At 67.6% G+C, this 111,734-nt stretch carries 105 protein-coding genes, 1 tRNA gene and 1 pseudogene (2 of these 107 running past the window's edge); 54 read left to right on the top strand and 53 right to left on the bottom strand.

All coding sequences use genetic code 11. The features are described 5' to 3' along the window. The 3 genes from rpsI to gfa form a co-directional block, all read left to right on the top strand. Nucleotides 1-361, top strand: partial view of a 30S ribosomal protein S9 gene (gene rpsI, locus QO015_RS02675; RefSeq protein WP_266281638.1) — the 3' portion only. 110 nt of this gene lie to the left of the window's left edge; 361 of the gene's 471 nt are visible here — the last part of the coding sequence; its start codon lies off the left edge, out of view; it ends in the stop codon at nucleotides 359-361. Nucleotides 362-501: 140 nt separating this feature from the next. After that, a complete protein-coding gene (gene argC, locus QO015_RS02670) occupies nucleotides 502-1,485 on the top strand; it encodes an N-acetyl-gamma-glutamyl-phosphate reductase (RefSeq protein WP_266281639.1) in 984 nt (327 codons plus the stop codon). A 109-nt stretch (nucleotides 1,486-1,594) separates the two neighbouring features. After that, entirely contained in the window at nucleotides 1,595-2,170 is a 576-nt protein-coding gene (gfa, locus tag QO015_RS02665) for an S-(hydroxymethyl)glutathione synthase (protein WP_266281640.1), read from the top strand. A gap of 3 nt (nucleotides 2,171-2,173) precedes the next feature. Here the strand turns inward: gfa and QO015_RS02660 are convergent, their stop codons facing one another. Further along, nucleotides 2,174-3,196, bottom strand: a complete 1,023-nt coding sequence (locus QO015_RS02660) for a GlxA family transcriptional regulator (RefSeq protein ID WP_266281642.1) — start codon at nucleotides 3,194-3,196, stop codon at nucleotides 2,174-2,176. Between the two features lie 118 nt (nucleotides 3,197-3,314). On the opposite strand from QO015_RS02660, the gene QO015_RS02655 reads away from it, so the two are divergent. Further along, on the top strand, nucleotides 3,315-4,151 hold the full coding sequence (locus tag QO015_RS02655; protein ID WP_266281643.1) for an alpha/beta fold hydrolase: 837 nt from the start codon (nucleotides 3,315-3,317) through the stop codon (nucleotides 4,149-4,151). A 62-nt stretch (nucleotides 4,152-4,213) separates the two neighbouring features. Here QO015_RS02655 and QO015_RS02650 read toward each other — a convergent pair whose 3' ends face one another. Then, the gene (locus QO015_RS02650; RefSeq protein WP_266282501.1) at nucleotides 4,214-5,989 is read right to left on the bottom strand and encodes a PHA/PHB synthase family protein; all 1,776 of its coding nucleotides are present in this window, start codon (nucleotides 5,987-5,989) and stop codon (nucleotides 4,214-4,216) included. A gap of 216 nt (nucleotides 5,990-6,205) precedes the next feature. Between QO015_RS02650 and QO015_RS02645 the strand changes: the two genes are divergently transcribed. The 5 genes from QO015_RS02645 (at nucleotide 6,206) to recJ (ending at nucleotide 12,112) form a co-directional block, all read left to right on the top strand. Further along, nucleotides 6,206-6,595, top strand: a complete 390-nt coding sequence (locus QO015_RS02645) for a hypothetical protein (protein WP_266281644.1) — start codon at nucleotides 6,206-6,208, stop codon at nucleotides 6,593-6,595. Nucleotides 6,596-6,701: 106 nt separating this feature from the next. After that, nucleotides 6,702-7,922 (top strand): LL-diaminopimelate aminotransferase, encoded by a 1,221-nt coding sequence (locus QO015_RS02640; RefSeq protein WP_266281645.1) that lies wholly within the window; start codon nucleotides 6,702-6,704, stop codon nucleotides 7,920-7,922. A gap of 23 nt (nucleotides 7,923-7,945) precedes the next feature. Next, nucleotides 7,946-9,274 (top strand): homoserine dehydrogenase, encoded by a 1,329-nt coding sequence (locus tag QO015_RS02635; protein WP_266281647.1) that lies wholly within the window; start codon nucleotides 7,946-7,948, stop codon nucleotides 9,272-9,274. A gap of 18 nt (nucleotides 9,275-9,292) precedes the next feature. Further along, nucleotides 9,293-10,285, top strand: coding sequence for a class II fructose-bisphosphatase (glpX, locus tag QO015_RS02630; protein ID WP_266281649.1), 993 nt, complete (start codon nucleotides 9,293-9,295; stop codon nucleotides 10,283-10,285). A gap of 12 nt (nucleotides 10,286-10,297) precedes the next feature. Next, nucleotides 10,298-12,112, top strand: a complete 1,815-nt coding sequence (gene recJ / locus QO015_RS02625) for a single-stranded-DNA-specific exonuclease RecJ (RefSeq protein ID WP_266281651.1) — start codon at nucleotides 10,298-10,300, stop codon at nucleotides 12,110-12,112. Here the strand turns inward: recJ and QO015_RS02620 are convergent. Continuing rightward, nucleotides 12,072-12,989 (bottom strand): DMT family transporter, encoded by a 918-nt coding sequence (locus tag QO015_RS02620; RefSeq protein ID WP_266281653.1) that lies wholly within the window; start codon nucleotides 12,987-12,989, stop codon nucleotides 12,072-12,074. The genes recJ and QO015_RS02620 overlap by 41 nt on opposite strands. 188 nt (nucleotides 12,990-13,177) lie before the next feature. On the opposite strand from QO015_RS02620, the gene QO015_RS02615 reads away from it, so the two are divergent. The 4 genes from QO015_RS02615 to QO015_RS02600 all read left to right on the top strand — a co-directional run bounded on the left by QO015_RS02615 (nucleotide 13,178) and on the right by QO015_RS02600 (nucleotide 17,556). After that, a complete protein-coding gene (locus QO015_RS02615) occupies nucleotides 13,178-14,728 on the top strand; it encodes an acetolactate synthase large subunit (RefSeq protein ID WP_266281655.1) in 1,551 nt (516 codons plus the stop codon). Continuing rightward, nucleotides 14,725-15,474, top strand: a complete 750-nt coding sequence (locus tag QO015_RS02610; protein ID WP_266281657.1) for an HAD family hydrolase — start codon at nucleotides 14,725-14,727, stop codon at nucleotides 15,472-15,474. The genes QO015_RS02615 and QO015_RS02610 overlap by 4 nt, the downstream gene beginning before the upstream one ends. A 10-nt stretch (nucleotides 15,475-15,484) precedes the next feature. Then, nucleotides 15,485-16,939 (top strand): NAD-dependent succinate-semialdehyde dehydrogenase, encoded by a 1,455-nt coding sequence (locus QO015_RS02605; RefSeq protein WP_266281658.1) that lies wholly within the window; start codon nucleotides 15,485-15,487, stop codon nucleotides 16,937-16,939. 71 nt (nucleotides 16,940-17,010) lie between these two features. Beyond that, entirely contained in the window at nucleotides 17,011-17,556 is a 546-nt protein-coding gene (locus tag QO015_RS02600; RefSeq protein ID WP_266281659.1) for a putative glycolipid-binding domain-containing protein, read from the top strand. Here QO015_RS02600 and QO015_RS02595 read toward each other — a convergent pair. From QO015_RS02595 to QO015_RS02585, 3 genes are all read right to left on the bottom strand, one after another. Beyond that, nucleotides 17,553-17,969, bottom strand: a complete 417-nt coding sequence (locus tag QO015_RS02595) for a VOC family protein (RefSeq protein WP_266281660.1) — start codon at nucleotides 17,967-17,969, stop codon at nucleotides 17,553-17,555. The two genes, QO015_RS02600 and QO015_RS02595, sit on opposite strands and share 4 nt — an antisense overlap. Before the next feature lie 115 nt (nucleotides 17,970-18,084). Further along, nucleotides 18,085-18,720 carry a DsbA family oxidoreductase gene (locus tag QO015_RS02590; RefSeq protein ID WP_266281662.1) on the bottom strand — a complete coding sequence of 212 codons (636 nt, stop codon included), beginning with the start codon at nucleotides 18,718-18,720 and terminating at the stop codon, nucleotides 18,085-18,087. A 255-nt stretch (nucleotides 18,721-18,975) separates the two neighbouring features. Beyond that, nucleotides 18,976-19,698, bottom strand: a complete 723-nt coding sequence (locus QO015_RS02585; protein ID WP_266281663.1) for a response regulator — start codon at nucleotides 19,696-19,698, stop codon at nucleotides 18,976-18,978. A 149-nt stretch (nucleotides 19,699-19,847) separates the two neighbouring features. Here QO015_RS02585 and QO015_RS02580 point away from each other — a divergent pair, with 149 nt between their 5' ends. The 3 genes from QO015_RS02580 to QO015_RS02570 all read left to right on the top strand — a co-directional run bounded on the left by QO015_RS02580 (nucleotide 19,848) and on the right by QO015_RS02570 (nucleotide 23,441). Further along, entirely contained in the window at nucleotides 19,848-20,600 is a 753-nt protein-coding gene (locus QO015_RS02580; protein ID WP_266281664.1) for a Crp/Fnr family transcriptional regulator, read from the top strand. Between the two features lie 23 nt (nucleotides 20,601-20,623). Next, on the top strand, nucleotides 20,624-22,537 hold the full coding sequence (locus tag QO015_RS02575) for a hybrid sensor histidine kinase/response regulator (RefSeq protein WP_266281665.1): 1,914 nt from the start codon (nucleotides 20,624-20,626) through the stop codon (nucleotides 22,535-22,537). 181 nt (nucleotides 22,538-22,718) lie between these two features. Further along, complete coding sequence (locus tag QO015_RS02570) at nucleotides 22,719-23,441, top strand: CBS domain-containing protein (protein ID WP_266281666.1); 723 nt, start codon at nucleotides 22,719-22,721, stop codon at nucleotides 23,439-23,441. Between the two features lies 1 nt (nucleotide 23,442). Here the strand turns inward: QO015_RS02570 and QO015_RS02565 are convergent, their stop codons facing one another. Further along, nucleotides 23,443-24,231 carry a Crp/Fnr family transcriptional regulator gene (locus QO015_RS02565; RefSeq protein WP_266281667.1) on the bottom strand — a complete coding sequence of 263 codons (789 nt, stop codon included), beginning with the start codon at nucleotides 24,229-24,231 and terminating at the stop codon, nucleotides 23,443-23,445. A gap of 145 nt (nucleotides 24,232-24,376) precedes the next feature. On the opposite strand from QO015_RS02565, the gene QO015_RS02560 reads away from it, so the two are divergent. Then, nucleotides 24,377-25,759 carry a sensor histidine kinase gene (locus tag QO015_RS02560; RefSeq protein WP_266281668.1) on the top strand — a complete coding sequence of 461 codons (1,383 nt, stop codon included), beginning with the start codon at nucleotides 24,377-24,379 and terminating at the stop codon, nucleotides 25,757-25,759. Nucleotides 25,760-25,767: 8 nt separating this feature from the next. On the opposite strand, the gene QO015_RS02555 is transcribed toward QO015_RS02560, so the two are convergent. The 5 genes from QO015_RS02555 to ytfQ form a co-directional block, all read right to left on the bottom strand. After that, the gene (locus QO015_RS02555) at nucleotides 25,768-26,523 is read right to left on the bottom strand and encodes a FadR/GntR family transcriptional regulator (RefSeq protein ID WP_266281669.1); all 756 of its coding nucleotides are present in this window, start codon (nucleotides 26,521-26,523) and stop codon (nucleotides 25,768-25,770) included. 123 nt (nucleotides 26,524-26,646) lie between these two features. Then, on the bottom strand, nucleotides 26,647-27,624 hold the full coding sequence (gene yjfF / locus QO015_RS02550) for a galactofuranose ABC transporter, permease protein YjfF (protein WP_266281670.1): 978 nt from the start codon (nucleotides 27,622-27,624) through the stop codon (nucleotides 26,647-26,649). Further along, nucleotides 27,621-28,622, bottom strand: a complete 1,002-nt coding sequence (locus QO015_RS02545; RefSeq protein ID WP_266281671.1) for an ABC transporter permease — start codon at nucleotides 28,620-28,622, stop codon at nucleotides 27,621-27,623. Before QO015_RS02545 ends, yjfF begins: the two co-directional genes overlap by 4 nt. Then, a complete protein-coding gene (locus QO015_RS02540; RefSeq protein WP_266282503.1) occupies nucleotides 28,619-30,133 on the bottom strand; it encodes a sugar ABC transporter ATP-binding protein in 1,515 nt (504 codons plus the stop codon). The genes QO015_RS02545 and QO015_RS02540 overlap by 4 nt, the downstream gene beginning before the upstream one ends. A 139-nt stretch (nucleotides 30,134-30,272) precedes the next feature. After that, nucleotides 30,273-31,238, bottom strand: coding sequence for a galactofuranose ABC transporter, galactofuranose-binding protein YtfQ (gene ytfQ / locus QO015_RS02535; protein ID WP_307288356.1), 966 nt, complete (start codon nucleotides 31,236-31,238; stop codon nucleotides 30,273-30,275). A gap of 276 nt (nucleotides 31,239-31,514) precedes the next feature. Here ytfQ and QO015_RS02530 point away from each other — a divergent pair, with 276 nt between their 5' ends. Genes QO015_RS02530 through QO015_RS02520 form a run of 3 tightly spaced genes read left to right on the top strand, consistent with a single transcriptional unit; the run spans nucleotide 31,515 to nucleotide 35,445 of the window. Continuing rightward, nucleotides 31,515-32,339 (top strand): Tll0287-like domain-containing protein, encoded by an 825-nt coding sequence (locus QO015_RS02530; protein ID WP_266282506.1) that lies wholly within the window; start codon nucleotides 31,515-31,517, stop codon nucleotides 32,337-32,339. Between the two features lie 8 nt (nucleotides 32,340-32,347). Next, nucleotides 32,348-35,074, top strand: coding sequence for a hybrid sensor histidine kinase/response regulator (locus QO015_RS02525; protein WP_266281673.1), 2,727 nt, complete (start codon nucleotides 32,348-32,350; stop codon nucleotides 35,072-35,074). Beyond that, a complete protein-coding gene (locus QO015_RS02520) occupies nucleotides 35,074-35,445 on the top strand; it encodes a response regulator (protein ID WP_266281674.1) in 372 nt (123 codons plus the stop codon). Before QO015_RS02525 ends, QO015_RS02520 begins: the two co-directional genes overlap by 1 nt. A 12-nt stretch (nucleotides 35,446-35,457) precedes the next feature. Here QO015_RS02520 and QO015_RS02515 read toward each other — a convergent pair whose 3' ends face one another. The 5 genes from QO015_RS02515 to QO015_RS02495 form a co-directional block, all read right to left on the bottom strand. Further along, nucleotides 35,458-36,144, bottom strand: coding sequence for an ABC transporter permease (locus tag QO015_RS02515; RefSeq protein WP_266281675.1), 687 nt, complete (start codon nucleotides 36,142-36,144; stop codon nucleotides 35,458-35,460). Then, complete coding sequence (locus QO015_RS02510) at nucleotides 36,141-36,854, bottom strand: ABC transporter permease (RefSeq protein ID WP_266281676.1); 714 nt, start codon at nucleotides 36,852-36,854, stop codon at nucleotides 36,141-36,143. The genes QO015_RS02515 and QO015_RS02510 overlap by 4 nt, the downstream gene beginning before the upstream one ends. A gap of 79 nt (nucleotides 36,855-36,933) precedes the next feature. Further along, nucleotides 36,934-37,698, bottom strand: coding sequence for an ABC transporter substrate-binding protein (locus tag QO015_RS02505; protein WP_266281678.1), 765 nt, complete (start codon nucleotides 37,696-37,698; stop codon nucleotides 36,934-36,936). Between the two features lie 137 nt (nucleotides 37,699-37,835). Beyond that, the gene (gene mobA / locus QO015_RS02500) at nucleotides 37,836-38,459 is read right to left on the bottom strand and encodes a molybdenum cofactor guanylyltransferase MobA (RefSeq protein ID WP_266281680.1); all 624 of its coding nucleotides are present in this window, start codon (nucleotides 38,457-38,459) and stop codon (nucleotides 37,836-37,838) included. Continuing rightward, nucleotides 38,456-39,679: a benzoate/H(+) symporter BenE family transporter gene (locus QO015_RS02495; protein ID WP_266281682.1), complete on the bottom strand. Its 1,224-nt coding sequence runs from the start codon at nucleotides 39,677-39,679 to the stop codon at nucleotides 38,456-38,458. Before QO015_RS02495 ends, mobA begins: the two co-directional genes overlap by 4 nt. A 129-nt stretch (nucleotides 39,680-39,808) precedes the next feature. Here QO015_RS02495 and QO015_RS02490 point away from each other — a divergent pair, with 129 nt between their 5' ends. Together QO015_RS02490 and QO015_RS02485 are read left to right on the top strand one after the other, a co-directional pair. Beyond that, a complete protein-coding gene (locus QO015_RS02490) occupies nucleotides 39,809-40,480 on the top strand; it encodes a GntR family transcriptional regulator (RefSeq protein ID WP_266281684.1) in 672 nt (223 codons plus the stop codon). Between the two features lie 118 nt (nucleotides 40,481-40,598). After that, nucleotides 40,599-40,859, top strand: a complete 261-nt coding sequence (locus tag QO015_RS02485; protein ID WP_266281686.1) for a hypothetical protein — start codon at nucleotides 40,599-40,601, stop codon at nucleotides 40,857-40,859. 71 nt (nucleotides 40,860-40,930) lie between these two features. On the opposite strand, the gene QO015_RS02480 is transcribed toward QO015_RS02485, so the two are convergent. The 3 genes from QO015_RS02480 to QO015_RS02470 all read right to left on the bottom strand — a co-directional run bounded on the left by QO015_RS02480 (nucleotide 40,931) and on the right by QO015_RS02470 (nucleotide 45,065). After that, nucleotides 40,931-42,757 (bottom strand): ABC transporter ATP-binding protein, encoded by a 1,827-nt coding sequence (locus QO015_RS02480; RefSeq protein ID WP_266281687.1) that lies wholly within the window; start codon nucleotides 42,755-42,757, stop codon nucleotides 40,931-40,933. Between the two features lie 403 nt (nucleotides 42,758-43,160). Then, on the bottom strand, nucleotides 43,161-44,228 hold the full coding sequence (locus tag QO015_RS02475; RefSeq protein WP_266281688.1) for a Gfo/Idh/MocA family protein: 1,068 nt from the start codon (nucleotides 44,226-44,228) through the stop codon (nucleotides 43,161-43,163). Nucleotides 44,229-44,276: 48 nt separating this feature from the next. Continuing rightward, the gene (locus tag QO015_RS02470; protein ID WP_266281689.1) at nucleotides 44,277-45,065 is read right to left on the bottom strand and encodes a ThuA domain-containing protein; all 789 of its coding nucleotides are present in this window, start codon (nucleotides 45,063-45,065) and stop codon (nucleotides 44,277-44,279) included. Nucleotides 45,066-45,356: 291 nt separating this feature from the next. On the opposite strand from QO015_RS02470, the gene QO015_RS02465 reads away from it, so the two are divergent. Beyond that, a tRNA-Val gene (locus QO015_RS02465) sits at nucleotides 45,357-45,431 on the top strand. A gap of 42 nt (nucleotides 45,432-45,473) precedes the next feature. On the opposite strand, the gene mazG is transcribed toward QO015_RS02465, so the two are convergent. Further along, nucleotides 45,474-46,304: a nucleoside triphosphate pyrophosphohydrolase gene (gene mazG / locus QO015_RS02460; RefSeq protein ID WP_266281690.1), complete on the bottom strand. Its 831-nt coding sequence runs from the start codon at nucleotides 46,302-46,304 to the stop codon at nucleotides 45,474-45,476. A gap of 170 nt (nucleotides 46,305-46,474) precedes the next feature. Here mazG and QO015_RS02455 point away from each other — a divergent pair. The 4 genes and pseudogenes from QO015_RS02455 to QO015_RS02440 form a co-directional block, all read left to right on the top strand. Then, nucleotides 46,475-47,932, top strand: a pseudogene (locus tag QO015_RS02455) (basic amino acid/polyamine antiporter); the annotation flags it as partial. Between the two features lie 23 nt (nucleotides 47,933-47,955). Then, nucleotides 47,956-49,200 carry an arginine deiminase gene (arcA, locus tag QO015_RS02450; protein WP_266281692.1) on the top strand — a complete coding sequence of 415 codons (1,245 nt, stop codon included), beginning with the start codon at nucleotides 47,956-47,958 and terminating at the stop codon, nucleotides 49,198-49,200. Nucleotides 49,201-49,255: 55 nt separating this feature from the next. Beyond that, nucleotides 49,256-50,698, top strand: a complete 1,443-nt coding sequence (locus QO015_RS02445; protein WP_266281693.1) for a Na+/H+ antiporter NhaC family protein — start codon at nucleotides 49,256-49,258, stop codon at nucleotides 50,696-50,698. Between the two features lie 251 nt (nucleotides 50,699-50,949). After that, nucleotides 50,950-52,473 (top strand): alpha/beta hydrolase, encoded by a 1,524-nt coding sequence (locus QO015_RS02440; protein ID WP_307288336.1) that lies wholly within the window; start codon nucleotides 50,950-50,952, stop codon nucleotides 52,471-52,473. A 13-nt stretch (nucleotides 52,474-52,486) separates the two neighbouring features. On the opposite strand, the gene QO015_RS02435 is transcribed toward QO015_RS02440, so the two are convergent. The 14 genes from QO015_RS02435 to QO015_RS02370 all read right to left on the bottom strand — a co-directional run bounded on the left by QO015_RS02435 (nucleotide 52,487) and on the right by QO015_RS02370 (nucleotide 62,186). Continuing rightward, entirely contained in the window at nucleotides 52,487-53,716 is a 1,230-nt protein-coding gene (locus QO015_RS02435) for an OmpA family protein (RefSeq protein ID WP_266281694.1), read from the bottom strand. Between the two features lie 153 nt (nucleotides 53,717-53,869). Beyond that, nucleotides 53,870-54,415 (bottom strand): MOSC domain-containing protein, encoded by a 546-nt coding sequence (locus tag QO015_RS02430; RefSeq protein ID WP_266281695.1) that lies wholly within the window; start codon nucleotides 54,413-54,415, stop codon nucleotides 53,870-53,872. Continuing rightward, nucleotides 54,412-55,257 carry a 3-mercaptopyruvate sulfurtransferase gene (gene sseA / locus QO015_RS02425; RefSeq protein ID WP_266281696.1) on the bottom strand — a complete coding sequence of 282 codons (846 nt, stop codon included), beginning with the start codon at nucleotides 55,255-55,257 and terminating at the stop codon, nucleotides 54,412-54,414. Before sseA ends, QO015_RS02430 begins: the two co-directional genes overlap by 4 nt. A gap of 32 nt (nucleotides 55,258-55,289) precedes the next feature. Then, nucleotides 55,290-56,006, bottom strand: coding sequence for an alanyl-tRNA editing protein (locus QO015_RS02420; protein WP_266281697.1), 717 nt, complete (start codon nucleotides 56,004-56,006; stop codon nucleotides 55,290-55,292). Between the two features lie 9 nt (nucleotides 56,007-56,015). Further along, complete coding sequence (locus tag QO015_RS02415) at nucleotides 56,016-57,059, bottom strand: cysteine synthase A (protein ID WP_266281698.1); 1,044 nt, start codon at nucleotides 57,057-57,059, stop codon at nucleotides 56,016-56,018. 143 nt (nucleotides 57,060-57,202) lie between these two features. Then, nucleotides 57,203-58,654: a cryptochrome/photolyase family protein gene (locus QO015_RS02410; protein ID WP_266281699.1), complete on the bottom strand. Its 1,452-nt coding sequence runs from the start codon at nucleotides 58,652-58,654 to the stop codon at nucleotides 57,203-57,205. A gap of 72 nt (nucleotides 58,655-58,726) precedes the next feature. Next, the gene (locus QO015_RS02405) at nucleotides 58,727-59,761 is read right to left on the bottom strand and encodes an acyltransferase family protein (RefSeq protein WP_370877385.1); all 1,035 of its coding nucleotides are present in this window, start codon (nucleotides 59,759-59,761) and stop codon (nucleotides 58,727-58,729) included. A 157-nt stretch (nucleotides 59,762-59,918) separates the two neighbouring features. After that, on the bottom strand, nucleotides 59,919-60,107 hold the full coding sequence (locus tag QO015_RS02400; RefSeq protein WP_307288330.1) for a hypothetical protein: 189 nt from the start codon (nucleotides 60,105-60,107) through the stop codon (nucleotides 59,919-59,921). A gap of 21 nt (nucleotides 60,108-60,128) precedes the next feature. Further along, on the bottom strand, nucleotides 60,129-60,296 hold the full coding sequence (locus tag QO015_RS02395; protein ID WP_266281701.1) for a hypothetical protein: 168 nt from the start codon (nucleotides 60,294-60,296) through the stop codon (nucleotides 60,129-60,131). Between the two features lie 152 nt (nucleotides 60,297-60,448). Continuing rightward, on the bottom strand, nucleotides 60,449-60,616 hold the full coding sequence (locus QO015_RS02390) for a hypothetical protein (protein WP_266281702.1): 168 nt from the start codon (nucleotides 60,614-60,616) through the stop codon (nucleotides 60,449-60,451). A gap of 23 nt (nucleotides 60,617-60,639) precedes the next feature. Then, entirely contained in the window at nucleotides 60,640-60,984 is a 345-nt protein-coding gene (locus QO015_RS02385; RefSeq protein ID WP_266281703.1) for a hypothetical protein, read from the bottom strand. 43 nt (nucleotides 60,985-61,027) lie between these two features. Then, on the bottom strand, nucleotides 61,028-61,198 hold the full coding sequence (locus QO015_RS02380; RefSeq protein WP_266281704.1) for a hypothetical protein: 171 nt from the start codon (nucleotides 61,196-61,198) through the stop codon (nucleotides 61,028-61,030). A 36-nt stretch (nucleotides 61,199-61,234) separates the two neighbouring features. Then, on the bottom strand, nucleotides 61,235-61,486 hold the full coding sequence (locus QO015_RS02375) for a hypothetical protein (protein ID WP_266281705.1): 252 nt from the start codon (nucleotides 61,484-61,486) through the stop codon (nucleotides 61,235-61,237). 58 nt (nucleotides 61,487-61,544) lie between these two features. Beyond that, on the bottom strand, nucleotides 61,545-62,186 hold the full coding sequence (locus QO015_RS02370) for a helix-turn-helix domain-containing protein (RefSeq protein ID WP_266281706.1): 642 nt from the start codon (nucleotides 62,184-62,186) through the stop codon (nucleotides 61,545-61,547). Nucleotides 62,187-62,594: 408 nt separating this feature from the next. Between QO015_RS02370 and QO015_RS02365 the strand changes: the two genes are divergently transcribed. The 16 genes from QO015_RS02365 (at nucleotide 62,595) to QO015_RS02290 (ending at nucleotide 83,532) form a co-directional block, all read left to right on the top strand. Further along, nucleotides 62,595-64,196 carry an ABC transporter substrate-binding protein gene (locus tag QO015_RS02365; protein ID WP_266281707.1) on the top strand — a complete coding sequence of 534 codons (1,602 nt, stop codon included), beginning with the start codon at nucleotides 62,595-62,597 and terminating at the stop codon, nucleotides 64,194-64,196. A 158-nt stretch (nucleotides 64,197-64,354) separates the two neighbouring features. Next, nucleotides 64,355-65,377, top strand: a complete 1,023-nt coding sequence (locus tag QO015_RS02360) for an ABC transporter permease (protein WP_266281708.1) — start codon at nucleotides 64,355-64,357, stop codon at nucleotides 65,375-65,377. Nucleotides 65,378-65,380: 3 nt separating this feature from the next. Continuing rightward, a complete protein-coding gene (locus QO015_RS02355; protein ID WP_266281709.1) occupies nucleotides 65,381-66,253 on the top strand; it encodes an ABC transporter permease in 873 nt (290 codons plus the stop codon). Nucleotides 66,254-66,255: 2 nt separating this feature from the next. Next, the gene (locus QO015_RS02350; protein ID WP_266281710.1) at nucleotides 66,256-67,158 is read left to right on the top strand and encodes an ABC transporter ATP-binding protein; all 903 of its coding nucleotides are present in this window, start codon (nucleotides 66,256-66,258) and stop codon (nucleotides 67,156-67,158) included. Further along, nucleotides 67,155-67,973 (top strand): ABC transporter ATP-binding protein, encoded by an 819-nt coding sequence (locus QO015_RS02345; protein ID WP_266281711.1) that lies wholly within the window; start codon nucleotides 67,155-67,157, stop codon nucleotides 67,971-67,973. Before QO015_RS02350 ends, QO015_RS02345 begins: the two co-directional genes overlap by 4 nt. Next, nucleotides 67,970-69,025 carry an Ldh family oxidoreductase gene (locus tag QO015_RS02340; RefSeq protein ID WP_266281713.1) on the top strand — a complete coding sequence of 352 codons (1,056 nt, stop codon included), beginning with the start codon at nucleotides 67,970-67,972 and terminating at the stop codon, nucleotides 69,023-69,025. The genes QO015_RS02345 and QO015_RS02340 overlap by 4 nt, the downstream gene beginning before the upstream one ends. Before the next feature lie 17 nt (nucleotides 69,026-69,042). Continuing rightward, nucleotides 69,043-71,070 carry a hydantoinase/oxoprolinase family protein gene (locus QO015_RS02335; RefSeq protein WP_266281715.1) on the top strand — a complete coding sequence of 676 codons (2,028 nt, stop codon included), beginning with the start codon at nucleotides 69,043-69,045 and terminating at the stop codon, nucleotides 71,068-71,070. After that, nucleotides 71,070-72,797 (top strand): hydantoinase B/oxoprolinase family protein, encoded by a 1,728-nt coding sequence (locus QO015_RS02330; protein ID WP_266281716.1) that lies wholly within the window; start codon nucleotides 71,070-71,072, stop codon nucleotides 72,795-72,797. Before QO015_RS02335 ends, QO015_RS02330 begins: the two co-directional genes overlap by 1 nt. A gap of 63 nt (nucleotides 72,798-72,860) precedes the next feature. Beyond that, nucleotides 72,861-74,165 carry an ArgE/DapE family deacylase gene (locus tag QO015_RS02325; protein ID WP_266281718.1) on the top strand — a complete coding sequence of 435 codons (1,305 nt, stop codon included), beginning with the start codon at nucleotides 72,861-72,863 and terminating at the stop codon, nucleotides 74,163-74,165. A gap of 136 nt (nucleotides 74,166-74,301) precedes the next feature. After that, nucleotides 74,302-74,826, top strand: a complete 525-nt coding sequence (locus QO015_RS02320; RefSeq protein WP_266281719.1) for a GAF domain-containing protein — start codon at nucleotides 74,302-74,304, stop codon at nucleotides 74,824-74,826. A gap of 22 nt (nucleotides 74,827-74,848) precedes the next feature. After that, nucleotides 74,849-76,918, top strand: a complete 2,070-nt coding sequence (locus QO015_RS02315) for a hydantoinase/oxoprolinase family protein (RefSeq protein WP_266281720.1) — start codon at nucleotides 74,849-74,851, stop codon at nucleotides 76,916-76,918. Between the two features lie 3 nt (nucleotides 76,919-76,921). Further along, nucleotides 76,922-78,592, top strand: coding sequence for a hydantoinase B/oxoprolinase family protein (locus QO015_RS02310; protein WP_266281721.1), 1,671 nt, complete (start codon nucleotides 76,922-76,924; stop codon nucleotides 78,590-78,592). Further along, nucleotides 78,589-79,821, top strand: coding sequence for a metal-dependent hydrolase family protein (locus QO015_RS02305; protein ID WP_266281722.1), 1,233 nt, complete (start codon nucleotides 78,589-78,591; stop codon nucleotides 79,819-79,821). Before QO015_RS02310 ends, QO015_RS02305 begins: the two co-directional genes overlap by 4 nt. A 67-nt stretch (nucleotides 79,822-79,888) precedes the next feature. Next, a complete protein-coding gene (locus QO015_RS02300; RefSeq protein WP_266281723.1) occupies nucleotides 79,889-80,878 on the top strand; it encodes a sugar ABC transporter substrate-binding protein in 990 nt (329 codons plus the stop codon). Nucleotides 80,879-81,043: 165 nt separating this feature from the next. Then, nucleotides 81,044-82,552 carry a sugar ABC transporter ATP-binding protein gene (locus tag QO015_RS02295; RefSeq protein ID WP_266281724.1) on the top strand — a complete coding sequence of 503 codons (1,509 nt, stop codon included), beginning with the start codon at nucleotides 81,044-81,046 and terminating at the stop codon, nucleotides 82,550-82,552. Beyond that, nucleotides 82,552-83,532 carry an ABC transporter permease gene (locus tag QO015_RS02290; protein WP_266281725.1) on the top strand — a complete coding sequence of 327 codons (981 nt, stop codon included), beginning with the start codon at nucleotides 82,552-82,554 and terminating at the stop codon, nucleotides 83,530-83,532. Before QO015_RS02295 ends, QO015_RS02290 begins: the two co-directional genes overlap by 1 nt. A 28-nt stretch (nucleotides 83,533-83,560) precedes the next feature. On the opposite strand, the gene QO015_RS02285 is transcribed toward QO015_RS02290, so the two are convergent. After that, entirely contained in the window at nucleotides 83,561-83,872 is a 312-nt protein-coding gene (locus QO015_RS02285) for an ArsR/SmtB family transcription factor (protein ID WP_266281726.1), read from the bottom strand. An 82-nt stretch (nucleotides 83,873-83,954) separates the two neighbouring features. Between QO015_RS02285 and QO015_RS02280 the strand changes: the two genes are divergently transcribed. The 4 genes from QO015_RS02280 to QO015_RS02265 all read left to right on the top strand — a co-directional run bounded on the left by QO015_RS02280 (nucleotide 83,955) and on the right by QO015_RS02265 (nucleotide 88,929). Further along, nucleotides 83,955-84,158, top strand: coding sequence for a YgaP family membrane protein (locus QO015_RS02280; RefSeq protein ID WP_266281727.1), 204 nt, complete (start codon nucleotides 83,955-83,957; stop codon nucleotides 84,156-84,158). 15 nt (nucleotides 84,159-84,173) lie between these two features. Then, entirely contained in the window at nucleotides 84,174-85,187 is a 1,014-nt protein-coding gene (locus tag QO015_RS02275) for an efflux RND transporter periplasmic adaptor subunit (protein ID WP_266281728.1), read from the top strand. Next, entirely contained in the window at nucleotides 85,184-88,393 is a 3,210-nt protein-coding gene (locus QO015_RS02270; RefSeq protein ID WP_266281729.1) for an efflux RND transporter permease subunit, read from the top strand. Before QO015_RS02275 ends, QO015_RS02270 begins: the two co-directional genes overlap by 4 nt. Nucleotides 88,394-88,461: 68 nt before the next feature. After that, complete coding sequence (locus QO015_RS02265) at nucleotides 88,462-88,929, top strand: NUDIX hydrolase (RefSeq protein ID WP_266281731.1); 468 nt, start codon at nucleotides 88,462-88,464, stop codon at nucleotides 88,927-88,929. Between the two features lie 4 nt (nucleotides 88,930-88,933). On the opposite strand, the gene QO015_RS02260 is transcribed toward QO015_RS02265, so the two are convergent. From QO015_RS02260 to QO015_RS02250, 3 genes are all read right to left on the bottom strand, one after another. Then, nucleotides 88,934-89,917: a zinc-dependent alcohol dehydrogenase family protein gene (locus tag QO015_RS02260; protein ID WP_266282511.1), complete on the bottom strand. Its 984-nt coding sequence runs from the start codon at nucleotides 89,915-89,917 to the stop codon at nucleotides 88,934-88,936. 31 nt (nucleotides 89,918-89,948) lie between these two features. Continuing rightward, nucleotides 89,949-90,398 carry a host attachment protein gene (locus tag QO015_RS02255; RefSeq protein WP_266281733.1) on the bottom strand — a complete coding sequence of 150 codons (450 nt, stop codon included), beginning with the start codon at nucleotides 90,396-90,398 and terminating at the stop codon, nucleotides 89,949-89,951. 109 nt (nucleotides 90,399-90,507) lie between these two features. Further along, complete coding sequence (locus QO015_RS02250; protein WP_266282512.1) at nucleotides 90,508-90,879, bottom strand: gamma-butyrobetaine hydroxylase family protein; 372 nt, start codon at nucleotides 90,877-90,879, stop codon at nucleotides 90,508-90,510. Between the two features lie 108 nt (nucleotides 90,880-90,987). On the opposite strand from QO015_RS02250, the gene moaA reads away from it, so the two are divergent. The 3 genes from moaA to QO015_RS02235 all read left to right on the top strand — a co-directional run bounded on the left by moaA (nucleotide 90,988) and on the right by QO015_RS02235 (nucleotide 93,616). Next, the gene (gene moaA / locus QO015_RS02245) at nucleotides 90,988-92,043 is read left to right on the top strand and encodes a GTP 3',8-cyclase MoaA (RefSeq protein ID WP_370877384.1); all 1,056 of its coding nucleotides are present in this window, start codon (nucleotides 90,988-90,990) and stop codon (nucleotides 92,041-92,043) included. A gap of 19 nt (nucleotides 92,044-92,062) precedes the next feature. Then, nucleotides 92,063-92,575 (top strand): cupin, encoded by a 513-nt coding sequence (locus QO015_RS02240; protein WP_266281735.1) that lies wholly within the window; start codon nucleotides 92,063-92,065, stop codon nucleotides 92,573-92,575. Nucleotides 92,576-92,728: 153 nt separating this feature from the next. Beyond that, nucleotides 92,729-93,616 (top strand): DMT family transporter, encoded by an 888-nt coding sequence (locus tag QO015_RS02235; RefSeq protein ID WP_266281737.1) that lies wholly within the window; start codon nucleotides 92,729-92,731, stop codon nucleotides 93,614-93,616. A gap of 48 nt (nucleotides 93,617-93,664) precedes the next feature. Here the strand turns inward: QO015_RS02235 and gltA are convergent, their stop codons facing one another. Beyond that, entirely contained in the window at nucleotides 93,665-94,960 is a 1,296-nt protein-coding gene (gene gltA / locus QO015_RS02230) for a citrate synthase (protein WP_266281738.1), read from the bottom strand. 259 nt (nucleotides 94,961-95,219) lie between these two features. Then, the gene (gltX, locus tag QO015_RS02225; protein WP_266281740.1) at nucleotides 95,220-96,638 is read right to left on the bottom strand and encodes a glutamate--tRNA ligase; all 1,419 of its coding nucleotides are present in this window, start codon (nucleotides 96,636-96,638) and stop codon (nucleotides 95,220-95,222) included. A 149-nt stretch (nucleotides 96,639-96,787) separates the two neighbouring features. On the opposite strand from gltX, the gene QO015_RS02220 reads away from it, so the two are divergent. Further along, nucleotides 96,788-99,193 (top strand): ComEC/Rec2 family competence protein, encoded by a 2,406-nt coding sequence (locus QO015_RS02220; protein ID WP_266281741.1) that lies wholly within the window; start codon nucleotides 96,788-96,790, stop codon nucleotides 99,191-99,193. Nucleotides 99,194-99,196: 3 nt separating this feature from the next. On the opposite strand, the gene QO015_RS02215 is transcribed toward QO015_RS02220, so the two are convergent. Further along, nucleotides 99,197-100,735, bottom strand: coding sequence for a sensor histidine kinase (locus tag QO015_RS02215; protein ID WP_266281743.1), 1,539 nt, complete (start codon nucleotides 100,733-100,735; stop codon nucleotides 99,197-99,199). A gap of 109 nt (nucleotides 100,736-100,844) precedes the next feature. Here QO015_RS02215 and QO015_RS02210 point away from each other — a divergent pair, with 109 nt between their 5' ends. From QO015_RS02210 to QO015_RS02200, 3 genes are all read left to right on the top strand, one after another. Beyond that, a complete protein-coding gene (locus QO015_RS02210) occupies nucleotides 100,845-101,525 on the top strand; it encodes a uracil-DNA glycosylase family protein (RefSeq protein ID WP_266281744.1) in 681 nt (226 codons plus the stop codon). A gap of 84 nt (nucleotides 101,526-101,609) precedes the next feature. Next, on the top strand, nucleotides 101,610-102,095 hold the full coding sequence (locus QO015_RS02205; protein ID WP_456152156.1) for an Lrp/AsnC family transcriptional regulator: 486 nt from the start codon (nucleotides 101,610-101,612) through the stop codon (nucleotides 102,093-102,095). A gap of 67 nt (nucleotides 102,096-102,162) precedes the next feature. Beyond that, nucleotides 102,163-102,630: a group III truncated hemoglobin gene (locus QO015_RS02200; protein WP_266281747.1), complete on the top strand. Its 468-nt coding sequence runs from the start codon at nucleotides 102,163-102,165 to the stop codon at nucleotides 102,628-102,630. On the opposite strand, the gene QO015_RS02195 is transcribed toward QO015_RS02200, so the two are convergent. The 11 genes from QO015_RS02195 to QO015_RS02145 form a co-directional block, all read right to left on the bottom strand. Next, the gene (locus QO015_RS02195) at nucleotides 102,622-103,797 is read right to left on the bottom strand and encodes a PP2C family protein-serine/threonine phosphatase (RefSeq protein ID WP_266281749.1); all 1,176 of its coding nucleotides are present in this window, start codon (nucleotides 103,795-103,797) and stop codon (nucleotides 102,622-102,624) included. The genes QO015_RS02200 and QO015_RS02195 overlap by 9 nt on opposite strands. Beyond that, nucleotides 103,794-104,228: an ATP-binding protein gene (locus tag QO015_RS02190; RefSeq protein WP_266281750.1), complete on the bottom strand. Its 435-nt coding sequence runs from the start codon at nucleotides 104,226-104,228 to the stop codon at nucleotides 103,794-103,796. Before QO015_RS02190 ends, QO015_RS02195 begins: the two co-directional genes overlap by 4 nt. Before the next feature lie 17 nt (nucleotides 104,229-104,245). Further along, a complete protein-coding gene (locus QO015_RS02185) occupies nucleotides 104,246-104,575 on the bottom strand; it encodes an STAS domain-containing protein (RefSeq protein ID WP_266281751.1) in 330 nt (109 codons plus the stop codon). 20 nt (nucleotides 104,576-104,595) lie between these two features. After that, nucleotides 104,596-104,781, bottom strand: coding sequence for a hypothetical protein (locus QO015_RS02180; RefSeq protein ID WP_266281752.1), 186 nt, complete (start codon nucleotides 104,779-104,781; stop codon nucleotides 104,596-104,598). A gap of 67 nt (nucleotides 104,782-104,848) precedes the next feature. Further along, a complete protein-coding gene (locus QO015_RS02175; RefSeq protein WP_266281753.1) occupies nucleotides 104,849-105,697 on the bottom strand; it encodes a carbohydrate ABC transporter permease in 849 nt (282 codons plus the stop codon). Continuing rightward, the gene (locus tag QO015_RS02170; protein WP_266281754.1) at nucleotides 105,694-106,563 is read right to left on the bottom strand and encodes a carbohydrate ABC transporter permease; all 870 of its coding nucleotides are present in this window, start codon (nucleotides 106,561-106,563) and stop codon (nucleotides 105,694-105,696) included. The genes QO015_RS02175 and QO015_RS02170 overlap by 4 nt, the downstream gene beginning before the upstream one ends. Before the next feature lie 118 nt (nucleotides 106,564-106,681). Further along, nucleotides 106,682-108,001, bottom strand: coding sequence for an ABC transporter substrate-binding protein (locus QO015_RS02165; RefSeq protein WP_266281756.1), 1,320 nt, complete (start codon nucleotides 107,999-108,001; stop codon nucleotides 106,682-106,684). A 17-nt stretch (nucleotides 108,002-108,018) separates the two neighbouring features. Further along, nucleotides 108,019-109,557, bottom strand: a complete 1,539-nt coding sequence (locus tag QO015_RS02160) for a putative N-acetylmannosamine-6-phosphate 2-epimerase (RefSeq protein ID WP_266281757.1) — start codon at nucleotides 109,555-109,557, stop codon at nucleotides 108,019-108,021. Nucleotides 109,558-109,669: 112 nt separating this feature from the next. Beyond that, nucleotides 109,670-110,485, bottom strand: coding sequence for a GntR family transcriptional regulator (locus QO015_RS02155; RefSeq protein WP_266281759.1), 816 nt, complete (start codon nucleotides 110,483-110,485; stop codon nucleotides 109,670-109,672). 72 nt (nucleotides 110,486-110,557) lie between these two features. Continuing rightward, nucleotides 110,558-111,391 (bottom strand): amidohydrolase family protein, encoded by an 834-nt coding sequence (locus tag QO015_RS02150; RefSeq protein ID WP_266281761.1) that lies wholly within the window; start codon nucleotides 111,389-111,391, stop codon nucleotides 110,558-110,560. 37 nt (nucleotides 111,392-111,428) lie between these two features. Further along, nucleotides 111,429-111,734: the 3' end of an aldo/keto reductase gene (locus QO015_RS02145; protein WP_266281763.1), read on the bottom strand. Its footprint extends 732 nt past the window's final position; the window shows 306 of its 1,038 coding nt (coding positions 733-1,038); the start codon falls outside the window, past its right edge; the stop codon is at nucleotides 111,429-111,431.

The following is a 111,734-nucleotide window of genomic DNA, read 5'->3' as shown; positions in this document are numbered from 1 at the left end:
GCGCAAGAACGCGATCGCCCGCGTCTGGATCCGTCCCGGCACCGGCAAGATCACCGTCAACGGCAAGGACTTCTCGGCCTACTTCGCCCGTCCGGTGCTGCAGATGCTCGTGCGTCAGGCGATCGGCGTCGCCAATCGCAACGGCCAGTATGACGTCGACGCCAAGGTTGCCGGTGGCGGCCTCTCGGGCCAGGCCGGCGCGCTGCGCCATGGCCTCTCCAAGGCGCTGACCTATTACGAGCCGGAACTGCGCGGCGTCCTCAAGAAGGGCGGCTTCCTGACCCGCGACAGCCGCGTCGTCGAGCGCAAGAAGTACGGCCGCGCCAAGGCCCGCCGCAGCTTCCAGTTCTCGAAGCGCTAAGCCGCGTCGTTCATTCAACGCGAAAGGGCGCTTCGGGCAACCGGGCGCCCTTTTTCTATGGCCCTGTCACATCCACCTGATAGGCCGGCTCCGCCCCGCCGCATCGGCGCGGGAAGGCTGGTGTCTGCGAGGAAGCGAACATGTCTGCCAAGGTTTTCATCGATGGCGAGGCCGGGACGACGGGGCTGCAGATCCGCCAGCGCCTCGAGGGCCGGCCGGATATCGCGCTTCTCTCGATCGATCCCGAGCATCGCAAGGACAGGACCGCGCGGGCGGAGATCATGAATCTCGCCGATGCCGTCATCCTCTGCCTGCCGGACGATGCCGCGCGTGAGGCGGTGACGCTCGTCACCAATCCCGCGACCCGCATTATCGACGCCTCCACCGCGCATCGCGTGTTCCCCGGCTGGGCCTATGGCTTCGCCGAGCTCGACGCGGGGCAGCGCGCGAAGATCGCCGGCGCGACCCGCATTGCCAATCCCGGCTGCTACGCGACTGGCGCCATTGCGCTCATCCGCCCGCTCGTCGACGCCGGACTGCTTCCCGCCGACTGGCCGCTCTTCGTGAACGGCATCTCCGGCTATTCCGGCGGCGGCAAGGGGCTGATCGCCGAGTTCGAGCAGCAGACGCCGCCGCCCGGATCGCATGACGCGTTCCGCCCCTATGGGCTGACGCTCGCTCACAAGCATCTGCCAGAGATCGTCCGCTATGGCGCGATCGCGGAAGCACCGATCTTCACGCCCTCGGTCGGCCGCTTCGCGCAGGGCATGATCATCGAGCTGCCGCTGCATCTGGCGCGCCTTCCGGCCAAGCCGAAGGCCGAGGATCTCACCGCCGCCTATGAGAAGCACTATGCCGGCGAGCGCTTCATCGAGGTGCTCGGCGTCGAGGATGCGGCTGCCGTGCAGAAGGCGCGCGCGGGCGCGGCCGGTTTCCATGCGCTGATCGATCCCGAGAACCTCAACGACACCAACCGCCTGAGGATCATGGTGTTCGGCAACGAGGCGAACGGGCAGGGGCTCGCCCTAGCGCTGCTCGACAATCTCGGCAAGGGCGCGTCCGGCGCGGCGGTGCAGAACCTCAACCTCTCGCTCGGGCTCGAGGAAGCTTCGGGTCTCGAATAGCGCCGCATCACGCTTCCGCGATCCCGTTCCCAAGTTGCGGGAACGGGATTAGCGTTCCTGTCGGCGGCCCCGGAAGAGGGTCGCGACAAGAATGCCGAGGGAGCAGGAAATGCCAGACAAGGTTCGCCTTCATCCGGCGATCGACGATGGCGTCGTCGCCGGTTCGGAGAGTTTCTCGGGCGGCACGCTCACGTGCCTGTGCACCGACCGCCCGGTCAAGGTGCGCATCGACGGACAGGTCGCCCACAACCACGCCTGCGGCTGCACGAAGTGCTGGAAGCCGGCCGGCGCGATCTTCTCCATCGTCGCCGTCGCGCCGACGGCCAATGTCCATGTCACCGAGAACGGCGACAAGCTCGCGGTCGTCGATCCGTCGGCCCTCATCCAGCGCCATGCCTGCAAGGCCTGCGGCGCCCACATGCATGGGCCGGTCGAGCGCGATCACGCCTTCAAGGGGCTCACTTTCGTCCATACGGAGCTGTCGAAGGACAAGGGCTGGCAGGCGCCGCAATTCGCCGCCTTCGTCTCGTCGGTCATCGAGAGCGGCGTGCCGCCACGCGAGATGGATGGCATACGCGGCCGCATCCGTGAGGTCGGGCTCGAGCCCTATGACTGCCTGTCGCCGGCGCTGATGGACGTGCTCGCCACCTTCGCGGCGCGCAAGGCCGGCATGCTCCGGGAATAGCGCTCAAGGAGTAGCACCGCCGGCCGGTCCCGCGGCCTCTCGCTGCATCAGGCCGAAGCGGCGCCGGTAATCGGCCGGCGCCAGGCCGGTGATGCGCTGGAAGATGCGGCGGAAGGCCGAGGGATCGCCATAGCCGACGTCCCAGGCGACCTGCTCGACGGGCTTGCGCGTCAGCTCCAGCGCCTCGCGCGCCCGTTCGATGCGGATCTGCTGCGCATATTCGGTGGCCTTCATGCCGGTCGCCTTCTGAAAGCGTCGCTGGAAGGTGCGCTCGCCGAGGCCGGCGATCTCGGCGAGCTCGGGGATGGCATGATCCCTGGCGCCATTGCCGTGCATCCAGAGCTGGGCCTTCAGGATCGCCGCGTCGCCATGGTCTCGCCGGTCGACGAAGCCGCCATAGGGCTGCTGCATGCGGCCCGGCGGATCGATGAGCAGGAACCGCGCTGTATCGAGCATGATGGTGGGGCCGAGATGGCGCGCCACCAGCGTCAGTCCGAGATCGGTCCAGGCGAGGATGCCGCCGGCGGTGACGATGTCGCCGTCGTCGATGACCATGCGGCTCGAATCGACACGGATCGAGGGATAGCGCCGCGCCAGCTCGGCCGCGAAGGCCCAGTGCGTCGTCGCCGGCCGCCCGTCGAGGAGTCCGGTTTCGGCGACGAGAAAGGCGCCGGCGCAGACCGAGACCAGCGTCGTGCCCGCCGCGTGGCGGCTGGCCAGCCAGTCGGTCAGGTTGCCCATCGGCTGCATGCGCGAGGGCACGATGAGGCTCGGCGGCGTGATGAGATAGGTGAGCCGGTGCGGCTGGCCGGGGTGGCTGTCATAGCTGCACACGACCTCGCCGCCATCGGCGGAAAGCTGCCAGTGGCTGACGCGGATGGCGTGCGCCTTGCCGCCTTCTGCGCGCGACGCGCTCATCTCGCCCGCGATGCGAAAGACGTCCGTCAGCCCGTAGACCGCCGAGAGCTGACAGTCCGGGAAGATCACGAGGCCCACTTCGGCGCAAAGATCGGCGGCCGTGGTCATGCTGTCACTTTTGCCTCGCATATTGTCGGATGCGCCACGCGGCAGAGCGCATGGCTGGCCGTAGAACCGGATCACTGGTGATGGCAACCCCGCCGTCCCGCAGCGAAGGAACGAGATCATGGCTTATGTCACGACCAAGGACGGCGTCGAGATCTTCTACAAGGACTGGGGTCCGAAGGAAGCGCAGCCGATCGTCTTCCACCATGGCTGGCCGCTGTCCAGCGACGATTGGGATGCGCAGCTGCTGTTCTTCCTCGCCAAGGGTTACCGGGTCGTCGCCCATGACCGCCGCGGCCATGGCCGGTCGGCGCAGGTCTCCGAAGGTCACGACATGGATCACTACGCGGCGGACGCCAGCGCCGTCGCCGAGCATCTCGACCTCCGCAACGCCGTTCACATCGGCCATTCGACCGGCGGCGGCGAAGTCGCCCGCTATGTCGCGAAGTTCGGCGAGCCGCAGGGCCGCGTCGCCAAGGCGATTCTCGTCAGCGCCGTTCCCCCGATCATGGTGAAGACGGCCTCGAACCCCGGCGGCCTCCCGATCGAGGTGTTCGACGGCTTCCGCTCGGCGCTCGCCGCCAATCGCGCCGAGTTCTTCCGCGCCGTCGCCGAGGGCCCGTTCTACGGTTTCAACCGTCCTGGCGCGAAGGTCTCCGAGCCGGTGATCGCCAATTGGTGGCGCCAGGGCATGACCGGCAGCGCCAAGGCCCACTATGACGGCGTCAAGGCCTTCTCGGAAACCGATCAGACCGAGGACCTCAAGGCCATCTCCGTGCCGACGCTGGTGCTGCATGGCGAGGACGACCAGGTCGTGCCGATCGACGACTCCTCGCGTCTGGCGGTAAAGCTCCTGAAGAACGGCCAGCTCAAGACCTATCCGGGCTTCTCGCACGGCATGCTGACCGTCAACGCCGACGTGCTCAACGCCGATCTGCTGGCCTTCGTCCAGGCCTGACCGGACCGGCCCGGCCGTACGAAATGCCGTCATGCCCGGGTTGGTCCCGGGCATGGCGCCACCTACTCCGACATCACCTTCACATAGCTTCCCGGCGCGTCCTCGATCGGCTTGACGCGCCGCCCGCCGGGAATGCGTGCCTTGACGCGCGTATCGTCGAGGCTCTCGACCCAGGCCTGCCAGTGCGGCCACCAGGAGCCCGGATGCTCCTCGGCATGCATGAGCCATTCGTCGAAGCCGTCGCCGACCGGCGCCGGCCCCGTCCAGTACTGGTACTTCTTGCGAACCGGCGGATTAACGACGCCCGCGATGTGGCCCGAGCCGGACAGGACGAAGGTCACCGGCCCCCCGAAGAACGACGAGCCGTAGAAGACGGAGCGCGGCGGGGCGATATGGTCCTCGCGGGTCGCGAGGTTGAAGATCGGGATCTTCACGTCGCGCAGCGACAGCTTCGTCTCGCCGACCTCAAGCTCGCCCTTGGCCAGCTTGTTGTCGAGATAGCAATTCCTCAAATAAAACGAGTGGTTGGCCGCCGGCATTCGCGTGGCGTCCCAGTTCCAGAAGAGGAGGTCGAACGGGATCGGCTCGCGGCCGCGGAAGTAGTTGTTGACCACATAGGACCAGATGAGTTCGTTCGAGCGCAGCATGTTGAAGGAAGACGCCATGTTCTTCCCTTCGAGATAGCCGCGGACGCTCATTTTCTTCTCGAGCGACTCGATCTGCTCCTCGTCGATGAACACCTTGAGATCGCCGGCGAAGGTGAAGTCCACCTGAGTCGCGAACAGCGTCGCCGCGGCGATCCGCGTGTCGCCCGTCGCCGCCATATAGGCGAGCGTGAAGGAGAGCAGCGTGCCGCCGACGCAGTAGCCGATGGCGTTCACCTCATTCTCGCGCGTGATCTTCTGGATCACGTCGAGCGATTCGAGGATGCCCTCGCGCATGTAGTGCTCGAAACTCTTCCCCGCCTGCCGCTCGTCGGGATTGACCCAGGAGACGACGAAGACGGTGTGGCCCTGCTCGACCGCCCATTTGATGAAGGATTTCTCGGGCGTGAGGTCGAGAATGTAGAACTTGTTGATCCAGGGCGGAACGATCAGCAGCGGCCGCTTCAGCACCTCGGCGGTCGCCGGCTTGTACTGGATGAGCTGGCAGACATCGTTCTGGTGCACGACCTTGCCCGGAGTCAGTGCGAGATTGCCGCCGATCGTGAAGCTCTTGGTGTCGACCTGGCGGATCTTGAGTTCGCCCTCGCCGGCGGCGATGTCGTCGGCCAGCATGTTGGCGCCGCGAACGAGATTCTCCGCGCTCGAATCGAGCGTGTCGCGCAGGATCTCGGGATTGGTGAAGAGGAAATTCGATGGCGAGATCGCGTTGGCGACCTGGCGCACATAGAATCGCGCCTTGAGGCGGGTGTGCTGGTCGAGATCGGTCGCGTCGCGGGCGAGTTCGTCAGCCCATTGCGCGGTCACGAGATAGAACTGCTTGATGAAGTCGAAATAGGCGTTTTCCGACCATTGCGGGTCCTGAAAGCGCTTGTCGCGCGGGTCCGGCTTCGCGATGGGCGGCATCTCGGCGCCGGCCATGCGGGCGAGCATCGTGTTCCAGAGCGCGAAATAGCGGCCGAACAGGCGGGTCTGAGCCGTGAAGCTGCGCGACGGGTCCGAGGTCCAGTATTCGACGACCTTCGACAGCGTCTTCACGATCTCGCTGATCTCGTCGACGAGATCCCCCGAGACCGAGCCGTTCTCGCGCGGTTTCAGATAGTTGGCGGCGGCGCGGGAGAGGGCTTCGACGATCAGCGCGATGTTGCGCGCCAGCCTTTCCGGGTCCTTGACCATGAGGCTGATCGGCGAGCCCGCCGCGGATTTCGCTTCGCCCGAACCGTTCTTGTCCCCGGCCATGCTCTCTCCGTCGATGCCATTTGCCCGTCGGCGCTGCAAACGCGACGCGGCGAGTGTAATAGTTCCGCACGACGAGGCATATCCGGGTCGCGTTTAAGAGAGCGCTTACCCTCCAGGCAGAGAATGATGATGACGGCGATGGCGGATGGCGGAATGCGGCGGCGGGTTTTCTCTCTCGGGCTCGCGCTGGCGCTGGCGCTGGCCGCAGCGTTGGCCGGGTGCAACACGGTCAAGAAGACATTCGATTTCAGCCCCGATCCGGAGCTGCAGAAGGACGGGACCTATCCCAACATCAATGTCGGCGGCGTTCCCCAGCCCGGCAAGCCGCTGACGCCGGACGAGCAGCAGAAGGCGATGGCTGCGATCAAGGCAAAGGCTGCCGTCGCGAGCCCGCAGACCGGAGCCGACGCCAAGCAGCAGGGCGCCGTATCGGCCGCCGAACTGGATCAGATCGCCCGCACCCATGGCGAACTGACCCTCGAGGAGATCAGGAATGGATGCGGCACCGACAAGGTCGTCGATGCCACGAAATGCCCGCAATGAAAGCGCTCACCTCCGGCTGCGGTTCTCTGTTATGAACCGCGCCGCGCCGGAGGCGGCGCGCATCGAGACTTGAAGAACAACATCCACCCGAAATGGATTCGGAGCCATGAGCGAGTTCCACAGCGTGCGGCGTCTGCCGCAATACGTCTTCGAGCAGGTCAACCGGCTGAAGGCGAGCGCGCGGGCAGCAGGCGCCGACATCATCGATCTCGGCATGGGCAACCCGGACCTGCCGACGCCGCCCCACATCGTGCAGAAGCTCGCCGAGACCGCGGCGCGCCCCGATGTGCACGGCTACTCCGCGTCGCGCGGCATCAACGGACTGCGCAAGGCACAGGCCGCCTATTACGAGCGCCGCTTCGGCGTGAAGCTCGATCCGGCGACCCAGATCGTCGCGACGATCGGCTCGAAGGAAGGCTTCGCCAACATGGCGCAGGCCATCACCGCGCCGGGCGACGTGGTGCTCTGCCCCAATCCCTCTTACCCGATCCACGCCTTCGGCTTCCTGATGGCGGGCGGCGTCATCCGCTCGGTGCCGTCCGAGCCCGGGCCGGAGTTCTTCCACGCGATGGAGCGGGCGGTGATCCATTCGATCCCGAAGCCGATCGCGGTGGTGCTCTGCTACCCGTCCAATCCGACGGCGCACGTCGCCGACCTCGACTTCTACCGCGACGTCGTTGCCTTCGCGCGCAAGCACGACCTGTTCGTGCTCTCCGACCTCGCCTATGCCGAGATCTATTTCGACGATTATCCGCCGCCCTCGATCCTGCAGGTGCCGGGCGCGATGGATGTTGCGGTCGAGTTCACGTCGATGTCGAAGACCTACTCCATGGCCGGCTGGCGCATGGGCTTCGCGGTGGGCAACGAGCGGCTGATCGCGGCGCTCGCCCGCGTGAAGTCCTATCTCGATTACGGCGCCTATACCCCGATCCAGGTCGCGGCGACGGCGGCGCTGAACGGTCCGCAGGACTGCATCGCCGACATGCGCCGCACCTACAAGAACCGCCGCGACGCGCTGGTCGAGAGCTTCGGCCGCGCCGGTTGGGACATTCCGGCTCCGCGCGCCTCGATGTTCGCCTGGGTGCCGATTCCCGAGCAGTTCCGCTCGCTCGGCAGCCTCGAATTCTCGAAGCTCCTGATCGAGAAGGCCGATGTCGCGGTCGCGCCCGGCGTCGGCTTCGGCGAGCATGGCGACGAGTATGTCCGCATTGCTCTCGTCGAGAACGAGCAGCGCATCCGCCAGGCCGCGCGGAACATCCGCCGCTTCCTTGAATCGGCAGACAAAACGTTGCACAACGTCGTCCCGATCAGCAGCGCCCGGCGTTAAGCCGGGCCCCTCTGGGGCGATGGATGAATCATTCGGTTTTGAGGCTGGGCGTCGCGGGCCTGGGCACAGTTGGCGCGTCCCTGATTCGCCTCGTTGCCCGGCACGGGCGCGATATCGGCGTGCGCAGCGGCCGGATGATCGCCGTCACCGCGGTCGCCGCGCGTGACCGCAGCCGCGATCGCGGCGTCGACGTCTCCGATTGCGCCTGGTTCGACGATCCCGTCGCGCTGGCGCGCTCGCCCGAGATCGACGTCTTCGTCGAGCTGATGGGCGGCGCCGAGGGCGCGGCCCGCGAGGCGGTCGAGGCCGCGCTGGCCGCCGGCAAGCATGTGGTGACCGCCAACAAGGCGCTGCTCGCAAGGCACGGCGCAGCGCTCGCCGCACTGGCCGAGGCGCAGGGCGTCTCGCTGAATTTCGAGGCGGCGGCGGCGGGCGGCATCCCGATCATCAAGACGCTGCGCGAGTCGCTCGCCGGCAACCGGGTCGCCCGCGTCTACGGAATCCTCAACGGCACCTGCAACTACATCCTGACGCGGATGGAGCGTGAGGGCCTCTCCTTCGAGACCTGCCTCGCGGAGGCGCAGCGGCTCGGCTATGCCGAGGCCGATCCGACCTTCGACATCGACGGCTTCGACACCGCGCACAAGCTGTCGCTGCTCGCCGCCATCGCCTTCGGCAACCGCATCGACGCCGACGCGGTCTATGTCGAGGGTATCCGCTCGATCACCACGGCCGATATCGAGGCCGCGGACGAGCTCGGCTACCGCATCAAGCTCCTCGGCGTCGCGAGCCGGACCGATACCGGGTTCGAGCAGCGCGTCCATCCGACCATGGTCCCGAAGTCCTCGCCGATCGCGCGGGTCGACGGGGTGACCAATGCCGTCGCCGTCGAGGCCGATTTCGTCGGCCGCCTGGTTCTCTCCGGACCTGGTGCCGGCGGCGATGCGACGGCGTCGGCCGTGATGAGCGACATCGCCGACATCGCGCGCGGCGACATCGTCGGCACCTTCGGCCGGCCCGCTTCGGCGCTCGAGCCCTATCGCCAGGCGGCGATGCGGGCGCATGAGGGCGGCTACTATATCCGCCTCTCCGTCTATGACCGTCCCGGCGCCTTCGCCTCGATCGCGCAGCGCATGGCCGAGAACGGCATCTCGCTCGAGTCGATCGTTCAGCGCCGCCGCGCGCCGCGGGCCGATGCGCCCGAGCATCCGACGCCCATGGCGCCTCAGCCTGTCATCCTGATCACCTATGATACGACGGAAGCGCAGATCAAGGATGCGCTCGACCGGATCAGCGTCGACGGCCATATCGCCGAGCGACCGCAGATGATACGCATCGAACAGTTTGCCTGAGCGGGGAGATTGGCAGTGTTGACGGAACCGAAGTCCGCGGGACTTGACCGCATCCTGACGCTGGAGCTGGTGCGCGTGACCGAGCGCGCCGCCGTCGCCGCCGCCCGCTGGCGCGGCCGCGGCGACGAGAAGGCTGCCGACCAGGCTGCCGTCGACGCGCTCCGCCGCGAGCTCAACAATCTCGCAATCGCCGGCACCGTCGTGATCGGCGAGGGCGAGCGGGACGAGGCGCCGATGCTCTATATCGGCGAGGAAGTCGGCAACGGCCATGGCCCGCGCGTCGACATCGCTCTCGACCCGCTCGAGGGCACCACGATCTGCGCGAAGAACCTGCCGAACTCGCTGGCCGTGGTGGCGATCGCCGAAGGCGGTTCGCTCCTGCATGCGCCGGACGTCTACATGGACAAGATCGCCGTCGGCCCCGGCTACCCGGAGGGTGTCGTCGATCTGGACCGCTCGCCGACGGAGAACATCGCCGCCATCGCCGCCGCGAAAGGCGTGCGCGTCGAGGAGGTGACGGCCTGCATTCTCGACCGTCCCCGCCATGCCAAGCTGATCGAGGAAGTGCGCGCCACCGGCGCCGCCGTCCGCCTCATCGGTGACGGCGACGTCGCCGGCGTCATCGACGTGACCGATCCCGACACGACCGGCATCGACATCTATCTCGGCGTCGGCGGCGCACCGGAAGGCGTTCTCGCCGCCGCCGCGCTCTGCTGCACCGGCGGCCAGATGCAGGGCCGGCTGGTCACGCAGTCGGAATCGCAGAAGGCGCGCGCGCTGCGCATGGGCGTCACCGACTTCGACAAGAAGTACACCCATCACGAGATGGTCCGCGGCGAGGTCCTCTTCGCTGCCACGGGCGTCACCGACGGCAATATGCTGAACGGCGTCCGCTTCGCCCGCGATGGCCGCATCACGACCGAGACGCTCGTCATGCGCTCGTCCAAGGGCACCATCCGCTTCATCAAGGCCACCCACCGCGAGCTCGAGAAGTTCGCGGCGGAGAGCTGATCGACGTCATCGATGTCAGAATTCGGTCCGGCCGGACGGCGCAGCTTCCTCGGCGTCGACCGGTCGGTGTCCGGCCGTCGCTGGGACGAGCGGCTCGACGCGGCCGCGAGCCTCGCCGCCACCGCCATGGTCCAGCGGCATGAACTGCCCGAACTGCTCGCCCGCGTGCTCGCGGCGCGCGGCGTTACCGTCGACGCGGCGGCCGAGTTCCTGGAGCCGAGCCTCCGCCGGCTGATGCCGGACCCGTCCACCCTCACCGACATGGATGCCGCCGCGGCCCGCATTGCCGACGCCGTCGAGCGCGGCGAGCAGGTCGCGATCTTCGGCGACTACGACGTCGACGGCGCGACGTCCTCGGCATTGCTGGCCCGGTTCCTGGCCGCGCAGGGGCTCACGCCGCGCATCTATATCCCCGACCGGATCTTCGAGGGCTACGGCCCCAATCCCGACGCCATCCGCACGCTGATCGATGAAGGCGCCGAACTCATCGTCACCGTCGACTGCGGCTCGACCAGCCACGAGGCGCTCGGCGTCGCCGCGTCGCTCGGCCGTCCGGCCGTCGTGCTCGACCATCACCAGATGGGGGCCGAGCTGCCGCCGGCCGTCGCTGTCGTCAATCCCAACCGGCAGGACGATCTCTCCGGCCTCGGCTATCTCGCCGCGGTAGGCGTCACGTTCCTCGCCATCGTCGCAGTCAATCGTGAGCTGCGCCGGCGCGGCTGGTATGCCGGCGCGCGGACCGAGCCAGACCTCCTGCAGTGGCTCGACCTCGTGGCGCTCGGCACGGTCTGCGATGTCGTGCCGCTCGTCGGGCTCAACCGCGCCTTCGTCGTCAAGGGACTGATCGCGCTCCGCCGCGGCGCCAACAGTGGCATCGCAGCGCTCGGGCGCCTTGCGCGCATCGATGCGCCGCTGTCGCCCTATCATCTCGGCTTCCTGATCGGCCCCCGCATCAATGCCGGCGGGCGCATCGGCGACGCGGCGCTCGGCGCCCGGCTGCTGTCGCTCGACGAGGCGGCGCAGACCGAGGTGATCGCCGCGGAACTCGACGAGCTCAACCGCCAGCGGCAGGCCGTCGAGGCGGCGATGCTGGAGCAGGCGCTCGCCGAGGCCGATGCCGAGATTGGGGGCGGGGAGGGACCGGCCGTCATCGTCACGGCCGATCCGCAATGGCATCCCGGCATCGTCGGCCTCATCGCGGCGCGGCTGAAGGAGCGTTTCCAGCGTCCCGCCTTCGCCATCGCGATCGCCCCGAACGGCCTCGGCACCGGCTCGGGCCGATCGGTCCCCGGCGTCGATCTGGGGTCTCTCGTCCGGGCGGCTGTCGCCGAGGGCCTGCTCGTCAAGGGAGGCGGCCACGCCATGGCAGCCGGCATCACCATCGAGCGGACGAAGCTCGGCGATTTCCGCGCCTTCCTTGAGGAGCGGGCCGGCGAGGCGTCGCGCACCGCCCGCGCAGTGACCTCGCTCGCCGTCGACGGAGCGCTGACGGCGCGCGCCGCGACGCCGGACTTCATCGAGGCGATCGAGCGGGCGGGCCCCTTCGGCGCCGGCCATCCGGAGCCGGTCTTCGCCTTCCCGTCGCACCGGATCGCCTATGCCGAGCCGGTGGGCAACGGCCATGTGCGCGTGTCGCTTTCGGGCGGCGACCAGACCCTGCGCGGCATCGCCTTCCGCGCCGCCGGCACGGAGCTCGGCCGCATGCTCACCGAAAGCCGCGGCCGCGCGCTGCATGTCGCCGGGACGCTCGGCATCGATCACTGGCAGGGGAGGCGGCAGCCGAGCCTCAGGATCCTGGATGTCGCGGAGCCGCCGCTGCCGCGCTGACCGGCTCCACCGTCACGGACCGGCGGGTGGTCTTCGGTCCGCGGACGCCCAGGAAGTTCAGGAAGCCGGAGAGCACGACGAGGGCAATGCCGCCCATCGAGATGGCGTCCGGATATTCGTCGAAGAAGAAACCGCCGAGCACCACCGCCCAGACGATCTGGCTGTATTGCGTCGGCCCGATCCGGTTGGCTTCGGCATGGCGGGTCGCCGCCATCATGGTGAGATGGCCGAGCCCGGCAAGCACGCCGCAGAGCGCGAGCAGCATGACCTCGCGCATCGTCGGCGTCTCGTAGACGAACAGAGTGATGGCGCCGTTGAGAGCCAGCGAGCCGATCATCAGCGTGCCGATCAGAGTCACCTGCCGCTCCGTCCGGCTGATGACGCGCAGCGTCAGAAGCGACACCGTTCCGGCGATGGCGGTCGCGATGGCGGCGGCGTGGCCGAGCATCAGTTGCTGGAAGCCGGGCTTGACGACGAGGATGACGCCGACGAGCCCGACGAAGAGGCCGACCAGCCGGGCCGGTGTCGTCCGCTCGCCGAGATAGAAGAACGAGAAGGCGACGACGAAGATCGGCAGCAGGAAGATCAGCGCATAGGCATCGGCCAGCGGCAGCGTCGTGAAGGCATAGGCGCTGAAGAGGCCGGCGGCGAGGGCAGCCGCGAGGCGGAGCATCACCAGCGCCGGGCGGTGCATGCGCATCATGTCGCCCCAGTGCTCCGTCCGCGGCTTGGCGAACAGGACCGGGACGCAGGAGAAGATCGTGATGATCAGCGTCATCTCGGCGACGTGCAGCCGGCCGCCGGCCGCCTTCAGCGCCGCATCCGCAAAGGAGAACACGGCATAGCTGGTGAGCGCGAAAACGACGCCCTTGATCATGATCGGGGAGGTCCGGCGGAAAGTTGAAACGATATTTCAGGGCCGCCGGACAAAATGCAATCGTTCAAGAGCCAAGGCCGCCGAACTTTTCCGGAGGGTTGCGGGAATGCCTCTCTCCTGGCTCGGTTGACAGTCCCCGGCGGGCGGGCAAGTCTGCCGCCCTCGCCAGCCGGCAACCGGGGGAACACATGAACGGCGCCGATCGGCTCTGCGATACGCTCCTCGCCAACGGCATCGATGTCTGCTTCGCGAATCCCGGCACATCGGAAATGCACTTCGTGGCGGCGCTCGACCGCCGCGCCGGGATGCGCTGTGTTCTCGGCCTCTTCGAGGGCGTGGTGACGGGCGCGGCCGACGGCTATGCGCGGATGGCGGAGCGGCCGGCCGCGACACTGCTGCATACCGGGCCTGGCCTCGCCAACGGGCTCGCCAATCTCCACAATGCCCGTCGCGCCCGCACGCCGATGGTCAACATCGTCGGTGACCATGCCGCCTGGCACCTGCCCTTCGACGCGCCGCTCACGACCGATATCGAGGCCCTGGCGCGTCCGATGTCGCATGTCGTCAGGCGCGTCCGCTCGCCCGACGACGTCGCGCCTGCGGCCGCCGAGGCGATCGCGGCGGCGCGGGGCACGCCGGGCGTCGCCACGCTGATCCTGCCCGCCGACCGCGCCTGGGGCGATGCCGCGGAGGCCGCGATCCCGGTCGCGCCAGAGCCGCGGCCGGTTGTGATCGAGGAAAGCACGATTGCCGCCGCCGCCGACCGCCTCGCAGCGGCCGGGAGGAGGGGTGGCCTGCTGCTGGGAGGCGCGGCGGCGCGGGGCACGTCACTCGATGCCGCCGGCCGGATCGCGTCGCGCTGCGGAACGCGGCTCTTCGGCGAGGTCTTCATCACACGGAGCGAGCGCGGCGGCGGCCGGCCGGCGCTGGAGCGGATCCCCTATCCCGTCGATCTCGCCTGCGCGGCTCTCGAAGAGATCGATGTGCTCGTGCTGGTGAGCGCGCGAGAGCCCGTCGCCTTCTTCGGCTATCCCGGCAAGCCGAGCCGTCTTGCTCCTCCCCATGCCGAGATCGTCGCGCTCGCCGACGCAGGGGATGCGGTGGACGACGCGATGCTGCGCCTCGCCGAGCGTCTGGACGCCAAGGCGGCGCCGACCGCTTCGGCGCGAGGGGTGGACGAATCGATGGTGGCCGGACCGCTCACCGACCAGGCCATCTCCGTGATCGCCGCCGCCCATCTCCCCGACGAGGCGATCGTCGTCGACGAGGGGCTGACCTCGGGCCGCGGCTTCTATGCGCTGAGCGAGGGCGGGGCCCGGCACGACTATCTCATGCTGACGGGCGGGGCGATCGGAATCGGCATCCCGCTGGCCGTCGGCGCGGCCATCGCGCGTCCCGACCGCAAGGTGGTGGCGCTGCAGGCCGATGGCAGCGGCATGTATACCGTGCAGGGCCTCTGGACCGCGGCGCGGGAGAATCTCGACATCCTGTTCGTCATCTATTCGAACAGCGCCTATGCGATCCTCCGCCTTGAAATGCAGAATGTCGGCGTCACGCATTTCGACCGTAATGCCGAGCGCATGCTGCGGCTCGACGGACCGCCGCTCGACTGGGTCGCGATGGCGCGCGGCATGGGAGTCGAGGCCGCCCGTGCCGAGACGACGGAACGCTTCGCCGACCTCTACATGGCGGCGCTCCGCCGCCCCGGACCCTTTCTGATCGAGGCGATCATTCCATGAATCGGCTGAAGGCGACGCGGCTGAAGGCGCTTCTCTTCGACAAGGACGGAACGCTGGTCGATTTCGCGATCACCTGGAACGGCGCCGCCGCCTCGGTGCTCGCGACGCTCGCGGGCGAGGACGACGCCCTCCATGCCCGGCTGGCCGACATCCTGCATTTCGACCGCGACACGCGCGCGATCCGTTCCTCCTCGCCCTTCATCGGCGGCACCATCGTCGACATCGCCGCGGAGTTCGCGCCCACCATCGGCATCGCATCGGACGATGCCTTCGTGCGGCGGCTGGAACAGCTGTTCAATGCCGGTGCGCTGGCCTCGGTGGCGCCGATCGGCGATCCGGCCAGCCTGCTCACGCTGCTCAAGGCGGAAGGCTATCTTCTCGGCATCGTCACCAACGATACCGAGAGCGGCGCCCGCGCGCAGGCCGGGAAGCTCGGCCTCGATCATCTGTTCGACGCGGTCATCGGCTACGACTCCGGCCATGGCCGCAAGCCCGATCCCGGCCAGATCCATGCCTTCCTCGACGCGTTCGGGATCGCGCCGGGCGAGGCGGCGCTGATCGGCGATACGCTGCACGACCTCGACGCCGCTCGGGCGGCCGGGGTGCTGGCGGTCGGCGTCGCCAGCGGCTATCTCTCTGCCGAGGCTCTGGCGCCGCATGCCGATCATGTCATCGGAAGCATCATGGCGCTTCCCGAGTTGCTCAACATCCTCGATCACGAGGCGGCCGGCGGGCCGGCAGCGTAAGGCGATCATCATGTCTCTCGACCTCATCGATCCGACGCTCCTCAAGGAGCAGTGCTATGTCGACGGCGCCTGGGTGGGCACTGGCGAGAGCGAGGTCACCAACCCGGCGACCGGCGCGGTGATCGCGCGTGTGCCGCGCTTCGGCGCCGATGAGGCGACAGCGGCGGTCGACGCGGCCGCGGCGGCGTTCAAGCCGTGGGGCGCCCGCACGGCCAAGGAGCGCTCGAAGCTGATCCGCCAGTGGTACGAGCGCATCATGGCGCATCGCGACGACCTGGCGCTGATCCTCACGAGCGAGCAGGGCAAGCCGCTCGCCGAGGCGAAGGGCGAGATCGACTACGCCGCGTCCTATATCGAGTTCTATGCCGAGGAGGCGAAGCGCATTGCCGGCGAGACGCTGCCGAGCCATCGCGCCGATGCCCGCATCCTCGTGCTGCGCCAGCCGACCGGCGTCGTCGGCGCGATCACGCCGTGGAATTTCCCGGCCGCCATGATCACCCGCAAGGCGGCGCCGGCGCTGGCCGCCGGCTGCACCATCGTGGTGAAGCCCGCGGGCGAGACGCCGCTGACGGCTCTCGCTCTTGCGGAATTGGCCGATCGCGCCGGCATCCCGAAGGGCGTCTTCAATGTCGTCACCGGCGATTCGAAGGCGATCGGCGGCGTGCTGACCAGCCATTCGGCGATCCGGCTCGTCAATTTCACCGGCTCGACCGATGTCGGCAAGCTGCTGATGCGCCAGGCGGCCGGCACGGTGAAGAAGGTCGCCCTCGAGCTCGGCGGCAACGCGCCCTTCATCGTCTTCGACGATGCCGATCTCGATGCGGCGGTCGAGGGCGCGATGGTCTCGAAGTTTCGCAACATGGGCCAGACCTGTGTCTGCGCCAACCGCATCTATGCCCAGGCCGGCATCCACGACGCCTTCGTCGAAAAGCTGACGGCTGCGGTGGCGAAGCTCAAGGTCGGCAACGGCGTCGAGGCCGGCGTGACGCAGGGCCCCCTCATCAACGACAAGGCCATCGCCAAGGTCGAGGAGCATCTCGCCGATGCCAGGGCGAAGGGCGCAAGCATCGTGCTCGGCGGCCATCGTCACGCGTTGGGCGGCGCCTATTTCGAGCCGACCGTTCTGACGGGCGCCACCGCCGCGATGCAGCTCGCGCGCGAGGAGACCTTTGGCCCGCTCGCGCCTGTCTTCCGCTTCGAGACCGAGGAGGAGGTCATCCGCGCCGCCAACGACACGGAATTCGGCCTCGCAGCCTATTTCTATTCGCGCGATGTCGGCCGCATCTTCCGGGTTGGCGAAGGCCTCGAATACGGCATGGTCGGCATCAATTCGGGCCTGATCTCGACCGAGCTCGCGCCCTTCGGCGGCGTGAAGGAGAGCGGCAACGGCCGCGAGGGCTCGCATCACGGCATCGAGGAATTCGTCGAGAAGAAATATCTGCTCGTCGCGGGTCTCGACCGCTAGGCTGCTGCCATCCGGAACCCGGCAGCCCTTCGCGCGTCATCTACGAGCGCGTGCGCGGCGGGAGGATCATCATGGCGGAAGCGGTTCGCTGGCAGAGCTGGGATGGCATGGGTGTCGAGCATCTGGTGCTCGCCGACAGGGCCGGCGGCCTCGTGGCCGAAGGCGCGCTGCTCTCGGGCGGCGATGCGCATTTCGCGGCGTCCTACGAGGTCACCTGCCATCCGGACGGCACCGTCTCCCGCGCCCATGTGTCCGTGACCGGGGGGCCGAAGTTGACGCTTCAGTCCGACGGCGACGGCAAATGGCGCAATTCCGACGGCAAGAAGCTGACCGCGCTCGCCGGGGCTCTGGACGTCGACTTTTCGGCGAGCCCGTTCACCAACACGTTGCCGATCCGCCGGCTCGGTCTCGCCGCTGGCGAAGCCGCAGAGATCACCACACTCTATGTCCGTTTTCCCGATCTCGACCTCTCGCTCGACCGGCAGCGCTACACCTGCGTGGAGGCTGGTCGCCGCTATCGCTACCAGTCGGTCGACGGCAGCTTCGAGGCGATGATCGATGTCGACCAGCAAGGCCTCGTGACCCTCTACGAAGGCCTCTTCCGCCGGATCCTCTAGACTATGTCGTCGATCGGATTCGCGAGGGGATCATAGGTCCCGAACGACCATTCATACCCCTCGCTGTCGCGGCACGAATATTCTCGCGAGCCGTAGTCGGTGTCGGCGAGCGGCCTCGTGACGACCGCTCCTGCCGCCGCCGCGCGGTCGTGATGGGCGTCGACATAGGCGACCGAGACATAGATGCCCGAGGTTCCGCCGGTCACGGTTCGGCCCTCGGCCGCGAAAGCGGGGTCGAGCGTTCCAACCATGATCAGGCCATCGCCGAGCCTCAGCTCCGCATGGGCGATGCCGCCGGACGGGCCTTCATGAATCGCATGAACGGAAAAGCCGAAGGCATTGACAAGAAAATCGATTGCGGCGCGCGGATCCCGATAGCGCAGCGCCGGATAGAGATGGGAGCGATCGGTCATGAGGGTCTCCCGAAAGACATGCGATGGGATGGCCGCCGGCGAGCGGCGGCCGCGAAAACCATAGTTCCCGATTTGGGCCGTCGCGCGACGAATGCAAGGCCGCGGCGCTAGCGCCTCAGCGCGCGGCAGCGGGCTCGGTGGCCTGACGCAGGGCGTCGATGAAGGTCTCCTCCGCCTGCGCGCCGGACAGGGCGAGTCGGCGATCGAAGACGAAGAACGGGACGCCGCCGATCCCCATCTGGGCCATGCCGGCCGCGGCCTCGCGCACGCGGGCGAGGGCGGGCGTATCGATCGCGGCCAGCGCTTCGTCCTTCGTGAAGCCGAAGCGAGCGCCGACCTCGGCCAGCACCTCCGGATCGGCGATGTTGCGATGCTCCATGAAATGCGTCTCGAACAAGGCCCGCGCCAGCGCATGCTGCGTGCCCTTCGCCTCGGCTGCGGCGATGAGCGCATGCGCGCGGTCGGTCGGGCGCTGGCGCGGCTGCCTGGAAAGATCGAGCGCAATGCCGCTCTTCTTCGCCTCCGCCTCGACGCGCGCGAACATCGCCCCGATATCGCCACCATATTTCGCCTTGAGGCGCTCGGCGACGTCCACGCCGTCCTCGGGCAGATCGGGATCGAGGAAATAGGGATGGTGCCGGATCTCGGCCTCGATTCCGCTTTCCTGGAGCGCCCTGTCGAGCCGCGTCAGCCCGATGAAGCACCAGGGGCAGACGATGTCGGTGACGAGATCGATGGAAAGCGCAGTCATGGGGGAACGATCCTTCGCGCCGGGCGTCTCCCGGCAGAGCGGGACCATGGCGGTGAACACGATCACTGGCAAGAAGGAACGCCGGTGTTACCGCAGTCCCGATGATTGCACCGAACAGGAATGGTACCCTCGATGCGGACGATCCTCGCCTTTGCCTTCGCCGCGATTTGCGGTGGCGTGCTCGGCGCCATGCTGGGCCTCGGCGCCGCCGTCGCCTTCTAGAAACACGCCAACAGGAGTACCGGCACGGGCGGCTCAGCCCGCCTTGCCGGTGAAGACATAGCCGACGCCGCGCACCGACTTCACGAGAGACGGCTGCGCGGGGTCGGTCTCGATCTTGCGCCTCAGCCGCGCGATCTGCGCGTCGATCGTCCGGTCGAAGGCGTCCAGCGAACGGCCTCGCGTCAATTCCATCAGCATGTCGCGCGAGAAGACGCGACCCGGATGGCGGGCCATGACCGCCAGGATGTCGAACTCGCCCGTGGTGAGCGACACGTCCGCTCCGTCGGGCCTGAGCAGGCGGCGCCGATCGAGATCGAGCTGCCAGCCGTCGAAGCGGATCGTCTTGGCGCCTGCGTCCTCAGCGGTCGCGGCGGGAGCCTTGCGGCGCAGGATCGACTTCGCCCGCGCCAGCACCTCGCGCAGATGGAACGGCTTGGCGATGTAATCGTCGGCGCCGACTTCGAGCCCGACGATCCGGTCGACGACGTCGTCGCGCCCGGTGAGCATGATGATCGGCACGTCCGACTCGGCCCGCAACTCGCGGGCGAGATCGAGGCCGTTCTCGCCGCCCAGCATCAGGTCGAGCATCACGAGGTCGACAGGCGTCCGCGCCATCGTCTCGCGCATCGCCTTGCCGCCGTCGACCGTGGTCACGCGGTAGCCCTCGTCTTCGAAATAGCGGGCAAGCATCTGGCGGATCCGGGCATCGTCGTCGACGACCAGCAGATGCTCCTGTCGCCGGGCAGGATCAGCCATGGAGAAACGACTCGCGGAACGTCATGAAATCGGAGGTTGTCACACACTGTTACAAACGCGCACCAAACGTAGCACGGCTATCGTTCCCGCGTCACCGACCCCGCCTCAGATGGCGTTCAAGCGAACACCACCGCAGCGAGGAACTCCCCATGTACAGCGAACAGATGATCGCCCCGGCCAGGCACGAACCTCGGCTTCCGGTCACCGGCGCGGGCGAGGGGCTCGCCGGCCTCTTCCGCCGCCAGCCCTGCGAGCGATTCGAGCCCGGCGCGGCCGTGTTCTGGGAAGGCGATGCCGCGGCGCATCTCTTCCAGATCGCCGAGGGCGTCCTGCGCGTCTACAAGATCATCGGAGACGGCCGCCGGGTCATCACCGGCTTCCTCTATCCCGGCGATCTGGTCGGCCTGTCGCTCCGCGAGCGCTACCTCTACACCGCCGAGGCCGTGACCAAGGTGCGCATCCGTCGCCTCGCCCGGAGCCGTTTCGACGAGGAGGTCAACGCGTCGCCGACGCTGCGGCCCGAGCTCTTCGCGCGGCTCTCCGACGAGATGGCGGCGGCGCAGGACCAGATGGTGCTTCTGGCGCGCAAGAGCGCCGAGGAGCGCGTCGCGAGCTTCCTGCTGGTCCTCGCCCGGCGCCTGTCCGGCGATGCACCCGTGCAGCCGGTGGTCGAACTGCCCATGACCCGCCTCGACATGGCGGACTATCTCGGCCTCACCATCGAGACGGTTTCGCGCATCATGACGCGCCTCACGGGCCGCGGCGTCATCGCCGCCTGCGGTCGCCACGCGATCGTCGTACGGCAGCTCTCCAAGCTTGAGTTTCTGGCCGGCGAAGGCGACGATGGCGATCACGACCCGATCGGCGTCGCCTACACCCGTCAGGCGGTGTGGCCCAACTAACGGGTTCCACGAGAGGCCCGATCGTGAGCGACACGACCGTAACCGTGCCGGCCACCGGCACCAGTCTGGATGACATCGCCGCCCTTTTGGACGGCGCCAGCATCGTCGTGAGGTCGGCCGGCAACGGCAGGATCACGCATTGGACGCGTGGCGCCGAGGCGCTCTATGGCTGGCCGCGCGACGAGGCCATCGGCCGTGTCGAGGCGGAGCTGCTCGGGACCGAACCCGGCGAAGGTCGGGAGGCCGTCGATGCGATGGTCGCCGGAACGGGCAACTGGGAAGGCGAGGTCCAGCAGCGCCACCGCGACGGCCGCCTGCTCTGCGTCCGGCGCCGGCTCATCGCCCTGCCCGAGGACGGGCTGCTCTCGATCAACCACGATATCAGTGACCTGAAGCGCGCGCAGTCCGATCTCGCGGCGCGCGAGGCGCATCTGCGCTCGATTCTGGAGACGGTCCCCGAGGCCATGGTCGTCATCGACCAGGAGGGCAAGATCGCGTCCTTCAGCCCGGCGGCCGAGAAGCTGTTCGGCTATACGACCGACCAGGTGCGCGGACGCAATGTCAGCATGCTCATGCCGCCGCCGGATCGCGACAATCACGATCTCTATCTCTCGCGCTACCTCGCGACCGGCCGCCGCCACATCATCGGCTATGGCCGCATCGTGACCGGCCTCAAGAAGGACGGCACGCGCTTTCCGATGGAACTCGCGGTCGGCGAGACGGTGACGCGCGGCCAGCGGATCTTCACAGGCTTCATCCGCGACCTGACCAGCCGTCACAAGATGGAGGAGGAGCTGCGCCAGGCGCAGAAGATGGAGGCGATCGGCCAGTTGACCGGCGGCATCGCGCACGATTTCAACAATCTCCTCACCGTGATCTCCGGCAATCTGGAGATGGTCGAGCGCCGCGTTCCCGAGGGTCCGGCGCGCGAACTCATCCAGGCGGCGCAGGAAGCGGCCGACGACGGCGCCCGCCTCACCGGCCAGTTGCTCGCCTTCGGCCGTCGGCAGCCGCTGCATGCCCAGCTCGCCGATGTCGGCCAGCTCGTGGCGCATTTCTCCGATCTCCTGCGCCGCGCGGTCGGCGAGACAATCGAGCTGCGCACCGTCGTCACCGGCTCGTCCAACCACGCGATGATCGACGCGTCGCAGTTGCAGAACGCGCTCCTCAACCTCGCTCTCAACGCCCGCGATGCCATGCCGCGCGGCGGCCGGCTCACCGTCGAGGTGACGCATGCCGATATCAGCCCGGCCGAGTCGGGCGTCCGGCCGGACATGCGGCCCGGCGACTATGTGCTCATCTCCGTCTCCGACACCGGCGCGGGCATGACCCCCGAGGTTCGCCAGCGCGCCTTCGAACCCTTCTTCACGACGAAATCGGCCGGCGCGGGGACGGGGCTCGGCCTCAGCATGGTCTATGGTTTCGTGACGCAGTCGGGCGGTCACATCCGGCTCGACAGCGAGCCGGGCCATGGCACGATCGTGCGGATCTATCTTCCCTCGGCGCAGAAGCCGGCCGAGAGCCATCCGGCCGGGCCGTCGGTCCGGCCCGAGCCTGCGCTTCCCGGCGGAACCGAGACCATTCTCGTGGTCGAGGACGAGCCGCGCGTGCGCCGCGTCGCCGTGGCGCGGCTGCGTGAACTCGGCTATCGCGTCATCGAAGCCGCCGATCCCAACGAGGCCCTCGCCATCGTCGGCGAGACGCCGGATATCGACCTCATGTTCAGCGACGTCGTGATGCCGGGCGGCATGGATGGCGACACGTTGGCCGCGCGGGTCCGGACGCTCAGGCCCGCGATCAAGGTGCTGCTCACGTCCGGTTATGCCGAGCCGAGCATCGCCGAGAGGGGCCGGTCGGCCACGGGGACTTGGCTGCGAAAGCCCTACACGACCGAGGCGCTGGCGCGCCGCCTGCGCGCGCTGCTCGATCCGCGCTGAGGGGGCCGCGGGGCATCGGCAGCTGGGGCCGGCGACGAGTTGGCCGTGGCGAAATTCTACGGGCGGCTTATGATGCGCGCCTCGCCAAAGCGACGGCCGCTTCGCCCGCAACCGGGACACGGCCTCGCGTCCGCGCCAAAGAACAAGGGCCCGAGCGCCCAGCATGCAAGGAGAAGCGGCCATGCGCGCCGAGACCATCATGACCTCGCCTGTGATCAGCGTCGGTCCGCAGACGACGATCGACGACGCGGCGAAGCTGATGCTTTCGCACAAGATCAGCGGCCTGCCGGTCGTGGAGGGCGACGGAAGGCTGGTCGGCATCGTCAGCGAGGGCGACTTCCTCCGTCGCGGCGAGCTCGGCACCGGCCGCAAGCGTGCGCGCTGGCTGGAGTTCCTCCTCTCGCCCGGTCAGGCCGCCTCCGATTACGTGCAGGCCCATGCGACCCGCGTCGGCGAAGTGATGACCCATGACGTGGAGACGGTGACGGGCGACGTGGCGCTCGAGGCGATCGTCGACATTATGACCCGCCGCCGCGTCAAGCGAGTCCCCGTGGTCGATGCCGGCGGCAGGCTCGTCGGCATCGTGAGCCGCTCGGATCTCATGAAGGCGCTCGTGAAGGCGAGAGCCGAGGCCGCCGCCGCGCCGGACGACGACGTCTCGATTCGCGCCGCCCTCACGAAGGAGTTCGGACGGCAGTCCTGGAGCGGCAACGGCCTCATCCGCGTCCATGTCGCCGATGGCGAGGTCGACCTGACGGGCACCATTTTCGACGAGCGCGAGCGTGCGGCGGCGCGCGTCGTCTGCGAGAACGTGCCGGGCGTCAAGAAGGTCGTCGACAACCTCGTCTGCGTCGAGCCGATCTCGGGCCTCGTGATCATGCCGCCGAAAGACGGCCAGGACTGATCTAGTCCTCCCGCATCGCGACGGCGGGGTGCATCACCCCGTTGGCGCCGCGGATCGGCTCTTCGGGATAGACCCCGCTCAGCACCTCGTCGAAATGGTGGCGCACGGCCGACTGGCACGCGCATGAGAGCTCGGCCATCGCCGTCGGATCGTTCACGGTCAGCCGGCCGCGCCGCGTCTCGACGAGATTGCGCTGCTTCAACGTCTGGATGACGCGGCTGACATAGCTCCGGCCGACGCCGAGCATTCCGGCGAGGTGATCCTGCGTGAGGGGCAGCGACGCATCGCCGGTCCTCTCCATGGCCGAGACCAGCCATTTCGCGGTGCGCTGCTCGATCGAATGCGCGGCGTTGCAGGCGACCGACTGGAACACCTGAGCCATCAGACAGTCGGCATAGCGCGCGAAGACGTTGCGGATCGCCGCCGACTTCAGCTTGGCCTGATCGAGCGCCTCGATCTCCATGGAAAGGAGCGGGCCGCCGAACTGCACCTCGGCGCGCGAATAGGCCGGCAGACGACCCTGGCTGACGATGCCGGCGAGCGCACCCTCTCGCCCGACCAGCGCCGTCTCGACCGCCCGTCCGTCGGCGAGCATGACCCGGAAGGCGAGGAGCGTCGCGTCACAGGGGAAGAAAACGCGCTTCACGTCGTCTCCGGGTTCATAGAGGACGTCGCCGGCCTTCACCTCGCCCTGCGAGAGATGCGGCTCTATGAGCGCGAGATCGGTCGGCCGGAGAACCCGCAGGAGGTTGTTGACGGGCGCATCGGCAAGTCTTTCCGCAAGAGCCATGGTGCTGGGCATTCCTCGTCTGGGATCGGCTGCCGCTCTCAACGCGCGACAATGCGTTCTGTTCACTTGTGGGCAGACTTGTTGCAGAGCTGCAGCTAGAACGGCGCTTCAGCCGGGATTCCTCGCGCTGCGGAGACCGTGCCCCATGAATGACGATAGACCGCCGCCCACTGGGCGACGGGACGATGGGGATCGGCTCCGTCTCGCACTGGACGCCGCCGGAGCCGTCGGGACATTCGTCTTCGATGCCGCGTCGGACCGTCTGGATGGCGATTCCTGCTTCTGGTCGCTGCATGGCGCCGCCAGCCGGACCGTCGTTCGTCGCCTCTCCGATCTGAAGGCCCTGGTCGCCGTCGGCGATCGCGAGCGCCTGGGCGCGGTTCTCCGCGCCGTGGGTGAAGGCTCGCTGCCGCGCCTGCTCGTCGAATATTCCGCGAGCGTCGGCGGCACGGCCTGCGCCCTGCTGCTCCGCGGCGGCCGGCTGGACGATGGCAGGGTCGCGGGCATCGTTCTCGACATCACCGAGCAGCGTGACGTCGAGGCGGCGCTGCGCGAGAGCGAGATGCGCTTCGAGGCGATCGCGAACTCCATCGACCAGATGATCTGGTCCACCACGCCCGACGGCTATCACGACTACTACAATCGCCGTTGGTACGAGTTCACCGGCGTGCCCGAGGGGACGACCGATGGCGAGGGCTGGAACGGCATGTTCCATCCCGACGACCAGGAGCGCGCCTGGGAGCGCTGGCGCGAGAGCCTCGCGACCGGCGAGCCCTATCACATCGAATACCGGCTCCGGCATCGCTCCGGCAGCTATCGCTGGGTGATCGGGCGGGCGCAGTGCGTGCGCGACGAGGCCGGGCGGATCGTGCGCTGGTACGGCACCTGCACCGATATCCAGGACCTGAAGGAGGCGGAGGCGCAGCGCGAACTGATCGCCCGCGAACTGTCGCACCGCATCCGCAACATCTTCGCCGTGGTTTCCAGCCTCGTGATGCTGCCGACCCGCGCACAGCCGGAGTCGCGGCCGTTCGCCCTTTCGGTCCAGGCGCGGATCCAGGCGCTGGCGGCCGCGCATGACTATGTACGGCCGCACAGCCCGGCCTCGGCGACGCCCGGGCCGCAGACCGTCCAGGGGCTGCTGTCGCGTCTCGTCGAGCCCTATAACGCCGCCGATCGTTCGCGCATCGTCGTCGACGGCGACGATCGCGAGATCGGACTCCAGGCGGCGACCGCGCTCGCGCTCATCGTGCACGAACTCGCCACAAACGCGGTGAAATACGGTGCTCTCGCCACCGATGGCGGCATCGTCGGCGTCGCCTCGGCCGCGACGGACGACCGCTTTGTGCTCGTCTGGCGGGAAACCGGGGGCCCGCGTGTCGCCGGTCCGCCGACGCGCAGCGGCTTCGGCACGAGCCTTTCCGAACGCGTGGTGCAGATGCAGCTCAACGCCACGTTCAGCCGTGAATGGCTGCCTACCGGGCTCGTCGTTACCATCGACATGCCGGCGGCGCGACTGGCGAGCTGAAGTGTCGTTCAGGGACGGCTGAGCCGCCGTCCCGTCACGGCCCGGTCGCGTCCTGTGGCGATCGCTTCGGCCATTGCCGTGGCCGAGGCGGCGCTGTCGCCTTTCTCGATGGCGGAGACGAGCGCCTGGCAATGCCCCGTGAGCGCCGTGCGCGCGGCGCGGCGCGCCGCCTCGTCGGGCCCGGCGATCGCCGTCAGGGCCAGTGTCAGTTCGACGAGGCCGATCGACGAGCGAAGCAGCGGGTTGCCGGACGCCTCGACGCCGATCCGGTGCACCTCGAGTTCGGCCAGCGCGTGCGACTCGGCGTCGTCCTCGGCGAGTTCCATCTGGTGGACCCAGTATTTGAGCAGGCGGATCTGCTCGGCATTGCGGCGGCGCGAGGCGAGGTCGGCGGCGCGTGCCTGAAGCGCGGCGCGGATATCGAAGAGGCCCGAGACGAAGTCCGCGTCGAGCTCGGCTTCGAAATGCCAGGCGAGGACCTGCTGGTCGAAGAAGTTCCACCGGCTGCGCTGCGAGACGCGGGTGCCCACCTTCGGCCTTGCCTCGACCATGCCCTTGGCTTCCAGCGTGCGCAGCGCCTCGCGCAGCACGGTACGCGACACGCCGAAATTCGCCATCATCTCGGCGTCGCTCGGCAGGATCGAGCCGACCGGATAGCGGCCGGCGACGATCGAGGCGCCGATCTCGTTGATGACGAAGGTGTGGAAATTGCGCGCCGCCGGTTTGCCCGAAAGCGAGCGCAGGAGGCTGCCCGGCTCGCTCATTCAGGACTGGCGTTCTTGCAGGATCGACCTTCGACCGGCGCGGCGCATGAAAGGCCGAGGCCGGGCATTGGCCCGGCCGTGACACGCTTCGATCCGGCTGCACGCGACGTCATGGGACGGACCTCAGGCCTTCTCCGCCACCCTGTCGCCGCGGGCCGACGCGGCAAAGACGAGCCTCTGAAGGACGATGAACAGGAACAGCAGGAAGCCGATCACGATCTTGGTCCACCAGCTCGACAGCGTCCCGTCGAAGATGATGTAGGTCTGCACGAGCCCGAGCAGCATCACGCCGACAAAGGTCCCGAAGACGAAGCCGTAACCGCCCGTAAGCAAGGTTCCCCCGATCACAACCGCTCCGATAGCGTCGAGCTCGACGCCGACCGCCGCCAGCGGATAGCCCGCAGACGTATAGAGCGAGAAGACGATTCCCGCGAGGCAGGCGAGCACGCTCGACAGCGTGTAGATTTCTACCGTCGTGCGCGCGACCGGGACGCCCATCAGCGAGGCCGAGGTCGCATTGCCGCCGAGCGCATAGACATAGGATCCGAACTTCGTCCGGTGCGCGACGATGGCGCCGATGACGAAGACTGCCACCATCAGCAGGCCGACGAAGCTGAGCCGACCGCCGCCGGGCAGCCGCCAGTAGAGCGACGACACGGCGGAATAGAACGGATGGTCGATCGGCACCGAATCCTGCGTGATCACCGACGCGCCGCCGCGGGCGAGGAACATGCCCGCCAGCGTGACGATGAAGGGCGGCACTTCGAGATAGTGGATGACGAGCCCCATGGCCGCGCCGAAGGCCGCAGCGACCACGAAGGCGGCGGCGAAGGCGGCGAGGGGGTGCCAGCCGAGCCAGGTGATGAGCACCGCGACGAGCACGCCGGTGAAGCCGATCACCGCGCCGACGGAGAGATCGATTCCGCCCGAGATGATGACGAAGGTCATGCCGACGGCGGCGATGCCGAGAAAGGCGTTGTCGGTCAGGAAATTGCCGAGGACGCGGGTCGAGAGCAGGCCCGGGAACTGGAATACGGCCGCGGCATAGGCGATCAGGAAGATGATGACCGTCGCGAGCAGGGGGCGGAGGCTGCGGTTCATGATGCCCCCTTGCGGCGGTTGCGGCCGAACCATGTCAGCAGGCGGCCGGCGAATGGCGACTGGATCATCAGGATCAGCGTGATCATGCCCGCCTTCACGACGAGGTTGAATTCGGGCGGATAGCCGGAGACGAGAATGCCGGTGTTCATCGCCTGGATGATGAGCGCGCCGACCACCGACATGACGATCGAGAACCGTCCGCCGAGCAGCGACGTGCCGCCTATTACGGCCGCGAGGATGGCGTCGAGCTCCAGCCAGAGGCCGGCATTGTTGGCATCGGCGCCGCGGATGTCGCCGGCGACGATGATGCCGGCGATCGCCGCGCAGAGGCCGCTGACGGCATAGACCGTGACCAGCAGCAGGCGGCTGCGGATGCCGGCGAGCGTCGCCGCCGAGCGATTGACGCCGACCGCCTCGATGAACAGGCCGATGGCCGTCTTCCGCACCGCCAGCGTGACGAGGATCATCAGCGCGAGCGCGATGACCACGGGCATCGGCAGTCCGAGGAACGAGCCGGTGCCGATGAAGACCAGCGTCGGATCGGAGAAGGTGACGATCGAGCCCTCGGTGATGAGCTGCGCGATGCCGCGCCCGGCGACCATGAGCACCAGCGTCGCGATGATCGGCTGGATGTCGAGCAACGCCACGAGGGCGCCGTTCCAGAGGCCGCAGGCGAGGCCCACCGCGAGCGCGCCGAGCACGGCGACCCAGCCCGGCTGCCCGCTCATCACCAGCGTCGCGGCGACCGCGCCCGCCATCGCCATCACCGCGCCGACCGAGAGGTCGACGCCCTTGGTCGCGATCACGGCGGTCATGCCGATCGCGAGGATGGCGACCGGCGCGCCGCGGTTGAGCACGTCGATCAGGCTGCCGAACAGCCGCCCGTCCTGCCACTCGATCTTGAAGAAGCCGGGGAAGAGGATCCAGTTGAGCAGCAGCACGCCGACAAGGGCGATCGTCTGCGTGTTGACGAGCCGGGCGAGCGGAATGCGCGTCATGCCGTCACCTCGGCCTGGATTTCGGAATGCTCGCCATGCGTCGCGATCGCCTGGACGATGACGGCCGGGTTGATGTCCTCGCCCTTCAGCTCGGCCACCATCTCGCGGTCGCGCATGACGACGATGCGCGAGGAATAGGCGACCACCTCGTCGATCTCGGACGAGATGACGACGAGCGCCATGCCGTCGTCGCGCAGCCGGTTGATGGTGCGGACGATCTCGGCATGCGCGCCGACATCGATGCCGCGCGTCGGCTCGTCGAGGATGAGGAAGGCCGGGTCGGTGGCGAGCCACCGGGCGAGGATGACCTTCTGCTGGTTGCCGCCCGAAAGCAGCTTGACCGGCATGTCGAGCGAGGCGGCGCGGATGTCCATCGCCTCGCCAAACTGGCCGGCGAGGTCGATCTGCTCGTCGCGGTTCAGCGCGCGGAACCAGCCGAGCTTGCCCTGCAGGGCGATGACGATGTTCTCGCGCACCGACAGGTCGCCCAGGATGCCGTCGGCCTTGCGATCCTCCGGGCAGAAGCCGAAGCCGTGGCCGATCGCATCGGTGGCGCTGCGCACGGAGATCTCCTTGCCGGAAAGCGTGACGGTCCCTTCGTCGGCCGGATCGATGCCGAACATCATGCGCGCCATCTCGGTGCGGCCCGAGCCGAGGAGGCCGGCGACACCGATGACCTCGCCCTTGTGGATGGCGAGCGAGAACGGCCGGACGCTGCGCTTGCGGCCATAGCCCTTGAAATCGAGCAGCAGCTCGGTCGGAGCCCGTTCCGCCTCGAGGCTGGTCGAGCCGGAAAAGGCGATGTCCTTGCCGAGCATCTTGCGCACGAGATCGGTCCGCGTCAGTTCGCTCAGCCGGCGCGTGTCGACGAGACGGCCGTTGCGCAGGATGGTGACGCGGTCGGCGAGTGCGAAGACCTGGTCGAGGAAATGCGTGATGAAGACGATGGCGAGGCCGTCGCGCTTCAGGCTGGCGATGACCTCGAACAGGCGCTGCACCTCGTCTCGGTCGAGGCTCGCCGTGGGCTCGTCGAGGATGAGAACCTTGCCGGAGAGCTGCACGGCGCGTGCGATGGCGACGATCTGCTGGACGGCGACCGAATGCGCGCCGAGTTCGCTCGAAGGGTCGATGTCGAGCCCGTAGCGCTTCAGCAGGACCCGCGCCTCGCGATCCATCCGCCGGCGGTCGACGAGGCCGAAGCGGGTCGGCTGGTGGCCCAGGAAGAGATTCTCCGCGACCGAGCGGTTCGGCAGGAGATTCACCTCCTGATAGACGGTGCCGATGCCGTAGGTCTGCGCCTGCAGCGGACTCGTCAGATGGACTTCCTCGCCATCGACGAAGATGGTGCCGCCGTCCGGCTGATAGGCGCCGGTGAGGATCTTGATGAGGGTCGACTTGCCGGCGCCGTTCTCTCCCAGCAGAGCATGCACCTCGCCGGGCAGCAGGCCGAAATCGACGCTGTCGAGCGCCTTGTGCGTGCCGAAGATCTTCGAGACCTGGCGCGCTTCCATGCGATAGCCGGTCGCGCGATCGGCGGCGATTTGCTCGCGATAGACGTTGTCTTGCACGTCGCTCCCCCGGGTCGAGCGGGCCTTGCAGCGGAGCGGCCCCGCCCCCAAGGGAGCGGAGCCGCGCGCATGTCAGGATCTATCAGTAGCCCAGACCCTTGCGCCGTTCATACTCCCCCTTCGGGTCGTCGGCGGCGGTGTAGAGCTTCGACTCGGTGATGATGAACTTCGGCGGGACGGTGCCGTCCTTCTTGAACGCTGCGAGGGCGTCGAAGGCCGGGCCGGCCATGTTCGGCGTCAGCTCGACGGTGGCATTGGCCTCGCCGGCGGCGATCGCCGTGAAGATGTCCGGCACGGCGTCGATCGACACGACGAGGATGTCGGTGCCCGGCTTCAGGCCGGCGTCCTTGATCGCCTGGATGGCGCCGACGGCCATGTCGTCGTTGTGGGCATAGAGGGCGCAGATGCCCTTGCCGCCGTTCTCCGCCTTCAGGAAGCCTTCCATCACTTCCTTGCCCTTCGAGCGCGTGAAGTCGCCCGTCTGGCTGCGGATGATGGTGATGTTCTTCGAGCCGGCGATCGCTTCCTCGAAGCCTTTCTTGCGGTTGATGGCCGGGGTGGAGCCGACGGTGCCCTGCAGCTCGACGACCTTGCAGTCCTTGTCCTTGACGGTATCGACCAGCCACTGGCCGGCGACGCGGCCTTCCTTGACCTGATCCGAGGCGACGGAGGTCAGGTAGAGGTCCTCGGGGCCGTCGATGCCGCGATCGAGCAGCACGACCGGGATATTGGCTTCCTTGGCCTCGTTCAGCACGTCGTCCCAGCCGGTCGCGACGACCGGCGCGACGAGGATGGCGTCGACGCCTTGGGCGATGAAGCCGCGGATCGCCTTGATCTGGTTTTCCTGCTTCTGCTGCGCGTCGGCGAATTTCAGGTTGATGCCGCGGCTCTCGGCCTGGCTCTTCGTCACCGAGGTCTCGGCCGCGCGCCAGCCCGATTCCGATCCGATCTGCGAGAAGCCGACCGTCATGCCGTCAGCGGCCATGGCCGCCGAAGACAAAGCTGTGGCGAGGCCCGCCGCGAGGGCGAGTTTCTTCAGGATGCTCACGATGTTCCTCCCTTGGCCGCGGCGTTTTCCTCCCGCGCGGCATGAGAGTCGATACCATTAGTACTATTATATGTAAATAGTGACCCGGCTTGCGGCCGAGAACCCGTCTGGACTTCGCGCGATCCCCCTGCGAAGACTGGGGAATCGTCGCGTCCCGGCCGCTTCTTGCGAGGCTAGGCGACGCGATCCCTGCCGGGGAATGAACGGGGCGCCGGGGAGCCGCTCCGGCGCGTCCGGACCGGCTGGAAGGACGGGGAGGGGCGAGGTCTCGTGAGCATGATCCATGGTGTGGCGCGGCTTGGCCGTCGCCGGGTGCGGCCCCTCGTCATGGGCGTCGCGATGGTCGTGGCGATGACCGCCGGCGCCGCGATGATCGCGGGGAAGGGCACGGCGTCGGAAACGGCTGTCGCCGACGCTGCGGCGCCCGGGTCGCCCGAGGCCATCGCCAGCCGCCTCTCGGCGATGCTGCAATCGGCCCGTGCGGTCATCTCGAAGCATCAGGCCGAGATCAACGACCCCGCGATCGGCGACAAGAATCTCGGCGCCGATGTCGTGATTGCGGAGGCGACGGAGAACTACAAGGCGAAGACCGGCGAGGACCCCGCGAGCTATCCGCCCGACTCGCGCCAGGGCCGGCTGATCCGCGCCCAGATCGACGCGATCCGCGACGTGATGGACAAGGCGCAGGACGAGATCAACAAGGAAGGCGTCGCCTTCAAGGGCTTCATTCCCGCCACCTTCGCACGCCTCGTCAACGAATCCTTCGCCGAAAGGGTGAAGGGCGACGCCCATATCAAGGTCACGGCCCCGCCCGAACTGGTACGCAACCGCAAGGCGCGGCCGGACGACTGGGAGAAGCAGGTGATCGCGGGCAAGTTCCGCGATCCGTCCTGGTCGCGCGGCGCGCCCTTCGCGGAGGTCGTCGCTGCGGACGGTGGCGGCACGGCGTTCCGCATGGCGGTTCCGGAATATTACGCCGCCTCCTGTCTTTCCTGCCATGGCAGCCCCAAAGGCTCGATCGACATCACCGGCTATCCGCGCGAGGGGGCGGCCGAAGGCGACCTTTCGAGCGTCATCAGCATCACCCTCGCCCAACCGTGAGCCGCGCCGTGTTCACCCGCCTGATCCGCGCGCTCCGCCAGACCTCCATCACCACCCGCGCGATCGTTCTGGCGATCGTGCTCCTGCTGCCGATGGCGGCGACCAGCGCCTATGTCTTCTGGACCGTCCAGCGCGCGTCCGGCACGCTCGACGACGCGCGGCGCATCGCGACGGTCTCGGAGATCGTCAGCGCGGTGCACATGGATTTCCACGAGCTACTCTACTGGCGCGCCGATCTCGCCGTGAGCCTCCTGACGCTCTCGGAGCAGCGCGGCAACGAGGCGAGGGCCCGTCTCGACGCCGAGCTGGAGCGGCTGAAGCCCTTCCTGCCCGACGAGGCCGCGAAGATCGCCGCGGCCGTCGAAACCTTCGACGCGACGGCGATGAAGGCGGTCGACGCCTATACCGACGACCAGCGCGTGGTCGGCAACTCGCTCTTCGCCGAGGCGCGCAGCGAGGGCGAGGCGGCGGAAACCCTGCTCGTCGCCCTGGAGCCGCAGCTTCGGGCGCAGGCTGACGCGGCGCGGGTCGAGGTCCTCTCGGAATTCACCGGCGGCGCCTACGTCTCGCTGGCGATCACCGCCATCGCCGTCGTGCTCGGCGCCCTGTTCACCTTCGTCGTGCTCGCCTCGATGTTGCCGCAGCTTCGCCAGCTGGTGGCGGCGATCGGCGAGATCACGCGCGGCAATTCCGACGTCATGCTGCCCGAACCCTCGCGCGACGAACTCGGCCGCATGCGCGATGCCGTCGCCCTCCTGGCCGTCAGCATCCGCGAGCGCGACACCTTCGCGGAGGAGGCGCGCCAGCGGCGGCAGATGATGCTGGACGCCATCGAGAGCATCAACCAGGGCTTCGCGCTCTACGACGCCGAAGACCGCCTGCAGATCACCAATTCGCAATACCGCGCCATGAGCGGCTCGGTCTCGCGTGTCCTCCAGCCGGGCGTCTCCTTTGTCGATATCATGCGCGCGGCAGCCGAGCGGCGCGGTCTCGACGACGAGGCGGCGGAGGCCTGGATCAACGATCGTCTCGCCCGGCGCGCCAGCCTGGCGGTGACGGTCGAGCGCTTTCCAGACGGACGCTGGGTCCAGATCCAGGAGCGGCGCACCGGCGCCGGCGGCATCGTCGCCGTCTATTCCGACGTCACCGAAATGCGCGAGCGGCAGCGCGAGCTCGAGCTCGCCAAGGAAGCGGCCGATCACGCGACGCAAGTGAAGTCCGAATTCCTCGCCAATATGAGCCACGAGCTCCGCACGCCGCTCAACGCGATCATCGGCTACAGCCAGCTTCTGATGCAGGACGCCGAGGACATGGGCCAGACCGACGCGGTGGCCGATCTCAAGAAGATCGAGGGGGCGGGGCAGCACCTCCTGCGCATCATCAACGACATCCTCGATCTCTCCAAGATCGAGGCCGGACGCATGGAGGTCTTCCTCGAGCCCGTCGACATCGCCGCGCTGTCGCGCGATGTGGAGACGCTCGTGAAGCCGCTCGCCGCGAAGAACCGCAACAGCTTCGTTCTTGATGTCGAAGAGGGCATCGGGTCGGTCAGGAGCGACCACACCAAGCTGAAGCAGATCGTCCTCAACCTGCTCAGCAACGCGACCAAATTCACGAAGGACGGCACCGTGACGATGAGCGTGCGTCGCACCGGACGCCGGCTCGCCATCTCCGTGCGCGACACCGGCATCGGCATGACCGAGGCGCAGCTCGGCCGCTTGTTCCAGGCCTTCTCGCAGGCCGACAGCTCGACGACCCGCCGTTTCGGCGGCACCGGGCTCGGTCTCGCCATCAGCCGCAGTTTCGCCCGCACCCTCGGCGGCGATCTGACCGTCACCAGCAAGGAAGGCGAGGGCTCCTGCTTCGATCTCGTCATCCTCGACGGCGGCCAGGAGGCCGCGGCCGAAGAGGACGGCGCATCGCCGGTCGAGACCGCAGAGGCGGCAGAGGCGCTGCCGGGCAGCGCCGAGGGCGGCCGCGTGCTCGTCGTCGATGACGACCCGCATACCCGTCACATCATCGGCGCCCATCTCGTGCGCGAGGGCTATCAGCCGATCTATGCCGGTTCCGGAGCGGAGGCGCTGGAACTCGCCCGCAAGCATCGGCCGGACGCGATCACGCTCGACATCATGATGCCGCAGGTCGACGGCTGGGCCGTGCTCGTGGCGCTCAAGGACGATCCGGATCTGGCGGCGATTCCCGTCGTCATCGTCTCCATCACCGACGACCGCAGCCTCGCCTTCACGCTCGGCGCCGCGGCGATGCTGACCAAGCCGCTCAACCGCGCCGAACTGTTGCAGACTCTGGAGCGCCACATGCCCGAGCGGACGGTGGCGGAGGGCCAGACAATGCTGATCGTCGAGGATGACGGCCCGACGCGCGAACTCATGGCGCGTGTCGGCGACAAGCTCGGCATGGCCTCGGCAACGGCGACCAACGGGCGCGAGGCGCTCGACTGGCTCGCGGCGAACGGGTCGCCGGACGCGATCCTGCTCGATCTCAACATGCCCGAGATGGACGGCTTCGAGTTCCTCGAGCGCATCCGCGAGAGCGAGGCCTGGCGGGGCATTCCGGTGATCGTCGTGACCGCACGCGAGCTGACGGCCGTTGAACGGGCCTCGCTCAAGGAGAATACGCAAGGCATCATCGCCAAGGGGCAGGCGGCGAGCGTCGAGCTCAGCCGCGCGATCCGCGCGGTCACGTTGCCGGCGGGCGAGGGAGAGGGACGGGTCTGATGGCGCTTATCCTGCTCGTCGAGGACAACGAGCTGAACCGCGACATGCTCTCGCGCCGGCTGAAACGCGCCGGACACGATGTCGTCCTCGCCGTCGACGGACAGGAGGCGGTCACGAAGGCGCTCGGCGACAAGCCCGACATCGTGCTCATGGATCTGAGCCTGCCCGTCTTCGACGGATGGGAGGCGACGCGCCGGATCCGGGCCGGAATGACCGGCGAACGGCTGCCCATCATCGCGCTCACCGCCCATGCCATGGTCGGCGAGCGCGAGCGAGCGCTCGAGGCGGGCTGCGACGATTTCGATACCAAGCCGGTCGATTTCGAGCGGCTGTCGGGCAAGATCGCCGCCTTGCTGGCGCGCCCCGCCTGAGCCGAGGCGCACTCAGGCGTGGCGGATGTGCCGCGTCAGGCGAAGCTCGATGCGGTCCCACACCCGGCGGATGATCTCGACCAGCACGAGATAGAGCACGGCCGCCCAGAGATAGACCTGGAAGTCGAAGGTCCGCGAATAGGCGAGGCGGGTCACGCCCATCAGGTCGAACACCGTGACGATGGCGGCGACTGACGAGCCCTTGATCATCAGGATGATCTCGTTGCCGAGCGGGCGCAGCGCCAGCAGCATCGCCTGCGGCGCCACGACCATGCGGAAGATCGAGCGTGGCGTGAGTCCGAGCGACATCGCCGCCTCGCTCTGTCCGCGTGGCACGGCGAGAATGGCGCCGCGATAGATCTCGGCCTGATAGGCGGCGGTGTTCAGCGTGAAGGTGAGCACGCAGCAGAAGAACGCGTCCTTGAACAGCCACCAGAGGCCGACCGCCTGCAATTCGGGGCGGAACTGGCCGGCGCCGTAATAGACCAGGAAGGTCTGCGCCAGCAGCGGCGTGCCGCGCACCGCATAGACATAGGCGAAGGCGAGCCGGCTGATCAGCTTGTTCCGGCTCATCCGCCCGAGCGCGAGCGGCACGGCGAGAAGCGCGCCCAGGGTGATCGAGATCACGACCAGCTCCAGCGTGACCAGGAGGCCCGCCAGCATCCGCGGCCCGTATTCCTGCAGCACCTCGAAGTTCATGCCGTCCGCCCATGGCCGCGGCCGAGCCGGCGCTCGATCGCCGTGATGCCGATCGACGAGATCATCGACATGACGAGGTAGAGCAGGCAGGCGATGCCGAAAAAGAAGAAGGGCTGCTTGGTGACGCGCACCGCGATGCCGGTGACGCGCAGGAGATCGTCGATCGCGATCACCGAGACCAGCGAGGTATCCTTGAGCAGGATGAGCCAGAGATTGGCGAGGCCGGGGAGGGCGAGGCGCGCGAGTTGCGGCAGGATCACCAGCCGCATCGTCGCGAGCGGCCGGAGGCCGAGCGAGCGCGACGCCTCCCATTGCCCGCGCGAGATGCCGCGGAAGGCGCCGAGGAACACTTCGGAGGAATAGGCCGAGAAGACGACGCCGAGCGCGATCATCCCCGAGACGAAGCCGCTCACCTCGATGTTGCTGCCGGGCGAGACGAGCTCGACGATCCTCTGCAGCAGGATCTGGCCGCCGAAATAGACGATGAAGATCGTGAGCAACTCGGGCAGGCCGCGGAAGACCGTCGTGTAGACGTTGCCGACGAAGCGGAGCGCGGCGATCTCGCTGCGCTTCGCGAGGGCGACGAGAAGGCCGAGCACGAGGCCGAACGGAAGCGTGGCGACCGCGAGGCGGATGGTGAGCCAGGTCCCTGCGGCCAGCTCGTCGCCCCAGCCGTCGGGTCCGAAGCTCAGGAGTTCGATGAGGTCCACGCGGTGATGCCCCCTTCGTGCCGCCTTTTCCGCCGCGCGCCATCGGACGCGCGGCGGGATGAAGGCGGCGCGGCGCGCCTCAGTCGATCCAGATGGAGAACGGGAAATACTTCGCGTTCAGCTTGTCGTAGGTGCCGTCGGCCTTGATCTCGAGGATCGCCTTCGAGATCGCGTCGCGCAGATCGGCATCGTCCTTGCGGACCGCCGCGCCGACGCCGCCGCCGAGCGGGATGTCCTTGCCGACCACTTCGCAGCAGCTGCCATCCGTCGTCTTCAGCCAGTCCATGCCGACGACCTTGTCGACGAAGAGCGCATCGATGCGGCCGGAGGCGAGGTCGAGATATACCTCGTCCTGCGTCGGGTAGAGCTTCAGGTCGAAGCCGGGATAATCCTGCTCGAGATAGCCGGACTGGATGGTCGAGGACTGGGCGCCCAGCGTCTTGCCCTTCAGCGCGTCGGCCGAGACGTCGGTGATGCCCGAGCCCTTGGCGGCGATGAAGGCGGACGGCGTGTTGTAATAGGGCCGCGAGAAGTCGACGACCTTCTTGCGCTCGTCGGTGATCGACATCGACGCGAAGATGGCGTCGAACTTGCCGGCCTGCAGCGCGGGGATGATGCCGTCCCAGTCCTGCGCGACGAAGGTGCACTCTGCCTTGAGCTTGTCGCAGACGGCCTTGGCGATGTCGATGTCGAAGCCCTGCAGCTGCTTGTCGGAATCGAAGAAGTTGAAGGGCGGGTAGGCGCCCTCGGTGCCGATCCGGATCTTGGACCAGTCCTTCGCCTCGGCCTGGGCGGCGATGGCGAGGAAGGCGGCGGCTGCGAGGGCCAGTTTCTTCAGCATCATGAACCTCGAATTCGTTCCCTGCGGTCCGATCGAACCGAACCTGTTTGCTAGCATCGCCCGCGCGGATTGCCCACACGGCGCTTCGCGGGCGCACAGCGACTGTCGCTGCTCAGCCCTTGGGCGTGCTTTGATTAGCATCACAGAGCCGCATCGCCCGCAAGCCATGCCTCGGCCCGGGCGAGATCATCCGGTGTATTGGCGTTGAAGAACGGGTCCGGCCCGATGGCGGGCAACGGCCAGGTCGCGACGGCGAAACCGGTGGCGGCGAGGAAGGCGCGCACGCCGTGGCTCTTTGCCGTCAGCCGCCAGTCCGCGAGGCGATCGGCCATTTGCACAGGCCAGAGCGCGAAGACCGGATGATCCCGATCGCCGGATGCGGCGATCGCGACCGTGCCGGAGGCGCTGGCCGCCTCGCGAAGCCGCGCGACGAGGTCGGACGGGATGAACGGGCCGTCGACGGGGACCGTGACGAGATGGCGCGGCGCCTGTGGATGATCCGTTGCCCAGCGCAATCCGGCGAGCACGCCGCCGAGCGGCCCGGTATCCGGGCTGTCGTCCGCGACGATCGGCAGGCGGAAGCGACCGAAGCGTTCGGGCTCCACATTGGCGTTGATCGCGAGCGGTCCGACCTGCCGCGAGAGCCGGTCCACCGCATGCGCGACCAGCGGCCGGCCACCCAGCGTCACGAACGCCTTGTCGCTGCCCATGCGGCGCGAGGTGCCGCCCGCCAGGATGATCCCCGCGATGGTTTCGTCCGTCATCTCGCCCAGCGCCGGTTCAGCAACATGAAGGCTCCGCCTGCCACGAGCCCCCAGAATGCGGCACCGACGCCGAAGAAGGAAAGACCCGATGCGGCCGTGACGAAGGTCACCATCGCCGCATCGCGGTCGGCGGCATGCGCCGTGGCGCCGGCGAGCGCCGCGCCGAACGCGCCGAAAAGCGCAAGGCCGGTCGCCGCCTGGATCAGGACGGGCGGCGCGATGGTGATGAGCGCCGCCGCCGTGGTCGCGCCGAGGCCGAGGACGAGATAGGTGGCGCCCGCCGAGACCGATGCGATCCAGCGCCGGCCGGGATGGGGATGCGCCTCCGGCCCGGCGCAGAGCGCCGCCGTGATCGCCGCGAGATTCAGCGTGTGGCCGCAGAAGAAGGCGGTGACGACCGAACCGAGGCCCGAGACGACGAAGATGCGGCTGACCGGCGGTTCGTAGCCGTTCAGCTTCATGACGGCGATGCCGGGCAGATTCTGCGCCGCCATGGTCACGATGAACAGCGGAACGGCGAGGGAGATCATCGCCGTTGCCCTGAACTCCGGCCAGACGAAGGCGATGTCGGGCATGAAATGCGCGGTCGAAAGGCCGTCGGTGGGTGCATGCAGGGCGATCATGACGATCGCGGTCGCCACGGCCGCCGGCACCGCCCAGATGCGCTTCAGCCGCCCCACGATCGCCCAGACCAGCACCACCGGGATCGCCAGCGACGGCTCGTCCGCCACCGCGCGCGCCGGGGCGAGGCAGAGGCCGAGCAGGATGCCGGCGAGCATGGCGCTCGCGAGCACGGGCGGGATCGACGACACCAGCTTGCCGAATGGCTTGACGAGCCCGGCGGCGACGATGAGGAGCCCCGCGCCGATGAATGCGCCGACCGCGACCGGAAAGCCGCCGTCGAGCATGCCCGTCGCGGCGAAGAGCACGGAGCCCGGCGTCGACCAGGCGATCGAGATCGGCATCTTGTGGTGCCAGCTCATCCACATGGCGAGCACGCCCTGCACGAGGCAGATGGCGAGGAGGCCGGATGCCGCCTGCGCCGGCGTCGCGCCGACGGCGATGAAGCCCTGCAGGATGACGGTGAACACGCCGGCGAAGCCGACAAAGGCCGCGATGATGCCGGCGAGGATCGGTTGCAGGTCGCTCGACCGCGCGAGTCCGGCGCGCGAATCATCCGGATCGGAAGGGTGGACGCTCTCGGACGGCATGGATGTCATGATCGGATGCGGACGCTGCGGGGAGGGCGCTTCGCCCAGGTGGGGGCGGGGCCATTGTGTTGGACTGCTGCGATTGTTAGATTGGATCCAATCGACATTCAAGGGGCGCGCGGTGGCGCGACAGGCGGCGTGACGTCACTCAGCGATGTGATCGAGGCGGGCGGGCGCCGTTACCGGACGGCGACCGAATATGTCGAGGCGACGCTGAAGCAGGCGATCCTTACTGGCGCGCTGCCGCCGGGAACGCCATTGCGCCAGGAAGATCTCGCCGGCCGTTTCGACGTCAGCCGCATGCCGATCCGCGAGGCATTGCGCCAGCTGGAAGCGCAGGGCCTCGTCGATTTCGAGCCGCATCGCGGCGCCATCGTCGTCGAGATTTCGCTCGGCGATGCGCTCGACAACTTCGCCATCCGCGGCGGGCTGGAGGCGCAGGCGCTGCGTTACTCTCTGCCGAACCTCGCCCCGGCCGATCTCGACCGGGCGGAAGAGGTGATCGCGGAGATCGACCGCGAGGACGATGTCTCCCGCATGGGCGAGCTCAATCGCCGTTTCCACATGACGCTCTACGCCGCCGCCGGCCTGCCGCGCCTCCTCGCGCTCACCGAGCAGCACCTCGTCGCCGCCGATCGCTATCTGCGCTTCCATCTCGCCACGGACGGCGACATGGGCCAGGTCGACCACCGCGCAATGATCGCCGCCTGCCGCGCCGGCGACGAGACCGCCGCGCTTGCTGCGCTCGACCGCCACCTGTCGACGGCGCGGGATGGGCTCGCCGGCTTCTTCGAGCAGCGGTCCGGCTGATTTCCGGTGCGCGCCGGGCGGGGGGCGCCTCGTGCCCGCGGTTCGCGGGAACCTCTCGCTCACTAGTCTCATTGTCGCCTCAAGAGGCCAGGCGGCCTCGCCTCAGGAGGGTGACATCATGATGAAGTTCGCGATCGTTCTTTCGTCCGTTGCCGCGCTGACGGCAGCGTCCATGACGCCGGCGCTCGCCGTGTCGTCGAGTTCCGCCCGGCAGGCCTGTATCAATGCGGCCGCGACGCAGCACAACGCGCTCAAGGGCAACGTCCAGGTCCGCAAGGTGAAGGCCGGCAAGTCCGGGGCGCAGGTCAACCTCGTCGTGAACGACGTCGAGGTGAACTGCATGGTCAATTCGGCCGGCAAGGTGCGCTACATCAACTGAGCGCCGCAAGTAGCTGGATATACGAGATATAATGAAAAACGGGCGGCCTTTCGGCCGCCCGTTCCTGTTTGTCAGGCCGCGATCTCGAGGCCCTTGGCGAGTTCTAGCGCCTGCCGCTCGAAGAGGCGGCGATAGATACCGTTCTCGCGGCGGACGAGCACGTCATGCGTGCCTTCTTCGGCGATGGTGCCGTGATCGAACACCAGCAGCCGGTCCATCGAGCGCACCGTCGACAGGCGGTGCGCGATGACGATGGCCGTGCGGCCTTCCATCAGCCGCTCCATCGCCTCCTGGATCAACGCCTCCGATTCCGAATCGAGGCTGGACGTTGCCTCGTCGAGGATCAGAACCGGCGCGTCCGCGAGGAACGCCCGCGCCAGCGCGACGCGCTGCCGCTCGCCGCCCGAGAGCTTCACGCCCCGTTCGCCGACCAGCGTCTGGTAGGCTCTCGGCAGGCGTTCGATGAAGTGATGCGCATTGGCCAGCTTTGCCGCAGCGACGATCTCGTCCATCGAGGCGCCCGGACGGGCATAGGCGATGTTCTCCGCCAGCGAGCGGTGGAACAGGATCGGCTCCTGCTGCACGATGGCGATCTCGCCGCGCAGCGACGACTGTGTGACATGGGCGATGTCCTGACCGTCGATCAGGATACGACCCTTGTTCACGTCGTAGAGGCGCTGGATCAGCTTGACGAAGGTCGTCTTGCCCGATCCCGAATGCCCCACGAGGCCGATCTTCTCGCCCGCCGCGATCGTGACGTTGAAATCGCGATAGAGCGGCGTGTCGTGGCCCGCATAGTGGAAGGTCACGTCGTCGAAGCGGATCTCGCCGGCGCCGATCTTCATCGGAACGGCATCGGCCTTGTCCTCGATGCCCAGCGGCTGCGACTCGAGCGAGACCAGTTCCTCCATGTCGTTGACGGCGCGCTGCAGGTTTCGGACATGCATGCCGACATCCAGCAGATAGCCTTCGAGCACGAAGAACGAGGTCAGAACGAACGTCACGTCGCCGGGTGTCGCCCGGCCATGCCACCACAGCCACAGCACCAGCCCGACCACGGCGCCGCGCAGGATGACGACCATGGCATTCTGGGCTGTGCCGTTATTTGTGCCGCGCGCCCATGTCCGCCGCGTCCGGCCGCGCCACTTGGCGATGATGCCGGCAAGGCGCTGGTCTTCGCGCGCCTCGGCGCCGAAGGCCTTCACCACCGCGTTGCAGCTGACCGCGTCCGCCAGCGCGCCGCCGAGCTTGGTGTCCCACTGGTTGGCGAGGCTCGCCGCCGGCGCGACATAGAACAGCGACAGCGACACCGTCACCGCGACATAGATGATCGAACCGACCGCGACGATCACGCCCATCATCGGCCAGTAGGCGCCGAGCAGGATCGTCGTGCCGACGAGGACCACGACGGACGGCAGCAGCGCCAGGATCATGGTGTCGTTCAACTGGTCGAGCGCCCACATGCCGCGCGAGATCTTGCGGACAGTTGAGCCGGCGAAGCTGTTCGCCTGCCAGTTGGTCGAGAATCGCTGCACCCGGTAGAACGCTTCCGACGCGACGTCGGACATGATCGCCAGCGTCAGGCGGATGATCCCGGTGAAGGCGATATGGCGCGCCACGACCATGCCGGCGCTGAGCACCATCACGGTCGCGAACGCCTCGATCGCCAGACCTAACGCCTGGTCGCGGACCGCGGCCGGCGACGCGATGGCATCGACGATGCGGCCGGCATAGAGCGGCAGCAGGACATGCGCGAGCGTCTCCAGCAGCATCGCGACCATGATGAAGGCTGCGACGAATTTCTGTCGTCGCCAGTGCCGGAACGTGAAGGCGAAGACGCGCGCGAACGGGCCGGACAGCCAGCGGCGGGGCGAGCGCGCCTGAGCGGTGATAGCCATGATGATTTCCGGTCGCGCCAACGCAACCGGCCTCGAATTGGAAAATGTCGGGACGGCGCGCGGCGACCCGAAAGGGCACGGCAGCGCGCGACGATAAAGTCAGGATGTCGATTGGGGGGGGGCGGCAAACGGGCACGGTCGGGGACCGCACCAGGGACTGCCGCTCGACCTGCCTATCGGCCGGAAAGTTCCGGCGGGAAGTCGGGAACGACTGTCATATGCATCGATGCCATGCAGACCTCCCTGGCAAGAGACAACAGAAGTAAGACGATACAGACGAAGCTTCGGCTTGGCAACCGGCGGTTTGCCAACGACGTGGTCTGTGTCGAAAAAGCAACGGCCGCGATCGTGGATCGCGGCCGTCAGGTCGTGGAAAGAAGCCTTGGCGGCCGTATTGGTCCGCTTACTCCGCCGCCGTCGCCGGAGCGGCGGCGTGCAGCGCACGCGTCGCTTCCTGCGCGAAGCAGAGGTCGAGGATGCGCTGCACTTCCGCGGCGCGGCGGAAGTCGGGCTCGCCGTTGACGCCGGTGTTGCAGGCTTTCGCGAAGCGCTCATACGTCGTCGGGACCGGCGGGCATTCCACGGTTTCCCAACCGAACGTGTCGATCTCCGGTCCTTCGCAGATCCTGAGCGCCGAGGTCTTGCCGTCCGTCTTCACTTCCATGCCGCCCGACGTGCCGAAGATGCGCAGCGTCAGGTCGTTGGCATGGCCGGTGGCGAAGCGCGTCGCGGTGATCGTGCCGAGCGCGCCATTGGCGAACTCCGCCGTCATCACTGCCGAATCGTTCGCGTCGAGCGGGTATTCGCCGATCTTGTCGCCGTCGGCCTTGTGGAAGGTCTTCAGGCGGCTGTCGACGGCGACAATGTCCGTATCGGCGCCGAACGAGGCGAAGTCGACGATGTGGACGCCGACATCGCCGAGCACGCCCTTCGAGCCATGCTGCGACGACAGGCGCCACAGCCAGCGCGATTCGGTGCGCCAGTCGCCCCAGGCCTTGCTGACGAGCCAGCTCTGCAAATAGGACGCCTCGAAATAGCGGATGTCGCCGATGGCGCCGCTGCGCACCAGCTCGCGCGCCTTCTGGAGGGCGGGCGAGTTGCGATAGGTGAAGTTCACCATGTTGATGATGCCCTTCGCCTCGGCGGCGTCGGCCATCTCGAGCGCGAGCGGATAGCTCGTCGCCAGCGGCTTCTCGCAGAACACGTGCTTGCCGGCGGCGATGAGGCGCATCGTCGTCGGATAGTGCACGGCGTCCGGCGTCACGTTCGCAACGGCGTCGAATTCACCCCACGCGATCGCCGATTCGAGATCGGCGAACAGGTTCTCGATGCCGAACTGCTTGCCGAAGGCCTCGCGGCGGGCCGCGTCGGTCTCGACGGCGGCGACGAGCTCGGTGTCCGGAGCGGCCTGGAAGTTGGTCGCATGGCTGACCGCCATGCTCCCTGTTCCGAGGATGAGGAGCTTGACCATGATGTGTTGTTTTCGTTCCTGTGGTGGCCAGAGGTCCTGCGCGGCTTCTCAGCGGAAGCCGGCCTCGCCGGGCTTGTGCAGGGTTTCGCCCTTGATGGTCATCGGACCGTTCGGGGCCTTGTCGGCCGGCGTGTTCGGCGCCTTGGTGATGCCCGCCCAGGCCGGAGCCGGATTGTTGGCCCACTTCACGGCGTTCTTCAGCACCTGCTTGACGTCGGTGTTGTAGTAGATCGGGTAGGTCTCGTGGCCGGGCGAGAAGTAGAAGATGCTGCCGCCGCCGCGCTTGTAGGTGAGGCCCGAGCGGAACACTTCGCCGCCTTCGTACCAGGTGACGAACACCGTTTCCATGGGCTCCGGAACCGTGAAGGGCTCGCCATACATCTCGGTCTGCTCGATCTCGAAATAGTCCGAGAGACCCTGGGCGATGGGATGCGAGCGGTTGATGACCCAGACGCGCTCCTTCTCGCCGGCCTCGCGCCACTTCAGCGAGCAGGGGGTGCCCATCAGCCGCTTGAAGATCTTCGAGAAGTGGCCGGAATGCAGGACGATGAGGCCCATGCCTTCCCAGACGCGGTTGGCGACGCGCTCGACAATGGCGTCGGAGACCTCGCCATGGGCCTTGTGGCCCCACCAGATCAGCACGTCGGTCTCGGCGAGGCGGGCCTCGGAAAGGCCGTGCTCGGGCTCCTGGAGGGTGGCGGTCGTCGCCTCGATCATCGGATCCTCGGCGAGGCCCTTGGCGATCGTCGTGTGCATGCCTTCCGGATAGATCTTCCGGACGGTCTCGTTCTCCTGCTCGTGGACGTTCTCGCCCCAGACGACGACGCGGATCGTCATGATCTCATTCTCCCTTGGCGTTCCTTGGCCTTGCGACGGGCTCGCGCCACGGGGAGGCGCGAGGATTGAACCGGTTCAAATCTGGTGCGGCGCATTTGTCTGCGCGTTTCCAAAGCGCTTTGGATCGGCAAGTGGCAATCTATAGCGCGCGCCGCGACGGATACAATATCGTCCGTGAAGGTCTGGTTCCGGTCATCCACCGCGACTGTGCGCATGGGCGGCGGAGAACCTTGACGCGGCCGCGGCTCTGTCTCTATAAGCCGGCATCTTCTCCGGGCACGGCCCGGCGGCGGGCGGTTAGCTCAGCGGGAGAGCATTCGCTTCACACGCGAAGGGTCACTGGTTCAATCCCAGTACCGCCCACCATCTTCATTCCCCATCCGATATCGCAGTGCGTTTGACCGCCTCTCAGGCCGGCGGCCGTTTCGCCTCGCGCCACAAGGCCTCCATCTCGTCGAGGCTCGCCTCGGCGGTCGTGCGGCCTTCTGCCGCTAGGCGCGTCTCGATGTGGCGGAAGCGCCGCCGGACCTTCTCGTTGGTGCTGCGGAGTGCCGCGTCGGGGTCGACATCGAGATGCCGCGCGAGGTTGACGACGACGAAGAGGAGGTCTCCGACCTCGTCCCGCAGCCGTTCCGGCGAGCGCTCGGCAGCGGCCAGCTCCTCTTCGACCTCGCCGATCTCCTCGCGCATCTTGGCGAGAACCGCGTGCGGGTCGTTCCAGTCGAAGCCGACCGTCGCCGCCTTCTTCTGAAGCGCCATGGCGCGGGCGAGCGGCGGCAGTCCGGCGGGAACGCCGTCGAGCAGTCCGGACGACGAGTCCTCGGCGAGCCCGGCGGCCGCGCGGCGCTCGGCCCGCAGCCGCTTTTCCTCGGCCTTGATCGCGTTCCACATGCCCTTGGCCGATCCGGCGCTCCGCGCCTCGGCATCGCCGAACACATGCGGGTGACGGCGGATCATCTTGGTCGTGATGCCCTCGACGACGTCGCCGAAGCCGAACGCGCCTTCCTCCTGCGCCAGCTGGGCGTGATAGACGACCTGCAGCAGGAGATCGCCGAGTTCCTCCTGGAGATCGACGCGGTCGCCGCGCTCGATGGCATCGGCGACCTCGTAGGCCTCCTCGACCGTGTAGGGCGCGATGGTCTCGAAGCTCTGCTCGAGATCCCACGGGCAGCCGCCGTCGGGATTGCGCAGAGCGGCCATGATCTCGATCAGGCGGTTGATGTCGCGCGAGGGCTGCATGGGTCTTCCTGCGGTGGGACGGCGGAGCGCGAACCCTCACGGCTCGCGCGATGCCCGTCAAGCCGGCAGCGAGGGTGCCCGGCGCCTCTTTTTTGGACGCTCCGCACAGGGGCGGGACGCGCGGCTCATGCCTCCACGGGATGGAAGGCGCATAAGCGTGCAAGGCGGGCGACAGTCCCGCGCGGGGGAAGCGAATGGCCGCCAAGGACAGCGGGAAGATGTCTCTTCCCATGCTCACCGCCATGGTCGTCGGCTCGATGGTCGGCGCCGGCATCTTCAATCTGCCGGGCCGCTTCGGCACCGCGACCGGCCCCTTCGGCGCGATCATCGCCTGGGCCATCGCCGGCACGGGCATGTATATGCTGGCCCGCGTCTTCCAGGCCCTCGCGGAGAGGCGGCCAGACATCGATTCGGGCGTCTTCGCCTATGCCAAGGCCGGCTTCGGCGACTATATGGGCTTCCTGTCGGCCTTCGGTTACTGGCTCGGCAGCTGTCTCGGCAACGTCTTCTACTGGGTGCTGATCGGGTCGACGCTCGGTCGGTTCTTTCCTGATCTCTTCGGCGACGGCAGCGCGCCGGCGGCGATCATCCTGTCGCTCGTCGGCATCTGGACGTTCCATTTCCTGATCCTGCGCGGCGTCGAACAGGCGGCCTTCGTCAATACCGTGGTGACGATCGCCAAGATCGTGCCGATCATCGTCGCCATCCTCATATTCATCTTCGTCTTCAACTATCAGCAGTTTTCCGAGAACTTCTTCGGCGGCGTGGGCATGCCGGAGAAGACGCTGGTGCAGCAGGTGCGTGACACCATGCTGATCACGGTTTTCGTCTTTCTCGGCATCGAGGGCGCCAGCGTTTATTCGCGCTTCGCGAAGAAGCGCGCGGATGTCGGTACGGCGACCATTCTCGGCTTCGTCGGCGTCATGGGGCTCATGGTCGCCATCACGCTGCTCCCCTATGCCGCGATGCCGCGCGCGACGATCGCCGGCGTCAGCAACCCCTCGCTCGCCGGCGTGCTGGAAGTGGTGGTCGGCCACTGGGGTGCCGTCTTCATTTCGATCGGCGTCCTGATTTCCGTGCTCGGCGCCTATCTCGCCTGGTCGCTGATCTGCGCGGAGGTGCTGTTCGCGGCGGCGAAGTCGAAGGACATGCCGAGGCTCTTCGCCGCGCAGAACGGCAACCGCGTGCCCGCCAACGCGCTGTGGCTCACCAACATCGTCGTGTCGCTGTTCGTGATCTCGACCTACTGGTCGCGCGACGCGTTCAACTTCATGCTCGACATGACGAGCGTCACATCGCTGCTGCCCTATCTGCTCGTCGCGGGCTATGGCGTTCTTCTGGCGCGGAGCGGTGCGGGTTACGAGAAGACACCGTCCGATCGTCGCCGCGATCTTTCCTTCGCCGCGATCGCCGCCTTCTACGTGCTGATCATGTTCCTCGCCGCGGGGCTCAAATATGTCCTGCTGGTCGCGGTGCTCTATGCGCCGGGCACCATCCTCTATGTCTGGGCCCGGCGCGAGCAGAACGCCCGCCTGTTCGCCCCTGCCGAACTCGCCGTCTTCGCGGTGACCGTTCTCGCCGGCCTCGTCGGCGTGGTCGGGCTCGTCACCGGCTTCATCACGCACTGAAAAGAAAAGAGGGAGGTGCCGTCATGGCGAGCGATGTTCCGTTCGGGGTTCATTCCGAGGTCGGTCAGCTCAGGAAGGTCATGGTCTGCGCGCCCGGCCGTGCCCATCAGCGGCTGACGCCGAGCAACTGCGACGCGCTTCTGTTCGACGACGTACTCTGGGTGGAGAACGCCAAGCGCGACCATTTCGACTTCATGACCAAGATGCGCGACCGCGGCATCGAGGTGGTCGAAATGCACAATCTCCTCGCCCAGACCCTCGCCGTTCCGGAGGCCAAGGCCTGGATCCTCGACAACCAGATCGTGCCGAACCAGGTCGGCCTCGGCCTCGTCGACGAGATCCGGTCCTATCTGGAAGGCCTGACGCATCGCGAACTCGCCGAGACGCTGATCGGCGGTCTCTCGACCTACGAGTTCCCGGATACCCATGGCGGCGAGATGATGAAGCTGGTGCGCGAGGCCGCCGGCGTCACCGAATATCTGCTGCCGCCGCTGCCGAACACGCTCTACACGCGCGACACCACCTGCTGGATCTATGGCGGCGTGACGCTCAATGCGCTCTTCTGGCCGGCCCGTCACGAGGAGACCATCCTCGTTACCGCCATCTATCGCTATCACCCCGATTTCGCCGGTCGCGTGAAGGTCTGGTGGGGCGACCCGCTGGAGGATCACGGCCTCGCAACCTTCGAGGGCGGCGACGTGATGCCGATCGGCAAGGGCAATGTCCTCATCGGCATGAGCGAGCGCACCTCGCGCCAGGCGATCAGCCAGGTGGCGCAGCGTCTCTTCGCGGAAGGCGCAGCCGAGCGGGTGATCGTCGCGGCGATGCCGAAGCTGCGCGCCGCCATGCATCTCGACACGGTCTTCACCTTCGCCGACCGCGACTGCGTCCTCTACTATCCGGACATCGTCGACGGCATCCAGGCCTTCTCCTACCGGCCGGACGGCAAGGGCGGGCTGGAGCTGCACAAGGACAAGGGAACCTTCGTCGAGACGGTGCGCGACGCGCTCGGGCTCAAGAAGATGCGCGTCGTGGAGACCGGCGGCAACGACTACATGCGCGAGCGCACGCAGTGGGATTCGGGTGCCAATCTCGTGTGCGCCGCGCCGGGCGTCGTCTATGCCTATGACCGCAACACCTATACCAACACGCTGCTGAGGAAGGCGGGCATCGAGGTGATCACCATCGCCGGTGCCGAACTCGGCCGCGGCCGTGGCGGCGGTCATTGCATGACCTGTCCGATCATCCGCGACGCGGTGGACTACTAGTCCTGTCCCGGCGCGCCCGCGGTTCCCCGCCGCCGCGATGCATGGGGGGCGGGCGATGAAGAGCCCGACACCGGGGGCGCCGCGTCCGCCGGGCCTCGTCGAGGCCCTCGTGCCCGTCGCGGCGCTGATCGTCCTGGTCGCGCTCTCCTATCTCCTCTTCGGCGATGCCGGGGCGAAGGGGCCGAACCAGGTCGCACTGACGGTCGCCGCGATGATCGCCGCGCTCATGGCGACCCGCCGGGGCTGGACCATGGCCGAGCTGACCGATGCCGCCGCCGCCAGCGTGGCGAGCGGCATCGGCGCGATCTTCATCCTCTTCGCGGTGGGCGCGTTGATCGGCAGCTGGGCGCTCAGCGGAACGCTGCTTGCGATGGTCTATTACGGTCTCGCGCTGCTCGATCCCGGCTCGTTCTATGTGACGTCCGCGGCGCTCTGCGCCGTCATCTCGCTGGCGATCGGCAGTTCCTGGACCGTCGTCGGCACGGTCGGTGTCGGCCTCATGGGCATCTCGGCCAATATGGGGCTCGATCCGACGATCTCGGCGGCGGCCATCATCTCGGGCGCCTATTTCGGAGACACGACCTCGCCGCTCTCGGATTCGGCCAACCTCGCCGCTGCCTCGGCCGGGTCGGCGCTCTATGATCATCTGCGCGCCACGCTGCCGATCTCTCTCGGCGCGCTCGTCGCGACGCTGGTCGTGTTCTGGCTGCTCGGCACGCCCGGCGCCGCGGATACCGGAGAGAAGCTCGCCGCCATCGCCGCGATCGCGCCGACCTCGCCGCTGATCTTCCTGCCGCTCGCGGTCGTCATTCTTCTGGCACTTCTGCGCCTGCCGCCCTTCACCACCATCTTCGCCGGCGCGATCACCGCCTGCCTCCTGGCCGTCGCCCTCTCGCCGGGCCGCGTCCTCGCCTTTGCAGCCGCGCCGGACCTGCCGGCGCCGCTCGCGCTCCTGAAGGGCGCCTGGCTCGCGCTCGCCTCCGGCTATGTCTCCTCGAGCGGCAACGCCGCGATCGACGCCATAGCCAGCCGCGGCGGCATGGAGAGCATGCTCCCGACCATCTGGCTCGTAATGTCGGCCTTCGCCTTCGGCGGCATCGTCGAGAAGACGGGCGTACTGGAAAAGATCGTCGCGCCGATCGCCGGTCTAGCACGTTCGACGGTAAGCCTCGTGGCGGGGCTCGTCGCCGCGGTGTTCGCGAGCAACGTCGTCACCGCGGACCAGTACCTTTCCATCGTCTTGCCCGGTCGCATGTTCCGTCCGGAATTCGAGAAGCGCGGCCTCTCTCCGCTGGTCCTGTCGCGATCGGTGGGCGCCGCGGCGACGCCGACCTCCGCGCTCGTTCCGTGGAACAGCTGCGGCGCCTATATGGCGGCGACCCTCGGCGTCGCCACCGTCGCCTATGCGCCTTTCGCCGTATTCGGCATCGCGAGCCCGCTGATCGCGATCGTCGTCGCAGCCCTCGCAGCCCGGACGGGCAAGACGAGATCCCGATAACCGATGCGCGAAATTAGGGACGCCGTGCACAGTTTCGGGATGCGGCGCTCATGCGGATGAGGGCAGCATCATCCTAAATGATGAGGCGGCGACACGGTCAGCTCCGTATCGTCCGGCTTGTGGGAGCCATGTCGTTCGGAGCAGGCGATCGCGCCCGGCGGGTTTTCGTCCAGCTGCGCGATCGCCGACGTGCCGTGATCCCGCCATTCGGTTAAGAATGACCGGCACGATCGCTGCACGGCCGGGGGCTCATGATCATGTTTCGACGCTGGTTCACGCGCCTCCTGCGCCGCGCGCTCCTTGCCGTGCTTCTTGTCGTCGTCACCGTTCTCGGCGTGCGCATCTACATGGTCGAGCAGGGGCCGCCGCTGGAGCTCTGGCACACCCATGTGCCGAAGGAGCTCACCGTCGCCGCCATGGATGGCGGGACCTATGCCGATTATCTCTCGGCCGAGAATGCGCTTTTCGCCGAGGTGAAGAGCGCGGTGACCGACCGGCTGGAGCCGTCGGAGCGCGTGCCCTTCAATCGGTATTTCGCCGGTAGCCCGGTCAATCCGGAGCGCTTCGCCGTCGACTGGAACCGGTCCTTCGAACTGATGCCGGACGGCGAGCCGGTGGGCGCTGCCGTCTTCCTGCACGGGCTCACGGATTCGCCCTACAGCCTCCGCCATCTCGCCGCGCTCTATCGCGACAACGGCTTCGTGGCGATCGGCATACGCCTGCCCGGTCACGGCACGGTTCCGGCCGGTCTGACGACGGTCTCATGGCAGGACTGGATGGCCGCCGTCCGCCTCGCCGTGCGCGAAGCGCAGGCGAAGGTCGGCGACAGGCCCATCCATCTCGTCGGTTACTCGAATGGCGGCGCTCTGGCGATGCTCTATGCGCTCGACGCGATCGAGCAGCCGACGCTCGCGAGGCCCGCCCGCATCGTCCTTTTGTCGTCGATGATCGGCGTCACCGGCTTCGCCCGCTTCTCGGGGCTCGCCGGGCTGCCCGCGCTGCTGCCGGCCTTCGCCAAGGCCGCCTGGCTCGACATCCTGCCGGAGTTCAACCCCTTCAAGTACAACTCCTTCCCGGTCAACGCCGCCCGTCAGTCCTATGCGCTGACGATGGAGGTGCAGGACCGGCTGACGCGGCTGGCGCGCGAGGGAAGGCTGGCGCCGCTCGCGCCGGTGCTCGCCTTCCAGTCGGTTCTGGACGCGACGGTCAGCGCCCACGCCGTCGTCGACGCGCTGTTCGGCCGGCTACCGGAAAATGGTAGCGAGCTGGTCCTGTTCGACATCAACCGCCACACCGAACTCGGCCTACTCTTCCGTGCGCAGAGCGAGACGAGGCTGGAGCGTCTGGTCCCGCCGGCGCCGCGCCGCTACCGCCTGACGGTCGTCGCCAATCGCGATCCGTCCACCGACGAGGCGGTGGCGCGGACGACGGAGGCCGGATCGACGAGCGAGACGGTGACGCCGATCGGCGCCCGGTGGTCGCCCGATGTCTATTCGCTGTCGCATGTCGCGCTGCCGTTCCCGCCCGAGGACGGTCTTTATGGCGACCAGCCCGACCCCGCCGACGACTTCGGCATCCATCTCGGCACGATCGCGGCCCATGGCGAGCGGAGCGCGCTCATCGTCAGCCTCGACTGGCTGCTGCGCATGTCCTGGAACCCGTTCTTCCCGCTCATCGGCGAGCGCGTTGCGGCGGGCTTCCCCGCCGGCCCGCCGCCTGCCTCCAATCCTGCCGAGGCGCCGCCGCTCGCCGCGCCGGCGCCCGCGCAGCCCTGAGGACCGAGCGACGCTACCGCCCGAGCAGCGGCGTGATGTTGCGGATCGTGACACGGCGGTTCTCTCGAGAGGGACCGTCGGTCCGGACCTTCAGATAGTCCTCGCCATAGCCCTCGGTGACGAGGTTGCGCGGCGGTACCCCGAAATAGCGCACCAGGATGCCGGCGACCGAATCCGCCCGGCGGGCGGAGAGTTCCCGATTGGCGAGCCGCGTGCCGACCGCGTCCGTATGCCCCTCGATCAGGAACACCTGGTCCGGCCAGCGCTCGACGATGCGCCGGACGGCGCGCCCGATCCTCTCCAGTTTCCAGACCTGATCCTCGGGCACGCGGGCCGAGCCGCTCGGGAAGGTGATGGTGTCGAGATCGACGGCTGCCACACGTTGACGAATGCGCTCGGAACGTTGAATTTCGTTGATTGAATAGCCGCCGGAGCCGCGTCGCGGCGCAGCGCGCAACGCCCTTTCGATCTCCGCTTCGCTGGCCCGGCCGCCATCGAGATCGGCGCCGGGCGGCGGCGGAACTTCGCGTGGGTCGTAGATTCGCGGCGGCGCGACGGGCGTTCCCGCGCCCCGCGTCCGGTCGATGATCACCGCTTCTGTGCCGTTCGGAGCGATCTCGACGCGGCGGATGATCCGGCCCGAGGCGTCGCGCTGCTCGACGATCGTCCCGCCATCGGCGCGCGGCGTCCGTGTCTCCGTGATGCCGTTTCGGCGCGTCACCACCGGCTTGGCCGGCTTCGGCGCTGCCTCTTGCGGCTGCGCGGCGGGTGGCTTGGCCGGCTTGGCGGGCGCTGTCTGCTTGGCTTCTGGAGCCTTGGCTTCCGGCGGTTTGGCTTCCGGCGCCTTGGCTCCTGGTGACTTGGCTGTCGGCGTCTCGGGCGGCGTGTAGGGCTTGGGGCCGGCGTCCGGCGAGGCGGGGGTTGCGGGAGCGGGGGCCGCCGGCGCCTGTACCGTTGGCGGCGGATTGACCGGCGCCGTTGCCGCCGGCGCGATCCCCGCCGCCGACTCTGCGGAGCGCAGCGATTTCATCGCATTGGCGACCGAGCGTCGGGCCGCCCGGATGTCGCCGCCCGTCTCCTCCGCATCCTGTAGTGATTTCTCGGCTTTCTCGAGCGCGCGTTGGGCGGCCTCGACACGCTGGTCGGCCGTCGCCGCGGACTGCGCCATGACGGGCAGCGGCGGAAAGGTGAGGGCGGGCGCGAGCATCGCGGCCGTGACGAGAAGAAGGGGGAGGCGTCTCATCGGCGGTCTCTGTGGGTCGGAATGGCATCGGACCGCGCGAATGCGGCGGTCTCATGGGGCGAGCTTCGCCCGTTCCGGCTGAGCCGAGGCTGAACGGCGTATGAAGCGATGCCGCAGGAAGCCGGCGCAACGCCTTGGCCGGACACGTCTCCGCTAGACCCTCTCGAGCCTCATATGCGGTTCCGCCGGAAGATGCAGGGCAATCGGATCACCCGCGCGCACGGTGCCGCCCACGATGACGATGCCCATGATGCCGGCCTTTCGCACAAGCTTGCCGTCGGCGTCCCTGCCGAGCACCACTGCCGTCAGGCCGGGGCGATAGGCATCGAGCTGGGCGCAGGGATTGCGGAGGCCCGTGATCTCGACCAGCGCCTCGTCGCCGATCGCGAGCCGAGCGCCGCGCGGCAGGCCGAGCAGGTCGATACCCTCTGTCGTGATGTTCTCGCCGATCGCGCCCGGCGCAATCTCGAAGCCACGCGCGGCGAGTTCGGCGAACAGTTCCGCATGGACGAGATGCACCTGCCGCAGATTGGGCTGCGTCGGGTCCACCCGGACGCGCGAGCGGTGCTTCACGGTCTCTCCGCAATGCGCGTCGCCCTCGACGCCGAGACCGGCGAGCAGTCTGATCTCGTCGAGCGCAGGCTTGGAGAAACCGTGCACCGGGCTCGCGGCTACCGAGACGACGCGGGACGCCGTCACCGCGCTGGACCGGTCTCGATCGGCAGGTCCGTGCGCGAGCCCCACTCGGCCCAGGATCCGTCATAGAGCGCGACGTCTGGAGCGCCGATCGTCTCGAGGCCGAGCGCGAGAATGGCAGCCGTCACGCCCGAGCCGCAGCTGGTAATGACCGGTGCGGCAGGATCGATACCGGCACTGGCGAAGACCGCGGCGACCGCGTCCGGCGTTTTCAGGCGGCCATTCTCGATCAGCGCCGAGGCAGGGACGCTGCGGCTGCCCGGCATGTGGCCGGAGCGAAGGCCCTGGCGTGGCTCGGCCGCCTCGCCGCGGAAGCGCTCGGCAGGCCGCGCATCGGCGATCTGGACGTCGCCGCGCTCGACGGCGGTGATCATCTGGTCGACCGAGCGGATGGCGGATTGGTCGAGATGGGCGGCGAACACCGCGGGCGAAGGCCTGGCAGATCCGGTCTCGACCGGCAGGCTGGCGCTCGTCCAGGCCGGCAAGCCGCCCTCGAGGATCCGGACATCGGCGGCGCCCATGACGCGGAAAGTCCAGCGTACGCGCGGCGCGGAGAAGAGGCCGGCGCCGTCATAGACGACGATGGTCTGCCGCTCGGAGATGCCAAGCGCGCCGGCCGCGGCGGCGAAGGCGGCGGCGTCGGGCAGCATATGCGGAAGCTGCGTCGAGAGATCGGCGATACGGTCGAGATCGAAGCGCACCGCACCGGGAACGTGGCTGGCGAGGAACTCCGCCTCGGCGTCGCGGGCCATGGCCGGCAGGTACCAGGAGCCGTCGACAATGGCGACCGAGGGATCGCCGAGATGCTCGGCCAGCCAGGCGGCGGTGACGAAAGGCGTGCTCATGGTCGGCTCCAGGCTGGGGATCAGGCTCGGGCTCAGGCGAAACGGATGCGGATGCGGCGGTTCTGCTTGCCCTTGTTCTCGATCTTGGAGACGGCGAGCGCGCCGATCTCCGCCGTCGACTGGACATGGGTGCCGCCACAGGGCTGCAGGTCGATATCGCCGATCCGAACGAGGCGAACGCGGCCGCTGCCCATCGGCGGCTTGACGCTCATCGTCTTCACGAGGCCGGGATTGGCCAGAAGCTCGTCGTCGGTGATCCATTCCGTCGTCACCGGATGATCGGCGGCGATCATCTCGGCGAGGCGCGCGTCGATCTCTTCCTTGGCGGGGATCGGACCATCGATGTCGAAATCGAGATGGCCTTCCTCGGCGCCGATCCGCCCGCCCGTCACGGGATAGGGGACCGCGACGGTGAGGAGATGCAGACCGGTATGGATGCGCATGTGACGATGGCGCACCGGCCAGTCGAGATGCGCCACGACGGTCTCCCCGATCTCGGGCGGCGCGGAGCCAGCCGTCGGCACGTGAACGATCTCGCTCTTCGAGCCGCCATAGACGGCGGTCGCGATCTCGATCATCGAGCCGTCTGCACGCTCCAGTCGCCCGATATCGCCAGGCTGGCCGCCGCCGGTGGCGTAGAATACCGTCCTGTCGAGGATGATGCCGCCTTCCGGCGTCAGTCCCGTCACGCGCGCCTCGGCGGTGGAGAGATAGGGATCGTCGCGGAACAGGAGGACGGTATCGGTCATGATGGCCTGTCAGGAATCGGACGCCTCGTAAGGCACGTCGATCTTTCTATCACGCTCCAGCCAAGCCGGAACCGGCAGGCCCTTGTCCCGCAGGAAGGCCGGGTTGAACAGCTTCGACTGGTAGCGCATGCCATAGTCGCAGAGGATCGTGACGATGGTATGCCCCGGACCGAGTTCGCGGGCGAGGCGGATCGCACCCGCAATATTGATGCCCGATGAGCCGCCGAGGATCAGCCCCTCGTGCTCGGCGAGGTCGAAGACGATCTCCAGCGCCTCGGCGTCGTCGATGAGATAGGCCGCATCGACGGGTGCGCCCTCGAGGTTGGCCGTGATGCGGCCCTGTCCGATGCCTTCCGTGATCGACGAACCTTCGGAGCGCAGGACGCCTGTCGTGTAATAGCTGAAGAGCGCGGCGCCATGCGGATCGGCCAGGGCGATCTTGACGCCCGCATTGCGCTTCTTGAGTGCGATACCGACGCCGGCCAGCGTGCCGCCCGAGCCGACGGCCGCGACGAAGCCGTCCACCTTGCCGCCGGTCTGCTCCCAGATCTCGGGGCCGGTGGTATCGATATGCGCCTGACGGTTGGCGATGTTGTCGAACTGGTTGGCCCAGATCGCGCCGTTCGGCTCGCTCCGCGCCAGCTCCAGCGCCAGCCGCCCCGAGAGGCGGACATAGTTGTTCGGGTTCTTGTAGGGGACGGCGGGGACCTCGACGAGCGTCGCGCCGGCGAGGCGAAGCGCGTCCTTCTTTTCCTGCGACTGCGTTTCCGGGATGACGATGACCGTCTTGTATCCGAGCGCGCCGGCGACGAGCGCGAGGCCGATCCCCGTATTGCCGGCGGTCCCCTCGACTATGGTGCCGCCCGGCCGCAACTGCCCGCGCGCGATCGCATCCTGGACGATGTAGAGCGCGGCGCGGTCCTTCACCGACTGGCCGGGATTGAGAAACTCGGCCTTTCCGAGGATCTGGCAGCCCGTCTCCTCCGAGGCGCGGCGGAGGCGGATCAACGGCGTGTTGCCGATGGCTTCGATGACGGACGGGAGAACGGCCATGAGACTCTTCGATCAGGCTGCGAGGAGCGGGACGGCCATCAGACTTGCGGCAAGCCGCCGGGCTTCGCAAAGCACCCACCGGCTGGCTATGTCGCGGAACCGGAAAAAAATGCTCTTCAGCGGCCGGATTGGGAAATCATGCCTCATTCTCCGCCACGAAGGGCGGCGAATGCCTCGAGTGCCCGCTGTCGCGAAGCCGAAAGATCCACGATCGGCCGCGGATAGCCAGCCGGTGGCGCATGCTTGGTCACGGTGTGGATGTCCGATGCGTCGAGGCCGGCCAGCTCTTCGACGTAGGCGCGGATATAGGTCGCCTCGGGATCGTGCGTCTCGCCCTGCGTCACCGGGTTGAAGATGCGGAAGTAGGGCGCGGCATCCGCACCTGAACCCGCGACCCACTGCCAGCCGGCCGGATTATTGGCGGCGTCGGCATCGACCAGCGTATCCCAGAACCAGGCTTCGCCGATCCGCCAGTCGACGAGAAGGTTCTTGGTCAGGAACGACGCGGTGATCATGCGCACGCGATTGTGCATCCAGCCGGTGTGCCAGAGTTCGCGCATGCCGGCATCGACGATCGGAATGCCGGTCCGGCCATTCTGCCACGCCCTGAGAGCGGAGGGATCGGCCTTCGGCCAGGGGAAGGCGTCGAAGCGGGGCTGGAAATTGCGCGTCGCGAGGTTGCCCTTATGGAAGAGCAGGTGCCAGGAGAACTCGCGCCAACCGATTTCGGACTGGAACTTCGCGATGGAGCGCTCCGCTCCCGTCGAACTCGCGTGCCGCCGGTTCTCCACTGCATGCCAGACCTGGAACGGGCTGACCTCGCCAAAGCGGAGATGCGGCGAAAGGCGCGACGTCGCGGCCTCGGCCGGCTGGTCGCGATGGCCGGCATAGCGGACAAGCCGCGTTTCGACAAACTCCTCGAGACGGGTCGCCGCGCCTGCTTCACCCGGCGTCCACGCCTCGCGTAGACCGCCCGCCCAATCTGGATGGCGTGGCAAGAGGCCCCAGTCGTCGAGCGCTTCGCCTCGAACTGCCTTGGCCGGACTGGGCCAGGAGCGGGGCACGGGCAGCGGCTGGCGCGGCGGCGCGGCGCCCATGCAGGCGCGCCAGAACGGCGTGAAGACGCGGAAGGGCTGATCGCTCTGCGTGCGCACGGTCCAGGGTTCGAAGAGGAGGCTGGCCTGGAAGCTCTCGACAGCGACGCCCTCTTCCTTGAAGCGAGCCTTGAGCGCCGCGTCGACCGCGCGCTCTCCCTCGCCATAGCGGCGGTTCCAGCAGACGGTTCCGGCGCCGAGTTCCTTGACAAGATCGTAGACCAGACCTTCCGCAGGACCGCGCTTCAGGATCAGCCGATGCCCATGCTTCTCGATCGTCTCGGCGAGAGACGCCAGAGAATGGTGCAGCCACCACTTGCTGGCGGCGCCGAGCGGGCGAATTCCCTCGCTGACCTCGTCGAGACAAAAGAGGAAGGCGAGCGGTCTTCCACTCGCCACCGCCCCGCTGAGCGCCGGATTATCGGCAAGCCGCAGATCGTCGCGGAACCAGACAAGGGCGGGAGCTTCGCGGTCGGGCCGGGGGGCATTTGGGCGGGTCATGCGCAGGGAACTAGCGCAGCGACCCGCCGCCGGCGAGGCCCTGAGCGCGGCCTTTCTAAAGACCGTCCGTCCCTATTCGGCAGCGACGAGCCCGCGCGCGGGCCGGTCCTCGATCCGCGCCCAACGGGGCCGCTCGAACAGGAAGCGGAAGCGCGTTCCCTGGACCAGCCGGAAGAACAGCACCGGAGTCACAACGGCCACGGCGGTCACGATCAGGGATACCGTGCCGAGATCGGGAATGACGCCCGACTTCAGCAGCACGGCGCGGGTCGCGGCCATGGGCAGGAAGAAGGCGAGATAAATGACGATCGAATTCTGCCCGCAATAGCGCAGCCAACCGAGCCGGTGCGACCTCGAGAGCAGCGCCGAGAAGCTCACCACCGCCGCCGCGCCGGCAAGGCCGAGGCCGAGGCTGACGAGCGGAAGTTCCGACCAGCCGCCGAAGACAGCGATGGCTTCGACCGCCGCCCAGGCGAGCAGGCCAGCCGTCGCGACCAGCGGCCGCTCGATGACACCGGAGGCGAGGCGGAAGATGACCGGCGCGAAGATATAGCCGGTGTAGAAATAGACGAAGCGCGACGCGAACTCGTCCGGGATCACCCAGCCGGTGTCGATCGGCGCCGTTTCCAGCGCCGCCGCGGCGATCCAGACGATCCACCACGGCACGCCGCGCAGCAGCTTGGTGACGGCGAAGAAGATCGGCAGCAGGAAGATGAACCAGAGTGTGCCGAAGGGATCAACGAAGGCGAGCAGGAATTCGCGCAGCGCGCCCGTGACGCCCGCGTCGGCCACCATGCCCGGCGCCTTGAACAGGAACTGGATCACCAGCCAGAGCACGTAGAAATAGGCGAAATGGACGATCTTGCGATCGGCATAGGTGCGCCAGTCGCGATCGATCACATTGGCGAGGAAGAGGCCCGAGATGAGAAAGAAGTCGGGCATGCGGAACGGCTTCGCGAAGGCGACCACATGCGTCATCCAGCCTTCCGCTCCGGCCGCCTTCTCGACCCCGAGGGTCGAGTGCATCATGACGACCATGATGATGCAGAAGCCCTTGGCGTAGTCGACCCAGTCGATACGGCCACTCGTCCGCCCAGACATTGCCATGGCGCTGTTCCCGATCTTCATCGATCGGCGAGACATAGCGCGGCAAAGAGCGGCCAAAGGTTAATTCGGGCTGATAAAACCGGCCCTATCTTCGGAAAATTTTAGGGATTGGTGAATCGGGGCCGGCCCGGCGAAACACCGGACCGGCCACTTCGCATCAGCGACGGCTGTCGCAATCCTCGATGTTCTGGCTGCCGCCGGGTCCGCAGGAATTCGGCGGGTTGTCCATGGCGTTGATGGCGGCGGCATCGCTGGCCGCATTGCCCGCCCCGGTGCTCGAGCAGCCCGAAACGGCCGACAGTCCGGCCAGCATGGCGAGCGAAAGGAAGAAGATCCGCATGGTCATCTCTCCGTCGTGAAAGGGCGGCTACGCGCCGTCCGGGCAGTCCGTGACGTCGGCCCTGCCGCCGGGTCCGCAGGAATTCGGCGGGTTGTCCATCGCATTGATGGCGGCGGCGTTGTTGCCGGTGCTGGAGCAGCCGCTAACGGCCGGAAGCGCCGCCAGCAGCGCCAGAGTGAGAACGACGATACGCATGATCACCTCGGAATCGGGGGACGTTGATGGGCGTGGCCCGCATGAAGCGGATTCGGTGTGAGCCACCCAACAATATCATAGGGCGCCGACAGTAATGTCCGCATAGCACGGAGCAGCCCCGAAGCTTTGATCGCGCACCGTCCCGGATCGGACTAAGGCCTGCCGCGGCAATCCTCGACATTTCGCGAGCCGCCGGGACCGCAGGTGTTCGGCGGATTGTTCATCGCCTGGACGGCGGCCCAGTTGTCGCCGGTGCCCGTGCAGCCGCCGAGAGGAGCCAGCGCTGCAGCGATGAGGGCGGCGAGGATGAAAATGCGCATGGGAGGGATCGCTAAGGAGCCGGTCAGCGCATCGGCACGAGGCGCTTCGCCGCGCAGTCTTTCTCGACCGCGACGGCGATGAGCGCATTGCGCTCGCCGCGGGCCCTGGCGACCTCGGCGATGAATTCAGGGCTGCGCGAACCGGTACCGAGCAGCAGGAACTCAAGCGTAGGGCTGCGCTGGAAGCCGGCGATCGTCGAGTTGTTGTTGCCGATCGGGATATTGAGCTTCTGGATGCGAGCCGCGATCTGGTCGCAGCTGAGCTTGCGGAACGGCGCCGGGTCGACCGGGGTCACGGGCTGGTATTGGGCGAGAGCGGGCAGGGAGCCGGCAAGGAGAGCGGCGATCGCCAGAAGAGAGCGGTTCATCGTCGTCACTCCTTGCCTTCCTAGTCGAGCGGGTGGCGGCGCCTCAGCGCCGACCACCGCCGCAATCGTTGATGTTCGAGCTTCCGTCCGTGCCGCAGGCATTGACGGGATTGTTCATCATGTCGACGGCCGCGGCGCTGTTGCCGCTGCTGGAGCACCCGGCCAGCGCCGCGAGACTGGCGGCCATCGCCAGCGAAAGCACGAAAAGACGCATCTCAAATCCCCCGAGTTACGAAACGTCACTGCATCGTCAGCCGTCATTGTCCGAGTTCAGCTCCGACGGACGCTTGCCCTCGTCCGGCGGCTGGCGATTGATCAGGCCTTCCTGCTCGGCCCAGCGACGGAACACCATACGCAGCGCCTCGGGCCTCGACGTACCCGGCGCCTCGTCGGCTATGAACCGGTCGAGCGCGGCGATGAGTTCGGGCGCCATCCGGACGCCGACGAGCGTCGTGTCCGTGCGCGGCCGACCGCGGCTCTTCCGGTCGATGGATCCGGTCATGCTCATGGAATTACTGATAACGGAAAATCCCGTCCTCGGCAATTCGGCGCCGGGTAGATCAGGCCGTCAGCGGCGCCACGACTCGCGAGCAGATCCAGAGAATGCGAGCCGGTTCGTCGCCCGACGAAACGCAGGCATGGCCCATCGTGCTGTCGAAATAGCAGCTGTCGCCCGGCTCCAGCACGGTCGGCGCATAGTGCTCGGTATGGAGCGTCACCTGACCGGAGAGGACATAGAAGAACTCTTCGCCGGAATGACGGACGAGGCTCGGGAAATCGGCCATCGACCGCGCCTCTATGGTCGTCAGCAGCGGAATGAACTGCTTGCCCGAAAGCTCGGCCGCAAGCATTTCGTAGGTGTACTGCTCGGTCGAGCGGATGACGCCATGGCCGCTCCGCGTGACGGTGCGGCGGCCGCCGACATCGCTCGAGCTCTTTCCGGTGAAGAGTTCGGCCATATCGAGGCCGAGACCTCCCGCGACGCGCAGCAGCGTGTCGTAGGTCGGCGACATCTGGCCGTTCTCGATCTTGGACAGCGTCGACGAGGCGAGCCCGCAGCGGTCGGCGAGTTCCTGCAGCGTCATGCCGGCCTCGCGGCGGAGCCGTCTCAGGATGCCGGAGATCTGGTCGCTGCCGCGCGGCGGGACCCGCTCGACACCGGTCGCCTCGCGCCGGCGCGCCGGCTTGGTGGTGATGGGCATGCGCAATTCCTATCGGAAACATTTTTGCATTACAGGATTCCGGACTACTTGGCAAAGCCGCTGAAATGGAGAGCCAATGCTGCCCGTGCGGGTTTTTTGTCGACAGAGTGTGCGCAGTTGTCGACCAACTTCGGTTGGCCGATGCGTTTCTATAACTATCTGATTTATCGAGATCATGTGCCGCACACCCCTTTGGCCACGCGCTGTTGGCTTGCCGCAACGAAGTGGTGTTACCGCCCGTTTGCGTAGCATCCGGGCGGCGATGCAGAAATTTTGGCCTATACGAAACTTATTTCCTCTGTATGGTTTCCGATCGGAAAGGCAGGGAGCGGTCGGAACGGCCGCGTGCCGGCTGGCGCGTGTCGAGGGCACGGGCGGGTCGGTATCGAACCAAGAGGGGAATTTCCGATGAGATTGAGAGCAAGGGCCCTGGCATCGGCCTTCGTCCTGGCATCGCCGCTCTGGCTGGCGGTGCCCTCCTTCGCCGAACGCGTGCTCCGGCTCGACGAGGCGCCGGTGGGCGAGGTCGATCCGGCCAAGGCGACCGACTATGCCGATACGGTCCTGATGACCAACATCTACGACACGCTGGTCTATCCCAAGGCCGGCGGCCCAGGCGTCGAGCCCCTGCTCGCCACGGAATGGACGACGGACGGCAAGAGCTACACCTTCAAGCTCAAGGACGGCGTGAAATTTCACTCCGGCAATCCGCTGACGGCCGACGACGTCGTCTTCTCGCTCAACCGCATGATCGCGATGGGGCAGGGCTTCTCCAACCTTTTCGCCGGCCGTGTCGAGAAGGCCGAGGCGGTCGACCCGCTGACTGTCAAGTTCACGCTGACCGAGCCCTACGCTCCCTTCCTCGCGGCGCTCGTCCGCCTGCCGATCGTCGACGCGAAGACGGTCATGGCCAACAAGGTCGACGGCAAATATGGCGAGTTCGGCGACTATGGCGAGGCATGGCTGTCGGCCCATGATGCCGGCTCGGGCGCCTACAAGGTCGAGAGCCAGAATCCGCAGTCCGAGACCGTCATGGTCAAGTTCCCGGATTATTTCCTCGGCTTTGCCGAGAACGCGCCCGACAAGGTGCGCTACCGCTACGGCCTCGAGGCGCCAACCGTTCGCGCGCTGATGTCGCGCGGCGAGCACGACATCGCCGATCTGTGGCTCCCGCCGGAGGTCATCCGTTCGCTTGCGGCCGAGAAGGGCATCAAGCTCGATACCGAGGCAGGCGGCGCCACCGGTGAATACATCAAGCTGAACACCGCCCGCGCGCCCCTGGACGACGTGCATTGCCGGCTCGCGCTGACCTATGCCTTCGATTACGACACGACGCTCAAGATCCTGAAGATCAACGACGAGCGGGCACAGGGCATCCCGATGAAGGGACCTCTGCCGAGCGGCCTGCTCGGCTACGACAAGGATCTGCCCGACTACAAGCAGGACATGGACAAGGCCAAGGAAGAGCTGGCCAAGTGCAAGTATGACCCCAAGTCGAGCCCGCTCGACATCGCCTGGATCGCCGAAGTGCCGGCCCGCGAGCGCATCGCGCTGCTGATGCAGGCTCAGTTCTCCAAGCTCGGCTTCCCGGTCAAGGTGATCAAGACCCCGTGGGCGCTGGTCTCCGAGCAGGTGACGAAGCCCGAGACGGCGCCGCACGCCGTGGAAATCGCCGTCGCCGCGGTGACGCCCGATCCGGATTCGCTGCTTTACAACATGTACTCCTCCAAGGTCCCGCCGACCTGGATGTCCGCCGAACACCTGAAGGACGCCAAGGTCGACGAATTGCTGGAGGCCGGGCGCACCGAGACCGATCCGGCCAAGCGCGAGGCGATCTACAAGGAGCTCAACAAGACGCTCCGTGACCTCGCCCCGGCCATCAACGCCTACGAGTTCACCGGCGTTTACACGGCGCGCGACGTGGTTGCGCTCCCGAAGCTCGAGGACAAGTCGAAGCAGACGCTCGACAACTTCAACCTCCTGTTCCGCGAGATGAGCATCACCGAGTGATGTCGTGGGGCTGGCCGGCGGATACCCACGTCCGCCGGTCAGCCGCCCCGCTTCCAATCGAGACGTCGATGACCAAGCGCATGTTCCGGATCGTCGCCGCCGGCGGGAACGCCGTCGCGGCGCCGCGGCCCGCCTGACATCGACCCCGAGGACCCGGCATGAACTGGACATCGATAGGCAAGCGGCTCGGCGCCGCGCTGGTGGTGATGATCGGCATTTCCATGCTGATCTTCGCGATCGCCCGCGTCATGCCGGGTGATCCCGCCCGCATCGCGCTTGGCCCGAACGCCTCGGCGGAGCAGGTCGCCGCGCTGCGCGCCGAACGTCATCTCGATGCGCCGCTGCCGGTGCAGTATTTCGAGTTCCTCAAGGCGCTCTCGCGCGGGGATCTCGGCAAGTCGCTCTACACGAACCGGCCGGTCACGACCGACATCGCGCAGTTCCTGCCCGCGACGCTCGAGCTCTGCATCGTCTCGGCGATCGTCATGGTGCTGCTGGGCTTGCCGATCGGCATCCTCTCGGCGCATTTCCGCGGGCGGATGCCGGATCATCTCGGACGGCTGGTGGCGCTGATCGCCGTCTGCACGCCCGCCTTCGTCTGGGGCGTGATCCTCCAGCTCTTCTTCGGCTATTTCTGGCCGATCTTCCCCATCGAGGGGCAACTGATGCAGTCGACACCGGTGCCGCCTCACGTCACCGGATTCCTGCTGATCGATACACTCGCAGCCGGCAACGGCGCCGCGTTCCTCGACGCGCTCTATCACCTCGTCCTGCCCGCGACGGCGCTGGCAATGTCGGGCCTCGGCCAATGCGCGCGGCTGACCCGTTCCAACATGATCGAGGTCTACGACAAGCCCTATGTCGAGATGGAGCGCGCCTACGGTTTCCGTCCTTTCCGGATCGCGACGCGCTACGCCTTCCGCCCGGCCTTCATTCCGACGCTGACCATCCTCGGTCTCGAATTCGCGGCGATGCTGGGCAATGCCTTCCTCGTCGAGAAGGTGTTCGGCTGGCCGGGCCTCTCGCGCTACGGCGTCGAAGTCATCATCCGCAAGGATCTCGATGCCATCGTCGGCACCGTCCTCATCATCGCAGTCGCGTTCCTGATCATGAATGTCCTCGTCGACATCCTGGTCGGCGTGGTCAATCCGCGCATTCGCCTCGCGGCGGGGAAGGGCTGAGCAATGTCCGAGCCTGGCTCCCCCGTCGTCGCGCGCCGCGGTGGCTCGCGCGCACTCGCTGCCTTCCTCGGCAATCCCTTGTCGGTGCTCGGCCTCGCGATCGTCGTGGTCATCGTGCTGCTCGCTGTGTTCGCCGACTTTGTCACCCCGTTTCCGGACCATGTCGGGCCGATCGGCGATTTCGCGGCCATGAGCGCCCCGCCGGCGTCGCCCTACATGCTCGGGACGGATGCGATGGGCCGCGATCTCTTCACGCGCATCGTCTACGGCTACCGTCTCTCCCTCATCATGGCCGTGGTCGTTCTGGCCATCGCGACGCCGGTCGGCGTCATCGTTGGCCTCGTCGCCGGCTACAAGGGCGGCTGGACCGACTATGTGCTGATGCGCATCACGGATGTCTTCCTCGCCGTGCCGCCGCTCGTCCTCGCCATGGCGATCATGGGTTTCCTCGAGCCGACGCTGATCAACGGCATGCTGGCGATCACCGCCATGTGGTGGCCGTGGTATGCGCGGCTCGTCTACAACGTCACCCGTGCCGAGGCGCAGGAAGGCTATGTGCTGGCGGCCGAGACCGTCGGCGCCTCGACGCTGCACATCCTCTTCCGCGAGATCCTGCCGAACTGCTGGCCGTCGATCCTGACGAAGATGACGCTCGATGTCGGCTTCGTGATCCTGATGGCGTCGTCGCTCTCCTTCCTCGGCCTCGGCGTCCAGCCGCCGACGCCCGATCTCGGGTCCATGGTCGCCGAGGGCGCGAAATACATGCCCGACGGCTGGTGGCTGACGCTTTGGCCGGCCCTCGCCATCCTGCTCGTCGTCCTCGGCTTCAACCTGGTCGGCGACGGGCTGCGTGAAGCCTTCGAGGCGGAGAGCTGATCATGGCCGCAACCCCGTCGGGCCCCGTGCTCACCATCCGCGACCTGCGCCTCGCCTTCGGTACGCGCCGCCACCAGACCGAGGTCTTGCACGGCATCTCGCTGCATGTCCGGGCCGGCGAGAAGGTGGCGCTCGTCGGCGAGAGTGGGTCCGGGAAATCCGTCACCGCGCGGCTCGCCATGGGCCTCCTTAAGGAAAGCCCGCGCACGCATGCGACCGGCTCGATCCGTTTCGACAGGATCGAGGCGATATCCGGCGGCCGCGAGATCGCGCGGCGGCGTGGCAACCGCGTCGCCATGATCTTCCAGGACCCGACCTCGGCGCTGAACCCCACCTTCCGCATCCGCGGCCAGTTCCGCGACGTGCTGCGCTCCGGCGACCGGCGCATCGGCGACGACGAGGCGGACCGGCGGGCCGAGGCGGCGCTCGCCGAGGTCAGCATCCCCGATCCGAAGCGGGCGCTCGATTCCTATGCCTTCCAGCTCTCCGGCGGCATGAACCAGCGCGTGATGATCGCCATGGCGCTGGCCAACCGGCCGGCGCTACTGATCGCCGACGAGCCCGGCACCGCCCTCGACGTCACGGTGCAGGCCCAGACGCTCGGCCTGATGCACGAGCTGACCGAGCGGCGCGGCACGGCCGTGCTTCTCATCTCGCACAATCTCGGCGTCGTGCGCGAATTCGCCGACCGCGTCTATGTCATCTATCGCGGCCGGATGGTCGAGCACGGCACGACGGCGCAGCTCTTCCACGATCCGCGCCACCCCTATACCCGCGCCCTCCTGGCCGCGATCCCCAAGATATCGGGAGGCGGCCTGCCTGACCTTCCGGAGCGCAGCCCCGATTTCGATCAGCCGATGGTCGTGCACGAGGGCTGCGGCGAGCCGGTGGAGGCACGCCCATGAGCGCGATCCTGGAACTGGACGGGGTCGGCAAGACCTTTGCGGCGGACGGCCATCGTGTCGTGGCGCTGGAGGACGTGTCGCTTGCCTTCGAGCGTGGCGAATGCCACGCGATCGTGGGCGAAAGCGGATCGGGCAAGACGACGCTAGCCAACCTGGTGCTCGGGCTCATCCCGCCTTCGGCCGGGACGATCCGCTTCAACGGGGTGCCTCTGCCGGGCGAGCGCTCCCGCGAGCAGCGGCGCGCCATCCAGCTCGTGCAGCAGAACCCGCTTTCGGCGCTCAATCCGCGCCGGAGCGTCGGCGCCAGCGTGCGTCTGCCGCTCGACGTGCACGGCATCGGTACCAGCGCCTCGCGCGCTGGCCGTGTCGCGGCGCTTCTCGAGGAGGTCGGGCTCGATGGCGACTATGCGCGCCGTTCGCCGCGCGGCCTTTCCGGCGGGCAGCGCCAGCGCATCGCCATCGCACGGGCACTTGCCTGCGAGCCCGAGCTGATCGTGCTCGACGAGCCGACCTCGGCCCTCGACGTTCTCGTGCAGGCGCGCGTGCTGCAACTGCTGCATCGCCTGCGCGCCGCACGCGGACTCACCTACCTCTTCATCACCCACGACCTCGCCGTGGTGCGGGCGATCGCGTCGCGCGTGAGCGTCTTTCAGAAGGGTCGGCTCGTCGAGACGGGGACGGTAGAGGTGATCTTCTCCAGCCCGCGAACGGCCTATACCCGCCAGCTCATCGGCGCCGTGCCCGTCGTCACCGACGAGGAGGCGCGGCTTCGCGACGCCATTCGCAGCGGCGCAGTTCCCATGGATGCAACATGAACGAAGCCGATCCGGCACGGCAGAAGGCCGATGCCGAATTCATCTCGCACGACGATCTCGTGGCCTTGCTGGAGACGATCTTCCGCAGGGCCGGCATGGCGGACTGGGTTGCCGCCGTCCAGGCACGCAACTGCGCCGGTGCCGAACGGGACGGGTCGAAGAGCCACGGCCTTTTTCGCGTGCCGGGCTATGTCTCGACGCTGGCGAGCGGCTGGGTCGACGGCCGCGCGGAGCCTGTGGTCGAGGACGTCGCCGATGCCTTCGTGCGCGTCGATGCGATGAACGGTTTCGCACAGCCGGCCCTGGCGCGGGGCACGCCGCTCCTCCTCGAAAAGGTGAAGCGTAGCGGCATCGCGCTGCTCGCCATGCGCAACTCGCATCATTTCGGCGCGCTGTGGCCCGATGTGGAGCCGTTCGCGGAGCGCGGACTGGTCGCGCTCTCCTTCGTGAATTCCTTCGCCTGCGTCGTGCCGGTCGGCGGCCGCAAGCCCGTCTATGGCACGAACCCGATCGCCTTCGCCGCACCGAGGGCGGGCGGCGATCCGATCGTCTTCGACCAGTCGTCGAGCGCGCTCGCCAATGGCGATGTGCGCATCGCCGCGCGCGAGGGTCGGATGCTGCCGGAGGGCTCGGGCGTCGACCGCACCGGCGCGCCGACGACCGATCCGAAGGCGATCCTCGACGGCGGCGCGCTGCTGCCCTTCGGCGGCTACAAGGGCGCCTCGCTCGCCATGATGGTCGAGATCCTCGCCGCTGCGCTCACCGGCGGCCAGTTCTCCTTCGAGGTCGACTGGTCGGGCCATCCCGGTGCCGAGACGCCGCGCACGGGGCAGCTTCTCGTCGTCATCGATCCCGAGGCCGGCGGCGGTCGCCGCTTCGCCGAGCGGGTCGAACAGTTGATCGGCCGCATCCGCGATGCCGGCCAGGAGCGGCTTCCGGGCGACCGACGGCACGACAACCGCCGCGCCGCGGCGCGCGACGGCATTCCCATCCAGCGCAGCGTCCTTGCCGACCTGCGCGCACGGGCGTCCAGCGGCGCCCAACCCAACTAAGAGAAGCGGAGAGAGGCATGGCCACGCGTATCGGTGTCGACATCGGCGGCACCTTCACCGACCTCGTCTATTACGACGACGAGACCGGCGAGACGGTCGAGGGCAAGGTCCCGACGGTTCCGCATGCACCCGAGGAAGGCGTCGTCGCTGCCGTGCGCGGTCACGTGCCGCCGGCGGTGATCGAGAAGGCGGAGTTCTTCCTGCACGGTACCACGGTCGGGCTCAACGCCCTGCTCGAGCGTCGCGGCGCCAAGGTCGGCCTCATCACGACCGACGGCTTCCGGGACGTGCTGGAGATCCGCCGCGGCGACCGCGCCGAGATGTACAATCTCTTCTGGCGCCAGCCCGAGCCGCTCGTGCCGCGCCATCTCCGGCTGGAGGTCGGGGAACGCATCCGCTTCGACGGCGAGGTGGTCCGCCCGCTCGATCCGGCGAGCGTCAAGACGGCTTTGGCGCGCCTCCTGGAGGAGGAGGTCGACACGATCGCCGTCTGCCTGATCAACGCCTATGCCAATCCGGCGCATGAGATCACCATCGAGACGCTGCTGCGCGATGGTGGCTTCGAGGGCGGCATTTCTCTGTCGCACCGTATCTCGGGCGAGTATCGCGAATACGAGCGTACCTCGACGACAGTGATCGACGCCTTCGTCCGCGGCCGCATGTCGAGCTATCTGAAGCGGCTGGATGGACGGCTGCGCGAGCTCGGCTTCAAGGGCACCTCGCTCATCACCCGCTCCGGCAGCGGCTCGATGACCTTCGCCGAAGCGGAGGATCGGCCGTTCGAGACGATCATGTCAGGACCGGTCGCGGGGGCGCAGGGCGCGAGCGAGATCGCCGAGCAACTCGGCATCGAGGCGCTGGTCACCGCCGATGTCGGCGGCACCTCCTTCGACACGGCGCTCATCCTGGGCGGTCGGCCGCAGGTTCTCTACGAAGGCGTCATCGACAACATGCCGATCCAGACGCCCTGGGTCGATGTGCGCTCCATTGGCGCGGGCGGCGGCTCGATCGCCCATATCGACATCGGCGGCCTCATGCGCGTCGGCCCGCGCTCGGCCGGCGCTGCACCGGGCCCGGCCTGCTACGGCAAGGGCGGCACCGAGCCGGCGCTCACCGATGCGGCGGCCTATCTCGGAATGCTCGGGCCGGGCCGGCTGGCGTCGGGCATCAATCTCGACTTCGCAAAGGCCGAAAAGGCGCTGGAGCCTGTCGGCGCGGCCATCGGACAGAGCGTCGAGGCGACGGCCATCGGCGTGCTGCGCATCGCGGCGTCTTCCATGGCGAATGCCATGCGCGAGGTCTCGGTCGAGCAGGGTCTCGACCCGCGCGGCATGGTGCTGCTGCCCTTCGGCGGCGCCGGTCCGCTGATGGCGACGCTGCTCGCCGACGAGCTGCAGATGAAGCGCATCGTCGTGCCCCCGCTCGCCGGCAACTTCTCGGCCTGGGGTCTCCTCGGCGCCGACATGGTGCAGTCCTCGGCGCGAACCCGCATCATGGATTTGACCGACGACAATCTCCCGGTCGCGAATGCCGTCCTTGCCGAGCTGTTCGCCGATGTCGGGGCGCGCAGCGCCCATCTTGCGCGCACCACCGAGCGCTCGGCCCGGCTGGACCTCCGCTACAAAGGCCAGGAGCACTGGCTGTCGATCGAAGTGCCGCTCGCCGGAGACGCGGTCGGCTCCACGGCCGATGCCATCCGGACGGCCTTCGAAGCCGAGTATCGGCGCAGCTTCGGCGGGCTCATGAGCGAGGCCGTCGAGATCGTCTCGATCCGCGCGACCGTCCGCGCCCCGCTGCCACGGCGCGGCCAGCATCTGGCAGCCGGCGGAGCGGTGGAAGCCGGCGAGGAGACTTTCTCCGCCTGGTCGTTCGAACTCGGGCAGCGGATGCCCTTCCGCGTCGTGCCGCGCGCGGCGATCACCGAGCCGCTTCACGGCCCGGCAATCGTCACGGAATCGACGACGACGCTCTATCTCGACGCGCTCTGGACGGCCACGACCGGCGACCATGGCGAATTGCTGCTCACCCGGGAGGAGATGCACTGATGCTGACCCGCAACGTTGAGGTCCACCGCGCCGGCGTCGCCCGCTCCGGCGATGCGGCCAAGGCCGATCCCATCACCACCGAGGTCGTGCGCCACGCGCTCAATTCGGCCGCCAACCAGATGAAGCGCGCGTTGGTCCGCACCGCTTTCTCGCCCGTCATTTACGAGGTGCTGGATTTCGCGGTCGCCATCTACGATCCGCAGATGCGGCTGCTCGCGCAGGCGCCGAGCCTGCCGATGTTCATGGGCACGCTGAACTTCTGCGTGCAGGAGGCCGTCAAGGCGATCGGCGGGGAGGGCAACATGTTCCCCGGCGACATGATCATGTACAACTGGCCCTACGGCACCGGCTCGCATCCGCAGGACCTCGCGGTCGTCAATCCCGTCTATCTCGATGACGGCGAACTGATCGGCTACACCGCCATCAAGGGCCACTGGCTGGATATCGCCGGCAAGGATCCCTACTGCACCGACACGGTCGACGTGTTCCAGGAAGGCACCGTCTATCCGGGCGTCAAGATCTACAAGCGCGGCGAACTCAACGACGACATCTATCGCATGGTCGTCGCCAACAGCCGCGTGCCGAAGTTCGTGGCGGGCGACCTCAACGCCCAGGTGGTCGGCTGCCGCGTTGGCGCATCGAGCTTCGTCGAGGTCGTGAAGCGCTTCGGCCGCGAGGAATTCCGCAACGCCGTCGAAGCGATGTTCGACCATGGCGAGCGCGTGGTGCGATCCTATTTCGAGAGCATCCCGGACGGTCGCTATGTCGGCCAGGGCGAAATGGACTCGGACGGCATCACCGATGCCGCCATCCCGTTCGAGGTCGTGGTCGAGATCGAGGGCTCGAATGTGCGGCTCGATTTCACCGCCGCGCCCGAGACCCGGGCGGGTCCGGTCAACTGCCCGCTGCCCTCGACGATCTCGGCGAGTCGCGTCGCGATCTCGATGCTGGCCGGCTATGGCGAGGCGCCGCATGAGGGGCATTTCCGGCCCGTCGAGGTGGTGACGCGGCCGGGGACGATGTTCCATCCACTGCCCCCGGCGCCGTGCTTCCTTTATGGCTGGCCGGCCCTTCAGGCGATCGAGGTCATCTACAACGCCATCTCCAAGGCACTGCCGGCCGCCGTGCCGGCGCAGAGCGGCGGCTGCATCGCCTCCGTCGTCTACTGGGGCACGCGCCAGGCAACCGGCGAGCCCTGGGCCGACGGTTCGCCGCATCCCACGGGGCAGGGCGCCTTCAAGGGCGGCGACGGCGGCACGATGCTGCATATCTCCGAGTCCGCCACGCGCTTCTCGCCGATCGAGGTCTGGGAGGCGAAGAACCCCTGGATCATGGACAAGATGGCGCTCGCGCAGGATTCGTGCGGGCCGGGCGAGTGGCGCGGCGGACCGGGCATCGACTTCCACTTCCGCATGACCGAGGACACCTTCATCACGACCGCGGTCGAGCGCACCAAGAATGCGCCCTGGGGCCTCGCAGGCGGCGGCAGCGCCCGACCGAACGGCGTCGGCGTTCGCTTCCCCGACGGGCGCTTCGAATCCCTGCCGAAGACCACCCGCTTCGTCGTTCCGAAGGATGCCGTGCTCGAGCTCTCGACGGGCGGCGGCGGTGGATACGGCGCACCGTCCGACCGCCCGAAGGCGGCGGTCGAGGCCGACCTCAAGGCTGGCTACATCTCCGAAGAGTTTGCGCGGCAGCATTATCCCCACGCCTTCGCCGACTCCTGAGCCGAGTTGCAACCACATCCGCCCGCGCAACCGCGCGGGCGGATTTCCATTCGAGGAGCCGAAATGACCGAGCCATCGCACTCTGTCCGGGAGGCCGTCGTGGCGGCGGTCGATGCCAACTGGCAGCGCCAGATCGATCGGCTGGCAAGGCTCGTCTCGTTCGATTCCACCCGCGGCAACGAGGCCCCATGTCAGGCCTGGCTCGCTGGCGAGTTCGCGGCGCGCGGAGGCCTCGTCGACAGTTTCACGATTGCCGAGGTGCCGATCGAGGGCAAACCCGGTGCGTCGGCGATCGTCGATGTCGACTACACGAAGGCCGTGCAGCTCGTGGCCTCTTTTCCGGCGCCCGATGTCGGGGAGGGGGAGGCCAGGGGGCGAAGCCTGATCCTTCAGGGCCATATCGACGTGGTGCCGCCCGGCCCGCTGGAGCAGTGGCGCCATCCGCCTTTCGAACCGGTCATCGAGGACGGTTTCATGCATGGGCGCGGCGCCAACGACATGAAGGTCGGCGTCGCGGCGATGGTCTTCGCGCTGGATGCCCTGCGCGACGCCGGCTTCGCGCCGGCGGGCGACGTCTTCGTCGAAACCGTGAGCGAGGAGGAGTGCACCGGCAACGGCGCGCTGGCGACGCTCGAGCGAGGCTACCGCGCCGACGCCTGCCTCATCCCCGAGTCGGTCGACAACCAGCTGCTGCGGGCCGAGCTCGGCTCGGTCTGGTTCCGCCTGCGCATCCTAGGCAAGCCGGTTCATGTGCTGCAGGCGCAGGCGGGCGCCAGCGCGATCCTCGCCGCTTACGACTATATCGCCGACCTCATGGCTCTCACGGCCCGGATCAACGAGCGGGCGAGAACCCATCCCTGGTTCGGCCATATCGAGAACCCGGTGAAATTCTCCTGCGGCAAGATCCGCGGCGGCGACTGGCTCGGTTCGGTCCCTGCCTGGTGCGAGATCGAATGCCGCCTCTCCGTTCTTCCCGGCGATCCGCTGCCGATGGTGCGTCAACTCGTGCTCGATGCCGTCGCGGCCACCGCCATGCGGCTCGGCGCCGACGCGCCGCCGGCGCTGAGCTGGATCGGTTTCCAGGCCGATGGTCACGTCTTCCAGCCGGGCAGCGAAGCGGAAGCCGTCCTGCGCAATGCGCATCGGGCGGTGTTCGACAGCGAGCTCGAGACCTTCAGCCAGACCGCGACCAGCGATACGCGGCAGTACGATCTGTATTACGGCATCCCGACGCTCTGTTACGGGCCGCGGGGCTCCGGCAGCCACAGCGCCGCTGAGAAGACCGATCTCGCCTCGATGCGCGAGACGACCAAGGCGATCGCCCTCTTTATCGCGGAATGGTGCGGCCTCCGTCCGGCGGAGCGGTAGCCGCGCGGGCCCACGGATTGGGCAGCGAAGGAACTTTTCCGGTTCTGCACAGCCGGCGGGCAGATTCCTGCAGAACGAGGTTGTCGACAGTCTGGATACAGGATATTTCCTAGAGCAGATCAGGAGCGCGTGAGCCATGGCAACCGACATCAATGCCTATTGGGACGAGTTCATGGAGGCGGTCGCGGAGGCTGACCAGCCGCGCCGCGCCTTCGAGGTGTTGCAGCGCATCACCGAGGAAACGGTCGGGACGAAGCTGTTCACGGCGATGACCTATGACGCGGTCGCGGGCCTAGCGCGGCGAACCTATTCCGGCAACGAGACGGCCTATCCGACGGGCGGCTTCAAGCCGATGTCGATCGGCATCTGGTCCGAGACGGTCATCGAGAAGCGGCAGCCCTATGTCTCGAACACGATCGAGCAGATCGCCGAGGTCTTTTCCGACTGGCCGCTGATCCAGTCGCTCGGCTGCGAATCCGGCTGCAACATCCCGGTCGTCGTCGCCGGCGCCGTCGTGGGCACGCTGAACCTGCTCGACGTCAAGGGACACTATACGCCGGAGCGGATGGCGATTGCCATGCAGCTTCGCCCCTTCGCGGCCATCGCCTTCATGGCCACCGACAAGGCCGCCGCGCGCGATGCCGCCCGCGGCGCGGCCTGAACTCACGAACGGAAGCACGAGAATGGCCGAGACCACCCTCCGCGTAGCGACCGATGTCGGCGGCACCTTCACCGACCTGGTCTATTTCGAGACCGACCGCGCGACCGGCAAGCAGACCATCCGCACCGCCAAGTCCGACACGACGCCGCCGAATTTCGAGGCCGGCGTGCTGAACGTGCTGAAGAAGGGCGAGGTGGATATCGCCTCGGTCGATTTCTTCGCGCATGGCACCACCGTGGTCATCAACGCTCTGACGGAGCGCAAGGGCGCCAAGACGGGCCTGATCACGACCGAAGGCTTCCGCGACGTGCTCGAGATCGCGCGCGGCAACCGACCCGACTTCTTCAACCTCACCTACGAGAAGCCCGAGCCGTTCGTGCCGCGCCATCTCAGGCGCGAGGTCGGCGGCCGTATCTCCTATCGCGGCGAGGAGACGAAGCCGGTCGATCTTTCGGCGCTGCCGGCGATCCTCGACGACTTCCGCGCCGAGGGCGTTCAGGCGATTGCGGTCTGCCTGCTCCATTCCTATGCGAACCCCGCGCATGAGCAGGCGGTCGCGGCCGAGATCCGGCGTCTGTGGCCCGACGTCTCCGTCGTCGCCTCGCACCAGATCACGCGCGAGTGGCGCGAATACGAGCGCTCGAACACGACGGTTCTCTCGGCCTATGTGCAGCCCGTCGCCGAGCGCTATCTCGGCCGCATCGAGGAAGGCCTCGCCTCGGCCGACTATCGTGGCCGGCTCTATATCATGCAGTCGAACTGCGGCGTCGACTCGCTGCGCTCCACCAAGGCGATCCCGATCACCATGGTCGAGTCCGGTCCGGCATCCGGCTTCTGGGGCGCGGCCGAACTCGGGCGCATCATCGGTGAGCCCAATGTGCTGGCGCTCGATATCGGCGGCACCACCGCGAAATGCTCCCTGATCGAGAACGGTCAGGTCTCGATCAAGACCGACTACTGGATCGAGCGAAGCCGCAAGTCGGCCGGCTATCCGATCATGGTGCCGGTGGTGGATCTCGTCGAGATCGGCAATGGCGGCGGCTCGATCGCGCGCGTCGATGCGTTCGGCAAGCTGCATGTCGGCCCGCAGTCGGCCGGTGCCTCTCCGGGGCCCGCCTCCTACGGTCGCGGCGGCACGCTGCCGACGACGACCGACGCCAATCTCGTGCTGGGACGCATAAACCGCGACTATTTCTGCGGTGGCGAGGTGATCGCCGACATGGATGCGGTGGAGCGGGCGATGGCGCCGCTCGCCGCCGAACTCGGCGTCGGCATCACCGAGGTGGCGCGCGGCATCGTGCGCATCGCCAATTCCAACATGGTCAATGCGCTGAAGCTGGTCTCGCTCAATCGTGGCCACGACCCGCGCGATTTCACGCTGGTCGTGTTCGGAGGCGGCGGCGCGATGCACGGCGTCGCGCTCGGCCAGGAACTCGGCGTCAGGAAGGTGGTCGTGCCGCGCGGCGCGCCCGTCTTCTCGGCCTGGGGCATGATGATGTCCGACCTTCGCCGCGACTATTTCGTGACGCGGCTGATGGAAGAAGACGACGCGGCCGGCCTCGACGGTCTGCTCGCAGAGATGACGGCGCATGCGACGGCCCAGTTCGGCGAGGAGGGCGTCGCGGCGGACCAGGTGATCTTCCGCCCGCTCGTGAAATGCCGCTACCAGAACCAGGAGCATTCGGTCGAGGTGCCCATGGATCCGGGCCCGGTCGACGCGTCGAAGCTTGCGGGGATGATCGCGCGGTTCCACGAGGTCTACGAGCGCGAATACACCTATCGCCTGAACGCGGCGGTCGAGATCGTCGGCGTTCATCTGATCGCTTCGGCAGAGGTCGGAAAGCTCGAGATCGTCGCGCTGCCGAAGACGGGCGCAAGGCTAGAGGACGCGATCAAGGGCCGCCGCATGGTCGACTACGCCACCGAGGGCGTGCACGAGGCCGTCATCTACAACGCCGAGAAGCTGGAGCCGGGCATGACCTTCACCGGCCCTGCGGTGATCGAGGATCCCGGCACGACGATCGTCGTCCATCCGGGCAATCGCGTGTCGATCGACGATTTCGGCAACACCCATATCGAGATCAGGGGCTGAGCGATGAGCGACAAGAGCTACGATCCCGTCACGCTCGACATCATCCAGAACGCGCTCGAAGCGGTGGCCGACGAGATGTTCGCCGCCCAGCGCAAGACCTCAATGAGCGCCATCATCTATGAGGTGCTCGATCTCGGCACCGGCATCTGCGACGGCAAGGGCGAGATCGCCTCGTCGGGCGCCGGCATCCCGGCTTTTGTCGGCGTTCTCGACAAGGCGGTGAAGGGCATTCTCGCCAAGCACCCGATCGAGACGATCCGGCCGGGCGACCTCTTCGCCTCGAACGATCCTTATTGGGGCGGCGTCACGCACCTCAACGACATGATCCTGGCGCTGCCCGTCTTCGCGGATGGCCGCATCGTCGCCTGGACGGCGAACATCGCCCACTGGAACGACGTCGGCGGCATGGTTCCGGGCTCGATGTCGTCGGACGCCCGAGAGATCTTCCAGGAAGGTGTGCGCATCCCGGCGGTCAAGCTGATCGACGCCGGCGCCCCCAACCAGGCGGTGTTCGACATCCTCTATGTCAACACGCGCCTGCCGGACTTCCTCCGTGGCGACCTGTGGGCCGGCATCGCGGGCGTCAGGATAGGCGAGCGCCGCATCCTCGAACTGATCGAGAAATACGGCGCCGACACCTTCGAGGCGGCGCTCGAGGACTTCATGGACCTCGGCGAGCGTCGCGCCCGCGCGGCGCTGAAGACCTTGCCGAAGGGCGTCTTCTCCTTCACCGAGGAGCAGGACGATGGCGCCATCCACAAGGTGACGATCGAGATCACCGACGACGAATTCGTCATCGATCTGCGCGACAACCCGAGGCAGTCCGGCTCCAAGAATTCGAGCCGCGAGGGCGTCGAAATCTCGTCGCAGCTCGCTTTCAAGGCGGTGACCGACACGGCGGCGCCGGGCAATGGCGGCTTCTTCCGGCCGCTGCGCGTCATCACGCAGCCGGGCACGATCTTCCATGTCGAGGAGCCGGGCGCGCTCGGCTACTATTCCGAGGTCGAGATCCGCCTGTTCGACCTGCTTCTGCGCTGCCTCGCGCCGCATCTGCCCGGTCTCGTCCCGGCCGGCAACTTCGCCTCGATTTGTGGCACCGTCGTCGGCGGGCCGCATCCCGATCATGGCCGCCACTACACGATCGTCGAGCCGCAGCTGGGCGGCTGGGGCGCGCAGAAGGGTCGCGACGGCAACAGCGCCATCTTCTCCGGTTTCCACGGCGACACGTTCAACTGCCCCGCAGAGGTGGCGGAAGCCCGCTATGGCCTCGCCGTCGACCAGATGGCGCTCAATCCTGAGCCGGGCGGCGAGGGCGAGTGGCGCGGCGGCAAGGGCATCAACACCCACTACCGCGTCAGGGCCGACAACAACTTCCTCTCGGTCGGCTACACCCGCTCGCGCATTCCGCCATGGGGCGCCGATGGCGGTCTCGACGGCACGCCGAACTATGTCGAGGTGCTGCGGCCGGGCAGGGCGCCCGAGCGCTACTCCTTCGGCACCGACATCCCGCTCAACACCGATGACGTGGTGCGCGTGGTGACCGGCAATGGCGGCGGCTTCGGCGATCCGAAGAAGCGCAGCGCCGCGGCGATCGCCGACGACATCAAGAACGGCTACCTGACGGCCGAGCGCGCCGCCGAAATCTACGGATACCATTCGGAGGCTGCGGAATGAGCGCGACCCTCTTCACTGGTGGACGGCTGCTCGACCCCACCCGCGACGAGCTTCTCGACGGCTTCGAGGTTCTCGTGGTCGATGGCCGGATCGCCGAGGTGTCGGATCGGCCGATCCACGATGTGGCCGCGCAACGGATCGACCTGCGCGGCAAGACGCTGATGCCGGGCCTCATCGACTGCCACGTCCATGTCGTCTCGACGACCGTCGACGGCTGGGCCAACACGCTGGCGCCGTCCTCGCTGGTGGCGCTGAAGGCGGGCCGGATCATGGAGACGATCCTGCAGCGTGGCTTCACCACCGTGCGCGATTGCTGCGGCGCCGATCTCGGGCTCGTCATGGCAATCGAGCAGGGCGTCGTCGACGGCCCGCGCCTGATCATCTCCGGCAAGGGGCTGACCCAGACGGGCGGCCATTGCGACCAGCGCGTGCGGACCGACGATCGTACCCAGGTGATGGAAGAGCGGCTCGGCAATCTCGGCCGCATCGTCGACGGCGTCGACAACTGCCGCCTCGCCGCCCGGGAAGAACTGCGCAAGGGCGCCAAGTTTATCAAGATCATGGCGAATGGCGGCGTCTCTTCGCCGACCGACCCGATCCATTCGATCCAGTACTCCCGAGAAGAGATCAGGGCGATCGTCGACGAGGCCGAGAACGCCGGCACCTATGTTTCGGCCCATCTCTACACTGACAAGGCGATCCGCCGGGCGGTCGAATGCGGCGTCCATTCGCTGGAGCACTGCAATCTGATCGAGCCGGAGACGGCGCGCATGGCCGCGGAAGCGGGCTGCATCGCCGTGCCGACGCTCGTGGCCTATGAGGGCCTCGCGCTCGAAGGCGAGCGGTTCGGCCTCTCGAAGGAAGCTTCCGCCAAGATCGAGACCGTGCGCTCCGCCGGCCTTCGGTCGCTGACGATCATGCAGGAAGCCGGGCTCCCGATGGCCTTCGGCTCGGACCTGCTCGGCGAGCTCCAGAAATACCACTCGATGGAGTTCGAGATCCTGGCGCGGGCGCTGCCCAATGCGGAGATCATCCGCTCCGCCACGCTGGTCGGCGCAAAGCTCTGCCGCATGGAAGGCGAGGTCGGAGTCATCCAGCCCGGCGCCGCTGCCGACCTTCTCGTCGTCGATGGCGATCCCTATGCCGACATCGCCTGCCTCGCCCATGACGGCGCCCATATGCCGGCGATCATGAGCCGCGGCCGCTTCGTCAAGAACAGCCTCCACTAAGGAGCACGGCGCCGCTGCGCCAACCGACCTGCCTTCCGACAGGGAACACGAAAGAGGAGAGAAGAGCATGAACGTGAAGTCCATCGCGCTCGGCGTCGGCATGGCCGCGCTGCTCGGTTCGGCGGCCCATGCCGCCGACTACCGGATCGCCTATCTCGCCGCCTCCAGCCAGAACGGCTTCAATCAGGCGATCTGGGAAGGCGTGCAGAAGGCGGCCAAGGCCCGCGGTGTCGAGGTCGAGATCTTCAACGGCGAGTTCGACGCGACCAAGCAGTTCTCGCAGGTCGAGGACATCGTCGCCGGCGGCAAGTTCCAGGGCATCGTCATCACCCCCAACGACAGCGTCGGCATCGCTGCGGCCGTCGAGGAAGCCACCAAGGCCGGCGTCAAGGTTGCCACCACCCTGTTCCCGATCGGCCCGAAACTGGACGTTCTGGAGCCGCAGGTACCTGGGCTCGTGACGACCGTCGCCTCCAACCCGGCGATCGGCGCCAAGGCTCAGGCCGATGCCGTCATCGAGTTCTGCAAGGACAAGAATCCCTGCAAGGTGGCGATCATCATCGGGCAGAAGATCTATCCCTTCGACAATTTGCGCTACCAGACCTATCTCGACACGCTGAAGCCGCAGTCGAACATCGAGATCGTCGCGACCGTCGAGGGCAACTACGATCCCGACAAGTCGATGGCCGGCATGCAGGACGTGCTGCAGGCGCACAAGGACATCAACGTCGTCCTTTCCAATGCAGACCAGCACCTCGTCGGCGCCGAGATCGCGCTCGAGGATGCGGGGCTCGACGTGCCCTCGCTGTACCTGATCGGCGGCGGCGCCAATCAGATCGCCATCGATGCCATCAAGGCCGGCAAGTGGGACGCGACGCTCGCCCAGCTGCCGAGGAGCGAGGGCGAATATGCGCTGAACGGCGTCGTCGACGCGCTCGAAGGGAAGCCCACGCCGGCCTTCACCGACGAGCTCAAGCTCGGTGGCGACATGCCGGCGATCATCACCAAGAAGGCGCTCGACGAGCATCCCGACTACAAGCCGGAATGGCAGGGCTGAGCCCCGAACGGGGCGAGGATCTTCAGGAAGCAAGATCCTCGCCCCAGCCACCGGAAGGGTTGCTGTGGCCGCCGCCCCGATGAATGGCGCGCCAAACCCGGTCCCCTCTCCTCCGGGAGGGACAAGGGTGAGGGCCTCTGTCCGAAGCCGCATTGGAGCACGAGAATGCCCGAAGACGCCGTACGCCTTTCAGGGATCGAGAAGAGCTTCGGCAGCGCCCGCATCCTGAACGGCATCTCGCTGGCCTTCGAGCAGGGCGAGGTGCATGCGCTGATCGGCGAGAACGGGGCCGGCAAGTCGAGCCTCGGCAAGGTGGTCGGCGGCTATTATTCATTCGATGCCGGCACGCTGACCGTCTTCGGCAGGGAGGTGGGCCACTGGTCGCCGCGCGCGGCGCTCACCTCGGGCATCGCGATGATCCACCAGGAACTGCAGCTCGTGCCCGAGCTGACGGTGGCCGAGAACGTCTTCCTCGGCATCGAGCAGAACCGGGCCGGCGTGCTGACGGGCTCGGAGCAGTCGCGCTTCCGCGCGCTCGACGAGCGCTGCGGCTTCGGCCTATCGCCGAATGCCGTCGTCGCGGATCTGCGCATCGCCGAGCGGCAGAAGGTCGAGATCATGCGGGCGATCGCGCGCGATGCCCGCGTCATCATCATGGACGAGCCGACTTCCTCGCTGACCGCCGATGAGGCCGACAAGCTGCATCGCGTCATCCGCTGGCTGCGCGACGAGGGCCGGACCGTCATCTATGTCACCCATTTCCTCGACCATGTGCTGGAGACCGCCGACCGCGTGACCGTGATGCGCGATGGCCGTGTCGTGAGGACGGGGCCAATCGCCGCCGAGACGAAGGCGAGCCTGATCGAGGCGATGCTGGGCGAGCCGGCCGACGTCGCCTTTCCGCCGCTGCCGGCAGCGCCCGCCTCCGACGCGCCTGTGCTGCTCGAGGTCGCCGGTCTCTCCAGCGCCAGCGGGCTCTCGGACATCGGCCTTCGGGTCCGGGCCGGCGAGATCGTCGGGCTGATTGGCCTCGTCGGTTCCGGGCGCAGCGAGCTTGCCCGCGCAATCTTCGGCGCCGACCCGTCGACCGGCACCGTCCGCATTGGCGGCGAAGCCTACGACCACCGCAGCCCGCGCCTCTCCGTGCAGCGCGGCCTCGCCTTCGTGCCCGAGGATCGGCGCAAGCAGGGCCTCGATCTGGTGCAGACCGTCAGGCCCAACATGTCGTTGCCGCATCTCTCGCTGGTGTCGCGCCTCGGGGTATTGCGGCCGCGCGACGAACGTCGCCGCACCGCCGAGATGATCAAGCACTTCAACATCGTCCCCGGCCAGATCGACGGCGAGGTCGCGTTCTATTCGGGCGGCAACCAGCAGAAGGTGCTGCTCTCGAAATGGGTCTACGGCAATCCGAAGGTCGTGATCCTCGACGAGCCCAGCCGCGGCGTCGATATCGGCGCCCGGCGCCGCATCCATGATTTCGTCGTCGAGCTGGCGCGCGGCGGCGCCGCGGTGCTGCTCATCTCCTCGGAGCTCGAGGAGGCGATCAGCCTCTCGCATCGCGGCTATCTGATGCGCGAGGGACGCATCATCGGCGAGGCCGACTGCCGGACCCTCTCGGTGGAGGACGCGCTCTTCCGCCTCTTCAATGTCGAAAAGCAGATGGGAGCGGCCTGATGTCCGGCACCACCTCCACCGCCCGCTCCGCCGAGGCGACTGTTCCGGCCGGACGCCGGGCCATCGCCTTTCTCCAGCGCTACGGCATCCTTATCATCATCGCGCTGCTGATGGCGGGGCTGACAGTGTTGTCGGACTCGTTCCTGACGCCCCGCAACCTGCTCAACATCGTCAACCAGAGCGCCCCGCTCGCCATCATCGCCTGCGCGCTGACCCTGGTCATCATCGGCGGCGGATTCGACCTCTCGGCCGGCGCCGTGTTCGGCGTGGCCAGCGTCTCGGCGGCGTGGCTCGCGGTCAATGTCGACCCGACCCTAGGCATCATCGCGGGACCACTGGTCGGCCTCGTGCTCGGGCTCGTCAACGGGCTCATCATCACGGGCTTCAACGTTCACTCGTTCCTCGCAACGCTGGCGAGTTCGATGGTCTTCCGCGGCATCGCCATCCTCATCACCGGCGGCGCGCTGATCCCCGTCCGCATGGAAGAATTCGCCTGGCTCGGTCGCGGCCGGGTCGGCATCGTCAACATCGCGGTCATCGTGTTCGTGGTGTTCGCGCTGGCGATGATGTTCCTGCTCAACCGCACGACCTTCGGCCGCCGCGTCTTCGCCGTCGGCGGCAACGAGGAGGCGGCCATCCTCTCGGGCGTCCGCACCAATCTGGTGAAGATCGCCACCTTCGGACTGACAGGCTTCGCCGCCGGCCTGGCAGGCGTTATTGCGGTGTCTCGCATCTCGATGGGCCAGCCGCAGGCGGGCGTCGGAATGGAGCTCGACGCCATCGCCGCCGTCATCCTCGGCGGCACGTCGATCTATGGCGGCAAGGGCGCGATCTGGCGCTCGGTCGCGGGCGTGCTCCTGCTCTCCCTCATCGGCAACGGCTTCAACATCCTGAACGTCAACCCGTTCTTCAAGGACCTGACCACCGGCCTCATCATCGTGGTAGCGGTCGCGCTCTCGGCCGGCCGCAAGCGGCGCTAGCCGTGACGTGACGAGGCCATAGGCGATCTCATTCCGCCGCCTGTCTCGGCCGGCAGAAGGCGTCGTGCAGGGCGCGGACGACCGCGATCACCTCTGGCGTGGTGATGCGGTAGTAGACCGTCGTGCCCTCGCGGCGCGAGGCGACGAGCCCGTCGGCCCTGAGGCGCATCAATTGCTGCGACATCGGCACCTGCTCGATGCCGAGTTCCTGTCGGAGCTCGGCAACGGTCTTCTCCTGGTCGCCCAGTGCGCAGAGCGCCAGCAATCGCTGAGGATGGGAGAGGCTGCGCATCAGGTCGGCGGCCCGTTCCGAGGCCGGGATCATTTCTGAGACATTCATGATCTTGAATTTATAACTTATGAATGTTACGTGCAAGTCCGTCGGGGGCGGCGAGGATCGCCCCGCCGTGAGGGGCTTCACCATGACCATAGATCGTGCCGTTCTCGTGTTCGCCGGCTGCGTCGTCATCGTTTCCGTGCTGCTTGCGCATTTCCTGTCGCCGTGGTGGCTGCTTTTGACCGCCTTTGTCGGCCTCAACCTCATCCAGTCCGCATTCACCGGCTTCTGCCCCGCCGCCATCGCTTTCCGATGGGCCGGCCTCAAGCCCGGTTGCTCTTTCCGCTGAAAGAGGGGGTCTGCCATGTCGCGTCGCGGCATCATCGCGCCTTCGGTCCTCGCGCTTGTCGTGGCGCTGGCGGCCTCGGCCGTCGAGGCGGCCGAGTTCACCGTCGAGCCCGTCTCGATTCCCGAAATGAAGGCAGTGTTCGGTGAGGTACGCGCCCGCACCGTCGTCCCCGCCAGGGCACGGATCGGCGGCACGCTCCAGTCGGTTTCCGTCACGGAGGGCAGCGAGGTCGCGGCGGGAACCGTCATCGCCCGCGTCGTCGACGACAAGCTGGCGCTCCAGCGCGACGCTGCCGAGGCCAATGTGCGGCAGGCCACTTCCAGCCTCGTCAAAGCCGTCGCCGATCTCGACCGGGCGAAGCAGCTGCTCGCCAAGGGCGTGACCAGCCAGAGTCAGCTCGACCAGGCGACGACCGCCCACGATGTCGCGACGAGCCAGCTTGCGGCCGCCGAGGCCGCGCTCGCCGTCGTCGATCAGCAGAGCCGGGAAGGCGACGTCCTCGCGCCGGCCGCCGGCCGCGTCCTGACGGTTCCGGTCACGCAGGGATCAGTCGTGCTCGCCGGCGACGAGATCGCCCGCGTGGCGAGCGGGCAATACTATCTCCGCCTGTCCCTGCCCGAGCGCCACGCGGCCTCGATCCACGAAGGCGATCCCGTCAGGATCGGCGGACGCGGCCTCTCGGCCGACGGCGCCGGAGGCGGCGACTCCCTGCAGGGCAGGGTGGTCAAGGTCTATCCCGAGATCACCGACGGCCGCGTGACCGCGGATGTCGAGGTGGCGGGGATCGGTGACTATTTCGTCGGCGAGCGGACGCTCGTCACCATCCCCGTCGGCAGCCGCGATGCGCTGCTGGTTCCGGCGGCGGCGCTCTCGTCGCGCCACGGCGTCGATTACGTGCGTCTCGCGGACGGCGCCGAGGTGGCGGTGATCCTCGGCGAGCGGCGCGACATCGACGGCATGGCGCGCGTCGAGATCCTCACCGGGCTCCACCCCGGCGACCAGGTCCTCGTTCCGGACGGCCCCCAATGAAACTCGGCATCGCCGGCGGCCTCACGCGCGCCTTCATCAATTCTCCCCTGACGCCGCTCTTCCTGCTGGCCGCCTTCGCGCTCGGACTCGTCGCCTTGGTGACGCTGCCGCGCGAGGAGGAGCCGCAGATCTCGGTGCCGATGGTGGACATCCGCGTTTCGGCGAACGGCCTCAGGGCCGAGGACGCCGAGAAGCTCGTGACCGAGCCGCTCGAGACGATCGTCAAGAGCATCGACGGCGTCGAGCACGTCTATTCGCAGACCGAGGATGACGGCGTTCTGGTCACCGCCCGGTTCAAGGTCGGCACCTCGTCCGACGCGGCGGTGCTGCGCGTTCACGACAAGGTGCGCGCCAACATGGACCGTATCCCTGTCGGCATTCCGGAGCCGCAGATCGTTGGGCGGGGCATCGACGATGTCGCGATCGTCGTCGTCAACGTCTCGCCCAAGCCAGAGGCCGCCGACCGCTGGACGTCCGAGGGGCTGACACGGGTCGCGCGCGAGCTGCAGATCGAGCTCGCGAAGCTCCCCGATATCGGGCTCACCTATATCGTCGGCGAGCAGCCCGAGCAGTTCCGCGTCGAGCCGAACGGCGAGAAGCTGTCGCTTTACGGCATCACGCTCGCGCAGCTCCAGGGCAAGATCGCCGGCGCCAACCGGTCCTTCTCTGTCGGACGCGTCCGCGACGACGGCGAGCAGCGCTCGCTGGTCGCCGGCCAGACGCTCCAGCAGCTCGCTGACATCGGCAATCTCGTGCTGACCGCACGCGACGGCCGGCCCGTCTATGTCCGTGACGTCGCCGATGTGGTGCTGGCGACCAGTCCCAACGAGACCCGCGTCTCGACGGTCGAGCGGACGGGCGACGGGTTGCTTCGGGTTCCCACCGTGTCGCTGGCGCTCGCAAAGCGGCCGGGCACCAATGCCGTCGTGATCGCCGAGGCCATCACCGAACGGCTGGAAGCGGTGCGCGGCGGCATCGTCCCCGAGGATCTGACGCTCACCATCACGCGCAACTACGGCGAAAGCGCCAACGAGAAGGCGAACGAGCTGCTGTTCCACCTCGGCCTCGCGACGATCTCGATCGTCGTCCTGGTGGCTGTGGCCATCGGCTGGCGCGAGGCGGCCGTCGTCGCGCTCGTCATTCCGACGACGATCCTGCTCACGCTCTTCGCCGCCCGGCTGATGGGCTACACGCTCAATCGCGTCAGCCTGTTCGCGCTGATCTTCTCCATCGGCATCCTTGTCGATGACGCCATCGTCGTGATCGAGAACATCGCGCGGCACTGGGCGATGAAGGACGGCCGCCCGCGCAGCCAGGCGGCGATCGACGCGGTTGCCGAAGTCGGCAATCCGACCATCGTCGCGACACTCACCGTCGTGGCTGCGCTGCTGCCGATGCTGTTCGTCTCGGGGATGATGGGACCATATATGAGCCCCATCCCCGCCAATGCCTCGGCGGCGATGCTGTTCTCCTTCTTCGTCGCGGTAATCCTGACGCCCTGGCTGATGCTGCGCTTCAGCCCGAGGGATCCGGCGCACGGGCATGCCCATGAGCACGAGGCCGCAGATGGCGGCCGGCTCGGACGGATCTATCGCGCGATGGCGCGGCCGATCCTCGCCTCGCGCGCCCGCGCCTGGCTGTTCCTCATCGTGGTCGGCTCGGCGACCTTCGCCTCGATGGGGCTCATCTACACCAAGCATGTGACGGTCAAGCTGCTGCCCTTCGACAACAAGTCGGAGCTGCAGGTCGTGCTCGACCTGCCGCGTGGCTCGTCCGTCGAGGACACCGACCGTGTGCTGCAGGCCATGGTCGACCGCCTCGCCGGCGTCGAGGAAATCGTCTCGTTCCAGACCTATGCCGGCACGGCGGCGCCGTTCAATTTCAACGGCCTGGTGCGCCACTATTACCTGCGCTCGGGCCCCCAGCAGGGCGATATCGCCGTCAATCTGACGCCGAAGGGCGAGCGAAGCCGCACGAGCCATGCCGTGGCGCTCGATATCCGTGACCGCCTCAAGGGTCTCGAACTGCCGGCCGGCAGCGCGGTCAAGGTCGTCGAGCCGCCGCCGGGGCCGCCGGTGATGGCGACGCTGCTCGCGGAGGTGTATGGACCGGACGCCGAGACACGGCGCGCGGTTGCGGCGAAGGTCCGCGAGACCTTCGCCTCCGTGCCCTTCATCGTCGATGTCGACGACAGCTTCGGCACGCAGGCCGAGCGCGTCCGCCTTTCGATCGATCAGGACAATCTGGAATACTACCGGGTCGAGCAGAGCGACGTCTATGACGCGATCAACGCGCTCTATGGCGCCGCGACGGTCGGCTATTCGCATCGAGGCGGAGGGCGCCAGCCGATCCCGATCGTCATGGCCCTCTCCAAGGAGAACGGCCTCGTCGACGAGAAGGCTCTTTCGACGCCGGTTCCCGCCGATGCGTTGCCGGGAAGCCGCGGCGTGGTCGAGCTCGGCGACGTGGTGCATGTCTCCCGCGAGAAGTCGTCCTACCCGATCTTCCGCCACAATGGCCGTCCGGCCGAAATGGTGATCGGCGACCTCGCCGGCGCCTACGAGGCGCCCGTCTACGGCATGATCGCCGTGGCGGACGCGATCGGGAAGGCCGACTGGGGCAATGTCCCGAAGCCGGAGATCGCGCTGCACGGCCAGCCCGACGACGAGACCAAGCCCGTGCTTCTCTGGGACGGCGAATGGGAGGTCACCTGGGTGACGTTCCGCGACATGGGCGCCGCGTTCGGGGTCGCGATCCTTGCGATCTACATCCTCGTCGTCGCGCAGTTCGGATCGTTCCGCCTGCCGCTGGTCATTCTGACGCCGATCCCGCTCACGCTGATCGGCATCATGATCGGCCACTGGCTGTTCGGCGCGCCGTTCTCGGCAACCTCGATGATCGGCTTCATCGCGCTTGCCGGCATCATCGTGCGCAACTCCATCCTGCTGGTCGATTTCATCCGCCACGCCCGCACGCCCGGCCGGCCCCTCATCGATGTGCTGCTCGAAGCCGGATCGATCCGCTTCAAGCCGATCCTGCTCACCGCCATCGCGGCGATGATCGGCGCGGCCGTCATCCTGACGGATCCGATCTTCCAGGGGCTCGCCATCTCGCTGCTGTTCGGCCTCGCCTCGTCCACGGCGCTGACGGTGCTGGTCATCCCGGCCATCTATGTCGCGTTGCGCGGCGAGCGGAAGGCGGCGTGACCGGTTGCCGATCGCGGCCGGCACCATAGATTGACCTCCGGCGGTCTTTCGCCGCCGGAGGCGAGGCGATGGCGAAGACGGCGGAAAGCGCCGGCATCCTGATGTACCGGAAGCGTGAGCGCGGCATCGAGGTTCTGCTCGTCCATCCGGGCGGGCCGTTCTGGCGCAATCGCGACGCCGGCGCCTGGACCATTCCGAAGGGGGAAATCGAGCCGGGCGAGTCGATCGACTATGCCGCGCGGCGCGAATTCGCCGAGGAACTCGGCGTCGTGCCGACCGGGGCGCTGCTGTCGCTCGGCTCCGTGCGCCAGAAGGCCGGCAAGATCGTTCACGGCTTCGCCATGGAAGGCGATTTCGAACTCGCGCGCTTCGTCAGCAATCTCTTCGAGATGGAATGGCCGCCGAGGAGTGGCCGGATCGTTAGTTTCCCCGAGGTCGATCGAGCCGAATGGCAGTCGATCGTGGCGGCGCGCGAGAAGATCAATCCCGCGCAGATTCTGTTTCTCGACCGGCTGGTCGAGCTCGCTGCGCGCTGAGCCCCTACGGGACGAGCACCGCCGCGCCCTGGAAGCGTCCGGCGCGCAGATCCGCGAGCGCCTCGTTGGCCTGCTCGAGCGGATAGCGCGTGGTGCGTGTCGTCACGCCGGCCTGCCTCGCGATGGCGAGAAATTCGCGCGCGTCGGCGCGGGTCAGATTCGCGACCGAAACGAGCTGCCGCTCCTCCCAGAGCAGATCGTAGGAGAATTCCGGGATCGGGCTCATATGGATGCCGCCGCAGACGACGCGACCGCCTTTCTTGACGGCGGCGAGGGCGAGCGGGACGAGCGCGCCGACGGGGGCGAAGATGATCGCCGCGTCGAGCGGCTCCGGCGGCAGCGTTCCGGAATCCGTCGCGGAGACCGCGCCGAGCGAGAGTGCCATCTCCTGCGCCGCCGTGTCGCCCGCGCGCGTGAAGGCATGAACCCGGCGGCCCTGCCAGACGAGCACCTGTGCGAGGATATGCGCGGCGGCGCCGAAGCCGTAGAGGCCGACGGCCGCGCCATCGCCGGCGATGCGGAGCGAGCGCCAGCCGATGAGCCCGGCGCACATCAGCGGCGAGGCGGCGACCGGGTCGTCATATCCCTCGAGCGGGAAGGCGAAGGCGGCATCGGCGATCACGTGGCTCGCGAAGCCGCCGTCGCGCGTATAGCCGGTGAAGAGCGGCTCGTCGCAAAGGTTCTCGCGATCGGTGCGGCAATAGGGGCACCGGCCGCAGGTGTGGCCGAGCCAGGGGATGCCGACCCGCTGGCCGGGAAGGGGATGGAGCACGCCGCGCCCGGCCGCCTCGACGATGCCGACGATCTCGTGACCCGGGATGATCGGAAGACGCGGATTAGGCAGGTCGCCATCGACGACGTGCAAATCGGTGCGGCAGACGGCGCAGGCCTCCACCCGCACGCGAATCTCGCCGGCACCCGGTTCGCGAACCGGCCGCTCCTCGAGGACGAGCGGCGCGCCGGTCGCGCGCAGCACCATCGCCTTCATCGTCGCCACCGGTGCCGCTCCCGGGTCCTGCTCAGCCGCCGGCCAGATGCCGCTCGATCTGCGAGATCGGAAGCTGCACGAGATCCTTCGCCAGCTCGTGCTTGACGAGATGGCGTAGCTGGGTCGGGTAGTGTTCGCGCAGCACGCCGAGCGCCCGTGCCGGAGCGATGACGGCGAGATACCGGCCCTGACGCTCGCGCAGCACTCCTTCCAGTTCGCCGAGAATGCGCTTCAGGAAGGCTGTCTCCGCCTCGTCGTGCAGGTCGACGATCTCGACCGCGCTGCGGGCGGCGCCGTGCGACTGGTGCACCCGTCCGGGACGATCGGTGCCCAGCGTATGCGCCATCGGATCCTCCTGATTGAAGGCATCGACGAGCTTCAGATTGACCAGTTCGGCGTCACCCTCGTTCTGCAGGATCATGGCGCGGGCGCCGTCGCAGACGAGCACGAAGCCCCGGCGCGGGATGTCGATGCGGTCCATTTTCCGGACTCCTCCTCGTTGGCCGGCAAACCGGGCCGGCGTGGATGGAGGACATCCTGCTGCATCGGTTGGTCGGCCGCGTTGCGTTCGATCAACCCGCGCGGCCGCGTCAGCGTTGCGTCCGGCTGAGGCCTTTTTCATCGAGCTCGGCGAGGTAGCGTGACCAGAGCGCATCATGGTCGCGGCCGATTTCGGCGAGATAGGACCACGAAAAGAGCCCCGTATGGTGGCCGTCGTCGAAATTGAGCCGGATCGCATAATTGCCGACCGGATCGATCGACCGGATGGCGACATTCATCTTGCCGGGAACGGTCTGCCGCTGCGCCGGCGCATGGCCCTGAACCTCCGCCGACGGGCTGGTGACGCGAAGAAACTCGGCCGCGAAGGCATAGCTGCGGCCGTCGTCGAAGGTCACGGTCAGCTGGCGCTTGTCGGGCGAAAGGCGGATTTCGGTCGGCCAGGCGGAGGAGGCTTCCGGCATGGTGTCGCTCACAGCTCGTTGAGCGCGGACGAACGGTGCTTTGATCCGCGCGGTTCATCCTCTACATGAGTTGAAGCGCGCCGTCCCCTCCGGTCGCCCGGGTTTGCCATGACGACGATCATCAATTCGCTCACCAAGACCGACTCGCCGGCAAGGTCGCCGGCCGTTTCGCCGATGGTCGACCCCTTCGGACGGAGCATCCGCTATCTTCGGGTCTCGGTCACGGACCGCTGCGACTTCCGCTGCGTCTATTGCATGGCCGAGGATATGACCTTCCTGCCGAAGCGGGAGGTTCTGACGCTCGAAGAGCTCGACCGCCTCTGCACCGTCTTCGTGGAAAAGGGCGTGCGGCGGCTCCGCCTCACCGGCGGCGAGCCGCTCGTGCGTCGCGGGATCATGACCCTGATCCGCTCGCTCTCGCGTCATCTCGAAAGCGGCATGCTGGACGAGCTGACGCTGACCACCAATGGATCGCAGCTTTCGCGCTACGCGGGCGAACTCGCGGCCTGCGGCGTCCGCCGCATCAACGTCTCCGTCGACACGCTCGATCCGGAGCGCTTCCGCGCCATCACGCGGCGCGGCGATCTCGCCGTCGTCATGAAAGGGATCGACGACGCGCTGGCGGCTGGCATCCACGTCAAGATCAACGCCGTGGCGCTGAAGGGCGTCAACGAGCATGAGCTCGACGACATGATCCGCTGGGCGCATGGCCGCGGCATGGACCTGACGCTCATCGAGACCATGCCGCTCGGCGAGATCGACGGCGACCGGCTGGACCAGTACCTGCCGCTCTCCGCCGTGCGCCGCGACCTCGCCAGTCGCTGGACCTTTGCCGAGAGCGACCACCGCACCGGCGGCCCGGCGCGCTATGTCACGGTCGGCGAGACCGGCGGGCGCATCGGCTTCATCACCCCGCTGACGCATAATTTCTGCGAGAGCTGCAACCGCGTTCGCGTCACCTGCACCGGCACGCTCTTCATGTGCCTCGGGCAGGAGGACGCACGCGACCTTCGCGCGCCGCTCCGCGCCTCGGAAGGCAACGAGCTGATCGCCGCCGCCATCGACGAGGCGATCGCGAGGAAACCGAAGGGCCACGACTTCATTATCGACCGCGAGCACAATCGGCCGGCGCTCGGCCGGCATATGAGCATGACCGGCGGCTGATGCCGGCGCGGACGGCAGAATGAAGATCGAGACCATCCGCCTCGCCGATGCCGGCGAGGTTCCCAATCACCCGCACTGGTCGTTGATCCTCTATGCGCAGGCCGCACCGCCCGACGCCAGCGGCTCCGCGACCGCGGCCCTGGACGCGCTCTTCGCCGGAAACGGCTGGCCGGTCTCCTGGCATGACGGCATCTATCGCTTCACTCATTTTCACTCGGTGACGCATGAAGCGCTCGGCATCGGGACGGGCTCGGCGCGCGTCCAGTTCGGCGGCGAGAGCGGACCGATCCTCACGGTCGCGGCCGGCGACGCCGTCCTGCTGCCGGCCGGCACCGGCCACAAGCTGATCGAGGCCTCTTCCGATCTTCTCGTGGTCGGCGCCTATCCGCCTGGGGCCGGCTACGATCTCGTGCGGGCCGGAGAGGGCGACGGCGCAGAACTCCGTCGTCGCATCGCCGCCGTGCCCTGTCCCCGCAGCGACCCCGTGACCGGTCGCACGGGCGGACTGCTCGCGGCATGGATCGAGGACTGAGCGACAAAGGCGGGATCGAGCATCGGCATCCGTTGCGAAGCGGCGCGCGATTGAGCATTGTGCCTCAGCCGTGACCATGGGGTACGGCCCGTCCCGCCGTGGTTCCCCCCGCTGCGCCGGGGCGCCTCCTGTCGCCGGTCAAGTCCAGCTTCCATGTCGTCCTTCGAGGCCAATCTTCGCGGCATCGGCTATCTGCTGCTGTCGATCCTCGCCTTCATCCTCAACGATACGATGATCAAGGTCGTCAGCGAGCGGCTGCCGATCGGCGAGATCATCGTCCTGCGCGGCGCGGTGGCGCTTGTTCTGATCCTCGCTCTGCTGTTCGCAACGGGCGGCCACCGTGCCTGGCGACTCGCCGGAAACAGGCTGGTCGCCTGGCGAACGATCGGGGAGGTCGGCGGCACGATCCTCTATCTCTATGCGCTCTTCCACATGCCGATCGCCAATGCCTCGGCGATCTCTCAGATCGTGCCCCTGATGACGACGGCCGCGGCCGCGGTCTTCCTGCGCGAGCAGGTCGGCTGGAGGCGCTGGATGGCGATCGGGCTCGGCTTCGTGGGCGTCATGATCATCATGCGGCCGGGTCTCGGCGGCTTCGACGTCTATGCGTTCGCAGCGCTCGCCTCGATGGCGTTCGTGACGCTGCGCGATCTCGTCACGCGCAGCTTTCCGCCCGGCATGCCGACCCTCCTGGTCACGGCGGTCACCGCCGGCGCGGTGCTGGTGGCCGGTCTCGCGATGTCGTTCGACGAAGTCTGGCTGATGCCGACCCTGGACGAGATGCTGCTGCTCGGCGGGGCGGCCTTTCTCCTCCTTATCGGCTACGGCACCGTGATCCTCGCAATGCGCCACGGCGAGATGGGGGTGATCGCGCCGTTCCGCTACGCGGTGATCCTGTTCGCCATCGCGCTCGGCTATCTCGTCTGGGGCGACATCCCGGACATCTACACGATCACCGGCACGGTCATCGTCGTCGCCACGGGGCTCTACACGATCCATCGCGAACGGCTGCGGGCGGAGGAGAGTCGCACGCGCCGCTGAAACGAAAAGGGCGCCCGAAGGCGCCCTGAACGTCTTGATCCCCTGCGCTCAGCGGCGCTTCGAGACGGGGATGTAGTCGCGGCGGTCGGCGCCGGAATAGAGCTGGCGCGGACGGCCGATGCGCTGGCTCGGATCCTCGACCATTTCCTTCCACTGCGCGATCCAGCCGACCGTGCGCGCGAGGGCGAACAGCACGGTGAACATCGTCGTCGGGAAGCCGAGCGCCTTCAGCGTGATGCCCGAGTAGAAGTCGATGTTCGGATAGAGCTTCTTCTCGACGAAGTAGTCGTCGCTGAGCGCGATGCGCTCCAGTTCCAGCGCCACCTCGAGCACCGGATCGTCGGTGATGCCGAGCTCGGAGAGCACCTCGTGGCAGGTGCGCTGCATGATCTTCGCGCGCGGATCGTAGTTCTTGTAAACCCGGTGGCCGAAGCCCATCAGGCGGAACGGATCGTTCTTGTCCTTGGCGCGGGCAATGTATTCGGGGATCCGCTCGACCGTGCCGATCTCCTGCAGCATGTTGAGCGCCGCCTCGTTGGCGCCGCCATGGGCCGGACCCCAGAGGCAGGCGATGCCCGCCGCAATGCAGGCGAACGGATTGGCGCCCGACGAACCGGCGAGGCGAACCGTCGAGGTCGACGCGTTCTGCTCGTGGTCGGCATGCAGGATGAAGATCCGGTCCATCGCGCGGGCGAGGATCGGGTTGACCTTGTACTCCTCCGCCGGCACCGCGAAGCACATGCGCAGGAAGTTCGACGCATAGTCGAGCGCGTTGAGCGGATAAACGAAGGGCTGGCCGACATGGTACTTGTAGGCCATCGCCGCGATGGTCGGCATCTTCGCGATCAGGCGAAGGCTCGCGACCATGCGCTGGTGCGGGTCCGAAATGTCGGTCGAGTCGTGGTAGAATGCGGAGAGCGCGCCGACAACGCCGACCATGATCGCCATCGGATGGGCGTCGCGGCGGAAGCCGGTGTAGAAGCGGGACATCTGCTCGTGAACCATCGTGTGGTAGGTCACGCGCTGGTCGAAATCGGCCTTCTGCGCCGCGGTCGGCAGATCCCCGTAAAGCAGGAGATAGCAGGTCTCGAGGAAGTCGCCATGTTCGGCGAGCTGCTCGATCGGATAGCCGCGATAGAGGAGAACGCCTTCGTCGCCGTCGATGAAGGTGATCTTGGAATCGCAGGCGCCGGTCGAGGTGAAGCCCGGATCATAGGTGAAGCGTCCGGTCTTCGCGTAGAGCGAGCCGATATCGATCACCTCGGGGCCGATCGTACCTTCCTTGATCGCGAAATCCCACGACTGATCGCCAATCGTGAGTGTCGCCTTGGTATTATCGGTCATGCAGCCAACCCCCTTGGAGAAAGAAAATTCTTCTGGCGGGAACGCGGGCGTCGACGGTCAGCACGGCCGGAACGGAGCCGCAGGGAAACGGATGTGCACCTGCGTAACCCATTTATTGCAGCGCGGCAAGGCAGCCGGATGGGCCGCCCGCGCCGCCGCGCAGTAAATAAGGAAAGCTTACTAATTGTGCGATCTTCGCTCATTTCGGGCGAAGGTTAGCATGGTTGGCCGGCGGCGATAAACGCCGCCGCGCCGAGGATCAGGCGGCCTGGTCGGCGATGCGGCCGAGGCTTTCCTCGCGGCCGAGCACCATCAGCACGTCGAAGATGCCGGGCGAGGTCGAGCGGCCGGTCAGCGCGGCGCGCAGCGGCTGGGCGACCTTGCCGAGCTTGAGGCCCTCGGCCTCCGCGAAGGCCTTCACCGCCGCCTCCGTCGCTTCGATCGTCCATTCGGTCTCGACGAGGATGGCGTGGAGACGTTTCAGGAGAGCGCGGGCGTCGGCATCGAGAATCGTTCCGGCCTTCTCGTCCAGCGCGAGCGGACGATTGGCGAAGAGGAACGCGGCGCCGTCCTTCAGCTCGACCAGCGTCTTGGCGCGCTCCTTCAGTCCCGGCAGCGCCATGCGCAGCTGTGCCGCCTTGGCCTGGTCGAGATCGGCCTTCATCGCCGCCCCGCCGGGAAGATGCGGCAGAGTCTCGACGAAGAGCTCGTAGAGCCGGTCGTCCGGCGTCGCGCGCATATAGTGGCCGTTGAGATTCTCGAGCTTGGCGAAGTCGAAGCGCGAGGCGGACCGGCCGACATCATCGATGTCGAACCAGGCGATCATCTCGTCCGTCGACATGATCTCGTCGTCGCCATGTGCCCAGCCGAGGCGAACGAGGTAGTTGCGCATCGCCTCCGGCAGATAGCCCATGGCGCGATAGGCATCGACGCCGAGCGCGCCATGGCGCTTGGAGAGCTTGGCGCCGTCCGGCCCGTGGATCAGCGGGATATGCGCCATGACCGGCACCTCCCAGCCCATCGCCTGGTAGATGATCATCTGCCGCGCGGCGTTGGTCAGGTGATCGTCGCCGCGGATGATATGCGTGACGCCCATGTCGTGATCGTCCACCACGACCGACAGCATGTAGGTCGGGTTGCCGTCGGACCGGAGCAGCACGAGATCGTCGAGATCCTTGTTGGGGATGACGACTCGCCCCTGCACACGGTCCTCGATCACGGTCTCGCCTTCGAGCGGCGCGCGGATGCGGATCGCCGGCTTGACGCCGGCAGGCGCCTCCGCCGGGTCGCGGTCGCGCCAGGTGCCGTCGTAGCGGGGAGCGCGGCCCTCGGCCATCGCCTTCTCGCGCATCTCCTTCAACTCGTCCGGCGTGCAGTAGCAGCGATAGGCCTTGCCGGCCGCCAGCATCTCCTCGACCACCTCGCGGTGCCGCGGCGCGCGGGCGAACTGGAAGACGGTCTCGCCCTCCCAGTCGAGGCCGAGCCATTTCAGCCCGTCGATGATCGCGTCGATGGCCGCCTCGGTCGAGCGTTCGCGGTCGGTGTCCTCGATGCGCAGCAGCATCTTGCCGCCGGTGTGGCGGGCATAAAGCCAGTTGAACAGCGCCGTGCGGCCGCCTCCGATATGCAGGAAGCCGGTGGGCGATGGTGCAAAGCGCGTGACGACCGGTTTGGACATGGGCAATTCCGGGCTGGGCAGATCGTGCGAATGAAGGGGGAGGAAGGGCCGCTGTCGCCGACCTTTCGCGATTGTGGGCGCAGCATGTAGCATGGAGCCTTGCCCGGACGAAAGGCGGGGATATGGCGAAGAGCGCGGCGCGGGGAGGGATGTCCGCATCGGCGCCGGAACTCGTCGGGGAGCCGGGCGCCGAGCAGCCGGCCGCCCCGCATTTTCCGCCCGCAGGCCCACGGGGTCGCCTCGGCTTCGCCGCGGACCGCTGGCTGCTCGCGATGGGCGCCAGCCTCGAGCGGGAGATGGAGGCGGCGCGGGGGTTGCCATGGCTCGCGGTCGCCTTCGCGGGCGGCGCGCTGCTCTATTTCTCTCTTCCGTCCGAACCCTCGGCACCGGCGCTCGCCCTCGTCGCTCTCGCGCTCGCAGCTGCCGCGTGGCGTGTGAGGGCAGGGCGGGCCCCTCTCTTCCGCCTGCTCCTCGTCGCCACGATGATCGCCGGCGGCGCGGCCCTCACCAAGCTGCGCACCGACCTCGTCGCGACGCCGATGATCGAGCGTTCGGTGACCGCGACGGTGACCGGCTTCGTCGAGGCGGTCGAGGCGCGCCGGGGTGGTGCCCGGCTGACCGTGCGGGTCGTTTCGATCGAGGGCGCGCGGCTGGCACGCCAGCCAGAGCGGGTGACCGTCGTGCTCCGCGGCAAGGCCCCCGAGGTGGGCGAGGGCATCGCGGTGCTGGCGCGGCTGCGTCCACCGTCCGGGCCGGCGATGCCCGGCGGCTACGACTTCGCGCGCAAGGCCTATTATGCCGGCATCGGCGCGACCGGCTTCGCCTATGGCAAGCCGAAGCTGGTCGAGCTCGGCCCGCCGCCGCTCGCGATCCGTCTCGCGATGCCGCTCGAGAGCCTCCGCGAGGCCATCCGCGCCCGCATCCTCGCCGCGCTACCGGGCGACACCGGCCGGATCGCGACAGCGCTCGTCATCGGCGATGCCGGCGGCATTTCGGCCAAGGCCGAGGACGACCTGCGCCAGTCGGGCCTTGCGCATGTGCTCTCCGTCTCCGGCCTCCATATGGTGCTCGTCGCCGGCGCCAGCTTCTGGGCGATCCGCGCGCTGCTGGCGCTCTTCCCCGGCCTCGCCCTCCGCCATCCGATCAAGAAATGGGCGGCTGTCGGAGCGCTCGGCCTGACCTTCTTCTATCTGCTGATCTCGGGTCTCGATGTGGCCGCGCAGCGCTCGTTCGCGATGACGGCGGTCGTGTTCACCGCCATCCTTCTCGACCGGCGTGCGATCTCGATGCGCAATGTCGCGCTCGCCGCCGTCGCCGTGCTGTTGCTCGCGCCGGAAAGCGTGCTCGATGCCGGCTTCCAGATGTCCTTCGCGGCGACGATCGCGCTGGTCGCAGGCTTCGAACTCCTCGCCCGGCGGAGACGGCGGGCGCGGCTCGGCGGAGAGACATCGCTCGTCGGGACGCTGCTGCGCTGGACCCTCGCCCTCGTCGGCGGGCTTACGCTCACCTCGCTTCTCGGCGGCCTCGGCACGACACCCTTCGCGCTTTACCATTTCCAGCGCATGGCACCGCTTTCGATTGTCGCCAATGTCCTTGCCATGCCGCTCATCGACTTCCTCGTCATGCCGATGGCGCTCGTCGGCGTTCTGCTGATGCCGCTCGGGCTCGACCAGCCGATGCTGGCGCTGATGGGCGTCGGCATCGACGGCATGCTGGCGGTCGCCGACGTCGTGTCGCGCTGGTCGGAGGGGACGGGCGGCATGGCGATGCCGCCGGCTGCGGCGCTTCTCATCTTCCTTGTCGGCTTCCTGTGGGCCGCGCTCTGGGGCGAACGCTGGCGCTGGATCGGCGTGGTGCCGATGCTGGCCGGCATCGGCCTCGCGCTCTTTCCGGCCCGTCCCGACCTGATCATCGCCGCCGATGGTCGTTCCGCCGCCATCCGCGGCGCGGACGGCCACTATGCGATACTGGCGCCCAAGGTCCCGTCTTTCGAGGCGGGCATCTGGCTGCGCGCCGACGGCGATGCGCGCGGCGTCAAGGACAAGACCCTGACCGCGGGCGTGCGTTGCGATTCTCTCGGCTGTATCGGCCGCCTCGCAGATGGCCGCCTCGTCGCACTCTCGCTCGATCGTGGCGCCTTCGCCGAGGATTGCCGCCGCGCGGGGCTCGTCGTGACGCCGCTGCATGCCCCTGCCGCCTGCCGGACCGTCACCGCCGTGGTCGACCGGGAGATGCTCCGCCGTGACGGCGCTCTCGCGCTGACGCTGAATGAAAGAGGTATCCCATCCGCCGCGCCGACGGCCGCCGGTTCCGAACCGCCCGAACAGGGCCGATCGCATGCCGTCTGGAGCGAAGCGGATGGCGACCCCGCCGAGGCCTCCGTCGACGGGGAAGGCGAGTTGGCGGTCTCTGAAACCGTGCTCTCCGGCGGCGGGCCATCGACGCCCACAGCGTCGCCCGCCTCCGGCCCGTCGCGCCTCGATGCACTGGCCGCGGTCGAAACAAGCTATCCGGCGCTTCGGCGCGCCTTCATGCCGCCCGGCCCCGGCGATTGAGCGTCAACCGGTGCGCCGCCGGCGTTCGGGCTGATGTGCGCTTTCCTGAATGACGGGCGGCAGCGGATCCATGACGCGCGACCGGGGGAAGCAGCAGATCGCTTCGGTGCCCTCGCGAAGACGCGAGCGCAGCTCGAAGGTCCCGTCATGCATCTTCATCATCGCCTGCACGATCGGCAGGCCGAGGCCGGCACCCTGCTCCGCGCTCTTGATCGCGATCGCGCCCTGGCCGAAGGCCGACATGACGATGGGCAGTTCGTCCTCGGAGATACCGGGCCCATTGTCGCGCACCGAGACATACTGCCCGCCGCCGGCCGTCCATCCGGCACGGATCTCGATCTCGCCGCCGGGCGGCGTGAACTTGATCGCGTTCGAGAGCAGATTGAGCACCACCTGCCGCACGGCGCGTTCGTCGGCCCAGACCCGCGGCAGGTCGGGCTCGATGAGCTGGACCAGCTTCAGGTTCTTGTTGCGCGCCTTGAGGCGGACGAGGTTCTCGCAGTCCTCCACCACATGGGCGAGCGTCACCGGCTCCTCGTTCAGCTCGTAGCGGCCCGCCTCGATGCGCGAGAGATCGAGGATTTCGTTGATGAGCGCCAGAAGATGCTGCCCGCTGGTGTGGATGTCGCCCGCATATTCCTTGTAGGTCGGGTTCTGCATCGGTCCGAGCACCTCGTTCTTCATCACCTCGGAGAAGCCGAGAATGGCGTTGAGCGGGGTCCGCAGCTCGTGGCTCATGGTCGCGAGGAAGCGCGACTTGGCGAGATTGGCCTCCTCGGCGCGGCGGCGGGATTCGTCCGATACCGCCTTCGCGGTGCCGAGTTCGGCGATCAGGTGATCCTTCTCCGCCCGGTAGCGCATCATGCCCATCGTGGTGGACTGGAGGCGCTGCGACAGAGTGAGAAAGAAGATCTCGCTGCCGATCGAGAGAAAGGCGAGGGCGAGATAGAGCACGTCCTGCCGGATCGCGAACAGCGCGACCATGGTGAGCGCGATCGGTGCCGTCCCTGCTACCGCGCCGGCCGGCAGGCTGGACGCGAACATCGTGCCGACGGCGAGCATGGTCAGCATGGTGGCGAACTGGAAGGTCTCGATCCCCGGCGCCTGCACGGTCGCGGTTGCAAGCAGCAGACCGATCCATGTCAGCCCGTAGCAGAATTCGGAGACGACGAAGCGTCTTGTCCAGGCGCGGATCGACAGCCTGTCGGCAGGGGTCTTCACGAAGACATGGCAAAGCCAGGTGCCGGCGCAATGGACGAGGAGCGTCACGACGGCCCAGACGACGATCACCAGCTGCGGCAGCCAGACGGTCGCCACGAGGCCGACCAGCGCCACGAGCAGCGGCACCGCATAGGCTGCCGAGAGCCGCGTGCGCGCATAATGCACAAGCAGTTCGTGGTCGAAGCTCGGACTGGTGCCCGTCGTCGACGTCAGGCGCTCGCGGTGATCACGGACTGTCCGCGCGACCGCGCGCCGGCGTTCCGCGCGTTCGCGGTTGACGGCGATCTTGTCGCTCGCAGCGGATTCCGGTGCGACTTGCATGCCTGGACCCTGAGGGATTCGCTCACTATGTGGCGCAACGTCCGCGCCCTCCGAGTGTTCAGCCTATCCGCTGATGGTTTAAGTCCTCTTTCGAAGTGCTGGTTAATCGATGGTCGCTGTCGATCCTGAAATTGCCGGGCATCCCGTGGCGGGGTGCTTCGAGAGCCTCGCAGCGGCCGTCCGCCGTTGCCGCCTCTGCGTGGAAGCGCCGGCGGGCAAGCCGCTGCCGCATGAGCCGCGCCCGGTGATCCGGGGCTCTGCCACGGCCCGCCTGCTCATCGCCGGCCAGGCGCCCGGGACCCGCGTGCATGCGTCGGGAATTCCGTTCGACGACCGCTCGGGCGATCGCCTCCGGGCATGGATGGGCGTCGACAGCGCAACCTTCTACGACGAGAGCCGCATTGCGATCGTGCCAATGGGCTTCTGCTTCCCTGGACAGGACGCGAAGGGTGGCGACCTGCCGCCGCGGCGGGAATGTGCGCCGTTATGGCGGAGCCGGGTCGTGGGGGCCCTGCCGAACGTCGCGCTGGTGCTCGCCATCGGCGCGCCCGCCCAGCGTTGGCATCTCGGCGCGGCGGCGGGCGGCGTCGACGCGACCGTGCGGCGGTGGCGCGAAGTCGGGGATCGCCCGTATGGACCGGTCGTCTTTCCCCTGCCGCATCCGTCCTGGCGCAACACCGGCTGGCTCAAGCGCAATCCCTGGTTCGAGGCGGAGCTGTTGCCGGATCTGCGGTCCCGGGTCGCGGAAACCTTGGCTCTGCTTGACAGAACGGCCGAAAAGTCGGAATAAATTTCTCCAGTGAAGCACGATACTGCGGCGATTGAGAATAAATTTGCGCCCGCAGGCATCCCTCGGTGGAGATGTTCCGCGATGATCGACCGCCTCGACAGGAAAATCCTCCAGATTCTACAGGAGGACGCGACCGTGCCGGTCGCGGAGATCGGACGCCGAGTCGGTCTTTCGACCACGCCGTGCTGGCGCCGCATCCAGAAACTTGAGGAAGACGGCGTCATCCTGCGCCGCGTCGCGGTGCTCGATCCGCGCAAGGTGAACGCCAAGGTCACCGTCTTCGTCTCGATCACCACCAGCCAGCACAACGAGGAATGGCTGAAGCGCTTCGCCGAGGTGATCCGCGACGTTCCGGAAGTGGTGGAGTTCTACCGCATGAGCGGACAGGTCGATTATCTGCTGCGCGTCGTCGTGCCGGACATCGAGGCCTATGACGCCTTCTACAAGCGCCTCATCTCGAAGATCGACATCGCCGATGTCTCCTCGGCCTTTGCGATGGAGCAGATCAAATATGCGACGGCGCTGCCGCTCAACTATGTGCCGCTCGAGAAGGACAAGGGCGTCGCCTGACCTTGATGCGCGTCAAGGCGGCGCCGTGTGTCTCGCGCAATGAAGGCGCCGCAATGAGGATCGTTCGATGACCGCCAGACCCGACCCGCGCGGGCGCGTCCCGCTCACGCTGGGCGTTCCCGATGGCGTGGACGAGGAGGGCATCCAACGCCTGGTACACGGCTTCTACGACGCGGTGCGGCAGGACGATGTCATCGGCCCCGTCTTCGGCCGCGCTATTGCCGACGAGGCCTGGCCCGTTCATCTCGCCAAGATGTGCGATTTCTGGTCGTCGGTACTGCTGAAGACGCGCCGCTACGAGGGCCGGCCGCTCGCGCCGCATCTCCGCCTGCCCGACCTTTCCGACGCCCATTTCGCCCGATGGCTCGGGCTCTTCGCCGAGACGGCCCGCCGCACGTTCGATGCGGAGGCGGCGGAAATCGTCATCGCCTATGCCGAGCGGATCGCCAACAGCTTCCGCCTCTCGCGCGCCATGCATGCCGGCGAGGACACGATGCATCTGCGGCCGATCGCCGCCCCGCCCGCCTCACGCTGACGGCGGCCGCCAGCGCAGCACCAGCGCCGTCACATCGTCGAACTGGTCGACGCCGTCGGCATGGCCCAACACCCGCTCCACGAGGGCGCTGCTGAACGGTTCCGCCGCAAGTCCCGCCAGCGCCAGGCAGTCGGCCATCAGCCGCGCGGACGAGTACATTTCGCGGGCGCCGTTCTCCATTTCCGGCAGGCCGTCCGTCACCAGCACGAGCGTCTCGCCTTCGGAAAGCTGCAGGCTGCGGTCGGAGAAGGCGAGATGGTCCATGACGCCGATCGGCGGATCGGCCGGTGATCGATCGGTTGAAACGCCGTCGCCGCCGGCGCGCAGCGGCGGAAGATGGCCGGCGTTCACATAGTCGAGCCGGCCGGTGGCGATATCGAGAAACCCGACCAGCAGCGTGATGAAGACGCAGTCCTCGTTGTTCTTGCACAGCTCGTCGTTGAGCAGCGCCGCGACCTCGGAGGGGCGCGGCAGCCTACCCGTCAGCGCGTGGAATTGCAGTGTTCCCGCCCGGAGCAGGCTGCGGGTGCGCGCCATGAACAACGCCGCGGGCATGCCCTTGCCGGAAACGTCCCCGATGGCGATGCAGAGCGTCTCCGGCGTCACCTGGAAGAAGTCGTAGAGGTCGCCGCCCACTTCCTGGGCGGGCATCATGACGGCATGGACCTCCACCGGCCCGCCGGGCGGCGGGAAATGCGTGTTGACCATTGCGAGCTGCTGGGCCCGCGCGCCGGCCATTTCCTGTTCGAGCCGCGTGAGTTGCCGCCGCACCTCGGCCCGCAACATCTTCTTTTCCAACACCGAGCCGATCCGCGCCCGGAGGATCGACGGGTTGAACGGCTTCGGCAGATAGTCCTCGGCGCCGAGATCGATGCATTTCACGACCGTCTCGATCTCGGTCGCGGCCGAGATCATGATCACGGCGGTCTGCTCGAGCCGGTTCTCCAGCCGCATCGCCTCCAGCACCTCGACGCCGTTCATGCGCGGCATCATCACGTCGAGCAGGACGAGGTCGACCGGATGGCTGCGGATATGCTCCAGCGCCGCTACGCCGTCCTCCGCCTCGGCGAGATGGCGGAAGCCGAGGCGCTGCAGGCGCCGCATCAGAATGGCGCGATTGTCCTCGACATCGTCGACGACGAGGATGTGGCTCTCGGCGATCGTCATGTCGGGTCGTCCAGCACGAGGCCGAGCCGGATGTGGTTTCGGTCGCGCTCGACGGTGTAGCGCGATTCGCTCATCAGCTTGCGGATGAGATGGACGCCGAGCCCGCCCGGCTTGCGCTCGTCGATCCCGAGCGTGATGTCGGGCTCCGGGAGGCCGAGCGGATCGAACAGCCGAGCATCGTCGGCGTAGTCGATGGTGACGCGGCCGGGCAGCCGCTCGATGGCGACCTGGATTTCACCTTCGCCACCATCGGGATAGCCGTAGTCTATCGTGTTGTTCATGAGTTCGTCGAGCGCCAGCTCGATCTTGAAGATCGCGTCCGCGGGCAGGGCGGCGGCTTCGGCGAATGTGCCGAAGTCGGCCATGAGCGTCGCGATCTCGCCGTGCTGCGCCTTGAGGACCCTGTCGAACCGCGTCGCCATCATACTCATGGTCCGCCACCAAACCATCAGCCGCCGAGCGCCGCGTCGACGGTCTCGTGCACGTCGAAGACCCGGTCGAAGCCGCTGACGACGATGACCTGATGCACGGCCCCGCGCGCGGCCGCGAGAACCATGCGGCCCTCGGCGCGCTTCATGCGCTTGCCCGCCGCCAGCAATGCGGAGAGGCCCTTGCTGCTCAGATAGTCGACACGTGAAAGGTCGACCACGAGCTCGCGCGCGCCCGCGTCGATGGCTTCGACCAGCCGTGCTTCGAAAGCCGGGGCGCTCATGCCGTCGAGCCGGCCGATCGGCGCGACCACGAGGCAGGTGCCGCGCCAGGCTTGTTCGATCTGCATGGCCACCTCCCAGGCAGGCGTCAGGCCCGGGGCGCCTCGGCGACGAAGGAATCGACGAAGGCAAAGCCGGGATTCGTGAGATCGAGGGAGTGTAGCCCCATTTCGGCGGAAAGCAGCCGGAACGCTTCGACGCCGCGAACGGAATAGCCCTCGCCGAGGTCGAACGCCCGGTTGTCCGACTGGTCGGACAGACCGCAGGTGCACATTGCGCCCACGCCGTGAGACACCCGGCTTCCGTTGGGTTGTGGGTCGTCGGCGCGCCGTTGCCGCGCCTCAGCCCTTGACGGCGCCGGCCGTCATCGACCGCCCGATCTGGCGGTACATGAGCAGGCCGAGCAGCAGTGGCGGAAGCGTCGCCAGGATCATCACCGCCGCCGCCACGCCCCAGCGCACGCCGCCGCCCGACGCGGCGAAGAAGAAGGAGGCGCCGACCGAGATCGGCGTCGCGCGGCTCGTCGTCAGCATCAGGCCGAACAGGAACTCGTTCCACGAATAGATGAAGGCCAGCACCGAGGAGGCCGCGACGACGTTCAGCGACATCGGCAGCACGACATGCCAGATGAGCCGCAGCGTGCTTGCGCCGTCCACCCGCGCCGCTTCCTCGATTTCGAAGGGCAGCTCGGCGATGGCCGAGGTGAAGAGCACCAGGACGAGCGGGATATTGACCAGCGCGAAGATGAAGGCGAGGCCGAGCCGCGTGTCCAGAAGCCCGACCTGCTGGTACATCAGATAGATCGGGATCGCGAAGATGATGAGCGGCACCGCCCTGAGATTGACCGCGAGCGGCAGCAGCCAGCTCCGCCCGGTCTTGAACCGCGCCATCGCATAGGCAGCCGGGAAGGCGAGGCCGATCGCCAGCGCCGAGCCGATCAGCGAGGCGACGAGGCTGTTCATCAGGTAGTGCAGGATGTCGAACCGGTCGGCCATCGCGAAGATGGCGGCGTAGTTGTCGAGCGTCGGATCCTCGATGATCAGCGACGCGTTGGACGAGATCTCCGCGTCGCTTTTTAGCGAGGTGACGAGGGTCGCGATCACCGGAAAGTTCAGCACGACGACGGCGATGGCGAAGACGAGCCAGCGCAGCGCGCTCATGAAAGGCCGGCTGGAGAGCGTCGGGTTCATGCCGGGTCCCTCCGCGCGGTGAGGCGGTTGATGGTCCACAGCACCACGAAGGAGGCGGCGAGCAGCAGCATCGACGCCGCCACCGCCAGCCCGATGTCGCCGACCTTGAAGAACGCCTGGTAGATATAGATGCTCATCGATGTCGTGGAGCCGCCGGCGCCCGAACCGACCAGCGTGTAGATGTTGTCGAACACGCGAAACGAGTCGATGAAGCGGATGAAGGCCGTGACCCCGATCGCCGGCAGCATCAGCGGCAGATCGATGCTGACGAGCTGCCGGAAGCCGGTGGCTCCGTCGAGCGCTGCCGCCTCGCGTACATCAGGCGAGATGGCCGCATAGGCCGAGTGCAGGATCAGCAGCGCGAACGGCGTCCACTGCAGCGTCTCGATGACGACGAGCGTCGTGAACACCCATTGCCGGCCGAGAAAGGCCGGGAAGTCGCCATACCATTCGAGCAGATAGTAGGGCACCGCGCCGACGAACTCGTGCAGGATCAGCCGGTACATGAGGCCGACCAGCGCCGGCGCCACCATCATCGGCAGCATCAGGAAGGCGATGAGCCAGGGGCGGGCGGCGAAGAGCGGCGCGAGGAAGATCGCGAGCATGAGCCCGGCGACGACCTGGATCGACGCCACAATGACGCCGAAGCGGAGCGAGAACCACGCGGCCGCCCAGAACTCCGGGTCGGCCAGCGCCTTGGCGTAGTTGCCGAGCCCCGAAAGCTCCGGCGCGCGGATATTCTCGAACCCGACCCGCGACACCGAATAGACGAGATCGAGGAGGAGCGGAAAGCCGAGCAGGGCGATCAGGAACGCCGTGAGCGGCGTGATCAGGACCCGGCCCTGCAGGATGGTCTGGCGCTCCATGCGCGCGCGTCCTCGATTGACATGGGCCATTGCGTGGAGCCCACGCAGTCCGGGGGCTCGAAGGGGGCCGGCGGCCGTGCAATCGCAGGGCCGCCGGAAATTGATCGAAGCCGGCCGCTTACTGCTTCAGCAGCTCAGCCATGCCGCTCTTGGTCGCAGCCAGCGCCTCGTCGAGCGTCTTCTCGCCCGACCAGTAGGCGGTGAACTCCTTGGCCTGCAGTTCGTAGACCTGCAGCGCCTTGGCCGCCGTGCCACCATTCATGACGAAGCCGTAGGAGCCGGCGAACTCGCCGAGCTTCTTGAGATCCGGGCGCTCGGCGACGATGTTCGCGACGACCGCGTCGGTCAGGGCCGGCGAGCCGCCCGCCTTGGCATAGATCGTCATCGCCTCGGGAGTCGCCAGCCAGTCGAGGAACTTCACCGCGCCTTCCTTGTGGGTCGAGGCCTTGTTGATGCCGAGACCGAGGCCGTGGATATGCGTGAAGCGGCCGGCCGGGCCGGTCGGCGGAGCGACGGTACCGATCTTGCCCGCGACGGCCGGCGTCTTCTCCTTGCTGTCGAGGTCGGCAAACGCGGCATTCCACTGCAGCATGGTCGCGGCCTGGCCCGAACCGAAGGCGGCATTGGCCTCGGCATACTCGTAGCTGGTCGAGTCCTTCGGCGTGGCGCCGTCGTCATAGAGTGTCTTGTACATCTCGAGCGCGGTGCGGAAGGCCGGGCTGTCGACCGTCACGGCGCCGGAGGCGTCCATCCAGTCGCCACCCTGTGCCCGCGCCGCCGAATGCCAGACCATCATGTTGAAGAGGAGGTTCTTCATCTGCAGCACCGAGCCGTAGCGGGTCGGGCTGTCCTTGTTGATGGACTTGGTGAAGAAGAGGGCGGTCGCCATCCAGTCCTCCCAGGTCCACTGGTCGGGATCCTTCGGCTCGAGCTTCTTGCCGAGATGCTTCTCGGAAATCTCGCCATAGGTCTTCTTCCAGTCGGCATCCGACAGGAGCTTCTCGATCAGGTCGCTGCGATAATACATGAAGTGCAGCGAGAGGTCGGTCGGGATGCCGTACTGCTTGCCGTCATACTGCATGGTCGCGAGCACCTTCTCGGGGAAGGTCTCCTTCGCGGCGGCCGGCAGCGTGATCGGCTCCATGAACGGAGCGTAGCGGCCGAGCGCATAGGTCGCGAGCAGGTTGACGTCGAATTCGGTGGTGCCGGCGGCGAGGTCGGCGGCGAGCTTGTCGAAGAAGCCGTCGCGGTTGAAGAAGATCAGCTTGACCTTGTCGGCGTCGGACGCCTTGGCGTTGTAGGCTTCGGCCACCTTGCGGAGGCCCGCTTCCTCCGGGCCGCCCGGCCAGCCGAGAACGGTCACTTCCGCCTTGGCGGCGGAAAGGCCCATGGCGGCGAGCATCGCCGCCCCTGCGAGAAGTACCTTCAGTCGCGTCATCACATGCTTCCCCTGGATTATGATTTGTGACGGGCGAGATCGGCCGCGCCGATCACGCCAGCGTGTTTCCCGAGCGCCGCGGCGCGGAGCACGGGTCTCGCCAACGGCGGAAGCTCCGCCAGCCGGTGTTCGATGCGCTCGCGATAGCCCTTCGCGAGGCCGATGCCGCCGCCGAGGACGAAGACGTCCGGGTCGAACAGCCAGTTCATGTTCTCGATCGCCGCCGCGACGAGCGCCGCCGAACGGTCGATGATCTCGTCAGCGCGCGGATCGCCGGCCTCCGCGGCGGCAAAGACGGCGATGGCGTCGCCGCCGATCCCCGCTTCCGTTGCTCCGGCGGCGAAGGCCGGGCCGCTGGCCGCGCTTTCGAGGAGGGCGCCGCGGCCTGTCGGGCCGATGAGCCGCGTCAGCCCCGCGCTTCCCGCGATGCCGGATTTTCCGGTCCGCAGCCTTCCATCCAGCACGACGCCGCCGCCGATGCCGGTGGAGACCGTGAGAAAGACGAGATCGGCCCCGGCGCCGGCTCCGAACCGGTATTCGCCCCAGGCCGCGGCCTGCGCGTCGTTATAGAGCGTGACCTCGACGCCGAGCCGGCGCGCCAGACCCTCGCCGAGCGCAAAGCCCGGCGGGATGGGCAAGGTCTCGGGGTTGAGCGCGGTCCAGAGGCCGTTCTGCACGACGCCGGTAACGCAGCCGCCGGCGGCGTCGAAATCGCCCTTGAACGCCTCGGCCAGCGCCGCCACGCGGTCGCACCAAGCCTCGGCATCGGCGGCGCGCGGCGTCGGCTCCTCGCGCGTTGCCAGCACGCGGTCGCCCTCGACGAGCGCGACCAGCATCTTGGTCCCACCGATATCGAAGGCGAGCGTGGGCCTGCCGCCGCGCGCCGAGCGCACGGTCTCGATCGCCTCGGCGAACCAGCTCGTGATGTGCTCCGGCCGCGTGATCGCCGATCCGACGACGACGCCGTGCGCGCCGAGCCGGATCGCCTCGGCCGCCTGGTCCGGGATGCGGATGCGGCCCTCTGCGATGACGGGATGGCCGAGCCGAACGCAGGCGGCGAGCAACGCGAAATCGGGCTCGGTCGGCTCCGGTCCGCCGGTATAGCCCGACATCGTGGTGCCGACGATGTCGGCGCCATAGGCGATGGCGGCCTCGGCCTCGGCGAGGGTCGAGATGTCGGCCATCGCCAGGCGACCACGGGCATGCACCCGTGCGCAGAGCGTTGCCGCGTCGACCGGACGGACCCGGTCTGTGCCGTCGAAGGCGATGATGTCGGCGCCGGCGTCCGCAAGCGCGTCGATATCCTCGATCAGCGGCGTGATGCGGACCGGCGAGGTGTCCATGTCGCGCTTGATGAGGCCGATGATCGGCGCATCGGTCGCGGCGCGCACGGCCGTGAGATTGGCGACGCCCTCGATGCGCAGGCCCCTCGCGCCGCTCGCCAGCGCCGCGAGCGCGAAGCCGACCACGCTTTCGGGGTGATCGAGCGGCCCGCCGGGGACCGGCTGGCAGGAGACGACGAGCGAGGAGGCGAAGCGCCGGAGAAGAGCGTGCACGAAGGGGCTCTCAGCATGAACAATCTGCCGAGCAGCCTAGCGAGGAAAGAACCAGTCAGCAACCAGTGTCTTCAAAAATCGCTAGAACGGTCCATCTGGTATTCCACAGGTATCATTCGCTGTCCTGCGCGCGCAGCTCGACGAGGAAGTCGTAGCGTGTGCCGCAATAGAGGGTGCGCGTGAACTCGATGGGGGCGCCGTCGCGCGTGAAGCAGCGCCGCTCGGCGACGAGGAGCGGAGCGCCGGGATCGAGATGGAGGAGGGTGCTGTCCTCGGGACTGGCGATGGCGGCCCGCAGGCGCTGGAGCGCGCGGACGGGCCGGCGGTCGAGCTTGGTCAGCACCTCGTAGAGCGAGCCCTGCACCGCCTCGGGATCGGGGAGGATATCGGCGGGAACGACTGCATGTTCGATCGCCATCGGCTTGCCGTCGCCTGTGCGCAGCCGCTTCAAGCGGCAGACCCGCGCGCCGACCGAGAGGTCGAGCGCCATGATCTCGGCCGGCGAGGCGGTCGCCACTTCCTTGGAAATCCAGATCATGCCCGGCTCGATGCCGCGCGAGCGCATGTCCTCGGAAAAGGAGGTGAGGGCGGAGAGCGGCTTCTCGACCCGGTCGGCGACGGCGGTTCGGGCGCCGTGGCGGCGGATGAGTACGCCGTCATTGACCAGGCTCTCGATCGCGTTGCGCACCGAGGTACGAGAGATGTCGATCGCCTCGGCGAGATCGCGCTCGCCTGGAAGGACGTCGCCGGCCGAGAGGATGTCCTCGGTCACCGCCTGCCGCAGCGCATGGGCCAGTTCGCGGTAGAGGACGCCGCCGGCGCGCCGCGCGAGCTGCTGGCGGAGAAAGACGATGAGCGGCGCGCCCAACGGAGCGGCCGCGGCCCGCGCTTCGATCTCGGCTTCGGCCTTGGGGAGAACCTCGGACATGCGGGACGACTCCTGTCGCGGTCGTACCCGTTGCGCTTTACCAGCTTGTCGGAGCCGACGGAACCAGCAGGCTCAGTTGACCGGGACGCTGTAGAAGCGGGCGGCGTTGTGCTCGAAGATCTTGGCGGCGCCGTCGCGGCCGACATAGGGGCCGACCAGCGTGCGCGAGAGGTTCAGCACCTGCTCGTAGCTGCCGGCGAGCGTCGCGACCGGCCAGTTGCTGCCGAACATCAGCCGGTCCTCGCCGAAGCACGCGAAGACATGGTCGACATAGGGCCGGAAGTCGTCGACCGACCAGTTGGCCGAGGCTTCGGTGACCATGCCCGAGATCTTGCAATGGACATTGGGGAAGCCGGCGACTTCCTCGATCAGGTCACGCCAGGGGTCGAGCGTCCCCGCGGCGATCTCCGGTTTCGAGAGATGGTCGACCACGGCCTTCAGCGACGGCACACGGTCGAGCGCCCTGAGCACATGCGGCAGGTGTCGCGTGAAGGAGAGGATGTCGAAGGCGACGCCCTCGTCGGCGACGAGCTGGAGATGCTCCAGCACGCGCGGACGCAGGATGAACGCGTCGTCCTCCTGGCATTGCAGCATCGGCCGCAGGCCGACAAAGGCCGGATTGGCCCGGTAGCGCGCGAGCTTCTCCGGGAAGTCGGCGGCATCGAGGTCGAGCCAGCCCACGACGCCCGCGACATAGTCCGTCGTCGCGGCGAGCTCGAGCAGGAAATCCGTTTCCGCCTCGGTCTCGGCCGCCTGGACGAGGATCGTCCGGTAGACGCCGTTGCGGGAGAGGATCGGCGCCAGGTCGCCCGGCCCGAAATCGCGCAGGAGGGGCGCGACATGCGCGCCCATCCACCGATAGTCGCCGCGAGAGACTTTCCAGAAGTGCTGGTGACTGTCGAGCATGGTGCCTCTGTGCTGGCGACGTGAGCGAGCCGCCGGATCAGGCAAATCGCGGGATCAGGCCCTCGGCTTCGAGCGCGGCCCAGAGCTCGTCCGGGATCGGCGTCTCGAACCAGTCGACTGTCGTGTTGATCTGCGCCGCCGTCTTGGCGCCGACCGCCACCACCGTCGCCGCCGGATGGCGCAGCGGATACTGCACGGCAGCGGCCGGCAGCGGCACGCCGAAGCGGGCGCAGACCTCGCCGAGCTTCTCCGCCTTGGCGATCACCTCGGCCGGGGCATCGACATAGTTGAACTTCTTGCGGCCGGACGTGGAGGCGAGGATGCCCGAGTTGAACACGCCGGC

The organism is Kaistia geumhonensis (genome assembly GCF_030815145.1).
Classification (GTDB): domain Bacteria; phylum Pseudomonadota; class Alphaproteobacteria; order Rhizobiales; family Kaistiaceae; genus Kaistia; species Kaistia geumhonensis.
Note: the sequence above shows the minus strand (reverse complement) of the source record. Positions and strands in the feature narration are given on the sequence as shown.

Excerpts from the sequence above, each read along its gene's own strand:
- argC (WP_266281639.1), top strand. The coding sequence starts at position 502 with ATGTCTGCCAAGGTTTTCATCGATGGCGAGGCCGGGACGACGGGGCTG.
- gfa (WP_266281640.1), top strand. The coding sequence starts at position 1,595 with ATGCCAGACAAGGTTCGCCTTCATCCGGCGATCGACGATGGCGTCGTC.
- QO015_RS02660 (WP_266281642.1), bottom strand. The coding sequence starts at position 3,196 with ATGACCACGGCCGCCGATCTTTGCGCCGAAGTGGGCCTCGTGATCTTC.
- QO015_RS02655 (WP_266281643.1), top strand. The coding sequence starts at position 3,315 with ATGGCTTATGTCACGACCAAGGACGGCGTCGAGATCTTCTACAAGGAC.
- QO015_RS02650 (WP_266282501.1), bottom strand. The coding sequence starts at position 5,989 with ATGGTCAAGGACCCGGAAAGGCTGGCGCGCAACATCGCGCTGATCGTC.
- QO015_RS02645 (WP_266281644.1), top strand. The coding sequence starts at position 6,206 with ATGCGGCGGCGGGTTTTCTCTCTCGGGCTCGCGCTGGCGCTGGCGCTG.
- QO015_RS02640 (WP_266281645.1), top strand. The coding sequence starts at position 6,702 with ATGAGCGAGTTCCACAGCGTGCGGCGTCTGCCGCAATACGTCTTCGAG.
- QO015_RS02635 (WP_266281647.1), top strand. The coding sequence starts at position 7,946 with ATGAATCATTCGGTTTTGAGGCTGGGCGTCGCGGGCCTGGGCACAGTT.
- recJ (WP_266281651.1), top strand. The coding sequence starts at position 10,298 with ATGTCAGAATTCGGTCCGGCCGGACGGCGCAGCTTCCTCGGCGTCGAC.
- QO015_RS02620 (WP_266281653.1), bottom strand. The coding sequence starts at position 12,989 with ATGATCAAGGGCGTCGTTTTCGCGCTCACCAGCTATGCCGTGTTCTCC.
- QO015_RS02615 (WP_266281655.1), top strand. The coding sequence starts at position 13,178 with ATGAACGGCGCCGATCGGCTCTGCGATACGCTCCTCGCCAACGGCATC.
- QO015_RS02610 (WP_266281657.1), top strand. The coding sequence starts at position 14,725 with ATGAATCGGCTGAAGGCGACGCGGCTGAAGGCGCTTCTCTTCGACAAG.
- QO015_RS02605 (WP_266281658.1), top strand. The coding sequence starts at position 15,485 with ATGTCTCTCGACCTCATCGATCCGACGCTCCTCAAGGAGCAGTGCTAT.
- QO015_RS02600 (WP_266281659.1), top strand. The coding sequence starts at position 17,011 with ATGGCGGAAGCGGTTCGCTGGCAGAGCTGGGATGGCATGGGTGTCGAG.
- QO015_RS02595 (WP_266281660.1), bottom strand. The coding sequence starts at position 17,969 with ATGACCGATCGCTCCCATCTCTATCCGGCGCTGCGCTATCGGGATCCG.
- QO015_RS02590 (WP_266281662.1), bottom strand. The coding sequence starts at position 18,720 with ATGACTGCGCTTTCCATCGATCTCGTCACCGACATCGTCTGCCCCTGG.
- QO015_RS02585 (WP_266281663.1), bottom strand. The coding sequence starts at position 19,698 with ATGGCTGATCCTGCCCGGCGACAGGAGCATCTGCTGGTCGTCGACGAC.
- QO015_RS02580 (WP_266281664.1), top strand. The coding sequence starts at position 19,848 with ATGTACAGCGAACAGATGATCGCCCCGGCCAGGCACGAACCTCGGCTT.
- QO015_RS02570 (WP_266281666.1), top strand. The coding sequence starts at position 22,719 with ATGCGCGCCGAGACCATCATGACCTCGCCTGTGATCAGCGTCGGTCCG.
- QO015_RS02565 (WP_266281667.1), bottom strand. The coding sequence starts at position 24,231 with ATGGCTCTTGCGGAAAGACTTGCCGATGCGCCCGTCAACAACCTCCTG.
- QO015_RS02560 (WP_266281668.1), top strand. The coding sequence starts at position 24,377 with ATGAATGACGATAGACCGCCGCCCACTGGGCGACGGGACGATGGGGAT.
- QO015_RS02555 (WP_266281669.1), bottom strand. The coding sequence starts at position 26,523 with ATGAGCGAGCCGGGCAGCCTCCTGCGCTCGCTTTCGGGCAAACCGGCG.
- yjfF (WP_266281670.1), bottom strand. The coding sequence starts at position 27,624 with ATGAACCGCAGCCTCCGCCCCCTGCTCGCGACGGTCATCATCTTCCTG.
- QO015_RS02545 (WP_266281671.1), bottom strand. The coding sequence starts at position 28,622 with ATGACGCGCATTCCGCTCGCCCGGCTCGTCAACACGCAGACGATCGCC.
- QO015_RS02540 (WP_266282503.1), bottom strand. The coding sequence starts at position 30,133 with ATGGAAGCGCGCCAGGTCTCGAAGATCTTCGGCACGCACAAGGCGCTC.
- QO015_RS02530 (WP_266282506.1), top strand. The coding sequence starts at position 31,515 with ATGATCCATGGTGTGGCGCGGCTTGGCCGTCGCCGGGTGCGGCCCCTC.
- QO015_RS02520 (WP_266281674.1), top strand. The coding sequence starts at position 35,074 with ATGGCGCTTATCCTGCTCGTCGAGGACAACGAGCTGAACCGCGACATG.
- QO015_RS02515 (WP_266281675.1), bottom strand. The coding sequence starts at position 36,144 with ATGAACTTCGAGGTGCTGCAGGAATACGGGCCGCGGATGCTGGCGGGC.
- QO015_RS02505 (WP_266281678.1), bottom strand. The coding sequence starts at position 37,698 with ATGATGCTGAAGAAACTGGCCCTCGCAGCCGCCGCCTTCCTCGCCATC.
- mobA (WP_266281680.1), bottom strand. The coding sequence starts at position 38,459 with ATGACGGACGAAACCATCGCGGGGATCATCCTGGCGGGCGGCACCTCG.
- QO015_RS02495 (WP_266281682.1), bottom strand. The coding sequence starts at position 39,679 with ATGACATCCATGCCGTCCGAGAGCGTCCACCCTTCCGATCCGGATGAT.
- QO015_RS02485 (WP_266281686.1), top strand. The coding sequence starts at position 40,599 with ATGATGAAGTTCGCGATCGTTCTTTCGTCCGTTGCCGCGCTGACGGCA.
- QO015_RS02480 (WP_266281687.1), bottom strand. The coding sequence starts at position 42,757 with ATGGCTATCACCGCTCAGGCGCGCTCGCCCCGCCGCTGGCTGTCCGGC.
- QO015_RS02475 (WP_266281688.1), bottom strand. The coding sequence starts at position 44,228 with ATGGTCAAGCTCCTCATCCTCGGAACAGGGAGCATGGCGGTCAGCCAT.
- QO015_RS02470 (WP_266281689.1), bottom strand. The coding sequence starts at position 45,065 with ATGACGATCCGCGTCGTCGTCTGGGGCGAGAACGTCCACGAGCAGGAG.
- mazG (WP_266281690.1), bottom strand. The coding sequence starts at position 46,304 with ATGCAGCCCTCGCGCGACATCAACCGCCTGATCGAGATCATGGCCGCT.
- arcA (WP_266281692.1), top strand. The coding sequence starts at position 47,956 with ATGGCGAGCGATGTTCCGTTCGGGGTTCATTCCGAGGTCGGTCAGCTC.
- QO015_RS02445 (WP_266281693.1), top strand. The coding sequence starts at position 49,256 with ATGAAGAGCCCGACACCGGGGGCGCCGCGTCCGCCGGGCCTCGTCGAG.
- QO015_RS02440 (WP_307288336.1), top strand. The coding sequence starts at position 50,950 with ATGATCATGTTTCGACGCTGGTTCACGCGCCTCCTGCGCCGCGCGCTC.
- QO015_RS02435 (WP_266281694.1), bottom strand. The coding sequence starts at position 53,716 with ATGAGACGCCTCCCCCTTCTTCTCGTCACGGCCGCGATGCTCGCGCCC.
- sseA (WP_266281696.1), bottom strand. The coding sequence starts at position 55,257 with ATGAGCACGCCTTTCGTCACCGCCGCCTGGCTGGCCGAGCATCTCGGC.
- QO015_RS02420 (WP_266281697.1), bottom strand. The coding sequence starts at position 56,006 with ATGACCGATACCGTCCTCCTGTTCCGCGACGATCCCTATCTCTCCACC.
- QO015_RS02415 (WP_266281698.1), bottom strand. The coding sequence starts at position 57,059 with ATGGCCGTTCTCCCGTCCGTCATCGAAGCCATCGGCAACACGCCGTTG.
- QO015_RS02410 (WP_266281699.1), bottom strand. The coding sequence starts at position 58,654 with ATGACCCGCCCAAATGCCCCCCGGCCCGACCGCGAAGCTCCCGCCCTT.
- QO015_RS02405 (WP_370877385.1), bottom strand. The coding sequence starts at position 59,761 with ATGGCAATGTCTGGGCGGACGAGTGGCCGTATCGACTGGGTCGACTAC.
- QO015_RS02400 (WP_307288330.1), bottom strand. The coding sequence starts at position 60,107 with ATGACCATGCGGATCTTCTTCCTTTCGCTCGCCATGCTGGCCGGACTG.
- QO015_RS02395 (WP_266281701.1), bottom strand. The coding sequence starts at position 60,296 with ATGCGTATCGTCGTTCTCACTCTGGCGCTGCTGGCGGCGCTTCCGGCC.
- QO015_RS02390 (WP_266281702.1), bottom strand. The coding sequence starts at position 60,616 with ATGCGCATTTTCATCCTCGCCGCCCTCATCGCTGCAGCGCTGGCTCCT.
- QO015_RS02385 (WP_266281703.1), bottom strand. The coding sequence starts at position 60,984 with ATGAACCGCTCTCTTCTGGCGATCGCCGCTCTCCTTGCCGGCTCCCTG.
- QO015_RS02380 (WP_266281704.1), bottom strand. The coding sequence starts at position 61,198 with ATGCGTCTTTTCGTGCTTTCGCTGGCGATGGCCGCCAGTCTCGCGGCG.
- QO015_RS02375 (WP_266281705.1), bottom strand. The coding sequence starts at position 61,486 with ATGACCGGATCCATCGACCGGAAGAGCCGCGGTCGGCCGCGCACGGAC.
- QO015_RS02370 (WP_266281706.1), bottom strand. The coding sequence starts at position 62,186 with ATGCCCATCACCACCAAGCCGGCGCGCCGGCGCGAGGCGACCGGTGTC.
- QO015_RS02365 (WP_266281707.1), top strand. The coding sequence starts at position 62,595 with ATGAGATTGAGAGCAAGGGCCCTGGCATCGGCCTTCGTCCTGGCATCG.
- QO015_RS02360 (WP_266281708.1), top strand. The coding sequence starts at position 64,355 with ATGAACTGGACATCGATAGGCAAGCGGCTCGGCGCCGCGCTGGTGGTG.
- QO015_RS02355 (WP_266281709.1), top strand. The coding sequence starts at position 65,381 with ATGTCCGAGCCTGGCTCCCCCGTCGTCGCGCGCCGCGGTGGCTCGCGC.
- QO015_RS02350 (WP_266281710.1), top strand. The coding sequence starts at position 66,256 with ATGGCCGCAACCCCGTCGGGCCCCGTGCTCACCATCCGCGACCTGCGC.
- QO015_RS02345 (WP_266281711.1), top strand. The coding sequence starts at position 67,155 with ATGAGCGCGATCCTGGAACTGGACGGGGTCGGCAAGACCTTTGCGGCG.
- QO015_RS02340 (WP_266281713.1), top strand. The coding sequence starts at position 67,970 with ATGAACGAAGCCGATCCGGCACGGCAGAAGGCCGATGCCGAATTCATC.
- QO015_RS02335 (WP_266281715.1), top strand. The coding sequence starts at position 69,043 with ATGGCCACGCGTATCGGTGTCGACATCGGCGGCACCTTCACCGACCTC.
- QO015_RS02330 (WP_266281716.1), top strand. The coding sequence starts at position 71,070 with ATGCTGACCCGCAACGTTGAGGTCCACCGCGCCGGCGTCGCCCGCTCC.
- QO015_RS02325 (WP_266281718.1), top strand. The coding sequence starts at position 72,861 with ATGACCGAGCCATCGCACTCTGTCCGGGAGGCCGTCGTGGCGGCGGTC.
- QO015_RS02320 (WP_266281719.1), top strand. The coding sequence starts at position 74,302 with ATGGCAACCGACATCAATGCCTATTGGGACGAGTTCATGGAGGCGGTC.
- QO015_RS02315 (WP_266281720.1), top strand. The coding sequence starts at position 74,849 with ATGGCCGAGACCACCCTCCGCGTAGCGACCGATGTCGGCGGCACCTTC.
- QO015_RS02310 (WP_266281721.1), top strand. The coding sequence starts at position 76,922 with ATGAGCGACAAGAGCTACGATCCCGTCACGCTCGACATCATCCAGAAC.
- QO015_RS02305 (WP_266281722.1), top strand. The coding sequence starts at position 78,589 with ATGAGCGCGACCCTCTTCACTGGTGGACGGCTGCTCGACCCCACCCGC.
- QO015_RS02300 (WP_266281723.1), top strand. The coding sequence starts at position 79,889 with ATGAACGTGAAGTCCATCGCGCTCGGCGTCGGCATGGCCGCGCTGCTC.
- QO015_RS02295 (WP_266281724.1), top strand. The coding sequence starts at position 81,044 with ATGCCCGAAGACGCCGTACGCCTTTCAGGGATCGAGAAGAGCTTCGGC.
- QO015_RS02290 (WP_266281725.1), top strand. The coding sequence starts at position 82,552 with ATGTCCGGCACCACCTCCACCGCCCGCTCCGCCGAGGCGACTGTTCCG.
- QO015_RS02285 (WP_266281726.1), bottom strand. The coding sequence starts at position 83,872 with ATGAATGTCTCAGAAATGATCCCGGCCTCGGAACGGGCCGCCGACCTG.
- QO015_RS02280 (WP_266281727.1), top strand. The coding sequence starts at position 83,955 with ATGACCATAGATCGTGCCGTTCTCGTGTTCGCCGGCTGCGTCGTCATC.
- QO015_RS02275 (WP_266281728.1), top strand. The coding sequence starts at position 84,174 with ATGTCGCGTCGCGGCATCATCGCGCCTTCGGTCCTCGCGCTTGTCGTG.
- QO015_RS02270 (WP_266281729.1), top strand. The coding sequence starts at position 85,184 with ATGAAACTCGGCATCGCCGGCGGCCTCACGCGCGCCTTCATCAATTCT.
- QO015_RS02265 (WP_266281731.1), top strand. The coding sequence starts at position 88,462 with ATGGCGAAGACGGCGGAAAGCGCCGGCATCCTGATGTACCGGAAGCGT.
- QO015_RS02260 (WP_266282511.1), bottom strand. The coding sequence starts at position 89,917 with ATGAAGGCGATGGTGCTGCGCGCGACCGGCGCGCCGCTCGTCCTCGAG.
- QO015_RS02255 (WP_266281733.1), bottom strand. The coding sequence starts at position 90,398 with ATGGACCGCATCGACATCCCGCGCCGGGGCTTCGTGCTCGTCTGCGAC.
- QO015_RS02250 (WP_266282512.1), bottom strand. The coding sequence starts at position 90,879 with ATGCCGGAAGCCTCCTCCGCCTGGCCGACCGAAATCCGCCTTTCGCCC.
- moaA (WP_370877384.1), top strand. The coding sequence starts at position 90,988 with ATGACGACGATCATCAATTCGCTCACCAAGACCGACTCGCCGGCAAGG.
- QO015_RS02240 (WP_266281735.1), top strand. The coding sequence starts at position 92,063 with ATGAAGATCGAGACCATCCGCCTCGCCGATGCCGGCGAGGTTCCCAAT.
- QO015_RS02235 (WP_266281737.1), top strand. The coding sequence starts at position 92,729 with ATGTCGTCCTTCGAGGCCAATCTTCGCGGCATCGGCTATCTGCTGCTG.
- gltA (WP_266281738.1), bottom strand. The coding sequence starts at position 94,960 with ATGACCGATAATACCAAGGCGACACTCACGATTGGCGATCAGTCGTGG.
- gltX (WP_266281740.1), bottom strand. The coding sequence starts at position 96,638 with ATGTCCAAACCGGTCGTCACGCGCTTTGCACCATCGCCCACCGGCTTC.
- QO015_RS02220 (WP_266281741.1), top strand. The coding sequence starts at position 96,788 with ATGTCCGCATCGGCGCCGGAACTCGTCGGGGAGCCGGGCGCCGAGCAG.
- QO015_RS02215 (WP_266281743.1), bottom strand. The coding sequence starts at position 100,735 with ATGCAAGTCGCACCGGAATCCGCTGCGAGCGACAAGATCGCCGTCAAC.
- QO015_RS02210 (WP_266281744.1), top strand. The coding sequence starts at position 100,845 with ATGGTCGCTGTCGATCCTGAAATTGCCGGGCATCCCGTGGCGGGGTGC.
- QO015_RS02200 (WP_266281747.1), top strand. The coding sequence starts at position 102,163 with ATGACCGCCAGACCCGACCCGCGCGGGCGCGTCCCGCTCACGCTGGGC.
- QO015_RS02195 (WP_266281749.1), bottom strand. The coding sequence starts at position 103,797 with ATGACGATCGCCGAGAGCCACATCCTCGTCGTCGACGATGTCGAGGAC.
- QO015_RS02190 (WP_266281750.1), bottom strand. The coding sequence starts at position 104,228 with ATGAGTATGATGGCGACGCGGTTCGACAGGGTCCTCAAGGCGCAGCAC.
- QO015_RS02185 (WP_266281751.1), bottom strand. The coding sequence starts at position 104,575 with ATGCAGATCGAACAAGCCTGGCGCGGCACCTGCCTCGTGGTCGCGCCG.
- QO015_RS02180 (WP_266281752.1), bottom strand. The coding sequence starts at position 104,781 with ATGTGCACCTGCGGTCTGTCCGACCAGTCGGACAACCGGGCGTTCGAC.
- QO015_RS02175 (WP_266281753.1), bottom strand. The coding sequence starts at position 105,697 with ATGAACCCGACGCTCTCCAGCCGGCCTTTCATGAGCGCGCTGCGCTGG.
- QO015_RS02170 (WP_266281754.1), bottom strand. The coding sequence starts at position 106,563 with ATGGAGCGCCAGACCATCCTGCAGGGCCGGGTCCTGATCACGCCGCTC.
- QO015_RS02165 (WP_266281756.1), bottom strand. The coding sequence starts at position 108,001 with ATGACGCGACTGAAGGTACTTCTCGCAGGGGCGGCGATGCTCGCCGCC.
- QO015_RS02155 (WP_266281759.1), bottom strand. The coding sequence starts at position 110,485 with ATGTCCGAGGTTCTCCCCAAGGCCGAAGCCGAGATCGAAGCGCGGGCC.
- QO015_RS02150 (WP_266281761.1), bottom strand. The coding sequence starts at position 111,391 with ATGCTCGACAGTCACCAGCACTTCTGGAAAGTCTCTCGCGGCGACTAT.